Source organism: Bowmanella yangjiangensis, from assembly GCF_017255015.1.
Lineage (GTDB): Bacteria > Pseudomonadota > Gammaproteobacteria > Enterobacterales > Alteromonadaceae > Bowmanella > Bowmanella yangjiangensis.
The window spans coordinates 116,443-228,533 of the sequence record NZ_JAFKCS010000001.1; the positions used below are offsets into that span (position 1 = coordinate 116,443).

General features: G+C 50.2%; 117 protein-coding genes (2 of these 117 only partly in view). 51 read left to right on the forward strand and 66 right to left on the reverse strand.

Annotation, left to right across the window (positions count from 1 at the left end; genetic code table 11):
• Together J0A65_RS00495 and J0A65_RS00500 are read left to right on the forward strand one after the other, a co-directional pair.
• A protein-coding gene (locus tag J0A65_RS00495; RefSeq protein WP_232849661.1) for a putative signal transducing protein crosses the window boundary here: on the forward strand, nt 1-60 show its end. The gene continues 261 nt to the left of window position 1, outside the view; 60 of the gene's 321 nt are visible here — the last part of the coding sequence; its start codon lies beyond the left edge, outside the window; it ends in the stop codon at nt 58-60.
• Between the two features lie 68 nt (nt 61-128).
• Nucleotides 129-608, forward strand: coding sequence for an aminoacyl-tRNA deacylase (locus J0A65_RS00500; protein ID WP_206592153.1), 480 nt, complete (start codon nt 129-131; stop codon nt 606-608).
• Nucleotides 609-644: 36 nt separating this feature from the next.
• On the opposite strand, the gene J0A65_RS00505 is transcribed toward J0A65_RS00500, so the two are convergent.
• The 6 genes from J0A65_RS00505 to J0A65_RS00530 form a co-directional block, all read right to left on the reverse strand.
• Nucleotides 645-1,379: a substrate-binding periplasmic protein gene (locus J0A65_RS00505; protein WP_206592154.1), complete on the reverse strand. Its 735-nt coding sequence runs from the start codon at nt 1,377-1,379 to the stop codon at nt 645-647.
• Nucleotides 1,380-1,477: 98 nt separating this feature from the next.
• The gene (gene ruvX, locus J0A65_RS00510) at nt 1,478-1,903 is read right to left on the reverse strand and encodes a Holliday junction resolvase RuvX (protein ID WP_206592155.1); all 426 of its coding nucleotides are present in this window, start codon (nt 1,901-1,903) and stop codon (nt 1,478-1,480) included.
• 36 nt (nt 1,904-1,939) lie between these two features.
• Nucleotides 1,940-2,497 carry a YqgE/AlgH family protein gene (locus tag J0A65_RS00515; RefSeq protein ID WP_206592156.1) on the reverse strand — a complete coding sequence of 186 codons (558 nt, stop codon included), beginning with the start codon at nt 2,495-2,497 and terminating at the stop codon, nt 1,940-1,942.
• A gap of 28 nt (nt 2,498-2,525) precedes the next feature.
• Nucleotides 2,526-3,482: a glutathione synthase gene (gshB, locus tag J0A65_RS00520; protein WP_206592157.1), complete on the reverse strand. Its 957-nt coding sequence runs from the start codon at nt 3,480-3,482 to the stop codon at nt 2,526-2,528.
• 85 nt (nt 3,483-3,567) lie between these two features.
• Nucleotides 3,568-4,530 carry a tetratricopeptide repeat protein gene (locus tag J0A65_RS00525; RefSeq protein WP_206592158.1) on the reverse strand — a complete coding sequence of 321 codons (963 nt, stop codon included), beginning with the start codon at nt 4,528-4,530 and terminating at the stop codon, nt 3,568-3,570.
• A gap of 2 nt (nt 4,531-4,532) precedes the next feature.
• Nucleotides 4,533-5,261, reverse strand: a complete 729-nt coding sequence (locus tag J0A65_RS00530) for a hypothetical protein (protein WP_206592159.1) — start codon at nt 5,259-5,261, stop codon at nt 4,533-4,535.
• A 145-nt stretch (nt 5,262-5,406) separates the two neighbouring features.
• Between J0A65_RS00530 and J0A65_RS00535 the strand changes: the two genes are divergently transcribed.
• Together J0A65_RS00535 and J0A65_RS00540 are read left to right on the forward strand one after the other, a co-directional pair.
• Nucleotides 5,407-6,537 carry a sensor histidine kinase gene (locus tag J0A65_RS00535; RefSeq protein WP_206592160.1) on the forward strand — a complete coding sequence of 377 codons (1,131 nt, stop codon included), beginning with the start codon at nt 5,407-5,409 and terminating at the stop codon, nt 6,535-6,537.
• Nucleotides 6,534-7,178: a response regulator gene (locus tag J0A65_RS00540; RefSeq protein WP_206592161.1), complete on the forward strand. Its 645-nt coding sequence runs from the start codon at nt 6,534-6,536 to the stop codon at nt 7,176-7,178. Before J0A65_RS00535 ends, J0A65_RS00540 begins: the two co-directional genes overlap by 4 nt.
• Before the next feature lie 37 nt (nt 7,179-7,215).
• On the opposite strand, the gene J0A65_RS00545 is transcribed toward J0A65_RS00540, so the two are convergent.
• Together J0A65_RS00545 and J0A65_RS00550 are read right to left on the reverse strand one after the other, a co-directional pair.
• Nucleotides 7,216-8,640 (reverse strand): ATP-binding protein, encoded by a 1,425-nt coding sequence (locus tag J0A65_RS00545; protein ID WP_206592162.1) that lies wholly within the window; start codon nt 8,638-8,640, stop codon nt 7,216-7,218.
• Between the two features lie 115 nt (nt 8,641-8,755).
• Nucleotides 8,756-9,484, reverse strand: a complete 729-nt coding sequence (locus J0A65_RS00550) for a 16S rRNA (uracil(1498)-N(3))-methyltransferase (RefSeq protein ID WP_206592163.1) — start codon at nt 9,482-9,484, stop codon at nt 8,756-8,758.
• 146 nt (nt 9,485-9,630) lie between these two features.
• On the opposite strand from J0A65_RS00550, the gene J0A65_RS00555 reads away from it, so the two are divergent.
• Nucleotides 9,631-9,999, forward strand: coding sequence for a VOC family protein (locus J0A65_RS00555; protein WP_206592164.1), 369 nt, complete (start codon nt 9,631-9,633; stop codon nt 9,997-9,999).
• A 32-nt stretch (nt 10,000-10,031) separates the two neighbouring features.
• On the opposite strand, the gene J0A65_RS00560 is transcribed toward J0A65_RS00555, so the two are convergent.
• Nucleotides 10,032-13,817: a translocation/assembly module TamB domain-containing protein gene (locus tag J0A65_RS00560; protein WP_206592165.1), complete on the reverse strand. Its 3,786-nt coding sequence runs from the start codon at nt 13,815-13,817 to the stop codon at nt 10,032-10,034.
• Nucleotides 13,817-15,487, reverse strand: coding sequence for an autotransporter assembly complex protein TamA (locus J0A65_RS00565; protein ID WP_206592166.1), 1,671 nt, complete (start codon nt 15,485-15,487; stop codon nt 13,817-13,819). The genes J0A65_RS00560 and J0A65_RS00565 overlap by 1 nt, the downstream gene beginning before the upstream one ends.
• Nucleotides 15,488-15,788: 301 nt before the next feature.
• Here J0A65_RS00565 and J0A65_RS00570 point away from each other — a divergent pair, with 301 nt between their 5' ends.
• Together J0A65_RS00570 and J0A65_RS00575 are read left to right on the forward strand one after the other, a co-directional pair.
• Entirely contained in the window at nt 15,789-17,342 is a 1,554-nt protein-coding gene (locus tag J0A65_RS00570; protein ID WP_206592167.1) for a methyl-accepting chemotaxis protein, read from the forward strand.
• A 161-nt stretch (nt 17,343-17,503) separates the two neighbouring features.
• Entirely contained in the window at nt 17,504-18,322 is an 819-nt protein-coding gene (locus J0A65_RS00575) for a mechanosensitive ion channel family protein (protein ID WP_206592168.1), read from the forward strand.
• Nucleotides 18,323-18,403: 81 nt separating this feature from the next.
• Here the strand turns inward: J0A65_RS00575 and J0A65_RS00580 are convergent, their stop codons facing one another.
• A complete protein-coding gene (locus J0A65_RS00580; protein WP_206592169.1) occupies nt 18,404-19,198 on the reverse strand; it encodes a M48 family metallopeptidase in 795 nt (264 codons plus the stop codon).
• 90 nt (nt 19,199-19,288) lie between these two features.
• Here J0A65_RS00580 and J0A65_RS00585 point away from each other — a divergent pair, with 90 nt between their 5' ends.
• Both J0A65_RS00585 and J0A65_RS00590 read left to right on the forward strand, forming a co-directional pair.
• Nucleotides 19,289-19,906, forward strand: coding sequence for a LysE family translocator (locus J0A65_RS00585; RefSeq protein ID WP_206592170.1), 618 nt, complete (start codon nt 19,289-19,291; stop codon nt 19,904-19,906).
• The gene (locus J0A65_RS00590) at nt 19,903-21,351 is read left to right on the forward strand and encodes an NAD(P)/FAD-dependent oxidoreductase (RefSeq protein WP_232849662.1); all 1,449 of its coding nucleotides are present in this window, start codon (nt 19,903-19,905) and stop codon (nt 21,349-21,351) included. The genes J0A65_RS00585 and J0A65_RS00590 overlap by 4 nt, the downstream gene beginning before the upstream one ends.
• Before the next feature lie 102 nt (nt 21,352-21,453).
• On the opposite strand, the gene J0A65_RS00595 is transcribed toward J0A65_RS00590, so the two are convergent.
• Together J0A65_RS00595 and metK are read right to left on the reverse strand one after the other, a co-directional pair.
• On the reverse strand, nt 21,454-22,188 hold the full coding sequence (locus J0A65_RS00595) for a PEP-CTERM sorting domain-containing protein (RefSeq protein ID WP_206592171.1): 735 nt from the start codon (nt 22,186-22,188) through the stop codon (nt 21,454-21,456).
• Nucleotides 22,189-22,423: 235 nt separating this feature from the next.
• Nucleotides 22,424-23,566: a methionine adenosyltransferase gene (gene metK / locus J0A65_RS00600; protein WP_206592172.1), complete on the reverse strand. Its 1,143-nt coding sequence runs from the start codon at nt 23,564-23,566 to the stop codon at nt 22,424-22,426.
• 307 nt (nt 23,567-23,873) lie between these two features.
• On the opposite strand from metK, the gene tkt reads away from it, so the two are divergent.
• The 5 genes from tkt to J0A65_RS00625 all read left to right on the forward strand — a co-directional run bounded on the left by tkt (nt 23,874) and on the right by J0A65_RS00625 (nt 30,507).
• Nucleotides 23,874-25,886, forward strand: a complete 2,013-nt coding sequence (gene tkt, locus J0A65_RS00605; RefSeq protein WP_206592173.1) for a transketolase — start codon at nt 23,874-23,876, stop codon at nt 25,884-25,886.
• 357 nt (nt 25,887-26,243) lie between these two features.
• Nucleotides 26,244-27,263 (forward strand): erythrose-4-phosphate dehydrogenase, encoded by a 1,020-nt coding sequence (gene epd / locus J0A65_RS00610; RefSeq protein ID WP_206592174.1) that lies wholly within the window; start codon nt 26,244-26,246, stop codon nt 27,261-27,263.
• Between the two features lie 60 nt (nt 27,264-27,323).
• Nucleotides 27,324-28,499 (forward strand): phosphoglycerate kinase, encoded by a 1,176-nt coding sequence (locus J0A65_RS00615; RefSeq protein ID WP_206592175.1) that lies wholly within the window; start codon nt 27,324-27,326, stop codon nt 28,497-28,499.
• 136 nt (nt 28,500-28,635) lie between these two features.
• On the forward strand, nt 28,636-29,535 hold the full coding sequence (locus J0A65_RS00620; RefSeq protein WP_206592176.1) for a fructose bisphosphate aldolase: 900 nt from the start codon (nt 28,636-28,638) through the stop codon (nt 29,533-29,535).
• Between the two features lie 186 nt (nt 29,536-29,721).
• Nucleotides 29,722-30,507 carry a DUF481 domain-containing protein gene (locus J0A65_RS00625; protein ID WP_206592177.1) on the forward strand — a complete coding sequence of 262 codons (786 nt, stop codon included), beginning with the start codon at nt 29,722-29,724 and terminating at the stop codon, nt 30,505-30,507.
• A 188-nt stretch (nt 30,508-30,695) separates the two neighbouring features.
• Here J0A65_RS00625 and J0A65_RS00630 read toward each other — a convergent pair whose 3' ends face one another.
• Entirely contained in the window at nt 30,696-32,861 is a 2,166-nt protein-coding gene (locus J0A65_RS00630; RefSeq protein WP_206592178.1) for a M3 family metallopeptidase, read from the reverse strand.
• Nucleotides 32,862-33,018: 157 nt separating this feature from the next.
• On the opposite strand from J0A65_RS00630, the gene J0A65_RS00635 reads away from it, so the two are divergent.
• Nucleotides 33,019-33,279, forward strand: a complete 261-nt coding sequence (locus J0A65_RS00635; RefSeq protein ID WP_206592179.1) for a hypothetical protein — start codon at nt 33,019-33,021, stop codon at nt 33,277-33,279.
• A gap of 64 nt (nt 33,280-33,343) precedes the next feature.
• On the opposite strand, the gene J0A65_RS00640 is transcribed toward J0A65_RS00635, so the two are convergent.
• Together J0A65_RS00640 and J0A65_RS00645 are read right to left on the reverse strand one after the other, a co-directional pair.
• The gene (locus tag J0A65_RS00640) at nt 33,344-34,510 is read right to left on the reverse strand and encodes an MFS transporter (RefSeq protein ID WP_206592180.1); all 1,167 of its coding nucleotides are present in this window, start codon (nt 34,508-34,510) and stop codon (nt 33,344-33,346) included.
• A complete protein-coding gene (locus tag J0A65_RS00645) occupies nt 34,503-35,267 on the reverse strand; it encodes a DeoR/GlpR family DNA-binding transcription regulator (RefSeq protein ID WP_206592181.1) in 765 nt (254 codons plus the stop codon). The genes J0A65_RS00640 and J0A65_RS00645 overlap by 8 nt, the downstream gene beginning before the upstream one ends.
• A 179-nt stretch (nt 35,268-35,446) precedes the next feature.
• On the opposite strand from J0A65_RS00645, the gene J0A65_RS00650 reads away from it, so the two are divergent.
• Nucleotides 35,447-36,211, forward strand: coding sequence for an SDR family oxidoreductase (locus J0A65_RS00650; protein ID WP_206592182.1), 765 nt, complete (start codon nt 35,447-35,449; stop codon nt 36,209-36,211).
• A 77-nt stretch (nt 36,212-36,288) separates the two neighbouring features.
• Entirely contained in the window at nt 36,289-37,176 is an 888-nt protein-coding gene (locus tag J0A65_RS00655; protein WP_206592183.1) for a diacylglycerol/lipid kinase family protein, read from the forward strand.
• A gap of 25 nt (nt 37,177-37,201) precedes the next feature.
• Here J0A65_RS00655 and J0A65_RS00660 read toward each other — a convergent pair whose 3' ends face one another.
• The 5 genes from J0A65_RS00660 to J0A65_RS00680 all read right to left on the reverse strand — a co-directional run bounded on the left by J0A65_RS00660 (nt 37,202) and on the right by J0A65_RS00680 (nt 40,362).
• On the reverse strand, nt 37,202-37,660 hold the full coding sequence (locus J0A65_RS00660) for a GyrI-like domain-containing protein (RefSeq protein ID WP_206592184.1): 459 nt from the start codon (nt 37,658-37,660) through the stop codon (nt 37,202-37,204).
• 101 nt (nt 37,661-37,761) lie between these two features.
• A complete protein-coding gene (locus J0A65_RS00665; protein ID WP_206592185.1) occupies nt 37,762-38,541 on the reverse strand; it encodes a CLCA_X family protein in 780 nt (259 codons plus the stop codon).
• Nucleotides 38,542-38,545: 4 nt separating this feature from the next.
• Nucleotides 38,546-39,253, reverse strand: coding sequence for a dihydromonapterin reductase (gene folM, locus J0A65_RS00670; RefSeq protein WP_206592186.1), 708 nt, complete (start codon nt 39,251-39,253; stop codon nt 38,546-38,548).
• 11 nt (nt 39,254-39,264) lie between these two features.
• On the reverse strand, nt 39,265-39,795 hold the full coding sequence (gene fldB / locus J0A65_RS00675; RefSeq protein ID WP_206592187.1) for a flavodoxin FldB: 531 nt from the start codon (nt 39,793-39,795) through the stop codon (nt 39,265-39,267).
• 78 nt (nt 39,796-39,873) lie between these two features.
• Nucleotides 39,874-40,362, reverse strand: coding sequence for an acyl-CoA thioesterase (locus J0A65_RS00680; protein ID WP_206592188.1), 489 nt, complete (start codon nt 40,360-40,362; stop codon nt 39,874-39,876).
• Between the two features lie 145 nt (nt 40,363-40,507).
• On the opposite strand from J0A65_RS00680, the gene xerD reads away from it, so the two are divergent.
• The 18 genes from xerD (at nt 40,508) to J0A65_RS00770 (ending at nt 56,015) form a co-directional block, all read left to right on the forward strand.
• Nucleotides 40,508-41,407, forward strand: coding sequence for a site-specific tyrosine recombinase XerD (xerD, locus tag J0A65_RS00685; protein WP_206592519.1), 900 nt, complete (start codon nt 40,508-40,510; stop codon nt 41,405-41,407).
• A 105-nt stretch (nt 41,408-41,512) separates the two neighbouring features.
• Nucleotides 41,513-41,944, forward strand: coding sequence for a GNAT family N-acetyltransferase (locus J0A65_RS00690; protein ID WP_206592189.1), 432 nt, complete (start codon nt 41,513-41,515; stop codon nt 41,942-41,944).
• A gap of 10 nt (nt 41,945-41,954) precedes the next feature.
• Nucleotides 41,955-42,533: a pyridoxine/pyridoxamine 5'-phosphate oxidase gene (locus J0A65_RS00695; protein WP_206592190.1), complete on the forward strand. Its 579-nt coding sequence runs from the start codon at nt 41,955-41,957 to the stop codon at nt 42,531-42,533.
• Nucleotides 42,534-42,581: 48 nt separating this feature from the next.
• On the forward strand, nt 42,582-42,938 hold the full coding sequence (locus J0A65_RS00700; RefSeq protein ID WP_206592191.1) for a putative quinol monooxygenase: 357 nt from the start codon (nt 42,582-42,584) through the stop codon (nt 42,936-42,938).
• 38 nt (nt 42,939-42,976) lie between these two features.
• Entirely contained in the window at nt 42,977-43,567 is a 591-nt protein-coding gene (locus J0A65_RS00705) for a Crp/Fnr family transcriptional regulator (protein ID WP_206592192.1), read from the forward strand.
• A 59-nt stretch (nt 43,568-43,626) separates the two neighbouring features.
• Complete coding sequence (locus tag J0A65_RS00710) at nt 43,627-44,253, forward strand: nitroreductase family protein (RefSeq protein ID WP_206592193.1); 627 nt, start codon at nt 43,627-43,629, stop codon at nt 44,251-44,253.
• Nucleotides 44,250-44,699 (forward strand): DMT family transporter, encoded by a 450-nt coding sequence (locus tag J0A65_RS00715; RefSeq protein ID WP_206592194.1) that lies wholly within the window; start codon nt 44,250-44,252, stop codon nt 44,697-44,699. Before J0A65_RS00710 ends, J0A65_RS00715 begins: the two co-directional genes overlap by 4 nt.
• The gene (locus J0A65_RS00720; RefSeq protein ID WP_206592195.1) at nt 44,696-45,436 is read left to right on the forward strand and encodes a GNAT family N-acetyltransferase; all 741 of its coding nucleotides are present in this window, start codon (nt 44,696-44,698) and stop codon (nt 45,434-45,436) included. The genes J0A65_RS00715 and J0A65_RS00720 overlap by 4 nt, the downstream gene beginning before the upstream one ends.
• Nucleotides 45,437-45,572: 136 nt before the next feature.
• Nucleotides 45,573-46,295 carry a bifunctional protein-disulfide isomerase/oxidoreductase DsbC gene (gene dsbC / locus J0A65_RS00725; protein ID WP_206592196.1) on the forward strand — a complete coding sequence of 241 codons (723 nt, stop codon included), beginning with the start codon at nt 45,573-45,575 and terminating at the stop codon, nt 46,293-46,295.
• A gap of 30 nt (nt 46,296-46,325) precedes the next feature.
• Nucleotides 46,326-48,050, forward strand: a complete 1,725-nt coding sequence (gene recJ / locus J0A65_RS00730) for a single-stranded-DNA-specific exonuclease RecJ (RefSeq protein WP_206592197.1) — start codon at nt 46,326-46,328, stop codon at nt 48,048-48,050.
• Nucleotides 48,047-48,331, forward strand: a complete 285-nt coding sequence (locus J0A65_RS00735; protein WP_206592198.1) for a hypothetical protein — start codon at nt 48,047-48,049, stop codon at nt 48,329-48,331. The genes recJ and J0A65_RS00735 overlap by 4 nt, the downstream gene beginning before the upstream one ends.
• A 58-nt stretch (nt 48,332-48,389) precedes the next feature.
• Complete coding sequence (gene recO, locus J0A65_RS00740; protein ID WP_206592199.1) at nt 48,390-49,088, forward strand: DNA repair protein RecO; 699 nt, start codon at nt 48,390-48,392, stop codon at nt 49,086-49,088.
• A 16-nt stretch (nt 49,089-49,104) separates the two neighbouring features.
• A complete protein-coding gene (gene pdxJ, locus J0A65_RS00745) occupies nt 49,105-49,836 on the forward strand; it encodes a pyridoxine 5'-phosphate synthase (RefSeq protein WP_206592200.1) in 732 nt (243 codons plus the stop codon).
• A 6-nt stretch (nt 49,837-49,842) separates the two neighbouring features.
• Nucleotides 49,843-50,220 carry a holo-ACP synthase gene (gene acpS / locus J0A65_RS00750; protein WP_206592201.1) on the forward strand — a complete coding sequence of 126 codons (378 nt, stop codon included), beginning with the start codon at nt 49,843-49,845 and terminating at the stop codon, nt 50,218-50,220.
• 7 nt (nt 50,221-50,227) lie between these two features.
• Nucleotides 50,228-51,559 (forward strand): 23S rRNA (uracil(1939)-C(5))-methyltransferase RlmD, encoded by a 1,332-nt coding sequence (rlmD, locus tag J0A65_RS00755; RefSeq protein WP_206592202.1) that lies wholly within the window; start codon nt 50,228-50,230, stop codon nt 51,557-51,559.
• Nucleotides 51,560-51,634: 75 nt separating this feature from the next.
• Complete coding sequence (gene relA, locus J0A65_RS00760; RefSeq protein ID WP_206592203.1) at nt 51,635-53,782, forward strand: GTP diphosphokinase; 2,148 nt, start codon at nt 51,635-51,637, stop codon at nt 53,780-53,782.
• Nucleotides 53,783-53,847: 65 nt separating this feature from the next.
• Nucleotides 53,848-54,663 carry a nucleoside triphosphate pyrophosphohydrolase gene (mazG, locus tag J0A65_RS00765; RefSeq protein WP_269814613.1) on the forward strand — a complete coding sequence of 272 codons (816 nt, stop codon included), beginning with the start codon at nt 53,848-53,850 and terminating at the stop codon, nt 54,661-54,663.
• Nucleotides 54,664-54,767: 104 nt separating this feature from the next.
• Nucleotides 54,768-56,015 carry an HD-GYP domain-containing protein gene (locus J0A65_RS00770; protein WP_206592205.1) on the forward strand — a complete coding sequence of 416 codons (1,248 nt, stop codon included), beginning with the start codon at nt 54,768-54,770 and terminating at the stop codon, nt 56,013-56,015.
• Between the two features lie 40 nt (nt 56,016-56,055).
• On the opposite strand, the gene J0A65_RS00775 is transcribed toward J0A65_RS00770, so the two are convergent.
• Nucleotides 56,056-56,835, reverse strand: a complete 780-nt coding sequence (locus tag J0A65_RS00775; protein ID WP_232849663.1) for an NF038132 family protein — start codon at nt 56,833-56,835, stop codon at nt 56,056-56,058.
• A gap of 355 nt (nt 56,836-57,190) precedes the next feature.
• Here J0A65_RS00775 and J0A65_RS00780 point away from each other — a divergent pair, with 355 nt between their 5' ends.
• From J0A65_RS00780 to tpx, 3 genes are read left to right on the forward strand one after another with little or no spacing between them, the layout of a single operon-like run.
• On the forward strand, nt 57,191-57,625 hold the full coding sequence (locus tag J0A65_RS00780; protein ID WP_206592206.1) for a hypothetical protein: 435 nt from the start codon (nt 57,191-57,193) through the stop codon (nt 57,623-57,625).
• Nucleotides 57,613-58,308 (forward strand): aspartate/glutamate racemase family protein, encoded by a 696-nt coding sequence (locus J0A65_RS00785; protein ID WP_206592521.1) that lies wholly within the window; start codon nt 57,613-57,615, stop codon nt 58,306-58,308. The genes J0A65_RS00780 and J0A65_RS00785 overlap by 13 nt, the downstream gene beginning before the upstream one ends.
• Before the next feature lie 13 nt (nt 58,309-58,321).
• Complete coding sequence (tpx, locus tag J0A65_RS00790) at nt 58,322-58,819, forward strand: thiol peroxidase (protein WP_206592207.1); 498 nt, start codon at nt 58,322-58,324, stop codon at nt 58,817-58,819.
• A gap of 63 nt (nt 58,820-58,882) precedes the next feature.
• Here tpx and rpoS read toward each other — a convergent pair whose 3' ends face one another.
• The 14 genes from rpoS to J0A65_RS27625 all read right to left on the reverse strand — a co-directional run bounded on the left by rpoS (nt 58,883) and on the right by J0A65_RS27625 (nt 69,361).
• Nucleotides 58,883-59,863 carry an RNA polymerase sigma factor RpoS gene (gene rpoS / locus J0A65_RS00795; protein ID WP_102798047.1) on the reverse strand — a complete coding sequence of 327 codons (981 nt, stop codon included), beginning with the start codon at nt 59,861-59,863 and terminating at the stop codon, nt 58,883-58,885.
• 77 nt (nt 59,864-59,940) lie between these two features.
• Nucleotides 59,941-60,741: a peptidoglycan DD-metalloendopeptidase family protein gene (locus J0A65_RS00800; RefSeq protein ID WP_206592522.1), complete on the reverse strand. Its 801-nt coding sequence runs from the start codon at nt 60,739-60,741 to the stop codon at nt 59,941-59,943.
• Nucleotides 60,742-60,790: 49 nt separating this feature from the next.
• The gene (locus J0A65_RS00805; protein ID WP_206592208.1) at nt 60,791-61,369 is read right to left on the reverse strand and encodes a YqaA family protein; all 579 of its coding nucleotides are present in this window, start codon (nt 61,367-61,369) and stop codon (nt 60,791-60,793) included.
• Complete coding sequence (locus J0A65_RS00810) at nt 61,366-62,016, reverse strand: protein-L-isoaspartate(D-aspartate) O-methyltransferase (protein ID WP_206592209.1); 651 nt, start codon at nt 62,014-62,016, stop codon at nt 61,366-61,368. Before J0A65_RS00810 ends, J0A65_RS00805 begins: the two co-directional genes overlap by 4 nt.
• Before the next feature lie 9 nt (nt 62,017-62,025).
• Nucleotides 62,026-62,772: a 5'/3'-nucleotidase SurE gene (surE, locus tag J0A65_RS00815; RefSeq protein ID WP_206592210.1), complete on the reverse strand. Its 747-nt coding sequence runs from the start codon at nt 62,770-62,772 to the stop codon at nt 62,026-62,028.
• A gap of 9 nt (nt 62,773-62,781) precedes the next feature.
• A complete protein-coding gene (gene truD, locus J0A65_RS00820; protein ID WP_206592211.1) occupies nt 62,782-63,810 on the reverse strand; it encodes a tRNA pseudouridine(13) synthase TruD in 1,029 nt (342 codons plus the stop codon).
• A gap of 3 nt (nt 63,811-63,813) precedes the next feature.
• Nucleotides 63,814-64,287, reverse strand: a complete 474-nt coding sequence (gene ispF / locus J0A65_RS00825) for a 2-C-methyl-D-erythritol 2,4-cyclodiphosphate synthase (RefSeq protein ID WP_206592523.1) — start codon at nt 64,285-64,287, stop codon at nt 63,814-63,816.
• A gap of 2 nt (nt 64,288-64,289) precedes the next feature.
• Complete coding sequence (gene ispD, locus J0A65_RS00830) at nt 64,290-65,000, reverse strand: 2-C-methyl-D-erythritol 4-phosphate cytidylyltransferase (RefSeq protein ID WP_206592212.1); 711 nt, start codon at nt 64,998-65,000, stop codon at nt 64,290-64,292.
• The gene (ftsB, locus tag J0A65_RS00835) at nt 64,997-65,275 is read right to left on the reverse strand and encodes a cell division protein FtsB (RefSeq protein WP_206592213.1); all 279 of its coding nucleotides are present in this window, start codon (nt 65,273-65,275) and stop codon (nt 64,997-64,999) included. The genes ispD and ftsB overlap by 4 nt, the downstream gene beginning before the upstream one ends.
• Before the next feature lie 97 nt (nt 65,276-65,372).
• A complete protein-coding gene (nhaA, locus tag J0A65_RS00840; RefSeq protein ID WP_206592214.1) occupies nt 65,373-66,782 on the reverse strand; it encodes a Na+/H+ antiporter NhaA in 1,410 nt (469 codons plus the stop codon).
• 17 nt (nt 66,783-66,799) lie between these two features.
• On the reverse strand, nt 66,800-66,982 hold the full coding sequence (locus tag J0A65_RS00845) for a hypothetical protein (RefSeq protein WP_206592215.1): 183 nt from the start codon (nt 66,980-66,982) through the stop codon (nt 66,800-66,802).
• A complete protein-coding gene (gene hflC / locus J0A65_RS00850) occupies nt 66,975-67,985 on the reverse strand; it encodes a protease modulator HflC (protein WP_206592216.1) in 1,011 nt (336 codons plus the stop codon). The genes J0A65_RS00845 and hflC overlap by 8 nt, the downstream gene beginning before the upstream one ends.
• Nucleotides 67,982-69,073, reverse strand: a complete 1,092-nt coding sequence (hflK, locus tag J0A65_RS00855; RefSeq protein WP_416135289.1) for an FtsH protease activity modulator HflK — start codon at nt 69,071-69,073, stop codon at nt 67,982-67,984. The genes hflC and hflK overlap by 4 nt, the downstream gene beginning before the upstream one ends.
• A 159-nt stretch (nt 69,074-69,232) precedes the next feature.
• On the reverse strand, nt 69,233-69,361 hold the full coding sequence (locus J0A65_RS27625; RefSeq protein ID WP_269814614.1) for a hypothetical protein: 129 nt from the start codon (nt 69,359-69,361) through the stop codon (nt 69,233-69,235).
• A 408-nt stretch (nt 69,362-69,769) separates the two neighbouring features.
• Between J0A65_RS27625 and J0A65_RS00860 the strand changes: the two genes are divergently transcribed.
• Entirely contained in the window at nt 69,770-70,222 is a 453-nt protein-coding gene (locus J0A65_RS00860; protein ID WP_206592217.1) for a PRC-barrel domain-containing protein, read from the forward strand.
• A 58-nt stretch (nt 70,223-70,280) separates the two neighbouring features.
• Here J0A65_RS00860 and J0A65_RS00865 read toward each other — a convergent pair whose 3' ends face one another.
• The 3 genes from J0A65_RS00865 to J0A65_RS00875 all read right to left on the reverse strand — a co-directional run bounded on the left by J0A65_RS00865 (nt 70,281) and on the right by J0A65_RS00875 (nt 72,125).
• The gene (locus J0A65_RS00865) at nt 70,281-70,943 is read right to left on the reverse strand and encodes a Crp/Fnr family transcriptional regulator (protein WP_206592218.1); all 663 of its coding nucleotides are present in this window, start codon (nt 70,941-70,943) and stop codon (nt 70,281-70,283) included.
• A 177-nt stretch (nt 70,944-71,120) separates the two neighbouring features.
• Nucleotides 71,121-71,846, reverse strand: a complete 726-nt coding sequence (locus J0A65_RS00870) for a Crp/Fnr family transcriptional regulator (RefSeq protein ID WP_206592219.1) — start codon at nt 71,844-71,846, stop codon at nt 71,121-71,123.
• Between the two features lie 93 nt (nt 71,847-71,939).
• Nucleotides 71,940-72,125, reverse strand: a complete 186-nt coding sequence (locus J0A65_RS00875; RefSeq protein WP_206592220.1) for a hypothetical protein — start codon at nt 72,123-72,125, stop codon at nt 71,940-71,942.
• 413 nt (nt 72,126-72,538) lie between these two features.
• Here J0A65_RS00875 and J0A65_RS00880 point away from each other — a divergent pair, with 413 nt between their 5' ends.
• The 3 genes from J0A65_RS00880 to J0A65_RS00890 are packed head-to-tail and all read left to right on the forward strand — an operon-like array spanning nt 72,539 to nt 74,708.
• A complete protein-coding gene (locus tag J0A65_RS00880) occupies nt 72,539-72,955 on the forward strand; it encodes a DUF4398 domain-containing protein (protein WP_206592221.1) in 417 nt (138 codons plus the stop codon).
• On the forward strand, nt 72,952-73,398 hold the full coding sequence (locus J0A65_RS00885) for a hypothetical protein (RefSeq protein ID WP_206592222.1): 447 nt from the start codon (nt 72,952-72,954) through the stop codon (nt 73,396-73,398). Before J0A65_RS00880 ends, J0A65_RS00885 begins: the two co-directional genes overlap by 4 nt.
• A 53-nt stretch (nt 73,399-73,451) precedes the next feature.
• The gene (locus J0A65_RS00890; protein WP_206592223.1) at nt 73,452-74,708 is read left to right on the forward strand and encodes a sensor domain-containing diguanylate cyclase; all 1,257 of its coding nucleotides are present in this window, start codon (nt 73,452-73,454) and stop codon (nt 74,706-74,708) included.
• A 200-nt stretch (nt 74,709-74,908) separates the two neighbouring features.
• Here the strand turns inward: J0A65_RS00890 and J0A65_RS00895 are convergent, their stop codons facing one another.
• The 12 genes from J0A65_RS00895 to J0A65_RS00950 form a co-directional block, all read right to left on the reverse strand.
• Entirely contained in the window at nt 74,909-75,202 is a 294-nt protein-coding gene (locus tag J0A65_RS00895; protein ID WP_206592224.1) for a DUF1840 domain-containing protein, read from the reverse strand.
• A gap of 220 nt (nt 75,203-75,422) precedes the next feature.
• Nucleotides 75,423-76,787: a TrkH family potassium uptake protein gene (locus J0A65_RS00900; RefSeq protein WP_206592225.1), complete on the reverse strand. Its 1,365-nt coding sequence runs from the start codon at nt 76,785-76,787 to the stop codon at nt 75,423-75,425.
• A 3-nt stretch (nt 76,788-76,790) separates the two neighbouring features.
• Nucleotides 76,791-77,444, reverse strand: coding sequence for a potassium channel family protein (locus tag J0A65_RS00905; RefSeq protein ID WP_206592226.1), 654 nt, complete (start codon nt 77,442-77,444; stop codon nt 76,791-76,793).
• Nucleotides 77,445-77,460: 16 nt separating this feature from the next.
• On the reverse strand, nt 77,461-78,912 hold the full coding sequence (locus J0A65_RS00910) for a TrkH family potassium uptake protein (protein ID WP_206592227.1): 1,452 nt from the start codon (nt 78,910-78,912) through the stop codon (nt 77,461-77,463).
• 4 nt (nt 78,913-78,916) lie between these two features.
• Nucleotides 78,917-79,612 (reverse strand): response regulator, encoded by a 696-nt coding sequence (locus J0A65_RS00915; RefSeq protein ID WP_206592228.1) that lies wholly within the window; start codon nt 79,610-79,612, stop codon nt 78,917-78,919.
• On the reverse strand, nt 79,605-80,627 hold the full coding sequence (locus tag J0A65_RS00920) for a sensor histidine kinase (protein ID WP_206592229.1): 1,023 nt from the start codon (nt 80,625-80,627) through the stop codon (nt 79,605-79,607). Before J0A65_RS00920 ends, J0A65_RS00915 begins: the two co-directional genes overlap by 8 nt.
• A 123-nt stretch (nt 80,628-80,750) precedes the next feature.
• Nucleotides 80,751-81,704 (reverse strand): magnesium/cobalt transporter CorA, encoded by a 954-nt coding sequence (gene corA / locus J0A65_RS00925; protein WP_206592230.1) that lies wholly within the window; start codon nt 81,702-81,704, stop codon nt 80,751-80,753.
• Between the two features lie 10 nt (nt 81,705-81,714).
• Complete coding sequence (locus tag J0A65_RS00930; protein ID WP_206592231.1) at nt 81,715-82,686, reverse strand: calcium/sodium antiporter; 972 nt, start codon at nt 82,684-82,686, stop codon at nt 81,715-81,717.
• 150 nt (nt 82,687-82,836) lie between these two features.
• Entirely contained in the window at nt 82,837-83,499 is a 663-nt protein-coding gene (locus J0A65_RS00935; protein WP_206592232.1) for a LysE family translocator, read from the reverse strand.
• Between the two features lie 4 nt (nt 83,500-83,503).
• Complete coding sequence (locus J0A65_RS00940) at nt 83,504-84,283, reverse strand: class II glutamine amidotransferase (protein ID WP_206592233.1); 780 nt, start codon at nt 84,281-84,283, stop codon at nt 83,504-83,506.
• Nucleotides 84,284-84,396: 113 nt separating this feature from the next.
• Nucleotides 84,397-87,561 carry a bifunctional proline dehydrogenase/L-glutamate gamma-semialdehyde dehydrogenase PutA gene (gene putA / locus J0A65_RS00945; protein ID WP_206592234.1) on the reverse strand — a complete coding sequence of 1,055 codons (3,165 nt, stop codon included), beginning with the start codon at nt 87,559-87,561 and terminating at the stop codon, nt 84,397-84,399.
• A gap of 344 nt (nt 87,562-87,905) precedes the next feature.
• Nucleotides 87,906-88,466: a TIGR04211 family SH3 domain-containing protein gene (locus J0A65_RS00950; protein WP_206592235.1), complete on the reverse strand. Its 561-nt coding sequence runs from the start codon at nt 88,464-88,466 to the stop codon at nt 87,906-87,908.
• 215 nt (nt 88,467-88,681) lie between these two features.
• Between J0A65_RS00950 and J0A65_RS00955 the strand changes: the two genes are divergently transcribed.
• The 3 genes from J0A65_RS00955 to J0A65_RS00965 all read left to right on the forward strand — a co-directional run bounded on the left by J0A65_RS00955 (nt 88,682) and on the right by J0A65_RS00965 (nt 93,270).
• Nucleotides 88,682-90,178, forward strand: a complete 1,497-nt coding sequence (locus J0A65_RS00955; RefSeq protein WP_206592236.1) for a CYTH domain-containing protein — start codon at nt 88,682-88,684, stop codon at nt 90,176-90,178.
• Nucleotides 90,179-90,224: 46 nt separating this feature from the next.
• Nucleotides 90,225-91,319: a helix-turn-helix transcriptional regulator gene (locus tag J0A65_RS00960; protein WP_206592237.1), complete on the forward strand. Its 1,095-nt coding sequence runs from the start codon at nt 90,225-90,227 to the stop codon at nt 91,317-91,319.
• Between the two features lie 157 nt (nt 91,320-91,476).
• Nucleotides 91,477-93,270 carry a putative bifunctional diguanylate cyclase/phosphodiesterase gene (locus tag J0A65_RS00965; protein WP_206592238.1) on the forward strand — a complete coding sequence of 598 codons (1,794 nt, stop codon included), beginning with the start codon at nt 91,477-91,479 and terminating at the stop codon, nt 93,268-93,270.
• Nucleotides 93,271-93,282: 12 nt separating this feature from the next.
• Here the strand turns inward: J0A65_RS00965 and J0A65_RS00970 are convergent, their stop codons facing one another.
• A complete protein-coding gene (locus tag J0A65_RS00970; protein ID WP_206592239.1) occupies nt 93,283-93,942 on the reverse strand; it encodes a glutathione S-transferase family protein in 660 nt (219 codons plus the stop codon).
• Nucleotides 93,943-94,041: 99 nt separating this feature from the next.
• On the opposite strand from J0A65_RS00970, the gene J0A65_RS00975 reads away from it, so the two are divergent.
• The 3 genes from J0A65_RS00975 (at nt 94,042) to J0A65_RS00985 (ending at nt 96,314) form a co-directional block, all read left to right on the forward strand.
• Nucleotides 94,042-95,016, forward strand: a complete 975-nt coding sequence (locus tag J0A65_RS00975) for a helix-turn-helix transcriptional regulator (protein ID WP_206592240.1) — start codon at nt 94,042-94,044, stop codon at nt 95,014-95,016.
• Between the two features lie 101 nt (nt 95,017-95,117).
• Entirely contained in the window at nt 95,118-95,600 is a 483-nt protein-coding gene (locus J0A65_RS00980) for a YehS family protein (RefSeq protein ID WP_206592241.1), read from the forward strand.
• 30 nt (nt 95,601-95,630) lie between these two features.
• Nucleotides 95,631-96,314, forward strand: coding sequence for a hypothetical protein (locus J0A65_RS00985; protein ID WP_206592242.1), 684 nt, complete (start codon nt 95,631-95,633; stop codon nt 96,312-96,314).
• A gap of 14 nt (nt 96,315-96,328) precedes the next feature.
• On the opposite strand, the gene J0A65_RS00990 is transcribed toward J0A65_RS00985, so the two are convergent.
• Nucleotides 96,329-96,694, reverse strand: coding sequence for a VOC family protein (locus tag J0A65_RS00990; RefSeq protein WP_206592243.1), 366 nt, complete (start codon nt 96,692-96,694; stop codon nt 96,329-96,331).
• Nucleotides 96,695-96,786: 92 nt separating this feature from the next.
• Between J0A65_RS00990 and J0A65_RS00995 the strand changes: the two genes are divergently transcribed.
• Together J0A65_RS00995 and J0A65_RS01000 are read left to right on the forward strand one after the other, a co-directional pair.
• Nucleotides 96,787-97,074 carry a hypothetical protein gene (locus tag J0A65_RS00995; protein ID WP_206592244.1) on the forward strand — a complete coding sequence of 96 codons (288 nt, stop codon included), beginning with the start codon at nt 96,787-96,789 and terminating at the stop codon, nt 97,072-97,074.
• 1 nt (nt 97,075) lies between these two features.
• Nucleotides 97,076-97,315, forward strand: a complete 240-nt coding sequence (locus J0A65_RS01000; protein ID WP_206592245.1) for a helix-hairpin-helix domain-containing protein — start codon at nt 97,076-97,078, stop codon at nt 97,313-97,315.
• Here the strand turns inward: J0A65_RS01000 and ppnP are convergent.
• From ppnP to J0A65_RS01055, 11 genes are all read right to left on the reverse strand, one after another.
• Nucleotides 97,312-97,626 (reverse strand): pyrimidine/purine nucleoside phosphorylase, encoded by a 315-nt coding sequence (gene ppnP, locus J0A65_RS01005; protein WP_206592246.1) that lies wholly within the window; start codon nt 97,624-97,626, stop codon nt 97,312-97,314. The two genes, J0A65_RS01000 and ppnP, sit on opposite strands and share 4 nt — an antisense overlap.
• Nucleotides 97,627-97,766: 140 nt before the next feature.
• Complete coding sequence (locus tag J0A65_RS01010) at nt 97,767-98,627, reverse strand: sugar phosphate isomerase/epimerase family protein (protein ID WP_232849665.1); 861 nt, start codon at nt 98,625-98,627, stop codon at nt 97,767-97,769.
• Between the two features lie 22 nt (nt 98,628-98,649).
• Nucleotides 98,650-100,374 (reverse strand): GMC oxidoreductase, encoded by a 1,725-nt coding sequence (locus J0A65_RS01015; protein WP_206592247.1) that lies wholly within the window; start codon nt 100,372-100,374, stop codon nt 98,650-98,652.
• 15 nt (nt 100,375-100,389) lie between these two features.
• Complete coding sequence (locus J0A65_RS01020; RefSeq protein WP_206592248.1) at nt 100,390-100,998, reverse strand: gluconate 2-dehydrogenase subunit 3 family protein; 609 nt, start codon at nt 100,996-100,998, stop codon at nt 100,390-100,392.
• Nucleotides 100,995-101,741 (reverse strand): 3-keto-disaccharide hydrolase, encoded by a 747-nt coding sequence (locus tag J0A65_RS01025; RefSeq protein ID WP_206592249.1) that lies wholly within the window; start codon nt 101,739-101,741, stop codon nt 100,995-100,997. The genes J0A65_RS01020 and J0A65_RS01025 overlap by 4 nt, the downstream gene beginning before the upstream one ends.
• Nucleotides 101,742-101,769: 28 nt before the next feature.
• Nucleotides 101,770-102,375 carry a gluconate 2-dehydrogenase subunit 3 family protein gene (locus tag J0A65_RS01030; protein WP_206592250.1) on the reverse strand — a complete coding sequence of 202 codons (606 nt, stop codon included), beginning with the start codon at nt 102,373-102,375 and terminating at the stop codon, nt 101,770-101,772.
• Nucleotides 102,375-104,060 (reverse strand): GMC oxidoreductase, encoded by a 1,686-nt coding sequence (locus J0A65_RS01035; RefSeq protein ID WP_206592251.1) that lies wholly within the window; start codon nt 104,058-104,060, stop codon nt 102,375-102,377. Before J0A65_RS01035 ends, J0A65_RS01030 begins: the two co-directional genes overlap by 1 nt.
• Nucleotides 104,061-104,113: 53 nt before the next feature.
• Nucleotides 104,114-104,995, reverse strand: a complete 882-nt coding sequence (locus tag J0A65_RS01040) for a hydroxypyruvate isomerase family protein (protein WP_206592252.1) — start codon at nt 104,993-104,995, stop codon at nt 104,114-104,116.
• Complete coding sequence (locus J0A65_RS01045) at nt 104,988-106,223, reverse strand: nucleoside permease (protein ID WP_206592253.1); 1,236 nt, start codon at nt 106,221-106,223, stop codon at nt 104,988-104,990. Before J0A65_RS01045 ends, J0A65_RS01040 begins: the two co-directional genes overlap by 8 nt.
• 10 nt (nt 106,224-106,233) lie before the next feature.
• Nucleotides 106,234-107,286 carry a sugar phosphate isomerase/epimerase family protein gene (locus J0A65_RS01050; RefSeq protein ID WP_206592254.1) on the reverse strand — a complete coding sequence of 351 codons (1,053 nt, stop codon included), beginning with the start codon at nt 107,284-107,286 and terminating at the stop codon, nt 106,234-106,236.
• On the reverse strand, nt 107,283-108,455 hold the full coding sequence (locus J0A65_RS01055; protein WP_232849666.1) for a Gfo/Idh/MocA family protein: 1,173 nt from the start codon (nt 108,453-108,455) through the stop codon (nt 107,283-107,285). Before J0A65_RS01055 ends, J0A65_RS01050 begins: the two co-directional genes overlap by 4 nt.
• A 184-nt stretch (nt 108,456-108,639) precedes the next feature.
• Between J0A65_RS01055 and J0A65_RS01060 the strand changes: the two genes are divergently transcribed.
• Nucleotides 108,640-109,383 carry an AraC family transcriptional regulator gene (locus J0A65_RS01060; protein WP_206592255.1) on the forward strand — a complete coding sequence of 248 codons (744 nt, stop codon included), beginning with the start codon at nt 108,640-108,642 and terminating at the stop codon, nt 109,381-109,383.
• A gap of 17 nt (nt 109,384-109,400) precedes the next feature.
• Here the strand turns inward: J0A65_RS01060 and J0A65_RS01065 are convergent, their stop codons facing one another.
• Together J0A65_RS01065 and J0A65_RS01070 are read right to left on the reverse strand one after the other, a co-directional pair.
• Nucleotides 109,401-109,886, reverse strand: coding sequence for a GNAT family N-acetyltransferase (locus tag J0A65_RS01065; protein ID WP_206592256.1), 486 nt, complete (start codon nt 109,884-109,886; stop codon nt 109,401-109,403).
• A gap of 89 nt (nt 109,887-109,975) precedes the next feature.
• On the reverse strand, nt 109,976-112,091 hold the 3' portion of the coding sequence (locus J0A65_RS01070; protein WP_206592257.1) for a PKD domain-containing protein. Its footprint extends 278 nt past the window's final position; 2,116 of the gene's 2,394 nt are visible here — the last part of the coding sequence; its start codon lies off the right edge, out of view — the gene reads right to left on this strand; the stop codon is at nt 109,976-109,978.

A 112,091-nucleotide genomic window follows, 5' to 3' on the forward strand; every position in this document is an offset into this window, starting at 1 on the left:
GGCAGTGGTTTTGAACTGTGCTGGCAATGTGACACCGAGCGACCTGATGATTTGCGATAGACAGGGCTAACCGATGCGCCTGGCCTATACTTGAGAGTGGACAACTAACAAATGGCCTGGAGGTGTCTATGAGTTTGTCCCAACGTGTTATGTCCTACCTGAATGACCTTGATGTGCATTATGAGGTCATCACCCACCATCCTTCGCACAGTTCGCTGGGGTCTGCTATTGCTGCGCAGGTTCCCTCTGCGAAAATTGCCAAGGCAGTGATGCTGGAAGACGGTCAGGGACATCGCTTAATGGCGGTGTTGCCAGCCGACAGCAAGTTGAGTATCAGTGCTTTGAATGATGCCCTGGATGGTCAGTATCATCTGATGAAGGAACAGCAGGTGTATCAGTGTTTTGATGATTGTGAACATGGTGCCGTGCCGCCATTGCCGCAGGCGTTTAATCTCGACTGTATTGTGGATGATAGTCTGGAGGGGTTGTCTGATTTGTATATTGAGGGCGGTGATCATCGTTCCCTGGTGCATTTGTCTCAGCATGAATTTGCTCGCTTAATGGCGCAGACCCGCTCAGGTCATTTCAGTCATCAGTTGTATCACTAAGTACAACATGTGGGCAGTATCTTGCTGCCCACATGTCTATTGTTTAGGTAAGGTGCGTACGTATTTGCGCACTATGCTGCGCAAATTACCGTTTTGTTTTTGCGCAGCAATATGCGCATTCAAGCTTGGTAGCACAGAGGCTTTGGTGGGGATGAGGGCCAGTTTCAGACTATCAATAGCCTTATTTTGCTCAATGGTGGTCAGGAACAGATGGGGAAAGCGCTCCTGTAGCAACCAGTAGCCGATCAGTTCGTTTAAATAGGCAAAATCACAGCGACCATTTTCAAGCATGCGTAGTTGCGTTTCTTCACTGCTGGCATCAAGACGCAGCAACTGATTAGAGGCAAATTGTTCCTTAAGCGTAGGATAAACATAATATTCTCGGGTACATACCCGATTTCCTGGCTGCCACTGTGTATTTTTATTACTTTTGTCCAGTTTGAACAAATAGTCGGTGTAGGGAAGGATCTCATCAGTGAACAGCAATTGTTCGGAATGGCGTGTCCACGCAGGGCTAAGCACCATCATGTCGACCAGTCCCTCATACAGTCGCTGCTCACCACCCTGACGATTGTCGATCACATAGTCCAAAGTGATGCTTTGTTCATCAGCAAAACTCTGCAATAAGTCAGGGATAATCCCCTTAATCTGTTGGGCTTCATTGATAAAAAGGTAAGGAGGGAAACCAGGATCATATACTGCGAACTTCAGCTGTTCTGCGCTGTAACTGCTGAAGCTTAGCAGGCTAACTAGAAGGGCTTTGATGTGCATCAGGGGCTATGCTGCAAACGAATTAGTTACTTATCAGCATAGTCGTAAAAACCATTAGGCTCGAACTCTGGCTGACAATAGTTGCAGGAGAAATGTTTTCAGATGTTGTCTGCCATCCAGCTTTCGAGAATTAAACAGGCAGCAACACTATCTACTTTCTGTTTATCCAGCTTCTTAAAACCACCTAACTCAAATAGCCTGGCTCTGGCATCTGCGGTAGTCAGGCGTTCATCGCAGGTTTCGACACGAACCTTAAACCTGGCATTTAGACGATTAGCAAACTTACGTGCGCCATGGGTAACTTGCTGATCGGTACCATCCATATTCAGGGGTAAGCCAACCACCACCAGGTGAGGTTGCCATTCGGCAAATAAGGCCTCGACTTTTTGCCAGTCTGGAATGCCGTCTACGGCTTTCAACGCCATCAAGGGGGAGGCCGTCCCTGTCACCTCCTGCCCGGCAGCAACACCAATACTCTTAGTGCCAAAATCAAAACCCAAGAGCGTACGGTTAGAAGATGTCATAGATATGGTCCTGATGACGACAGTGGCGAGTAAAACTTAGGCGTGCCCTACATCTGGGGCGAGTTGCCAGATATCGACCCCCAACTTTTGCACAGCGGCTTGCCATTTTTTGTGAATGGGGACATTAAACAACAAATCAGCATCCGCTTCGATTAACAGCCAGGAGTTGTGCTGAATCTCTTCTTCCAACTGCCCGGCACTCCAGCCAGCATAGCCTAATGCGACCAGAGATTTTTCCGGTGCTTTGCTGTTTCCCAACACGTTGAGTATATCTTTGGATGTTGTCACCATGATTTCAGAGGTAAGCACCAGGCTGGATGCCCAACCTGGTTGGGTACTATGCAGAATAAAACCGCGATCCGGGCTTACCGGTCCGCCTGCCAGCACTAACTGCTCGGCTTTGTCGTCATCCACTTCAATGGATTCATCAACCTGCTTGAGCATTTCCTTAAGATGCAGCCCAGTTGGTTGGTTTATCACTATTCCCATGGCGCCATGTTCGTTGTGTTCACAAATATAAGTTAGTGAACGGGAGAAATAGGGATCCTCCAAACTTGGCATGGCGATAAGAAAGTGATTTTCAAAGCTCTGCATACGACCCTCTGAGCAACTAAGATAACACTTATATGGCGTCTGCCAGCTGTTTTTCAATGGCGTCAAATAAGATCCCGGTAATACTCACAGGATATGCCGCTTCAATCTCTCTGACGCAAGTCGGACTGGTGACATTAATTTCGGTGAGTTTGTCACCTATGATATCCAGTCCCACAAAAAATAGTCCTTTTTCGACCAGTATAGGAGCAATGGCCTCGGCAATACGGCGGTCACTGTCGCTGATAGGTTGCGGGCGTCCGGTTCCTCCGGCTGCAAGGTTGCCGCGCGTTTCGCCCTGGCTTGGCAAACGCGCCAGGCAATAGGGAATCACTTGTCCGTTTACCACCAGTACGCGCTTATCACCGTCACTGATACTGGGCAGGTACTCTTGCACCATACACAAACGCTTGCCGTGATTAGTCAGGGTTTCAATGACGACACCCAAGTTGTTGCCGTCTTCTTTGATGCGAAAGATGGAGGCTCCGCCCATACCATCCAGCGGTTTACAGATTATATCCTTGTGTTGCTGGTGAAACTGGCGGATGAGACCAGCCTGGCGGGTTACCAGTGTCGCTGGACAATGCTCGGCAAACCAGGCAGCAAAAAGCTTCTCGTTGCAATCGCGCAGACTCTGCGGGTTGTTAACTACTAACAAACCCTGGGCTGCCGCCAGTTCAAACAACTGTGTCGCATACAAAAATTCGCTATCGAAAGGCGGATCTTTGCGCATCAGCAACACGTCCAACTCGGCAAGCTGACGGTGTGTTACATCACCTAATTCGTACCAGCCAGCTGGGTTTTCCTGCACCTCAAGTGAGCGCATACTGGCTTTGGCAATACCGTTATCCAGGTACAAATCAGCCATTTCCATATACTGGATCTCATAGCCACGACGCTGGGCTTCTAACAGCATGGCAAAGCTGGTGTCTTTCTTGATGTTGATGGACGAAATGGGATCCATCACGATACCGAGTTTCAGGCTCACAGAAATTCCTTGGTTGGCGGGCAGAACGTCTTAAATAAGCACTCTGCCAGGTAATTTCAATAGGACCTGCGAACTAATCGCTCTATCACAAGGAGTGGAGCTTTTTCTTCACCTCTTTTGCCAGTTTTTTGTCGTGGCTGGACTGCAAGGTCTGATAAACCTGCTTGGCTTGTTCTTTTAGTCCCTTTAACTGCTGCAGATTCGCCAGTCGAAAGGCCGCCCACTGGCGGCTGGGTAGTTTTCGATTTTTGGGGGCGTGTTCGAGAAAATTCTGTAATGCGTGAATACCTTCGTCAATCTGCACTTCCCCCTTCACACTGGCCCGACCTAATTGGTACATGGCCATATACCGGCTGTTCAGGCTTTCCTGATCTGAAGCAGGTTGGCTAATAGCTTGCTTAAACTCGGCAATGGCCAGGTCGTACTTTTCATCTTGGACAAGTTGCATGGCGGCCTGGAAGTAAAAGTCAGGGATCCCAGGCATGCTGTGTTTGGCGCTTTCAAGAAGCTGTTGATAGTCCTGTTGGTTGTCAGCGGCACTCAGATAGTTCAGCCGGGCGAGCATACCAGCCCGTTGGTCGCGGCTTTCTAATTCCTTTATTTGGGCCAGCGCTAGTTCTGTATCGCCGCCGGCAATACCCGGAGCCTGCAGATAAAAGCTCATCAGACCCTGTCGATATTCGCTATTGTCAGGGGCCAGCTCTACGGCACGATGGAAGCTTTGCAGGGATTTCTTGGCATAGCTTAAGGCTGAAAATACACTGTTTCCTGCCTGTTGCCCCATAACGACACCTCGTGTGAAGTGTGCTTCGGCACTTTGTGGCGCTTGCGCAACGGCTTGCTCAATCCAATCTTCGGCTTTGTCCGCGTCTTGCGCCAGCCAAATGCGGCTCAGATAGATTTTAGCTTCCGCTTGCTCGGACGCGGCTTCAAACAGACTTTGGGCTTGTTTATCCTCACCCTGCTCAAAGGCCAAGATGGCTTGTTGCAAATCAGCGTATACAGATGCACTGCTTAGCAGCAGTGCCATAGCCAGAGGTTTTCTCATCTTCATTTCCCTTGAAATTGTAAATGGTATTTTCGCGATAGTCGGGCGATAACCAGTGCGCCAATAACACCAGGGGCAACCCAGAATACCAACTGCCAGTAACCCGCCCCGGCCAGGATTTGTCTGGCACCAAAGGTGAGAAAGGCCGTATAGGCACCTATACCCGAGCCAATCATAGCGCCCAGATGTTCGATCCACCATTGGCGTGGAGCAATATGTCGACGCAGACAATAAAATAGCATCTGGCCGCCTATTATGGTGCCCAGAATGCCGAAGATAAGATGTAAAACTTTGTTGAACCAAAGACCCAGGCCCAGTAAAGCTAGACCACCTGTGATCAATACCAGCAGCAAGCCAAGATGCGTTGGATGGCGCAGCAAGTGGCGGGCTTGTTTTACTCTAAGCACCAATATGCCATGACGAACACTGGTGAGTGTAAGCCAGCTTATATACATCAGGAAAAAAGCAAACAAGCTAATATTCAGTGCCTTCTGCGCCTGGTTGGCTGTATTTGAAAGGTCACCGTGGATAGTGAGTGGTGCCACCAGCACCAATAAGCAAATCAGCATGCCGCTGCCAGCCACTATATACATGGTATTGGCGTAATATCGACCAAACTTGATATGGTCCAGGCTGCCTTTAGGGGTGAGCGCAGGGAGCCAAAATAGTAGCAAGGCAGCGCTGCCTACTGTGATATGCAGCATTAACAGCAGCGAATAAAGCAATTTCATAGCTATTCCTCCAATAGACCTGACCAGTTTACGCAACTCTTTTTTAAATCATCAGTGTCAAAGGTCATATGTTTAAAAGTGACTTATGACCTATTGGCGCAAACTCAGCAGAAGGGTATGTTGTGTTCAACACGGAGAATTAATTATGTTTAACCTGAGGCCCTACCGACTGAGTGTGGAAACGGCCAGTGGCCTTATAAGCTGGGCCATGGTGGCAGCATCATCCTTGTACTTTATGCAGAACAATCTGGGCTGGACGCATTGGCGTGTGGTGACGCTGGCCAGCTTATATCTGGGATTTGTATTGCTGTTTATGCTGGCCACCCGGGACGAATCTTATCCGCGTGACAGGGCTGTCAGACTGACGCTTATCAGCCTGCTGTTTTTGCTAGTCGTCGCCATTTACTTCACTACCCCTTATATGTACAACGCGATTTTGATGGTGATGTGGTCGGCACTGTTGCCATATTTCATCACATTCAGGTCGGCTGTTTTTCTCTCCCCATTGTGGTCATCTGTACCTTATTTCGTTGGCGAGTTTTATTGGCATGATGATATGTCCGCCCTTAGCTCGTTGTTGTTCTGGACCTTTAATGTTTTCGCTTTAGTCATGGTCAATGTGTCCTTAAAGGAAAAAAAGGCCAAGGAAGCCGCTAATCAATTGAACCGAGAACTTATGGCTACCCAGGCATTGCTCAGTGAAGCTAACAAACAAGCGGAGCGCACTCGTATTGCGCGCAATATTCATGATGTGCTCGGCCATCATCTGACGGCCTTGTCGATTAACTTGCAGGTGGCATCACGCAAAGCCGAAGGAGAAGTGAAACAATCGGTAGAACAATGTCACGCCATTGCTAGCTTGTTGCTCAGTGATGTTCGAGAAGCGGTGTCTGAAATTCGCGATAAATCTGCTATTCACCTGAAAAGTGCGTTGGAGTTACTGACCCGCGAGGTACCTAGACTCAAAGTCGCTTTAGATTGTCAGGTTGAGCTGGACGATATGGAGCAGGCCCATGCATTGCTGATGTGTGTGCAGGAGAGTTTGACCAACAGTTTGCGTCATTCCAGAGCCAATCACATGCGGATAGACCTGGTTCAGACCGAAAATGCTTTGCTGCTTACGATGCAGGATAACGGCGGAGAGCAGAAATACTTGCAGCCTGGCAACGGCTTAAAAGGTATGCGAGAACGTATTGAAGCCTTAGGCGGACAAGTTGAGTTTATGTTTAACCAGCAAGGCTTGTGCACCCATGCCCGTCTGCCGGTAGCCTCATGAGTATTCGTGTCTTACTGGTGGACGATCAAACCCTGGTCAGGGAGGGGGTCAAAAGTTTGTTATCGCTGTCGGCCAATCTGTTGGTGGTGGGAGAGGCAAGTGACGGCGACCAGGTTTGTCAGGTCGTCAGTGCGCAACAACCCGACGTTATCCTGATGGATATACGTATGCCACGAATGTCGGGAGTAGATGCTCTGCGCGCGATGCAAAAGGTCGGCCTCACGCAACCTGTAATAATGTTGACTACTTTTGATGACCATAAATTGGTGCTCGAGGCCGTGCAGGCGGGTGCGAAAGGTTATCTGCTTAAGGATGTCTCCCTGGAGACACTGGTGGATGCGATTGAGACGGTACATGCCGGGCAAACCCTTATTCAGCCAGCCGTGACCGAGAAGATTCTGCAAGGATTACAGGGCTTGCAGCAAAACTTCGAGAGCTATGAAACGCCGGAGCCTTTAACGGAAGCTGAATGTAAAATTCTGCGTCTGATGGCAGGGGGATGCAGTAACCGTGAAATAGCTGAGGCATTGTTTAAATCTGAGGGCACGATTAAAAATCAGGTGTCCAGCTTGTTGGCTAAGTTAGGCGTGAGAGATCGCACCCGGGCGGTGTTGAAAGCCATTGAAGCTGGGCTTATTTAAACCTGCCACAATATGCTTGTCCGCCGAATTTTAGCAGTCAGACTGGGAAGTTGATGTGAAACTGGCTTCCCTGACCGGGTGATGACTGGCATGCAATTTTACCTTTTAAGACTTTTTCCACCAGATCCTTACAGATGTGCAGCCCTAGTCCGCTGCCTCCGGTTTGTCTGGCCGAAGTGAAAAAAGGCTCAAATATATGGCAGAGGGTTTCGCGACTCATTCCTTTACCATTATCTTGATATTTCAACTCAAGCTGTCCATTGAGCAGAGTGACGTTTAGATGCACCTGACCCGGTTGGCCTTTTTCAAAAGCATGCTGGACAGAATTCATTATCAGATTGACCAGAATCTGACTAATGGCGCCGGGGTAGCTGTCTATCTCCAGATCGGGGTTAATATCCAGGCAAAACTGCAATTTGTGGTATTTCAGCTTAGGTTTTAACGACAACAGGATTTCGCACACATAACTACTCAGATTAAAAGTGCGAATCTCCTGATTATGCTGATCAAGGGACAACTGCTTGAAGGTGCTGACGAGCTCCGCACTGCGTTGCAAGTTGCGCTCAATGATCTGCATAGCTTCAGCAGATTCCTCATAAAAGGCCCGCAAGGCTGAGCGAGTCAATTTATTTTGTTCAAAAAGCCGATTGGTTTTGTGTAATTGACCGCGTAAGTGGCTGGCTGCCGTAACAGCTACCCCAATTGGGGTGTTCACCTCATGGGTCAGGCTCGACATCATGCTGCCAAGTGAGGCGAGGTTTTCTATCTCCAGCAAATGTTGCTGTACCTCTGAGCGCTGAGCTAAGGCCTCACGTAATTTTTTATTTGTTTGGGTTAGTTCCCTTGTGCGTTTTTGTACTTGTTGCTCAAGATCGCGTTTAGCCTGACTAAGCTGTTCAGATGCCTGCATTTTCTCGATGATCAGCGAGGCTATACTGGCTTCAATGCGAATAAGTTCAAGATCCTGATTGGTCGGCTCTCTGACTGCGGAGTAGTACATACCGAAGGCGCCCAGCACTCGTCCATCGGTGGCGAAGATCGGGCTAGACCAGCATGCACGTAATCCGGCCTTCTGGCATATTGCTTTATATGGCGCCCAATTTGGATGAGTTTGAATATCTGATACCACAACGGCTTGACGCAGGTAAGCGCTGGCACCACAAGAGCCGACCGTCGGGCCAATCTCTATTCCATCAACGGCCTGCATGTAATCTTTGGGCATACTGGGGCCAACCAGTGAAGACATAGTTTTGCCATCGGGATTCATCAGCATAATGGAGCAACGCAAATCCTCGCTGGCAGTTTCTATAGCACTGACCAACGCGTTTAATACTTTCTCCAGTGGAGCACCCATCACCCAAAGGTTAAAGGCGTTGTTGCGGCCCGTTTCTACAGCGGTTTGGCAAATGGCGCTGAGATCATGGCTTTCCAGCTGACCATGCACAGAAACTAAACTTGGCATACATTCTTTTCATGATGATGGTATCGGGTTGGAGTGCCAAGCATGCCTGTTGAACATTAAACACTCAACTGTTTTGTTTGATTCCTGACGTGCTACGCAGGCTGCTCAATGTTGCTTACAGATCGCCGAAACGACCTTGCAGATTGGCAATGGCCGTTAAGGCTGCGGTCTCTGTGCGTAGTACCCGCGGACCGAGCAGAACCGATTTAAACCCGCCTTGCTCAGTCAGGTATAGTTCCTGGTCGGCAAAGCCCCCTTCCGGACCAATGAGTAGTCGTACTCCTTGGGTTGGAAGCGTTAAATCGGCCATACGTTTTTCTGCTCTCGGGTCGAGAGTCAGGCGCAGCTCGTTAGTCGATTGCTGCAGCCATGGCGACAGGGCGGTAACAGGATGCAGAGTAGGAAGAATGTTGCGTCCACATTGTTCACAGGCGCTTTGAATGATCTTCTGCCATTGCTGGTGCTTCTTCTGCCAGCGCTGTTCGTCCAGACGTACCACACAACGTTCGGTGATCAGTGGGGTTATTTCCGTCACGCCCAGCTCTACGGATTTTTGTAGAACAAAGTCCATACGTTCGCCTTTGGAGATCCCCTGACCCAAGTGGATGCGCAGTGGTGATTCGCAGCCCATTTGTAATTTTGCGTCCACCTGCACCCAAACGGCACGCTTCTCAACCTTATGTAAGGTGGCGGGATACTCATTGCCGTCGCCATTGAATAACACCAGAGGATGACCTTCGCGCAGTCTTAATACGTTTCCCACGTGGTTGGCGGCGTCTTTGTCCAGTTGTAGGGTTTGTTCGACAGCCAAAAGGCCGGGGCAGTAAATTCTTGGAATTTGCATGGTGCTTTTGCGATAGGGTTAGAACGTCTGGTTGGCAAGTCTAAGCCAAAGTGGGCTTGTATGCACCTGCTGGGCCCCGCATGACTGGCGGATTGCTGCCACTGGTGCATACTCTTTGTTTTCACTTTGATAGAGATAAAAGGCTTATGGCTAATCCGGTCGGTTGGTTTGAGATCTATGTGCAGGATATTCAGCGGGCCAAGCGCTTCTATGAACAGGTGCTGGCAATTGAATTAGACCAGCTTCCCGTGCCAGATATTGAAATGTGGGCGTTTCCCAATGATATGACGCAATATGGTACCGGGGGGACGCTGGTTTGTATACCTGGTATGAGTTCCGGCGGAAATAGCACCTTGGTGTATTTCAGTTGTCAGGACTGTGCGGTGGAAGAGTCGCGGGTGAAGGAAGCTGGCGGCCAGGTACAGCGAAGCAAAATGTCGATTGGCCAATACGGCTTTATCAGTCTGATTTTCGACACAGAAGGCAACATGCTAGGGCTACATTCTCTGCAATGAGGAGAATGCAGCCAGAACAGAGGGGAATTGACTCACTTAACCTCAAAGCTGTAATACAAATCCATCGAACGCTCGAGACTGCTCACGGCTTCCAGCCAAAGCTGATTCATCAGATAAAAGCGCACGGTAATTTGTGTTACTGGCTCGAGAATGCCCACGCCATATTTCAGGTAAATCCGTTCCCCAATATAGCCGCTGACAGTGGCCAGACTGTCGCCGCTGGCCGCGTCGGTTTCGGTATCCAGGGTAATGTCACTGATCAATGGAATGTTATTCAGTGCGTCCGTCAGGCCACTGGCACCGGTGATACCTATGCCTTGGTTCGCTGCCATCAACAGTGCCATAGAGCGACCATCTGACTCGCCACCGGCTCCTGGTGGCTTGCCGCGCAAAATGTACGACAGAATCGTACTTTGCTCCATGCTCGGATTAGAGAACAGGCTGACCTGTAACCCACTAACCGGACCACTTACCTCGATACCGGCTTCAACCCCCGTACCTTTCAATGGACGAATAGCTTGTAATTGCACTGTTGGGTTGCTGGCCTGGCCAAGGAACTGCAGCCGTCCTGATTTAACTTCCAGGTTCTGTCCATAGGCTTTGTATAACCCCTCGGTAAAGGTCAGGGCGCCAAAAAGCTCCAAAGGATCCGGCGACTTCTGCCGGGCAGTCAGGCTGCCGTCAATTTTGCCGTTAAAGCCAAACCCACTGATCGCAAAGGGGTCGATCAACTCAACATCCAATTGCAGGTTGATGGGAAGTGGTGCACTTTGCTGGATATCTTGTTGATTAACCAGACGCATATCCTGCGACACAGCTACTGCTGATGCGGGCAGTTCCTGCAAGGTTAAGCGGCCATTATCCACGTTAACTTTGCCTTGTAGATGCAAACCCTGTTCAAAACGGATATCCAAATGCGGGCTGATACTGGCCTGCAGTTCAGGCAGGGCTTGTAGTTGCAGAGCCTGCCCCTCCAGTTTGGCTTGAAGTGTTAAGGCTTTTTGCCAGTCAGACTGGCTGGCATCCCAGTGGCTGCTGCCTTGAAGCTTGGCCTGGCCTGAGCCCATGGCGAATTGACCATCAAATTCGGTTTGCGTGTCTGCGAAGCTGACATCAAGGTTTAGCTTGTCTACTGCGGTTTGGCTGCTGGCCACCACTAATGCCGCATCTTCGAGCGATACCTTGCCATGCAGGCGTGGGGCGTTTAGTTTGCCTTGCACTTGTATGTCTGCAGACAGCAGCCCGGTCAACTTGCTCAGTTGTGGTACCAGGTTAACCAAGCCGTCCAGCGGTAAAGGTGCCAAATATAAGTCGGCGCTGACATCGGCATCGGCTTTGTTACCTAACTGGCCATTTAGCGTCAGTAAGTCCTGCCCTGATTTACTCTGCAGTTGACCGGAAAGTTGCAAGCTACCGTCATCTTGTGAGTCCAACTTAAAGGTCCCTGCCTGCCAGTCCAGTAGGGGTAACATGTCGTCCTCCCACTGTTGCAGTATATGACCTGCACTGGAATTCAAGGTGACATGCAATTGTATAGGGCCTTGTTCGGGAAGTGTCAGACTGGCGGATAGGTTGGCGCTGCCAGATAACGCTTGGCCGTTGAGCTTGCCGGCGCTCCAGCGCCCGTAGTCGACCTCGGCACTTAGCTCAATGGGCGGATTACCAGGAAATCGCAGCCCCTGTTGCAGACACAACTGACTGAAATTGCCATTCCAGCAATGGGCTGACAGGGTCTGGGTTGTTTCGGTCAGGTCTAACTCGATAGGGGCTGACAGGTGCCAGTGTTCGCCGAACATGCGGCTGTCGGCTTCGAGAATTTTCCCAAACCAATGTGGCTGTTCCAGATCGGCGCTTCCCTGTACCAGCAGGTTGGCGTTAATGTCTCCGCCAATTTCTAACTGTAGTTGGTGTGAGTGCGCGTCACCGCCTAAATTAAGCTGCCCATGAATATGCTGGTCATTGCTTAGGACGATATTGGGGAATTGGATCGAGAGGTCGCCTGCGTGTTGCTGCATAGGGCGGTAGTTTGCCGCTACGCCCATATCTTGCACAGATAAGCTGTCGACATGCAGTTGCTTTACCTTGCCGTTCATTTCCAACAGCGGGTTCATTAGCTCGCCGCTGACACGAAAGTCGGCTTCAATCTGCCCTTGAGCATTGATTGGAAGGGCAGACAGATTGTCACTGAACAGTTTGCCTTGCAGTTGCCACTGTTGGTCTGCAGTACCTGTTACCTTTAGGGTACTGTTAAAGGCTTCCAGCCGCAGATCCAGATTACTCACCTGTAGCTGTTCCTGTTGACTGATATCGGCTATGGCAGATAAGCGCAGCGGTGTATTGTTGAGGCTGCCCGAGAGCTGTGTATCATCCAGCTTTACTCGCCATCCTTGGTTTGACCATGTTCCGCTGTTATTCAGGCTGCCCTGTAACACGCCGGTGACCGGCAACAGTGGGCTGTTAAGTTGCAGATTCTGCAATTGCCCTTGTATCTGCCACTGCCAGCTTTGCCCGTATTGCAGTTGGCCATTAATGCTTGCCGCTGAGCTGCTCGCCGGGTCTATGAAATCTATCTTTAACGACTCTATTTTGCCTGGCTGATGTTGAGCCTGTAGCGATAGCTGGGCCATAGATGTTTGGCCAAAGCCCAAACCGGAGAACATCAGAGAAAGATCGGCACTTTGCTGCTGGAGATTGCCGCTGGCGCTTAGTGTCAGTTTCCCGGACTGGAACTCGGCTTGCTCTGGTAACTCGAGCAGCGGTACTAAGGGGGCAGTATTAACATCCAGGGTGGCAGAAAAGGGCAGCGCAGACTGGGTAACATCGGCCTCGGCTTGCAGATTGAAGGCAGTGAGTGCGGGTTCTTTGATTTTAACCAGCAGTTTTTCCACAGAGCCCGATACATTCACACCTATAGGCTTAGTGCTAAGCGGCGTGGGTAACAGATCTTCTGCCGGTAGCATACTGGCCTCAAGATTCACTTGGTAAGGTGTGTTAAGCACTGCGCTGCCGCGCAAATCCACAGTGCCAAGTTGTTGGCTGCGGACCTCCAATCGATCAATCGCCAGTTTAGTATCCAGCCATTGCATTTGCAGCATGGCATGGTTGACTTGTACCTTTTGTCCGGCCTGGATTATCTGTGCGTCTTCCAACTGAATGTCATTCAGACGCATGTTGATAGGAGCGGGCAGGTCGGGTAACACTGCTAGCGGCCAGTCGGAGCTTGGCTGTGCGGGCTGTGCACTGTCGTTCAGTTGCAGTCGCAAGCCATTCAGATACAAGTTGTTGAGGGTGAACAACTTATTTTTCAATCCGGCATTCAGGTTGAGGTTATTCCAGACAATGGCCAGGCCTGGCAGCACAAGCTGGCTGTGTTCAATCTGCAGCTGTTGAATTCGTGATGTGGGCAGCCAATCAGGTAGCGCAATAGCCGAGGGCGGCTGTGGCGGAGAAGGCTCGGTGGCCGTATTGTCTGTCTGTTCAACCTCGACAAACAAATCGGTGATATTCAACTGTTGCACAACAATATGCGGCAGTAGCAGGGCTCGCGCAGAAATATCCAACTCAATTCGGCCTGCGGACACGAGTAAGCCGGGTTGCTGATAACTGAAATCCGAAAGCTGTAAGCCATATAACAGGCTTCCCTGATGCGCGCTGTTTTTTAGTCCTGGGATATGGGCTTTGGCCTGATTAAGCAACCAACCAGTGCCGGATTCTGTGCCGGTCAGCCAATAAACCAAGCCTACCAGCATGCAAAGCAAAGTTGTCAGACCAATCAGCAAGCGACGAAGCAGCTTTTTATAGGAGATCTGAAACGCCATTACAGCTCGGCCCCCATGCTGATATGTATCCGCCAGGGGGGATCATCCTCACTGATACCATAGGCCAGCTCAAATCTAACTGCACCTACCGGAGACAGCCAGTGAATACCTGCGCCGACGGACTGCACGGGCTTGAAATAGTGCCGGTTAAAGGCATTTCCTGCATCGGTAAAAATGGCCATGCGCCAATTGGGTGTCAGGTAATACTGGTATTCGACCGAACCTACGGCGAGCATCTTTCCGCCTACTACCTTGGTTTGCAGGCCTTCACTGGTTTGTACTTCGGCGGTGGGGCCCAGGCTGTTGTAATCAAAACCACGGATGCTCTGATCGCCACCGGCAAAAAAGCGTAAGGATGGGGCCAGATCTTCTACCGAGTCCAGACCGGTAATATTAATTCCGGCCTGACCTTTAATCACAAACCTGTGTTCGCCAAAGCGTGACAGCCATTTCCAAAACCCGGTCATCCTCAGTAAACGGCCATCGGAGCCGAGCGCCTTATCGGTGGCCTCAATTTGGTAAGTTTGCATAAAGCCTTCTTCTGGGTCGCGAATCGGACCATGGCGTTTGGTGCGTGACAGGGTGAGTCCCGGCAGCAGGTAGCCTGCCTGAAAGTCCAATCCGTCCAGACTCCATTTTTCTTCCAGCCAACGTGTCTGCGCCGCCCATACCCATTTGTGTTTGGTGGACTGGCTGATAACCGCGGCATGTCGCTGTGTACTGCTGATATCACCGTAGTCATTTTGTTCCAGACCCAGCATTAGCTGATAGGTTTGGGTAAGGGGATCTTGCCCGGGGATTTGATAAAGAAAATTGGCGTATGGGTTGACTGTTGAATAGCGCAGGGTCGTTTCCTGACTGTGCCCCCAGCGATTTACCCTGGGGGTACGCCAGTTAAATTGGGCTCTGGGGCCGGTATCCGTGACATAACCTAACCCCACTTTGAAGCTATGTGTTGGTGCATCACGCAGGTTGACGGTGACAGGGACTTGCTGCTCATCAATGGCGTTCAGATCAGGAGTAACCAGCACATCGGCGAAATACCCTGAGCGGCGCAGGGCGGATTCCAGATTACTTAAATGACTACTTTGATAGTGCTCGCCCGTTGATAATGGGGATAAGCGGGCCAATAACGCTGGCGCTACATCCGAACCCTCAAATGTTATTTCCCCCAGTTTATGACGGACACCTGCATCGTAGCCTAGGTGTACTTCGGCTTGTTGCCGTGCACTGTCTACCAGTATTTCGTGGTGCAGCCAGGTACCGGCCAGGTAACCATTGCTGCGTGCATAATTTTGTAACTCTGTTTTCCAGCTTTCATATTCACCATGGTTCAATATGCTGCCCTGATGAGTCTGTAGGTTGGCAATAAAGCGTTGAAAGCCATCATCATTCACGGCATCGCCAGTTACCTGAATATCCATCAGGTTGATGCGGGTTGCGGGACCGGGTTTAACAGAAACAATCAGTTTAATTGGCTGTGCTTGGTGATCAACTTTCGTAGTGATTTCAGCGTTGTTATAACCCAGAGCAATCATAGCGGCGATAGAACGCTCGCGAGCCTTAGCGATGAATCGGTTAACCTGAGCAGGTGCCTGGGGGAGGGAGCCTAAATGAGCGAGAATGTTCTTTTGCTGATTGTCAGAAGCTCCCTGAATTTCCAGAGACATTACTTCTTCCGCAATACCTGCTGTACTGAATAGGCATGCTGAGATACTCAGCATTACTGCGGGCAGAATACGCTGGAGGTGTATGGAGAATAGGAATTGCGAAACAAAAATGGTCAAAATCTTCTACCTGAACGACTGCTTGTCAAACACCAACCCATTTGTACTTCACCACCTATAGATTGCTATTCCATATGCAGAATATTAGCAATTTTCGATTAAACTTTAGTCGGTAATCATCCTTGAGACATTGACTTTTAAGGCAATACTCACGAAAAAGGCATAAGGGAATCAGGAGATTAGCATGGCTCAGCCTTTCATCCGCGCCTTTATTTGTACCGTTTTGTTTGTGGTGGTTCAGAGTGTTTTGTTTATGACTGGCGCTCAGGATTATATCCTGATTGCGACTACTACGGTGATTTTCTTTTGTTGTGTTTTCTGGTTTGGAAAATCCGCGTCTGAGCATTCGCAATTGCAAGCCGACAAAGAGCAAACTGCTAGTTTGCCAGAAGTGGACAGCGTTATAGCCGCCACGTCCCGAATGGCCATAGGTGCCGCGGATGTCTCATTCTGCATCGATGGGTTAATTAAAGAGCTGGGCAAAAGTGTTGAAGACAGCCAGCAAATTGGCAGAGCCACAGATGAACAAAATAGAGTCAGCCTGGCATTAAATGAGTCTCTGGAACAGGTTGGCAGTACTTATCAGCAAACTGATGAGGCGAGTCGACACGCGCATCAAAAGTTGCGTGAAAATGCCGAGCGTATTGAGCAGCTTGTCGCTTCTATTTCTGAAGCGGTATCGCATTTGCAGCAGTTGCGAGAAAGCGCTGATGACATTCAGCGTATTACCGAGGTGATAAACCAGGTTGCTGAGCAGACTAACTTACTGGCGTTGAATGCTGCTATTGAAGCGGCCCGAGCTGGTGAGCAAGGCCGGGGTTTTGCTGTGGTTGCTGACGAAGTCAGAGCACTGGCAGGTAAAACCGCAGGAGCAACGGAAGATATCGCCCGTATGCTCGGTACTGTGCATAAGCAAAGCCAGCAAACCAGTGCATTGATGCAGGATATTGAGAAGTCAGGATTCCAAGTCAAAGATGAATTACAGCAATTGTGCGGTGGATTTGAGCAGATCAGTCAGGATGTGGCCGGTGTGTCTGCGAACATCCAGCAAATGGTTGATGCCAGTGGTAATCTAACCAACAGCAGTGAGGACATTCGTGCCGCTATTGCCAGTATCAGCCAGGTTTTATCCAGCATCGAAGCCAATGGCCTGACGGTCGCTGAACAGGCAACCCATTTATCAGAACAGACCGAAAGTATTTTCCGGGATCTGGCCGAATATGCGCAGGATAGCTTTTACTTGCCTGTATTCCGTCAGGCACAGCAGGCCGCTGCTGATATTGCCGATTTGTTTGAGCAGGCCCTGGCCAAGGGGACGCTTACCGATAGCCAGGTGTTTGACCAGAACTATCAGGCTATCTCTGGAACTAATCCGGTTAAGTATCACACCAGCTACGATAAATTCACTGACCAACACTTTCCGTCTATTCAGGAGCCGGTTTTGGCACAACTTAAAGGTGCTTTGTATGCCGGAGCCGTGGATGTGAACGGTTACTTCCCCACCCACAATAGCCGATATAGTCAACCCCTGAGCGGCGACTATGCCAAGGACCTGCTGAATAATCGCACCAAGCGAATATTTGATGATCGCACTGGTCGTCGATGTGGTGCCAACACAGAAGCGATGTTGTTGCAAACCTACAAGCGTGATACCGGGGAAATTATGCACGATTTATCTGTGCCGATCCGGGTCCGAGGGCGCCATTGGGGCGGCTTCAGAATAGGTTTTAAACCCTGAACAACATGGGCGAAACCCGACCATAACGTGATAGAATGTTGGCTTGTTAGCTCGTGTATGCACTATGCTAGCTGACGCGTGTTATTGAAACACAAGTAGGACCGCCTGGAAGTTTGGCGTGACAACAATAAGTTCAAATCGCTTTTTTATGGAGAGCATCCATGTTTCAACCCGAAAAAATGACCGAAATGGTCGATACCTATGTCATTCCTTGGGGAATTAATATTGCCCTTGCGCTACTGATCTTTATCGTCGGTCGTATTGTCGTCGGCATCCTGATTAGCCTGTTTGGCAAAGTGATGGCGCGTTCTAAGTATGACAGCATGCTGGTGGGTTTTGTTAAGTCCATCTTGAATGCGATCCTGATGCTCTTTGTGGTGGTGGCATCTTTGGATCAGCTAGGGGTTGATACGACCTCATTGGTTGCTTTGCTGGGTGCAGCAGGTCTGGCCATCGGTTTGTCGATGAAAGATTCGCTGGCTAACTTTGCGGCCGGTGTGATGCTTTTAGTGTTCCGTCCATTTAAAGCGGGCGACTATGTGGAAGCCGGCGGTACGGCAGGCTCTGTAAAGAACATCGGAATTTTTACCAGCACCTTCAACACCCCTGATAACAAAATGGTTATCGTGCCTAACGGCGCTATTTACGGCGGCAATATTACTAATTTCTCAGCCATGGAAACCCGCCGTGTGGATATGGTGGTTGGTATCAGCTATGGCAGCGATTTGCGCAAGGCTAAGCAGATCCTCACCGATATGTTGGCAGCCGACCCACGTATTCTGAAAGATCCAGCTCCGCAAGTTGCGGTATCCGAGCTGGCTGACAGCAGCGTGAACTTTGTGGTGCGTCCCTGGGTGAAATCAGCAGACTTTTGGGCGGTGAAATTCGACCTGACCGAAGCTATTAAGCTGCGTTTCGACGAAGAAAATATCGGTATTCCATTCCCACAAATGGATGTGCATTTACACAAGCAAGACTAATTGTTTTGCATCCCTTTTCGGGAATAAAAAAGCCGCATTTAATGCGGCTTTTTTTTATCTGAAGTGGTTAAAGACATTTTTTTACCGGCAGTTAGGCTTATTGGGACTGGCCTGAAAATCCTTATTGGCAGCCGGCAGGTTTTTGCTCAATAACTGAATGCGGGTTTGTGGAGCCGGGTGAGTGGATAGCAATTCTGGCTGGCGTTCACCACCACTGGCTTTTTCCATATTTTCCCATAGTTTGACTGATTCGGCGGGGTCAAAACCGGCTCTGGCCATCAACTGCAAGCCGATAAGGTCGGCTTCGGATTCATGGGTGCGGCTAAAAGGCAGTTGAATACCTACCTGAGTGGCCAGACCTAACCCCGCCATTATCATATTGCTTTGTCCAACCTGCTTTGCCTGCAGAATCTGGTTTGTGGCTTCCATCCCCATGCCGATAATGGCGCTGTTAGACATGCGCTCGTTACCATGTTCAGCAATCACATGGCCAACCTCATGGCCGATAACTGCCGCCAGCTGATTCTGGTTTTGCGCAACTTTGAGCAAGCCGGTGTATACACCAATTTTGCCGCCAGGCAGAGCGAAGGCGTTAACCTGGTCATCCTCAAATACCACCACTTCCCATTGTCCGTTAAACACCCCATCCGGTACCTGATGCACTATGTTCTCCGCCACGCATTTTACGTAACGGTTCTCCACCTGCTTGGCAGAGACTTTCTGTTCGGTTTTCATACTGTCAAAGGCCTGGCTACCCATCTCCGACAGTTGACTGGATGAATAAAGCTTTAACTGGTTACGACCTGTTGGAGATTTGGCGCAGGAAGCCAGTAAAGCGGCGGTGCAAATTGCCAGAGTGATATGCTTGAGTTTCATCCGTTTTCTCTTGATGATGGAATACTTGGAGCTATTTTTGCTCAGGCACGTGGTAATTTCCACCATAGCTTGTGATCACAAGGACAGCTAATGACCTTGACGCAAATGATGATACTGTTTTCCAGCATGTTGTTACTCGCTGCTTTGCCTAGCGCCAGTGTCGCGTTAGTTGTTAGTCGCAGTGCCAGTCATGGTGTGCGGCAGGGCATGATGGTGGCGCTGGGCATAGTTAGCGCGGATTTACTCTTTGCCGGTTTGGCAATTGTAGGTATGTCGGCCCTTGCCCATTGGTTGGGAGAGCTGTTTACGCTTATCCGCCTTATTGCGGCGTGCTACCTTATCTGGTTAGGTTGGCAACTGTTACGTCAGACGCGTAGGGAACAACCTTCATCTGTTCGAAAATCTGTCTGGGGCAGCAGTTACCTAAGTGGCTTGCTGTTAACTCTGGCAGATGTCAAAGCCATAGTGTTTTACGCCAGTTTGTTCCCCAGCGTGGTGGACCTGCAGGTTTTCACATCTGTCGATTTTATCTGTTTGTTCTTACTAACCTTATCTGCTGTAGGTGGGGTTAAATTGCTGTATGCCTGGCTGGGAAGTTCCCTGGCTGTGCGACTGGGCGGTAAACGTTTAGGGCTTGTCTGGCAGCGCATAACCGGCGGACTGATGGTCGGTGGCGGGCTGTATCTGTTGGTCAGACAATCATCATGACCCGGCCAGCTCAGCCAATGGATGGTTTAACCGACAGCTTGTGGTTTTGTACCCTTGGCGAACATATAGCTCCACGCCCCTCTTTACATACGCAGATCGACGCTGATGTGGTGATTCTCGGCGCAGGCTATTCCGGCTTATGGACAGCTTGGTTTTTGAAACACTATCAACCTGATTTACAGGTAGTGATGCTGGATGCGGCAGTGGCTGGCGCTGGTGCCTCGGGACGCAATGGCGGGTGGCTGATTGGCGGCTTTGGCGGCGATGTCGACTATCTCAGCATGTTGGATGGCGAAGCACGCCGCCGGGCTAAAACCATCATCACTGGCATTGTTGCTGAGGCGGGCAGTTTGATTGCCGATATGCAAGTCCATTGCGACTTTTATCATGGCGGCAATCTGTATGCAGCGGCCCGTTATCCGCAGCAGTATCAACGTATGCAGCAAGAGTATCAGCACTTCCAGTCTGTTGGATTTGACGAGTATGATCTTCGCCTGTTGTCAGCGACAGATGCCCGGCAGGCACTGAATTTACCCAATATTCAAGCCGCGCTTTATAGCCCCCACTGTGCCCGGGTGCATCCGCTTAAGTTGGCGCGCGGTCTGGCCAGGGCCGTTGAGCGGTGCGGCGTTACTTTGTATGAACAAAGCCCGGTTATGCAGGTGACTAAAGGGCTGGTTAAAACTCATAGCGGAAGTGTCAAAGCGCCGATAGTCGTATCTGCGCTGGAAGCATACCAAAGGCTGTTGGGATTGGATTCCAGGGCTACGCTGACGGTGCAAAGCCTGCTAATCGCCACAGAACCTTTGCAAAAGCAGCAATGGGAGCATATTGGCCTTAATTCTCAGCAAACTTTTGCCGATGCTTCGCGGCTGATAACTTATGGGCAGCGCACTGCTGATGATCGTCTGGTATTCGGCGCGCGTGGAGGCTACCGTTTTGGCGGTAAGGTGCGTACATCTTTTGCCTTCACGCCAAGAACCTTAGCATCGCCACCCGTGGGGGATGAGTTTGACCTGCGTGCTCACTTATTGGGTGAATTTTTTCCGCAGTTGGCAACGCTGCAAGTCAGTCATGGCTGGGGTGGATCACTGGCTTTGTCACGACGTTTTCGCCCCCATGCACTCTTTGATCCTGACCGTGGTATGGCACTGCTCGGTGGCTATGGTGGGGAAGGTGTGGGGGCCAGTATGCTGTTTGGTAAAACCATGGCGGCACTTATTGCAAAACCCGAGGATGAACTGGTGACTATGCCTTGGGCCTATATAGGTAAAGCGTCAGCCTGGTTACGGCGCTGGGAGTCTGAACCCTGGCCTTATCTGAGTTATCAGTGCAGTAAGTACCTGTTTGAATATGAAGATAAGTTATTGACAAAGTCTGCAAGTGATTGGCAAAAGCGCTGGGTGATGCGCCTGGCTGACGGATTGGAACACCTGATGAGCTAACCATACTTGAAAAGAGTGTTATCAGTGTGAATGAATAAAAACGCCGGAATAATCCGGCGTTTTAAAATAACAGAGACGACTCCAGTCTCTTGTAGGTATCAGTTAGCTTTGTTTACGACGGCGGCTTACTAAGCAAGACAGACCTAAAGCAAACAGCAAAATGCTGGCAGGAGCCGGAATTGGATTGGTGTCGCGGATCTGCTCAACGGAACCGATAGTCATATCATCAAAGGCGAAAGAATCATTTCCTGAGGTATTGCTAAAACTCAGATTGGTGAAGGTTTTAGCCTGGTTAATCAGTCCCCAGAACAGTACGCCACCACCACTGGTGTTGATGCTATTACCAATGTTAAAGGATTCTGTAGTGGTATCTGAGTAGGTCACGTTAACCACAACCTGACCGTTAAAGTCGCCGATATCAATACCATAAAAACCAAAAGCAGCTACAGGCGCTGAGAAGCCAATGGTGAAAGAAGTACTGCTTGCTTGCCAGTAATTTGTGCCACTGGTGCCGTAACGTCCAAAACCATTAGTTGAGCCAACAGGAGCTGATTGAACCGAACCTCCGCCACCTAATGTTGCGGTTCCTGCAACACCGAAATCCAAAGCCAATGGCGCACTAGTGCCTTGACTAAATGACTCAAAATCCTCGGTTCCAACACCATTCAGATAGCTTAAAAAATTACTTTCTGCGGTAGTTGCATTAGGGAACACATTTAGGGCAGTGCCTTCGCCCAAGCCTAAATCTTCGCCAAAGAAAGTAATAGGGGCCGCCTGGATATTCAGGCTGGTTAAAGCAATAAATGCCGTGGCAATCAACTTATTACGAAATGTCATCAAAATTCCCTCAAAGTGTTTGTAATTTTCTTCACTGATTTCTTCATAGCACCATTTGTGCCAGGTTTAAAAAATCTTATATATCAGTTGATTATTGGATTTTATGATGTGCTTTATGACTAATTTGTAAAATAAACAGACAATGTGTAAGTTAAATAAACCGAACATTTATCATGTTAATTAACAAAGAAAAAAGCCGGACTTTGTCCGGCTTTTACTTAATTAGCTATATTTACTAGCTCTGACGTAATGCCTCGGCTTTATCTGTAGCTTCCCAGGGGAATTCCTCACGACCAAAGTGACCGTAAGCGGCCGTTGCCTGGTAGATGGGGCGTTCCAGATCCAGCATCTTGATCAGACCATAAGGGCGCAGATCAAAATGTTCGCGCACCAGTGCAATCAATGTGGCTTCGTCAACTTTACCTGTGCCGAAAGTGTCAATGCTGATTGAAGTGGGCTCTGCCACCCCAATGGCGTAGGACACCTGAATTTCACATTTGTCCGCCAAGCCTGCGGCAACAATGTTCTTGGCCACATAACGACCAGCATAAGCGGCAGAACGGTCAACCTTGGATGGGTCCTTACCGGAGAAGGCACCACCACCATGGCGAGCCATGCCGCCGTAGGTGTCGACAATAATCTTACGGCCGGTCAGGCCGCAATCACCCATAGGACCACCAATAACAAAGCGGCCGGTTGGGTTGATAAAGAACTTGGTTTGGCTGCTCAGCCACTGAGCTGGCAGTACCGGCTTGATAATTTCTTCCATCACTGCTTCCTGCAGATCCGCGGTGGAGATGGAATCACAGTGCTGGGTCGACAGTACCACAGCATCAATACCCACAGGTTTGCCGTTCTCATAGGCAAAGGTCACCTGGCTCTTGGCATCCGGGCGCAGCCAGCTCAGCGTACCGTTTTTACGTACTTGGGCCTGGCGTTTTACCAGCAGGTGTGAGTAAAAAATAGGGGCAGGCATCAGCACGTCAGTTTCATTGGTGGCATAGCCAAACATCAGGCCCTGGTCGCCGGCACCTTGTTCCTCGGGGCGAGAGCGATCCACACCCTGATTAATATCCGGGCTTTGTTTACCAATGGCATTAAGTACCGCGCAGGAGTCAGCATCAAAGCCCATATCTGAATGGACATAACCGATTTCACGTACGGTTTTGCGGGTCAGCTCTTCAATATCTACCCAGGCAGAAGTGGTAATTTCACCACCCACCAACACCATACCGGTTTTTACGTAAGTTTCGCAGGCAACACGTGCTTTAGGATCCTGAGTCAGGATCGCATCCAGTACCGCATCAGAAATCTGGTCGGCAATCTTATCCGGATGGCCTTCGGATACAGATTCTGAGGTAAACAGATGTTTTGCCATGATTCTTCCTCAAACATAAATTCAACTTCGACCGCTAGATTAACGGCCATAATGGCGCGCATTTTACCCCAGAGGACAAAAAAAGCCAGTTTTTACATCTAGACGTCTAAATGTCTGTTTGTTAAGTTTGCTTGCCAGGCCCAATAAGTCAAGTGGCAGGAATAAACCAGAACTAATACCTTATTCGCCTTTGGCATTGCGTAATCTGCTAACGTCATTGCAGTTGCCGCTGGGCTGGGTAAGAATAGGTGCCCGTTTTTGCCAAGAATCGTCAGGGCCTTAGTGTAGGCCCACAGCAGGAGTTAATATGCCCCAGTCACAAGCCACTCGTCGTGAGTTAGCCAACGCCATTCGCGCCCTATCTATGGACGCGGTTCAAAAAGCCAAGTCAGGTCACCCTGGAGCCCCTATGGGCATGGCCGATATTGCCCAGGTGCTTTGGTGCGATTTTCTTAATCACAACCCGGCTAACCCTAACTGGACTAACCGTGACCGCTTTGTATTGTCAAACGGCCATGGCTCTATGCTGATTTATTCACTGTTGCACTTAAGCGGCTACGAATTGCCTATCGAAGAGTTGAAGAACTTCCGTCAGTTGCATTCTAAGACCCCAGGTCACCCAGAATATGGTTATGCACCAGGGGTAGAAACCACCACAGGCCCACTGGGGCAGGGGATTAGTAATGCTGTGGGTATGGCCATTGCTGAAAAAGCCCTGGCAGCGCAGTTCAACCGTGAAGGTCATGACATTATTGACCACTTCACCTATTGCTTCCTGGGTGACGGCTGCTTAATGGAAGGGGTATCGCACGAAACCTGTTCATTGGCTGGAACGCTGGGTCTTGGCAAACTTATCGCGTTTTGGGATGACAACGGCATTTCCATTGACGGGCATGTGGAAGGCTGGTTTACCGACGATACTCCTGGGCGTTTTCGTGCTTACGGCTGGCACGTCATCGAAAATGTAGACGGGCATGACGCAGAGCAGGTGAAAGCAGCCATTGAAGCGGCTAAAGCCGAAACTGACAAGCCAACCCTTATCTGTACTAAGACCATTATCGGTTTTGGTTCTCCCAATAAATCGGGTAGCCATGACTGTCACGGTGCGCCATTAGGTGATGAAGAAATCGCAGCAGCCCGTGAATTCCTGCAATGGCCACATGCACCCTTTGAGATTCCCGCCGAGGTTTATGCCGGTTGGGATGCCAAGGCCAAAGGCGCTACTCTTGAGCAACATTGGAACACCCGGTTTGAGGCCTATGCCAGTGCCTATCCCGAGCTGGCTGCTGAACTGACGCGCCGCCTGGCTGGCGAGCTACCAGCGGATTTTGCCGACAAAGCCGATGCCTTTATTCGTCAATGTCAGGATAAAGCCGAGAATATTGCCAGCCGTAAAGCCTCACAAAATGCTATCGAAGCCTATGCGGCCTTGTTGCCCGAAGTCATTGGCGGCTCTGCGGATTTGGCCGGTTCCAACCTGACCTTGTGGTCTGGCTCCAAAGGGCTGACTGCCGAGGATGCCAGCGGCAACTACATCTATTACGGTGTGCGCGAGTTTGGCATGAGCGCCATTATGAACGGTATTGGCTTGCATGGCGGATTCCGTACTTACGGTGCGACCTTCCTGATGTTTATGGAATATGCCCGTAACGCCGTGCGTATGTCGGCGCTGATGAAGGTGCCAAATATTTTCGTCTATACCCATGACAGTATTGGTCAGGGGGAAGATGGTCCAACGCACCAGCCGGTTGAGCAAGTGGCTAACCTGCGTCTGACCCCCAATATGGATACCTGGCGCCCATGTGATGCGGCCGAAACCGCGGTGGCCTGGAAGCTGGCGTTGCAGCGCACCGATGGTCCTTCTTCCTTGGTATTCAGCCGTCAGAATCTGGCAGCCCAAGTTCGTGATGATGCGCAACTGGCCAATATCGCACGTGGTGGTTATGTACTGAAGGACTGCGCAGGCCAGCCGGATATCATTTTGATTGCTACCGGCTCCGAAGTAGAAATTACCGTGGCGGCCGCCGCGCAGCTGAGCGAGCAGGGGCATAAAGTTCGGGTGGTGTCTTTGCCCAGCACCTCAGTTTTTGAGCGTCAGGACAGCGCTTATAAGGAAGCGGTGCTACCTGCAGCGGTCACCCGTCGTGTTGCGGTGGAAGCGGCGCACGTGGATTACTGGTACAAGTATGTTGGCCTTGGCGGCAAAGTTGTGGGCATGACGACCTTCGGTGAGTCTGCACCGGGTGGGGTGCTGCTTAAGCACTTCGGCTTTACAACGGAAAATGTCGTTGCCACTGCCTTGTCCTTGCTTGGCGAATAAACAAAAACGTACAATACGGGCGCTTAAGAGCACCGAATGGGTAAATTATGACCACCAGTGCCTGGCAGAAATCCGCTTTGCCAAGGCACGGTTGCGTAGGAATATCGACAATCTTTCAAGCAGCCGTAACGCCGGAATAGCGGATTTCCGGTGGCTCCCGCAGGGCGGGGTAGAAATTCCCCCAATCTGCCCCAGGCTCTTTAAGCTTTAGTACCACTAAAGCCGTAAAAAGACCTGGATTGCCTGAAGAAATTTCTACCTCCGCTGGAGCTCATACTTTACCCACTCGGCGCTCCAGCCCTTTTGTTTTTTAATCCTGAGTGGATTGTGCCATCGGGATTTACTGAGTCGTCTTGCATGTTACGTATTGCTATCAATGGTTTCGGACGTATAGGTCGCAATGTATTGCGCGCCTTATATGAAACCGGTCGTAACGACCAGGTGCAGATCGTCGCTATCAACGAGCTGGCCAAGCCAGAGGGGATTGCGCATCTGCTGAAATATGACACCTCCCATGGCCGCTTTCCTTTTGCAGTCAGCCTCGAGCGTGATCGCTTAAATGTCGCTGGTGACAGTATTCAACTGTTAAATAAAACCGAGATTAGCGAGCTTCCCTGGGCGCAGCTTGAGGTGGACCTGGTACTGGAATGTACCGGTGTTTATGGTGACAGAGCAGCTGGCCAAGCCCATCTGGATCAAGGTGCCGGCAAGGTGTTGTTTTCCCAGCCTTGTAGCGGTGATGCCGATGTGGATGCCACAGTAATTTTCGGTATCAATGATGACCTGCTGACCCCTGAACATCGTATTGTGTCCAATGGCTCCTGCACGACCAACTGTATTGTGCCTGTGATCCAGGCGCTGGATCAGGCGTTTGGCGTGGACAGCGGCACTATCACTACCATTCATGCCTCAATGCATGATCAGCAGGTGATTGATGCTTATCATCCAGACCTGCGTCGCACCCGCGCTGCCAGCCAGTCCATTATTCCGGTTGACACTAAGCTGGCCAGAGGCATAGAGCGGATCCTGCCCAAGTTTGCTGGCCGCTTTGAAGCTATTGCCGTGCGCGTGCCGACTATCAATGTGACGGCTATGGATTTAAGCGTCACTGTGGATACCGATGTCAATATCCAAAAAGTGAATCAAGCCTTGATGCAAGCCAGGCACGGCCGTTTGGCGGGTATTCTGGGGTATACCGAAGAGCCGTTGGTGTCGGTGGATTTTAACCACGATCCGCATTCGGCCATCGTTGACGGTACCCAAACCCGGGTCAGCCACAAGCGGTTGGTAAAAACCCTGGTCTGGTGTGACAACGAATGGGGTTTTGCTAATCGTATGCTGGATACCGCACTGGTGATGGCTGAAGGCTGTCGTTAAAAACAAATTTGCGACAGACAGGCTGTCGTCGCGCAACATTGCAAACTTTGGAGATATGCCATGAAGGTTTTGAAAATGTCAGATCTGGATCTGGCCGGTAAGCGAGTGCTGATTCGCCAGGATCTGAACGTACCAGTAAAAGACGGCAAAGTGACGTCTGATGCACGTATTAAAGCGTCTTTGCCAACGCTGAAAATGGCATTACAAGCTGGCGCCAAAGTGATGGTGATGTCTCACCTGGGGCGTCCTACCGAAGGTGTGGTGGAAGATGAATATTCCCTGGCTCCAGTGGTGGATTACCTCAAATCCGTGCTGCAATGCCCCGTGCGTCTGGCCAAAGATTATCTGAACGGTTTGGATGTGCAGGCCGGTGAACTGGTTGTGCTGGAGAACGTGCGTTTTAATACCGGTGAAGGCAAAGATGACGAGCAACTGTCCCGTCAATATGCTGCCCTTTGCGACATTTATGTAATGGATGCTTTTGGAACCGCTCACCGTGCGCAGGCTTCCACCCATGGTGCCGGTTTGTATGCTCCTGTCGCCTGTGCAGGTCCTTTGTTAGCGGCAGAATTGGAAGCACTGGGTAAAGCTCTGGACAACCCGGCCCGGCCTTTGCTGGCCATTGTCGGTGGCTCTAAAGTGTCTACCAAACTGACGGTGTTAGAGTCCTTGTCAGAAAAAGTCGATCAACTGATTGTTGGTGGTGGTATCGCCAATACCTTTATCGCTGCCACCGGTAATGCGGTTGGAAAGTCTCTGTACGAAGCTGATCTAATCCCTGAAGCGCAGCGTCTGCTGGCGAAGGCGCAGGCCAATGGTGGTGACATTCCCGTGCCGGTGGACGTCATTGTTGGTCAGGTGTTTTCTGAGACTGCCGAAGCCACCCATAAGCAAGTGGGTGATGTTAGCGCAGAGGATATGATCTTTGATATCGGCCCACAAACGGCTGAGATTCTGGCTAAGCTGATTGAAAAAGCCGGTACTATTGTTTGGAACGGCCCTGTAGGGGTTTTCGAATTTGATCAGTTTGGTGGCGGCACCAAAGCCTTGTCCATGGCCATTGCCAACAGCAACGCCTTCTCTATTGCCGGCGGCGGTGACACCCTGGCAGCGGTAGATAAGTACGATATTGCTGACAAGATCTCCTATATTTCCACCGGTGGTGGTGCATTTTTGGAGTTTCTGGAAGGTAAAGTGCTGCCAGCCGTTGCCATGCTGGAAAAGCGCGCTGGATAGATGATCAGAATGCGCGGTGTCATGATAGTCACTGCGTCTTAAGAATTTAATAACAAGAAGGGTTTAAACCCTCAATAATTGAATAATTATCTTTGTACCCTGGCCCTAGGGCCGAAACCAAAAAGGAGCGTTGCCGATGGCAGCCGAAGCCAAGACAGAAATGTTGAACAAAGTACTAACCCAGGATGGGTTTATTGCCGCGCTGGATCAAAGTGGCGGCAGTACGCCAAAAGCGTTGAAGCTTTACGGCCTGAGTGAGTCTGATTGGTTCAGTGATGAGCAGATGTTTGACCTGGTACACCAGATGCGTGCGCGTATTGTAACAAGCAACGCCTTTGGCGGTGATCGGGTGCTAGGCGCCATCTTGTTTGAAAATACCCTGGATCGTGAGATTGAGGGTAAGCCTTCTTCACGTTATTTGTGGGATGTGAAACAAGTGGTCCCTTTCCTCAAGGTTGACAAAGGTCTGGAAGATGAGGCCAACGGCGTGCAGCTGATGAAAGCCATGCCGGGCCTGGATGCATTGTTGGCCAAAGCGGTTGCTCAAGGCGTGTTTGGTACTAAGATGCGTTCTGTGATTAAGCAGGCTAATGCAGTCGGGATTAGCGCAGTAGTGGCGCAGCAGTTTGAGGTGGGTAAACAGATTCTGGCCGCAGGCCTGATACCTATTATCGAACCTGAAGTGGATATTCACTGCCCGGCGAAAACCGAGGCTGAGACTCTGCTTAAACAAGCTTTGTTGGCTGAGTTGGACAAGCTTGGCGTTGACCAGAGAGTCATGTTGAAGCTGACCCTGCCTAACGAAGATAATTTCTATCGTGATTGCATTGAGCATCCTAATGTTATCAGGGTGGTTGCTTTGTCCGGTGGTTACAGCCGTGATGACGCCAATCTCAAGCTAAGCCACAACCAGGGGATGATTGCCAGTTTCTCCCGTGCATTGACGGAAGGTTTGTCTGCCAAGCAATCAGACGCTGAATTTGATGCGGCTTTGGATACGGCCATTGAAAGTATCTATCAGGCATCCAAAGCCTGAAGCAGATTGAACTAAAAAACGGGGTGCAATTGCACCCCGTTTTTTCTTTCGCTTCGTCTAATTTTCTATGTGCTTGGAAAATACAGGAATAATTTACCATTTGAGCAAAAAACATACGAAAAAAACCGAGCAAATTAGTCTGATTTAGTTACAATTGCGGCCTGAGAGCTATTGAGGACCCGCCCGATGAAAAAACAATCCACTCTGGCATTATTTGCCGCCCTGTTTTTTGCTTCCACTGCGCAGGCAGATGCATTGGATAATCTGTTTGCAGCTGACGTTAGTGTACCGGAAGAAGCTGAAAAACCATTTAGCCTGGACGGCGAGATTGGTTTCGTGGCGACCACGGGAAATACCGATTCAACCAGTTTTAAAGGGCGCCTGAATGCACATCAGGAGCTGGAGTCCTGGAGCAACGATTATATTCTGGAAGGCTTTTATAAGCAGGACGAGAAAGAAATCGACGACGAAATGGTTTCACAAACCACAGCACAGAAAATATTCGCTTCAGGCCAGGGTAACTACAAGTTAGAAAATCCGGCACATCGAGTGTTTGCCTTTGGTTCATACGAAGATGACCGTTTCAGCGGCTTTGAGTATCAGGCTACCGTAGCTGGTGGTTGGGCGCATCAATTGTGGAAGAATGATGTTTCTGCATTTAGCTACAGCATCGGTCCGGGTTATTCCTTCGCTGAGCGAGAGTCTGGTGAAAGTGCCAATGGTGCGATTGTGCGTGGCGCCGTCGACTATAAGTGGAAAATTTCTGACACCGCTAACTTCCGTCAGCTGTTCAGTACGGAAGTGGGTAGCGACAATACCAAGTCAAAATCAGAAACCTCATTGTCAGCGCAAATCAATGGCTCACTGGCGATGAAATTGGCGGTTATCCTCAATCACAACACAGACGTAGCTGATGATGTGGAAGAATTGGATACGCAAACCTCAGTGACATTGGTATACAGCTTCTTCTAATCCCGTTCATCCTGAACATCGCCGTTCCAGTTCATCCATGAACCCACGGCATACCGTTCATCCTGAACATCGCCGCTCCAGTTCATCCATGAACCCACGGCATACCGTTCATCCTGAACATAAAAACCGCCGGAAGGCGGTTTTTTTATGTTTGTCCCGGCATCATCTGATGCCGGTAATACATCCACTTAGTCGATTTGTGGTTTCAGCCCACGGCGAATCAACAACGCATCGGTAGTCGGCTCCTGACCGCGGAATTGAATGTAAGATTCCATCGGTGGGCGGGAGTTACCCACTTCCAGAATATGCTTGCGATACAACTCACCGTTTTCACGGGTCAGACCGCCACGCTCGCGCAAGTAAGCGAAGGCGTCAGCTGCCAGGATTTCACTCCACATGTAAGCGTAGTAGCCGGCAGAATAACCCCCGCCAATAGAGTGAGAGAAGTAGGTTGACTTATAACGAGGTGGAACGGCTGGCAGGTTGACACCATGCTTTTCCAGCGCCTTGGCTTCAAAGCTTTCTACATCCTGAAGAGGTGTGTCCGCTGGCAGCGAGTGCCATTCCATATCCAGCAGGGCTGCTGACATATATTCCAGTGTGTCGAAGCCCATGTTGAAGTTCTTCGCCTTCATGACTTTCTCCAGCAGCTCTGCTGGGATTTGCTCATCGGTCTTGTAGTGACGGGCATAGTTTGCCAGCACTTCTGGCAGCGCCGCCCAGTCTTCTTCAAAGGTTGAAGGGAACTCAACAAAGTCGCGTGATACGGCGGTACCGGCAAGTGAAGGGTACTTCACCTTGGAGAACATGCCGTGAATACCATGACCCAATTCGTGGAACATAGTAGTCACATGGTCAAAACTGACCAAGGTCGGCTCACCTTCAGGGCCTTTTGGAATGTTCATTACGTTGACTACAACCGGCTTCTGTTCAAGCAAACCAGATTGACCAACAAAGGAACTCATCCAGGCACCACCGCGCTTGCCATCACGGGCAAAGTAATCGGCATAGAAAATTGCCAGGCTCTTACCGCCATGGTCAAACAGTTCAAATGCCTGCACATCGGGGTGATAGACCGGCAGATCCGGGCGCGGCTCAAAGCGCACACCGTACAAACGGTTCATGGTATAGAACAGACCGTCATGCAGTACACGATTGAATTCAAAGTAGTTACGTACTTCGCTCTCATTCAGGTCATATTTCTCCTGGCGCACTTTTTCTGCATAGTAAGCCCAGTCCCAGGGCTGAACGTCGAAGTCACCGCCTTCACGTTTAATCATGGCCTGAATATCAGCTTGCTCGGCCTGGGTGTTAGCCACAACGGCCGGCACCATGGAGTTAAGCATGTTGAATACGTTCTCAGGCTTTTCGGCCATGGTGTTCTGCAACTGGTACTCTGCCCAGTTGTTGTAACCCAGCAAAGCGGCCTTCTCGGCGCGGATTTGAGTCAGGCGCGAAACCAACGGACGGTTGTCCAGTTCGCCTGAGGTGCCACGAAAAGCAGAAGCTTCCCAAACACGTTGACGCAATTCACGGTTGTTCAGGGAGGCCAGGATTGGCTGGCGGGTGGTATTAGTAATACTCAGCAGATACTTACCTGGTTGGCCAGCATCCTCAGCAGCTTTGGCAGCGGCTTTCAACTGACTCTCAGACAAACCATCCAGTTGTGCTTTGTCGTCCACCACCACGGCGATGGCTTTGCTCAGCTTCAGCAGGTTTTGGCTGAATTCTGTGGTTAGCTTAGAGTGTTCTTCATTTAGCGCACGAATAGCGGTCTTCTGCTCTTCTGATAGCTTGGCGCCGGCTTTGACAAAACGCTTGTAGTAAACCTCAAGTAGGCGATCAGACTCAGGATCCAGCTTTAATTGTTCGCGTTGGTTGTATACAGCTTCAACGCGGGCAAATAAGTCCGCATTCAGATTAATGTTATCTGAGTGTGCGGCAAGTTTGGGGGCCAATTCGCTTTGCAAGGCACGGCGTGCTTCATTGCTGTCGGTGCCTGTCAGGTTAAAGAAAACCCGTGATACGCGGGTCAGCAGGGGGCCTGCTTTTTCCATAGCAACGATAGTGTTTTCAAAACTGGCCGGCTCTTGATTGTCGATGATAGCTTGAATATCCGCCATATGCTCTGCCATGCCTTGTTCAAAAGCGGGGGCAAAGTGTTCATCTTTGATTTGGCTAAAGTCTGGTGCCTGATATTGCAAAGTGCTGGCGGTCAGCAACGGGTTTGCAATAGCAACCTGGCTGGTTTTGACCGTTTCGGCAGTGTTGTTTTGTTCTGTCTTAGGTGGCTGTGAGCAGGCGGTAACCAGTAGACTGGCACCGATTGCTGAAGCAATCAGAGTCTTGCGCATATCGTTCTCCAAAGGGACTCTTGTTAGAATAATTTGGCGTTAGCCAAAGGCGCGATTATGTCGGAATTAATTGATATGTTGTAACAATTTCCTGCCAGTCGTTGAAGTAATACGATAAATAACTGAAGATGCGCCGTTGTTATTGGGAAGTAATCAAATGAAAGTCCTTTTCACCCTCGTCTGCATGGTTATTCTAAGTGCTTGTGTCAGCCAAACCGAGCGCGAGCGGATGCAGCAGATGGGCATGGACGTGCATCCTTGCAATGGCAACTTGGAGGAACAATACCAAGCCATTATCCGCTTGGAGGATGGCGGGTCAGTCGAATCTTCAGTCAGATCTCACTGTGAGCCGGAAAATATCGAAGTTCAAACTGAGTTTGAGAAGGAAAACCGCGCCCCGTCTAAGCACCGTTGGTAGCTAACACCATTAAACTTTGAGTGTACAAGTAAAGTTGGTTGGTCGATTGCCAGCTAAAGGCCTATTAACTTTCGGCTTGGTTTTTACAGACCAGTGCTTTGTCTTGGTTGAATGCCCAGGCACCAGCCAAAACGACAGCAGCAAGCAGGGCAAACAGCGCAAAAGTTTGGCGCAACCCTATCCATTCAGCGACAAAGCCAATCAGCGGTGGGCCAAGCAGCATACCACCATAGCCAAATGTCGCGACGCTGGCCAGCCCGGCACCGGCTTTCATCTGTGTATTGTTCGCTGCGTTGCTGTATACCAATGGCATCACAATGGAATAGCCAACTCCCAGCAGCAGAAGACCTGCATAAGCTTGATACAGTGACTGAGAGGCAACCAACAGTAAGCTACCCAGCAAGGCGGTAACACCACAAAACCTGACCGTATTAGTTGCGCCAATCTTATTTACCAGTCTGTCGCCCATCAGTCTGGTGGTCACCATCGCAACGGAAAACAATGCGTAGCCTAAAGCCGCCTGGCCATGATCACTATTCAATACATCACTAAGATAAACCGCGCTCCAATCTGCCATAGCGCCTTCCCCTATGGCGCAACACAACGCGACCAGGGCAATCACCAACAGACTGCCACGGGGTAACTGAAAACTGCTTTTGTGATTGTGGGTATCCAGGTTGTTAAACTGCCAAGGGATCCAGCATAGCCAAAGAAGGGGCAGAAGTATTAGTGTGGCAAGGATAAAAAACACACTGTAGTGCAGCGCCAACCAGGCTGAAATGGAACCTAAGCCTGCGCCTAGACCGGCCCCAACACTAAACATGGCGTGGAAGAACGACATAGTGGAGCGCCCCAGTGATTTCTCCACTTCGCTGGCCCAACTGTTCATGGCGATATCTAACGCTCCGTGTACGGCGCCAAACACAAATAGCGCGACGGCCAACCAGATAACATTGTCGGCGATGCCAACCACAATCAGAGCTGGGCACACAAGTAAGGCCAGGGCTTTGCTGAGTTTCGCTGCGCCCAAGCGGTCAGACGCACTGCCTGCCAGCGGAAAAGCCAGAATCGCCCCCAGTGCAAGTAACAGTAGTAACATGCCCAGTTCACTGGCGGACAGTTGCAAACCTTGTTTAATTGAGGGGATCCTGGATGCCCAGGTGCCAAATAGTGCACCGTTAAACAAAAACACCACGGACACTGCAAGTTTTGGGGAGCGCCAATCAGACATGAACAATCTCCACGCCTTTTGCGTAAAAAGCCATGGAGTTTTGTTGGTCTGCATCGGTAAGCAGCAGGTCTAGTTCTTCACAGCTTAATACTTTATGTCTGGCCCGGCGGTGCAGTTTTTCGGCCCCGGCCAAGGCAATCACTTTATTGGCATTGATGGCCATTTGGCGCTTAACGCTGGCTTCCGCTGAATCATCAGCCGACAGACCAAAGGTGGTGTCCAACCCGCAGGTACCTAAGATGCACAGGTCAGCGGCACAGGCTTGCAATTGTGCAACTGTATCAGCGCCACAGGCAATACCACCCTGACCCTGCAGTTTTCCGCCAATTAATAATGTATCGATATTTTTGCTCTGCAGCTCGATGGCGACATAAGGAGAGGGAGTGATGGCCAGGCCAGAGAAACCCGCAGGTAAGGCTTTGGCAAAATGTAATACCGACACGCCGCCGTCCAGAAATAAGGTGTCTGTTTTATGGACTACGCGTTCCATCACCGCCGGAAGCCTTTGTAACCAGCTCTCTGGCTGGTCTATGCGTCTGCGCAAAGGCATAACAGGAATATTTACCGGTAGCGCACCGCCTTTTACTCTTTTTAGCAAGCCAGCGCTTTCCAATGCCATTAAGTCTCGGCGTATGGTGTCCAACGATACGTCCAACTCTTCTGCCAGTGCTTTGGCCACCACGGGACCCTGTTGTAATTTTTCCTTCAACAGCGCCTGACGGGTGTCGGGATTATTCAGATCTAGATGGGTCAACATGACAAACTTTTTATCTTACTCTTGTGAAGTATTTTGCAGTTTTGTGCATTGTATTGCAATTTTTTGAGTTTTCTTGCGATTTTAAGTCTGTGGCATTTAGCAAGAAGCGGATCGCCGCTTCTCGATGGCAAATCTAGCATCTGTGCCTGAAACCATGTTTAACCACTGAGGAGTCAGGAATGCAGTTGCTGAAAGATAAAACCTTTATTGTTACGGGGGCCAGTTCTGGCATTGGCCGGGCGGCGGCTTTGCTGTTTGCACAGCACGGTGCCAACCTGGTGCTGGGAGCCCGAAGAGCAGGGATGCTTGCGGCGCTAAAGGATGAAATTAACCGGGCAGGTGGTGCTGCTGAGTATGTTGCAGGTGATATCAGCGAGAAGGAAGTTGCAGAAGCCTTGGTTGCTGTAGCCGATGAGAAGTTTGGCGGGTTGGACGGTGCATTTAACAATGCGGCGATTCTCGGGGATATTCAAGCTGCAGAAACCATTTCATTAGAGAACTGGCAGCGAGTAATTGACATTAACCTCACCAGTGCATTTTTGGCGGCGCGCTGTCAGATTCCTGCGTTACAGAAACGAGGAGGAGGGGCACTAATATTTACCTCGACCTTTGTTGGCTATACAGCAGGAATGCCTGGGCTAGCGGCATACGCTGCCAGCAAAGCCGGTTTGATTGGCTTTACCCAAGTATTGGCTTGCGAGCAAGGTAGTCACAATATCCGCGTGAATGCATTGTTGCCAGGCGGCACGGATACTCCCGCCGCCCGGGAATTTGCCGACACCCCTGAAGCCTTGGATTTTGTTGCCGGAATGCATGCACTTAAACGTATGGCGAAGCCAGAGGAAATAGCCCAGGCAGCGCTATACTTGGCATCTGATATGTCCAGCTTTGTCACCGGCAGCGCTATGTTGGTTGACGGTGGTGTATCGATCAGCAAGATATAGAAAGGGGAAACGCTGGCTATTGACTCATTGCCTAAACAGCGCAAACTGGTGGTTTTGCTGTTGATATAGTTATTTGCATGCCATCCCCCAGTTTGCGCCGTTTTCTTATCGTAATTAACCCGCTGGCCAGCACCCAGGCCGACCAGTATCTGCAGCGTCTCAGTGCTGCACTGGTCACTAGGGGAACGTCTTATGAAATCTGGCATACCACTGCCAACGAACAAGCCAATATGCGTCATCTAAATGAATGTAAAACACAGTTTAGCGATTGGGTGGTGATTGGTGGAGATGGCACCTTTAACTTGGTAGTGAATGTGCTGGCGCATAGCCCGGTCCGACTCGCGCTAATTCCTTGTGGCAGTGGCAACGACTTTGCCCGTAATTTGTTCGGTAAAAATGATGATCCTGTTGCGGTAGCGTTGGGTGAGCATACTCAGTTGGTTGATCTGGGTTTATGCAATGACAGATTCTTCGCCAATGTGCTGGGCATTGGCTTCGATGGTGCAGTGGTGGCGAGTCTGTATGACAAGCAGCCCCGCCGTTTCCGCCGCTGGCGATACTTGTTAATTGCACTGAGCCAGTTATTGGGTTATCGCGAGCAGCAAGTACACTTGCATGGTAGCCGTGAGAAGCAAGCAGACTGCTTTATCGCTGCCTTTGCCAACGGGCGTTATTTTGGTGGCGGTATGCAAATAGCGCCGCACGCCCGAATTGATGATGGCAAACTTGATTGTTGCTGGATAGGGAAAGCCAATCTACTGAAAAAACTCTACTACCTGGGGCGGATATTTCAGGGCCGTCATTTACAAGCTGAGGTTGTGGAGTATTGGCAAGACCAAGAGTTTGTCATTTCCAGCCCTGACCTGCCCATTGAAGGCGATGGTGAGTTCTTTGGTGTCACACCAGCAAAGGTTCAAGTGGCTGTAAAAGCGCTGAATTTGAAGGTGCCGCGGCACCTTCAATAGCAGCATCTTGATTAGCTTGAGCAATTTATATCCACTGCCACTGTGGTGGAGGTTGCAGGGCGATAAACAGCTCATGACCTGATTCAGCTTCATCCTTATGCTCACTAAAGTCCAGGGTAAACTCTGCAAGTGGAATGTGCTGTTCTGCCGCCCAATCATGCATGGCATCTAAGGTTTTTTTCATCTTATCCATGCCACTCTCATAGGTATGATGAAGATAGCTGGCTGGCGGAATCCTAACTGCCCGCAGCGCATCTGGGATAGGAACCTGTGCGGTAATCTGACAACTGATCAAATACCGTGAAATATCACCTTGATATTCAAGAAATGCGTCAACCCAAATAGGCTCATTGTCAGGGGCTATCGTTGCCAGATTGGACGATATAAGCTGCCTTGCGTTAGCGATATTGGATGGTAACTGTTTGGCGGTAGTGCTGACTTCCACGCCCAACAACAAAATTTCTGGTTGGGTAACGATATTCATGCTGACTCCTTGCTGTTGTTATTCTTTTTACTGCACAACCAGTAAACACTAGGTGTTTTTAGTTTGATTTACAAAGATTTAACAATGGCTTGAGGCCTTTGTCAGGATTGAGCGTCTAGTGCCTGTCCTAGCAAGTAAAAATAACTGAGCAACTGATTGCCAAGTTCGGTGCGCATGGCGGAGGGGGGATAAAGGCCCAACTCCGCTTCCTGGCTTTGTTTGGTGCCCTGAACCAAAAAGGCATTTTTTAGCGGCCTATCTTGAATGATGGCTTCAAAGGCTCGCGCGGCCAGCTCCTGAGGTTGGGCGTAATAGAAAATCTGTAGTTTTTTGTCTATTTCCACCGCGCGTTTTAGGTATGCACTGCCTTGATGTCCATCCAGGAACAGCAAACGAAAATAGTCACTCAGGCGCTGATTTAGTGGGTGCTCTACAGCCTGTTGATTGTTCAACCAGCATGCAGAGGCAAAACTGCTGCGCGTGGTGCCTTTAAACAGCTTCTGGCAGATATAATGATCAAAAGCATGAAACCATTCATGGGCGAGTGCCCCGCCGCCAGCATTTTTGGCCAGCGCCAGAGTGCGACTAGTGGACTCATAGTGGGCACTGCTGTGCTTATTGCCGCCGGTACCAAAGGCCAAAGATAAGGTACCGTTCAAGGAAATAACCCGTTCCGGTACCGCTAAGATGCTCATTAAATCGCACAGGGCGTCAAAAAACAGGTTGGCGGCCAGTTGCTGCTCTGCCTTACTCACCCATTTGCCAATGCTGACCGTGCGAAAACCAAATATTCGCACTATGTCGGCGAAACCCATATCCCGTCCTTCCCTATGGTCTGGGCCGTTACGATAGTATGGGCGATGCAGCCTGGACTCGTCCATAGGATCAGGGCAGGTTTAAATGGCGGCCGCCATCCAGGTGAATTATCCGGCCGGTTACGTAGTCACTTGTCAGCAGCCAGTCTAGGGTTTTAAACACCTCTTGCTCACCGGGTTCTATCCCTAGCAAGGACTTGTCTAAGGTTTTTTGCCGGTACGCCGCATCATCCCCGTCGTTAAAGCAAATCAGGGCTGGGGCGATGGCGTTCACTTTAACCTTGGGGGCCAATTTTCGCGCCAGCGACAAGGTCAGGTTCTCCAAGGCGGCTTTGGAAGCGGCGTAGGCCATATGTTTGGCGCTACCGGTTTGGGCGACAAAATCCGTCATATGCACTATGTCGGCCCTGTCGCTGTTTAGCATAGGGGCCAGGGCCTGGTTGACTAGCAATGGTGCCTTGGCATGAATGGCCATCATCGCGTCGAATACGTCTGCTAACTCACCGTCCTGATCCGAGTGCCAGTCTGAAGCATTATGAATAATGGCGCGCAGACTGCTGTAGCGCTGTTTTATCGTTTCGATAAAGTGTTGCACCCCTTGGGCATCGGCAAAATCAGCCTGGATACAATCAATACCACTGGCTTGCAACTCGTCGACTAAGGGACGATGGCGGCGATAGCTGATAACGACGGGATAGCCTTGCTTGTGAAAGGCTTTGGCGCAATACAAGCCGATACGTTGGGCCGCGCCGGTGATTAAAATGGGAGCCTGATGCATGGAAATTCCAATTAAAGTTGCTGTAATTCATCCAGTAACTGATCAACCCACTGGCTGATGCGGGTATCGGTTTGATCAAACTGGTTTTCGTCATCCAGCGCCAGTCCGACAAAATGGCTGCCGTCTTGGGTGAGGGCCTTGGAGGCGGCAAATTCGTAACCCTGGTTAGGCCAGTAACCAATGAGCTGACAATCCAAAACTAACAACTCGTCATGTAACATGCCCAGGGCGTCCTGATACCAGTCTGCATAGCCCATTTGGTCGCCCAGGCCAAACAACGCGACAATCTTACCTTGTAGGTTGAGGGTGCGGATATCACTCCAGTGAGATTCCCAATCCTCCTGAAGCTCACCAAAGTCCCAGGTGGATATGCCAAAAATCAGGATATCAAATTGCTCGGCATGCTTAAGTGGCGCATCTTTGATGTTATACATCTCGACCAGATCTTCACCTAAGGCGGCGCGGATTTTCTCCGCCGCCATTTCGGTGTAGCAGGTCGTGGAGCCGTAAAACAAACCGATTTTTAAACTGCTGTCTGTCATCGCCGAACACACAAAAAAAACATAGCGCCTATTGTGCCAGAGAACCGCTCCGGCTGCATGGCTCTGAGCGATACGAGCTTATAAACCAAGATGTTTGATATGTGCGGCCATTTCATCGCCGATTTTTTCTCGCATCTGCACCAGTCGTAAGGCCGACTCGCGGAGAAACTTATCTTCTTCGGTTTGCGGTATCCATTCCGGCACGGCAGTGGGTTTACCTTCTTCATCCACCGCGACCATGATCACAATGCAGTGGGTGGTGAGATGGCGTTCGCTTTGCTTAGGGTCACCAGCCATCACGTCCAGCGCCAGATGCATAGAAGTGCGTCCGGTATAAATCACCCTGGCCCGGACTTCCACCAGATTACCCACCTGAATAGGCCGGACAAAACGGATCCCCCCTGCATAGGCGGTGATACAGTATTTTCCGCTCCAGCCTGCTGCGCAGGCATAGGCGGCTAAGTCTATCCACTTCATTACGGCGCCGCCGTGTACTTTGCCACCAAAGTTCACGTCGGCAGGTTCGGCCAGAAATCTTAAGGTAAGGTCACGTTGCTCGCCGGCCATATCGGTTTCTCCAGGTCGTTTTGCACCATTTTAGGTCAGATTCGGTAGGTGTAGGCAAGCAGATTTCGTGACAAGTGCAGGCAATGCTAAGATGAGGCGTCATTCTGAACGGGATAGCATGGTGTTGAGTATTAGCGATAAGCCGATGATTTCTGAACAAAACCAGCAGCAAATTGATGCATTTGTAGATGCTTTGTGGCTGGAAAAAGGGCTAAGTGACAACACCTTATCGGCTTATCGAAGTGACTTGAGCAAGTTTTGCCAGTTCTTATCCAGGCAGTCTGTCGAATTGCTAGAAGTACAAAGCGAAGATATTCAGGCGTTTCTCGCGTACCGTTACGATCAGCAGCTCTCTGAGCGCAGTAATGCCAGATTTCTCTCCAGTCTGCGTGCCTACTTTGCTTATGTGTTGCGGGAAAAATACCGGGATGATGATCCGGTCGCGATTCTGCAAAATCCTAAACTGGGCAAACCCTTGCCTAAAACCTTGTCGGAGCGTCAGGTAGAACGTTTGCTCGACGCCCCCAACATTGACGATCCTGTGCAGCTCAGAGACAAAGCTATGTTGGAGCTATTATATGCCACCGGCCTTCGAGTCAGTGAACTGGTGAGTTTAAGGCTTGGCCAGGTCAGCACAGTGCAGGGGGTTATCCGGGTTACCGGTAAAGGTAACAAAGACCGTTTGGTACCCATGGGTGAGGTGGCCCTGGAGTGGCTGCAAACCTATCTAAAACGGGGCAGGGCATTGCTACTTAAACAACAAACCGATGTGTTGTTTCCTTCCAGTCGTGGTCAGCAGATGACCCGTCAGACTTTTTGGCACAGGATTAAATACTACGCCCCGCAAGCGGGTATTGCCTTGCAAAGTCTGTCACCGCATACCCTGCGCCACGCTTTTGCCACCCATCTGTTAAATCATGGCGCGGATCTGCGGGTAGTACAGATGCTGTTAGGGCATTCAGATCTGTCTACCACGCAAATCTATACCCATGTGGCGACCGAAAGACTGCAAAGCCTGATTGAAGACCATCACCCTCGAGGTTAGTGGTACTTTCTGCCTTTATAACAAGCTGTTACATAAGCTTGGTGGTGTAATGCCTGCGCCTGGGTAAGATGCCCCCAGAGCCTTTTTAAATCCGACGGAGTGCCAATGGATACCTTGGTTGTTAGCGATGATAAGTCCAAGCTGGATATTGTCAGGATCCACCATTTTCTGACCACACAAAGTACCTGGGCCAAGGGAATACCCTTAGCTACAGTAGAAAAGTCCATTGAGCACTCGGTCTGTATCGGTGCTTATCTGGATGAACTGCAGGTGGGCTTTTGTCGCATTATTACCGATCAGGCGACTTTCGCTAATTTAGTCGATGTGGTGGTTTGGCCCGAATTCCGCGGTCAGGGAATCTCACGCCGCTTAATGGAAGCCGTATCCGCACATCCCAGTATTCAGGGGGTAAGACGTTTTACCCTAGCGACTTTTGATGCGCATGGTTTGTATCAAAAATACGGCTTTACCTCGCTGAATAAACCACAAACCTTTATGGAAATTTACCGGCCAGATATTTACGCCGATGCGCAATAGAGACGCTCTTATGCTGGATCCGATACAGAAGTTTAATTTATGGTGGCAGCAGGCGCAGGCTGATTCCCCTCTGCAGCAAAAAAGTGCGGTCTGTGTTTCCACTGTGGACAAAGACGGCATGCCGGACGGACGTTTTGTTGACCTTAAGGCCGTTGAATCGCGGGGATTTATTTTTTGTACTAATCTGGACGCACCCAAAAGCGTGGCGATTCAACACAATCCCAATACGGCGATGACGATATGGTGGGATCACCTTGGCTATCAGGTGCGGGTTAAAGGTATAGCGCAGCTTGTTGAGGACGAGCTTGCCAATGCTTACTGGCAGAGTCGTAGCCGAGATGCACAAATTAGCACCCTGGCGTTACAGCAAAGTGCCGAAATGGTCGATGAGCAGAGCATGTTTGATCAGGTTAACCACCTGACTCGCGAGCGTGGAAATGCCATAATCCCCCGCCCGGCTAACTGGGGCGGTTATTGTATTCACCCCGCCAAGATAGAGTTTCTAACCTTTAAGACGTCACGTCTGCATTTGCGCGAGCTTTACGTCCGACAGGGGGAAGGTTGGCGGTATCAACTGCTGCAGCCTTGAACCACTCATACTTTAAGGCGAGCAAAGCAGCATATTTGAGGAAGTATCATGTCTAAGAAAGTCTACTGTATTGCGCAGTTTCAACCTAAACCAGGCAAGGAGCATGCGCTGTTTCAGGTGCTGCAATCGCTGGAGCCCAATACCCTGCGCGAAGACGGCTGCTTGCAATATGTGGTGACGAGGCATATCGCCAGCCCTTTCGCTGAAGGAAAGAGTTTTGCCATTGCCTTTAACGAGATCTGGGCAGATATGGCCAGCTTTGAAGCGCACTGTCAGCGTAAAGAGATTACCGAGTTCTTTGCCACTTACTGCTTGGCAGAAACCGGTCTGGCAGCGGATTGGAATGTGTGTGTTTATACCGATGAGCCGCAAGATTTTGATGCGCCGGTTTTTGCAAAAGCCTGATGAAGACTGGGCTTCCTTTCCAACAGCGGGAACTAAGCATGGCACTGGCTGCAATGCATCATGCCATGCTCAGCTATGCGCCTATTAGTGATAAGACCTGGCAAGCGATCCAGGGCATATGCCGCCTGCGTCATTTGCGAAAAGGTGAGCTTTGGTTAACCGCAGGCGAGTTGCCTGACCGCTTTGCTTTTGTGTATCGGGGATTGATGCGCATTTATGTGCAAGATAATGAAGGCCGGGAATACAACAAGATGTTTTTTGCTGAAGGCAATTTCCCCGGCAGCATGACGGCCTTACTGGAGTCTCGCCCATCTGCCTTTGCCTTGCAGGCATTGGAAGATACCAGTCTGCTGGAGATTAATTTTGCCGGTTTCAGGCAACTGCTTAAAGAACATCATGATCTGGCGTTGTTCCAGGTGCACTATCTGGAAACTAACTGGTTAAAAGCCAAGGACAGCCGCGAAGTCGCTCTGGTGCAACAGGACGCAGCGTCCCGCTATGCTCGTTTTATAACGGAGTACGGCCATCTTACCGATAGGTTGCCACAGTATCTGATTGCATCCCATTTGGGGATCACCCCGACCCAGCTAAGTCGCATTAGAAAAACACAGAAAAATCAACCTATGTAAATGAGTGACATTTTCCTGCTGAGTATGCTGCATCCATACAACCTTGTGGGAGATATGTGATGTCGTTGATAGAAGCCCTGAATTGGCGTTATGCCGTACGTAGTTTTTCTGAGCAGTTGTTGGAAGATGCACAGGTACAGCAGTTACTTGAGGCCACCAGCCTCAGTGCATCTGCTTATGGTCTGCAGCCATACCGGATTTTTGCCATCAGCAGCAAATCACTGCGAGATCAATTACTGCCTCATTCCTATGGGCAGAATAAGGTCAGAGATTGCTCACATTTGTTGGTCTTTACCGTGTCAACCAAGCCTGTTACTGCGCTAGTGGATGACTACTTCCAGCAGCTTGGCAGCGTTCGTCAGGAGACGCTTGAACAACATAAGGGCTACGCCGAGCATATGAAATCTGCGCTGGGAGGCATGACGGCTCAAGCCCAACTTCAATGGGCGCACGAACAGGCCTACATTGCTCTGGGTACGCTACTGACCAGCGCTGCCATGCTGCGTATTGATACGTGCCCGATGACAGGTATCGAACGACAGGGTTTTGATGAGGTGCTGGGACTGGCGCGTTTTGCGCAGACCACATCATTTGTTTGTGCATTAGGCTACCGGCATCCTGACGACCAGGCCGCCAAAAAAGCCAAGGTCCGAGTACCCTTGTCTGAATTGGTGGCATGGCAATGACCTTTCTAGGCATGTTGGCATTGCTGGCCGGTGCTGCCATTGCCACGCAAGCCAGTATGAATGCGCAGTTGGGGGTGTTACTGCGTTCTTCTATCTGGGCCACGGCGATTGCCTTTACCAGCAGTATGCTGGTGACCTTTACCGTTTTGCTGGTCAGTAGTCAGCATCTACCCAAAATGGAAATCTGGCAGGCGGTACCCCTGCACTTATGGTTTGGCGGCGTACTCAGTGCGCTGGGCGTCGGGTTGTTCTACTTCCTTATTCCCAAGATGGGTGTCGGACCTATGATGTCGTTTGCCCTGACCGGTCAGTTACTGGTGGCCATGTTGGCCAGTCATTATGGTTGGTTTGGTTTACCAGTCAAACCACTAGATAGCTTGAAAGCATTGGGGATTGTCTCGCTGATCTGTGGGATCTTGTTAATCAATTGGAGAAATGCCGGATGAGCACGACTGCCTTATGGAAAGCCAATATATTAAACCAATCCGCGCTATGGAAATTGATGGGGGCTACCCCTGTGGAGGTGCAGGGAGAGCAATGGTGGCAGTCAAATAGCTGGCCCTACCGATTATGGCCAGACAGTCTGGGTGCATCGGCCTCTGGTGCTGAGTTGCAGACTGTCTTGCAGACCGGGCATTGCAAAACAGTGGTGCCGGTATGGACAGAGCAAGGAACGAACGAGGTTTGCGCCGACTATGTTGATGGACTGACGCTCTCTGGTCAACTGGTGCAAATGTACCTGAATCTGAAGGTGGAACATTCCCCAGGCTACTCGCCCAGCATCACTTTGGTGGATGTCTGCGATGATGCGATGTTGCATGACTGGTGGCAGATATGTCAGCAAGCTTTTGGGTATGACATTGACATCAAGGTTATGCGAACACTACGCGGCCATAATGAAGTGCGTTTGCTACTTGCAACGCAGGGAAAACAAGCCGTGGGTACCGCCGTTTTGTATAAAACCGGCGATGTCGTTGGACTGCATCAGTTAGGGGTGGCTAAGGCTGTGCAAGGGCAGGGGGTTGCCAGGCAGATGATGGAGCAATTGATCCCCATGGCACGACAATGGCAAGCAAGTTATATGATGCTGCAAGCATCTAGTGCAGGCTTGGGGTTATATGAAAAATTAGGATTTGAGCGCCAGGGGTTGTTGCACAATTTTCGCTTATGTAATCAAGGTTGATGGTCTTGCTAAGCGGCTGTTCCAACGCGTTGCGTCTTGGACTCATGTCTATTCAACAGGTACAATTACACTCAATGTAACTTTTAGGCCAGTGGACGGGTCTAAAGTATCAATCCCCTTAGACGTTGGAATTTCTATGATGCGAATAGCAAAACTGATCATGACCTCGGCTTTACTCGGTAGCCTGGCGTTTGGTGTTCAGGCCAAGGAAGATTACAGTGCGGTAAAGGCCAAGTTGGTTGAAAATCTGGGCTTGGCAGTAAGCAGCATTGAGCCATCTCCTGTACCTGGTTTATTACAGGCATTAACCAGCCGAGGACTGTTTTATATCAGCCAGGATGGCAAATATTTAGTGCATGGTCGGGTATTTAATCTGAACAATGAGATGATAAATGAAACCGAAATGACGCTGGGTGTAGTGCGTGCTGCAGGGGTGAAGAAATTTGATGATTCCATGGTCGAGTTCAAAGCCAAAGATGAAAAGTACAAGGTAACGGTATTTACCGATACCACTTGTGGCTATTGTCGCAAGCTTCACTCGCAAATTGATGACTACAATGATCTTGGTATTACCGTGCGTTATCTGGCATTTCCTCGTGGCGGTGTAAATAGCGAAGGCTATAAAGATCTGCTTTCCGTGTGGTGTGCCGATGACCCGAAAAAAGCCATGACTGAAGCTAAAGCAGGTAAAAATATCGCCAGTAAAACCTGTGCCAGCAAGGTTAGCGAACAATATGATTTTGGTCAGCAGATTGGTATTAACGGCACGCCCGCTATTATCCTGGAAGACGGCACGTTGATACCCGGCTACCAGCCTCCAACATCACTTAAAGCTGTGTTAGACGAGCATAATTCCTGATGAGGGGCGCGAAAGCGCCCTTTATATTCTATGACTCTGAATATTCAATACCGGCAAGCCCAGCCCTGGCTGGATGACGACAATAGCCTTCACCCACGTTTGCAGCAGATTTATGCCTGCCGCGGTGTTAATTCTGTGCAGCAACTCCAGCGTAGCACCAAAGATCTTGCTCATTATCAACGCCTCAAAGGTATGTCCGAAGCCGTCAAGGTGTTAGGTGATGCCTTGATGCAAGGGCGCAAGGTGGTGATTATCGGCGATTTTGATGCTGATGGTGCCACCAGCACGGCACTGTGTATGCTGGCCTTAAAACGCATGGGAGCCCGGCAGATTGATTATTTAGTGCCAAACCGCTTTGATTTTGGCTATGGCTTAAGCCCGCAGATAGTTGATGTGGCCCATCAGCAAGGGGCACAATTGCTGCTGACGGTAGACAACGGTATTGCCTGCCTGGCGGGTGCCACGCGCGCGCAGGAACTCGGTATGCAATTGTTGATTACCGATCACCACTTACCTGGCGCTGAATTGCCCGTTGCTGATGCCATAGTGAACCCTAATCTGGCAGGATGCGAGTTTCCTTCAAAGAACCTGGCGGGCGTGGGCGTTGCATTTTATTTGATGCTGGCCTTGTGCCGGCACCTACAGGAACTTGGCTGGTTTGAGCAGCAGCAAATGTCGGTACCTAATTTGGCTGAGCTATTGGACTTAGTGGCACTAGGTACCGTTGCCGATGTGGTTCAACTGGATCAAAACAACCGTATTTTGGTTCACCAAGGGTTACAGCGCATTCGCAGTGGCCGCTGCCGTCCTGGTATCCGAGCTATGGTGGAAGTGGCTAATAGAGAATGTGGCCAGATTGTCGCTTCTGATTTAGGCTTTGTACTAGGCCCGAGACTGAATGCTGCCGGGCGTCTGGACGATATGGCGATGGGCATTGAATGTCTGTTGGCAGAAGAAGAAGGCAAAGCCCGACGCATGGCGGTGGAGCTGGATTGCTTGAACCGGGAGAGGCGTGAAATCGAAAGCAGCATGCAATCCGAGGCCCTTAAGACCCTTGAGATGCTGAGCTTCAATGAGCAAGCACTGCCAGCCGGATTGGTGTTGTATCAGGCTGATTGGCATCAGGGTGTTATTGGTATTCTGGCCGGGCGCATTAAGGAGCGTTATTTTCGCCCTACAATCGCCTTTGCTCATCAGGATGACAATATTGTTAAAGGTTCTGCCCGTTCCATTCCCGGTTTGCATATTCGCGATCTGCTAGAGGAAATTAACAGCCGTTATCCCGGCATCATTGACAAGTTCGGTGGTCATGCCATGGCAGCTGGTTTGTCATTGTCAGTGGACAAGCTCAGTGCATTCGAGCAAGTGTTTGTGCAGGTGGCTGGCGAATGGCTGGAAGGTCGTCAATTAAAAGGCGAGCTGTTGTCTGATGGGCAGTTGGCATCGACAGAAGTATCACTTGATTTTGCCCAGCTACTTAAAGAGTCTGGCCCTTGGGGGCAAGGTTTTGAAGAACCTTTGTTTGACGGTGAGTTTGAGCTTCTGGATCAACGCTTGGTGGGGGAGAAACATCTGAAAATGATGGTTAAACATCCCGGCGGCCAGCTTTTGGATGCTATCGCCTTTAATGTGGATCTCGCTGTTTGGCCAAATAGGCAAATTAAGCAGGTACAACTGGCGTACAAACTAGATATCAACCACTTTCGCGGTAAAGTGTCGTTGCAACTCTTGGTGGAGGCACTGGCGCCTTTATGAAAAAGTCCGCGAAAGCCGTGGCACAAATGCTCGAACGGCATCCTAACCTGACTCACTCTGTGGATATGAAAGTGCGCTCTCATGTGCAACGAGAGGAAGATGACTGGCTGGTCAACACCCTGATGCTGGAAGGACTGGATGTGCCCTTTAAGTTCCGGCGCAAAAAACGCTACCGCAGCTTGCAAGGGGCACTTATCAATATTACCTATTATCCAGATACTGAGCTGGTGGCCGGTATGGAATTTGAATATATGAAAATTGTCCGGATCCGTCAGAGCTGAACGACTTTTCCTCTTAACTGCTGGTATCATGCGCTTATTCTGAACAGCGGATTCACCTTTGACCTACGACAACCTCGACGCCTTCGTTTTACATCGACGACCCTACCGGGAAACCAGCTTTCTGGTGGACATTTTTAGTCGAGAGATGGGACGGATCAGCTTCGTAGCCAAAGGGGTGCGCAATAGCAAAAATGCCAATCGCAGTGTGTTACAGCCTTTTGTGCCCGTGCAGATCAGTTTGGTTGGCCGTCATGAATTAAAAAACCTTAAACAGGTGGAAAGTACCGGGCGTGCATTTCAACTACAGGGCTCTGCGTTGTTTTGCGCCATGTACCTGAATGAGTTGTTGCAGCGTTTATTGCCACTGGAGTTGGCGGTGGAACCTTTGTTTGATGCCTATGTTCAGAGTCTGCAAGCGCTGCTGGCTAAAGAGGCGTTTGAGCCGTTGCTTAGGGAATATGAACTCTTGCTGCTCAGTGAGCTGGGATATCAACTGGATTTTGGCTTTGATGCGCAAACCCAGCAGCCCCTGCGTAGCGACACTTTTTACTGTCTTGATGTCGAACAAGGCTTTGTGCTCAGTGCCGTGCAGCGAGCAACGGTGAACGATTTTCGTGGCGACTGGTTGATGCAAATTGGTGAAGGCCAGTGGACGCCGGAAGCACTACGCAGTGCAAAATTTATCAACCGCATTATGCTTAAACCCTTATTGGGGAATAAGCCGTTGAAAAGCAGAGAGCTTTTCCAAACTAATTAGTGGAGTTATGAGCAAAATGAAAGAGATTCTGCTAGGGGTCAATATCGACCATGTTGCCACCTTAAGAAATGCCAGAGGTACGGCCTACCCGGACCCTGTGCATGCCGCAGAGATCGCTGAACGGGCCGGCGCAGACGGCATCACCATTCATTTGCGTGAAGACAGGCGACACATTATTGATCGCGACGTGGAAATTTTGCGTCAGACACTGCAAACCCGTATGAACCTGGAGATGGCGGTCACCGAGGAGATGCTAATGATCGCCTCGCGCATTCGCCCTGAATTTTGTTGCCTGGTGCCTGAAAAGCGTGAAGAGCTGACCACTGAAGGCGGTCTGGATGTGGCCGGTAACCTGGAAAAAATCCGGCTGGCCAGTGGCCGTTTAGCTGCTGACGGAATTCTTGTGTCGTTGTTTATTGATGCTGACAACGCGCAAATCGATGCTGCCAAAGCCAGTGGTGCTCCTTATATCGAACTGCATACCGGCGCTTACGCCGAAGCGCGCAATGAACATGAGCGTGACATTGAACTGGCAAAAATTGCCGAAGGGGCCCGTTATGCCCACAGTCTGGGACTGAAGGTCAACGCCGGACATGGCCTGACTTATCATAACGTCAAACCTATTGCCGCCATTCCTGAAATGATTGAGCTGAATATAGGGCATGCCATTGTTGGCCGGGCGGTGTTTGATGGCCTGCACAAAGCCGTGGCAGATATGAAACGCCTGATGCTGGAAGCGCGAGGCTGATCGCCAATGGCCATAGTGGGAATGGGCACCGATATTGTCGAGATCAAGCGTATTGGTGATGCGCTGGCAAAATCTCAGCGCCTGGCTGAGCGCGTGCTGACCGACGCTGAACTGGAAGACTATAAACAGCATAATTATCCCGAACGTTTCTTAGCGAAACGCTTTGCAGCTAAGGAAGCCATGGTAAAAGCGATCGGCACGGGAATTGGCAATGGTATTAGCTTCAGGCAGATGGAGATTGGCCACCACGCCAGCGGCGCCCCGTTTTTACTGCTTAGTGGTAATTTGCAGGTGCTTTGTGACGAGAAAGGGGTGAGTGCTACCCACCTGAGCATTGCTGATGAGCAACATTATGCGGTGGCGACTGTGATCCTGGAGAAGTAACGACTTTATGGTTCAGATTTATAAAGCGCCCAAAGGCAAGAAACCAAGCCCTATTGGTGCACCCAAGCTTACCCTTAGCATTGATGATTTAGAACATGGTGGGCTGGGTGTCTGCCGAAGTCATCAGCCCGTGGTGTTTGTTGAAGGCGGCTTGCCCGGTGAACAGCTAGAAGTGCGTATCACTGACAAGAAACCCCGTTACTGGCAAGGCCTGGCGGTTAAGGTGTTAACTCCCAGTGCTGAGCGTATCGAGCCTTTTTGCCCGCACAGCCGTGAATGTGGCGGCTGTCAGAATCAGCATATTGGCCAGACTGAACTACTTGTTCACAAGCAACAGGCGGTAGACCAGCTGCTCAAGCGTCAGACCGGCATAAAAACCCTCAATTGGCAGGCGCCATTATTAGGGCCTGCCCAGGGCTATAGACGTAAAGCCCGGCTTGCCATTGACGCACAAAATAAAGCTGACGTGAAGGTAGGCTTTCGTGCCAAGGGCAGCGATCAGGTGGTATCGATAAAACAGTGCGCTATTTTGAGCGAGCCACTGCAAGCCATACTGCCGCCATTGCTCAGCCTGATTAAACTGCTCAAAGGCACCAAGCAGTTAGGCCATATCAGTGTGCTGGATGCCGATGACCAGGTGCAATTGTGTTTGCGTGTTACCCGTGCGCTGCCTGGTGAGGATCTGGTCAGACTTAGCCAGTTTGCTGAGGACAATAGCCTCAGACTGCTGCTGGAAACGGCGCCAAACCGCTTTGAGCTGGTAGGCGGTACTAGCCAGGATGCCCACTATTCACCCTCTGCCGAACTGAGTTTGGCTATTGGCCCCAATGATTTTATTCAGGTGAATAATGTGGTGAATCAGGCCATGGTCAGCCAGGCGCTGACTTGGCTGCAAGTCAAACCGGGTGAACAGATACTGGATTTGTTTTGCGGGGTGGGCAACTTTAGTTTGCCACTGGCCCATGCCGGTGCTCAGGTGACCGGTGTGGAAGGTATTGAGGCAATGGTTAAGCGCGCCGCAATAAATGCCAGCGAAAATGGCTTGCAGGTTGATTTTCAGTGCCTGGATTTATCCGACACAGCGGCACTGGCTAAACTCCCGTCGCAGATAGACAAAGTGCTGCTTGATCCTGCCCGTGCCGGTGCGCAGGCGCTGATGTCGGTTCTACACAAACTCAATCCCAAGGGGATTTTGTATGTTTCCTGTAATCCAGCTACTTTTGCCCGGGATGCAGCAGTACTCATAGATAAAGGCTGGCAAGTTGACAAAATTGGCCTGATGGATATGTTCCCCAATACCGCACATACCGAACTGATGGCGCATTTTTCAAAGGCATAGGGCTGGCATGCATCGGCATTTTTTGCGAAGCTCAGGGCTGATGTAATTCACAATTAATGGCTGATAACTGAGATCATGGTTTCCATTCGCAAGGTGCACAAACAAACCGTTCCTTTTACCCAGTGGTTGGTGTCACTGCATCTGTCTGATGCTACTGCGGCGAAACTGAGCGCCTGGCAGGAACGTTTTGAATGCCCCTTGGTGGGGCGCGAAATGGTGGAGATTCTGCATGATCTGCACATGGATGACGACACCCTGCAAACTGCGCTAATGCTGCCGCTCATTGAGCAGCAGCAATGGAGCGAAGAAAAAATTCTGGAGCTGACCAATCCGCATATCCTGGGATTGGTGCAAGGGGTCAGACGGATGGACGCCATTCGTACGCTGCATAGCAACAAACAGGCCCGTACTGATGAGGCGCAGATTGATAATCTGCGCAGGATGTTGCTGGCCATGGTGGAAGATGTGCGCGCTGTGGTCATCAAGCTGGCAGAACGTATTTGCACCCTGCGTGAAGTCAAAAACGCTGACGAAGAAACCCGCGTATTGGTCGCTAAAGAATGTGCCAGCATTTATGCCCCTCTGGCCAATAGGCTTGGCATTGGGCAACTGAAATGGGAGTTGGAAGACCTGTCATTTCGGTATTTGCATCCGGAAACGTACCGACAGATTGCCAACCTTCTGGATGAAAAACGCGAGGACAGAGAGCAATACATTCTGGATTTTGTTAGCAATTTGCAGCAGCAGTTAACGGAGCAACAAATTCGCGCTGAAGTATACGGGCGGCCCAAACATATCTATAGCATCTGGAAAAAGATGCAGAAAAAGCACCTGGGTTTTGATGAGCTGTTTGATATCCGTGCGGTAAGGATTATTGCTGAACGTCTGCAGGATTGTTATGGCGCGCTGGGGATTGTGCACGCTAACTGGAAACACATTCCCCGCGAATTTGATGATTATATTGCTACCCCTAAACCCAATGGCTACCAGTCTATTCATACCGTGGTGGTTGGGCCGCAGGGCAAGGCAGTGGAGATTCAGATTCGTACCCAGCAAATGCATCAGGATGCTGAGCTGGGGGTGGCTGCCCACTGGAAGTATAAAGAGGGCGCGCCGGGTGGGCGTAGCGGTTACGAAGAGAAAATTAACTGGCTGCGTAAAATTCTGCAATGGCAGGAAGAAATGGCTGAGACGGGTGACTTGGTTGAAGAGCTGCGCAGCCAGGTATTTGATGACAGGGTGTATGTCTTTACCCCTAAAGGTGATGTGGTGGACCTGCCACTTGGTTCAACGCCACTGGATTTTGCCTACTACATTCACTCCAATGTCGGTCACCGCTGTATCGGCGCTAAGGTATTTGGCCGTATTGTGCCTTTTACCTATCAGTTGCAAACCGGCGACCAGGTAGAGATTCTAACGGGCAAGCACCCCAATCCCAGTCGCGACTGGATGAATCCGCATTTGGGTTATGTGCACTCGTCCCGAGCCAGAGCCAAGATCCATACCTGGTTTAAGAAACTCGACCGCGACAAAAATCTGCAAGCCGGTAAGGAAACCCTGGAAAAAGAGCTGCAGCGAATTAATTTGCCGCTCAAAGAAGCCGCAGAGGCCTGCGAGAAGTTTAATTTCACTCACCTGGATGATTTGTATGTGGCCATAGGCGGTGGCGATGTGCGTTTGTATCAGGTAGTGAATTACTTGCAGCAGCGCAATGCCCCGCCTGCCCCGCTGGACTTGCGCCTTAAGAAAAAGCCGCACCCTGCTCAGGGGAAAGATGCGGTGGTGGTAGAAGGAGTGGGCAATCTGATGACCCAGTTGGCCGGTTGCTGTCAACCTTTGCCAGGTGACCCCATTATGGGCTTTATTACCCAGGGCCGCGGCGTGAGTGTGCATCGCGAAGATTGTGAGCAGCTTGCTCACCTGATGCAGGAGCACCCGGAGCGCGGCATAGAAGTGAACTGGGCGGGGGAGCGTAGCGGCGCTTTCGAATCCAATATTGAGATAAACTGCGCCGATCGTGACGGGATATTGCGTGATATCACTACAGTGCTGGCTAACGAGAAAATTGGCTTGTTGGGTGTGAATAGCCTGAGTAACGCTAAAGAACACACCGCTCGTATCAGTCTGAAACTTGAGGTAAAGGACCTCAATAGTCTGGCGAAGATTATTGCCAAGTTAAAATTCGTTAATGGTGTAGCAGACGTAAGACGCTCGGAGCTCTAATCGGCCTTTGACAGGCCAACTACAATTCGATGGCTTGTTCGCAATACAAAGTTAAGGGAAGTGTTTTGACAATTATTCATGATCAGAACTATCCGAATCTGGATAAGCTGCTTTGGGTGATGGACCGTTTACGTGACCCAGAAGATGGCTGCCCGTGGGACTTAAAGCAGACTTTTGCCAGCATTGTACCTTTCACCCTTGAAGAAGCTTACGAAGTGGCGGATGCCATTGAAAGTGGGCAACCTGAAGCTATTCGAGAGGAGTTAGGCGATCTGCTGTTTCAGGTGGTGTTTTATGCCCGCCTAGGCAAAGAGCAGGCCTTGTTTGACTTTGAGGACGTGGCCGGTGCTATGGCCGAGAAGCTAATTCGTCGCCATCCTCATGTATTTGCCCAGGCAAAGTTTGATGAGTCAGAGGTCAAGGCTAACTGGGAAGCGGAAAAAGCCAAAGAGCGTGCCGATAAAGCCGGCGGCAGTGCCTCGTTACTGGATAACATTCCCAGAGCCATGCCAGCTCTGACCCGCGCAGCAAAAATTCAGAAGCGCTGCGCCACGGTTGGCTTTGACTGGCCGGATACTGAAGGCGTCTTTGCCAAGATTCAGGAAGAAATTTTGGAAGTGCAGGATGAGTTAGCTAAACCTCAAATAGACGAGCAGGCCCTGGAGGAAGAATTAGGCGATCTGTTATTCGCCACGGTGAATTTGCTGCGCAAGCTCAAAAAAGATCCAGAAACCATGTTGCGACGAGCCAATGACAAGTTTGAACAGCGATTTTCCTATATCGAAGCGCATTTGAACGGACAAGGTCTGTCGCTTCAGCAGGCCAGCTTGGAAGAAATGGAAAAACTTTGGCAGCAGGCCAAACAGCAGGGAAAAACTTGAGGAGCATCAATGCGCCGACCAGTGTTAGCGACTAAGCTGCATAGGTAGATGATGCCTCAATCGGGAAGGCCAGTTTCTAATTTTGTAAACAGTAACGAGCATTCATGGCAAAAGTGAAGATCCACCCCGACAACCTGCGATTAGGCATGTATGTCAAACTGCCTTCAGGGTGGATGAAGCACCCGTTTCTATTCAGTAGCTTTAAACTGACCAATCAAGAACAAGTCCGGGTGATTCGCGCCCTGAAGCTTCCCTATGTGTTGATCGATACAAGCAAAAGTGATGCTCAACCGGAGGAAGAAGTACAGCTTGCTCCCCAGGAAATGGTTGAAGCCGAAACCGACCATCTGTTGGAACAAATGGAAAGGGAGAAAAGCCAGCGCATTGAACAACTGAAGCAATTCCGCCGCAGTCTGCAGAAGACAGAGAAAAATTTCCAACGCAGTTTGGCGCAGGTTCGGGCGCTGATGACCAAAGTGGGTAGCCGACCATTGCAAGCGGTGGAAGAAGCGCAGCAGTTGATCAGTGACATGGCCGAAATAATCCTGGGGGAAGAGAATGTCGCCTTGCACCTGATGAATCCTGATAAGCAAGGGGATGATCTGTACTTCCATTCTCTGAACGTGGCTGTTTTGGCCATGATGCTGGCCAGGCAGGCCGGGCTGAATCGCGAGCAGGGGCAGAAACTAGGCTTGGCCGCTTTGTTTCATGATGTGGGGAAATTGAAAATCCCTAGTCAGGTAATGCGCAAGACTACGCCATTAACTAAACCCGAACAAAATCTGCTGAAAATGCACTGCCAGTATGGGGTTGATTTGCTAAGTCATTCAGAGGCTTTTCCCGGCGATATTTTACCGGTGATCCTGCAGCATCACGAATTTATGGATGGCAGCGGTTACCCGCGAGGATTGAGTGGTGCGGCCATCGATCCGCTGGCACAAATTCTCATGCTGGTGAATGAATACGATAATCAGTGTTACCCAAGGGACCCGGCAAATGCCAAGATCCCTTATCAGGCACTGTCTCATCTGTTCAAAAGTATGAAAGCTAAGCTGCCAGACAGGGAAACCAAGTTATTAGTAAAGCTGCTTGGCGTTTATCCTCCGGGTACTGTCGTCATGCTGTCTGACAATAGGGTAGGGATGGTCATTTCGGTGAATACCGCAGACCTGCTAAATCCTTCATTGCTGCTTTATGATGACTCTGTGCCAAGCACGGAAGCGCCAATGGTTACCTTGAAAGATTATGGGGCCAACATACAAAAGGTGCTCAAGCCATCACAGCTTCCTGAACCTATTGCTATTTATTTAAATCCACGTAGCCGCATCAGCTACTTTGTAGATAAAACATAAAAAACGCTCCAATTGGAGCGTTTTTCACATAATCATTTAGTTACTTGCGTTTACGTGCAAAGCCTAACGCGACTAAACCTAACCCCATCAGAGTAAGGGGAGCTGGGATTGGAACCGGTGTACCGATCACGTTACCGCCAACAGTCGCACCGTCAAAAGCCATGGCGCTGTCGAAGCTGTTGTCGTTCCAGTTTACTACACCCATTTGCAGGTAATAGTTGCCCGCATTAGCGATGGTATAGCTAGCTTTTATCCAACCGGTGTAACCGCAACCAGTGGCAAAGCAACTTCCGGAATCGCTGCCCAGTATAGACCAGTCAGGGTTGCCACCGACAATAGGCGTGCTACCTGGAGAAAGTGTTGCTTCTGGATTTGGCATTGAGAAACCTGGAACTGTATTACCACCATTCGTTGTTCTGGCAGTAAACAGCAGAGCTACTTGGTTCATCGCACTATCTAATAACCTTGCCCAGGCATAGTCGGAATATTCCGCACCATCAGAGGTCACATAATTAAAGAAAAACTCCAGGGAGTCACCGGTATTGGCAGCGAATACTGGTGACAGTGCAACGGAACCAAGTTCGGGAGTACCAGAACCACCCACACCGGGCAGACCTAATCCGCTGACACCATTATCCGTGCTAACGTATCCAAATTGAGCGCTACCGAATGGGGATGTGGTGATATCCCCATCACCTGCAGTGCTTCCATAGTTACCTTGTCCGGTCCAGCCGGTCATCAGTGATGCAGATGCGTGTCCAGCCATTCCCAAGGCGGCTAACAGTAAGCAAGCAGTATTTACTACTTTCCTAAACTTCATTTACAACTCCTTTATATTTTAAATGATTGCCTGTTCTCGTTAACTTGGCGTGCTCACTTAGCAAATACCGTTCCATCTAGAAAAATCTTTTTAAATCATCATCTTGCAGATTTTTCATGGTGATTTTCTGCTATTCTTGTAAAAAAAATAGACAACTATGCTCGAGACTATTAGTGATTTATGTAGCTTGATTGTTAACTAATGGTGCAGTTGTTCTTGACTAATTGACTGGCTATGTTTTTGTATAGAGAGGTATTTACTTAGTTGCTCTGCTAATAACCACAAAGCCGAGTAAGCAACTGAGGATTGCACGCAGGAGCACAATGGCAATGGAGCGTAATCCGAGAGCAACATTATGTTAGCCCATAAACAGTTTTTCACTCTGCGATTGTCAGATTACCTGGCGCCCGAAACGGTGGAGGTATTTGATAGTTGGCGTTTTATGGGGCGGGAATGGATGGGGGAAGCTTTCGGCGCTACAGAGTTTTTGCGTTTACGTAGCCGTCCTGAATATACGCTGCTTATTAATTTGGATTTGCAGGAACTTCCTGCACTAAAAATGAAAGAGCTATTGCAAAGACTGGAACTCGCTGTTTCGCCAGGGATGGATGAGAGAGAGGTTGTTGCTGCGCTGGGTGTACCAACCAAGCAACATGATTTTTTGCCGGATCGGCAAACCTTGGATTACCAATTGTTTCAACCAGACCCCTACCATTTGTCACTGACATTACGAAAACAAAAGGGGCTGACTAACTTATTGTTATTGGCGGAGGATTTATCAAAACCATAGGCTTATTGGGTGGAATGAGCTGGGAGAGTACGCAAACTTATTATCAGTTGATCAATCAAGGCGTACGCGACAAGCTTGGCGGTTTGCATTCAGCTAACCTTGTTTTAAACAGTCTGGATTTCGCACAGGTAGAACAACTACAAGCTCAAGATGACTGGGAGGCGGCAGCAGCGCTGTTGACCAAGGCCGGGCTGCAAGTGCAGCATGCTGGTGCTGATTTTTTACTGATTTGTACTAATACTATGCATAAAGTGGCCGATGCGCTGGAAGCCGTTCTGGATATTCCGCTGTTGCATATTGCTGATGCGACGGCCACGCGTTTAAAAGCGGAGGGGATAGATCGGGTCGGCTTATTAGGAACTGCCTTTACCATGGAGCAGGCATTCTATCGTCAGCGTCTCATCCGCCGTGATATTGAAGTGATTACACCTTCAGCGACGGAACGTGAACGGGTGCATCGGGTGATTTATGAGGAACTGTGCAAAGGGCATATTCTCGATACTTCCCGAGACGATTATCTGCGAATTATTGAAGCACTTGCGCTACAAGGTGCTCAAGCGGTGGTGTTAGGATGTACGGAGATTGGTTTGCTCGTCAAGCAGACTGATACGCCGGTGCGACTATTTGACACCACAGAAATTCACGCTGCCAGTGCCGTTGATTGGGCACTGACAACAGGTTAAATAAGGAAAACGAATGGCTACAATTACACTCAAAGGAAACCCGATTGAAACTGTTGGTGAGCTGCCTGAGGTTGGCTGCCAGGCACCAACTTTTACCTTGGTCAGTACGGATTTATCAGAAACTGAACTAGCTGATTATGTTGGTAGTCGTTTAATACTAAACATATTCCCTTCTGTGGACACTCCAACCTGTGCCATGTCGGTAAGACAGTTCAACCAGCAGGCGGCAGCACTTAATAATACCAGGGTGCTATGTGTGTCCGCTGATTTACCCTTCGCTTTGGCCCGCTTTTGTGGGGCAGAAGGGATAGATAAGGTGGGCAGTGCCTCCTGTTTCAGAAGTACTTTTGGTCATGACTATGGCGTGACGGTAAAGACTGGCCCTCTGGCGGGCTTGTTGTCTCGTGCCGTGGTGGTGATTGATGAAAATGGCAGGGTCATCCATACCCAACAGGTTTCTGAAATTGCCGACGAGCCTGACTACCAGCAAGCTCTAGCCGTTCTATCCTGAACTGGTGGTGAGATAATATAAAAAAGGGCAGTCAAATTGGCTGCCCTTTGCTTTATCAGTTCATCAAGCTTCTCGGCTGAACAGCGATTCCAGATTCAGTCCCTGATGGCCCAGCATATCGCGCAGGCGTCTTAAGGCTTCAACCTGGATTTGTCTGACACGTTCACGAGTCAGGCCGATTTCAGCGCCGACGTCTTCCAAAGTGGAAGGCTCATAGCCCATCAGGCCAAAGCGTCTTGCCAGCACTTCACGCTGTTTAGCGTTTAGTTCATTGAGCCAATGTACAATGCTGCTACGCATATCTTTGTCTTGAAGCTCATCTTCTGGTCCATGACCTTTTTCGTCAGCAATAATGTCAAGTAATGCCTTGTCATTGTCACTGCCGATCGGGGTATCAACCGAACTAATGCGTTCATTCAAACGTAGCATCTTGGTTACGTCTTCTACCGGCTTGTCTAACGCCTTGGCTATCTCTTCAGCCGTAGGTTCATGATCCAGCTTCTGTGCAAGCTCTCGGGCAGCACGTAAATACACATTCAGCTCTTTAACTACATGAATTGGCAGGCGAATGGTACGAGTTTGGTTCATGATGGCCCGCTCAATGGTTTGACGGATCCACCAGGTGGCATAGGTTGAAAAGCGGAACCCTCGCTCGGGATCGAATTTCTCTACGGCCCGAATCAATCCCAGGTTACCTTCTTCTATAAGATCCAATAACGCCAGCCCACGATTGTTATAACGTCGGGCAATTTTCACGACTAAACGTAAATTACTGACAATCATGCGTTTGCGTGAGGCTTCGCAGCCTTTTAAGGCCCGGCGGGCAAAGTAGACTTCTTCTTCGGCAGACAGTAATGGAGAAAAGCCTATTTCTCCCAGATAAAGTTGAGTGGCATCCAGATTGCGATGCATATCTTCCTGATTCGCAAGAATTTCCTCCATGGGGTCGACTTCGTCATCTACATCTTCAAGCTCTGATTCGACAACGTCATCAAATTCATCATTCAGCTCAGCATCGGTGATGGCAGTTTTCTTTTGACCCATAACAGCATCTCCAGCAAGGTTGTAAGGTTTAGATCATTTCCCTCTTTTGTCCTCTCCAGTGTTGTAATTGTTTATTGTTATGGTTGATTGGGTAAAAAACGTAATGGATCTACAGATTTGCCTTTATAACGAATCTCAAAGTGCAACATAGTCTGCGAAGTTCCACTACTGCCCATTTCGGCAATTTGCTGTCCCGGCCGCACCCAGTCCTGTTCTTTGACCAGTATCTTGCGGTTGTGAGCATAAGCAGTGAGGTAGGCATCAGTATGCTTGATGATTATCAGGTTACCGAATCCTCTCAGTGCGTTGCCCGTGTAGACAACTTTGCCAACTGCCGACGCCAAAATCGGCGTACCAGGCGAATTAGCAATATCAATCCCTTTATTTCCCTGTTCCGAAAGTGAAAACTGCCCAATTACCTTACCTTTTGCAGGCCATATCCACTCTGTGACCTGGGGGGGGAAGTCCGAACCTGATGACACCGGTTTTGGATTTTTGGGGATGTCAGTGGTGGACTTTTGAACAGTCTTAGATTCACCATACGCCTGCTTTTTAGGACGGTCAACTGGCTGATTTGCTTTTATTTTAGAGGTCTTACCAGTTTCTTTTGTAACATTTTTTCTGACGTTTTTGTTACTTTCCCTAAGCTTCAAAACCTGTCCAGGGTAGATGGCATAAGGCGCGGACAGCTTGTTAATTCTGGCCAGATCTTTGTAATCATTGCCTGAATACCAGGCGATGGAAAACAGCGTATCACCTTTTTCCACCTGGTATTCGGCGGCATTGCCCAGCTCTTTGAATTGTTTGAAAGTTTTGGCTTCACTGAGGGTCACGACCGGCGCTGGTGCATTACGGGAACTACAGGCACTCAGCAACATAGCTGATAATAAAAGTGTTCCCCAGCGTCCTCGCCAGTCTGCCACAGCGCTACCTTAGCAGCAGATAAGCAATCACGGCTAACACCACAGTGGCCCAGCCAAGGGTTTCAACGTAGTCACGCAATTTGTCTTCCATCTTTTTGCCTCCCCAGCGCATCAATCCGGCAACCAGATAAAAGCGCATGGCCCGACCTACGGTCGATGCCAGTACAAAGGGTAAAAAGGCCATTTGCAGGAAGCCCGCGCTGACAGTAAAGACTTTGTAAGGTATAGGAGAGAAACCGGCAATAAATACCACCCATACCCCATATTGTTCAAACCAGGATACGGCTTTGTCCATTTTGTCCTGATAACCCATTTCCACTATCAGTGGATGCAGGAAAGATTCAAAGGCCAGCATTCCCAGGAAGTAGCCAGCAATTCCCCCCAAGACGGAAGCGACGGAGGTAAGCAATGCATAACGCCAGGCCTTGTCCGGATTAGCCAATGACATGGGCGCCAACATTACATCCGGTGGTACGGGGAAAAATATCGATTCGGCGAAGGTCATGCCGCCCAGATAGGCTGGGGCATGCTTATGTCGTGACCACAACATGGCCTTATCGTACAGGTAGCTAAAAATCTTCACATTATGGCTCCTGGCACCAAAGGCACAAACCGCACGGCTTCCACTGTCTTTTGTTCAAATTCATTTCCTTTTCGAGTGACGGCATACAACTGTTGGTTGGCATTGCCAACCGGGATAATCAAGCGGCCGCCATCATTTAACTGCTCCAGCAGCATTTGTGGCATATGGCTGGCCGCTGCGGTGACGATGATGGCATCGAATGGGCCTTTGCTGGCCCAGCCTTGCCATCCGTCTCCATGTTTCATGGCAATGTTATGCAAATCCAAAGACTGCATGCGGCGCTTAGCCTGATATTGCAGTGCCTTGATTCGCTCAACGCTAAACACTTTGTCAAACAACTGAGCCAGTATGGCAGTCTGGTAGCCTGAGCCTGTGCCTATTTCAAGCACTGTCTGGGCTCGATTAGGCGCGTCCAATAGCAGCTCTGTCATACGCGCGACTATATAAGGCTGGGAAATAGTTTGCCCTTGGCCAATGGGTAATGCGGTATTCAGGTAGGCCTGATGCTTTAACGCGTCGGGCAAAAAAAGCTCGCGCGGCGTTGCAGCGATAGCATGCAAAACCTGCGGGTTATTGATGCCTTCCCTGTTAAGCAGTTGGGCCAGGGTATCGCCCTTACGTGTTGTGGCTCTAGGTGTTTGACTCATGGAGTTTCTTTATAGTTTTTCAATCCAACTCTGCATCTCATTCATGCTTTGATATGCCGTCATATCGACACTCAGCGGCGTGACCGAGCAGTATCCATTGGCGATAGCATGAAAATCGGTACCGGGACCGGCATCTTGCTCCTGGCCTACTTTACCATACCAGTATATTTCTCGTCCCCAAGGGTCCTGGCTTTTCAGCATGGACTCCGCCCGATGACGTCGCCCCTGCCGAGTGACCTGAATGCCGTTGAGTAATTCATATGGCACATCTGGTACATTAATATTCAGTATTTGATCGGCAGCCAGTGGGTGCTGGCCTAGATGACGAATAATATCGCAGGCCACGCGCGCTGCGGTTGCAAAGTGACCATCTTGCTTTTGGCAAAGGGATACGGCAATGGCCGGAAGTCCCATATAGCGACCTTCGGTTGCCGCGGCCACCGTGCCGGAATAAATCACATCGTCACCCAGATTAGCACCATGATTGATGCCTGAAACCACTAACTGTGGGTCGTCCTGCATAAAGCTGTTGATGCCAAGATGCACGCAGTCAGAGGGCGTGCCGTTTACCGCATAAAAGCCGGTATTCATTTGCTGAATTCTGAGTGGTTGTTGTAGTGATAAGGCATTACTTACGCCGCTGCAGTTTCGATCAGGTGCAATGACGGTTACATCATGCTCTTTGGCCAGCTCTTTATACAAACTTGCCAGCCCTTCGGCATGAACACCATCATCATTACTAAGCAAAATTCGCATATTGTTCCCTTAGTCCTGGTGGGGCGTTGGGTTAAATAGCTCCCGGGTTACTGCGGTCGCAAAACCACCGGCTTGTAACCTGAAACTTAGCTGCAACTGCTGACCTTCTATCTGCCATTGAAGCTGCTCAGGATACTGCATTAATGCACGACGTTCCTGGCTTAACCCCAATGCGGCCAAACCTTCACATAAAGCCTGATGATGACCTGCTACCTTCGATTCAAACAAGAGCGCCTGAGCACGGCTAGCTAATTCGCCCTGGCCCCACATGGGCGCGCTGAATTGAATGTCACCTTCCTGCAAACGTTGCTGCAGTTCATCGCTCCACTGTTCGGCACAGAAGAAACTGTTGCTACCTTGCAGCAACATCACATCGCCGTCCAGCGCTTGTTTGCTGCCCCTTTCTGCCAACCGGCAACTGACAAACTCATTAAATAGCCAAGAGCGCAGGGCGGAAATCGCCATGCTGCGTTTTTGTCTGTCGCGAATGGTTTCACCATCAAGCAGGCGGGCACCTAGAAACAGGTTGCCGTTGCGATTACCAAAACGCTGCTCGCCGAAGTAATTTGGCACACCGGCAGTCAATGCATTAAGCCGGTCGGCAACCTCGTCAGGCTGGCTGAGTTCACGGATGGTTAAAATAAAGTCATTGAACTTATGGGTGCCGGTACGCAATTTACGATTGTGGCGAATGGCCTTGATAATCTCCACACCGGGCATGGCGAAGCTCTGCCAGTCCGGGTCTTGTTTGCCTGGCAAATGCACGCCAATCCATTGTTCGGTCACGGCATGCTTATCTTTTCGTCCGGAAAAACTCACGTTGCGTGGATGCACACCGGCAAAACGCGCCAGCTGTTCGGCCACATTCGCCGTGTTCAAGCCGGTTTTACGCACCCAGAGGTAAATGTGCTCACCTTCACCGCAAGGGCTATAGCCGAGTTGTTCGCGTACAATAAAATCTTCGGGGTGCTGTTTCAGCAGCCCTGTACCTAATGGTTTACCGTAGCAGTAATGCCAGTGTGATGTGTCGAAATTCAAGTTTTATACCTTTTCCAGCAGCACTACTGCATGACAGCCAATGCCTTCTTTGCGCCCGGTAAAACCGAGTTTTTCGGTGGTGGTGGCTTTCACATTAATCTGATCTTGCTGGGCATCCAGATCCTCAGCGATATTTTTGCACATGGCATCTACATGGGGGGCCATTTTCGGTGACTCAGCCACCACGGTGACATCAAGGTTACCCAATTTGTAACCCTTATCTTTAACCAGTGAAAACACATGGCGGAGTAATTCCCGGCTGTCAGCACCCGCATACTGTGCATCTGTGTCGGGAAAATGCCGGCCGATATCGCCCATGCCCAGTGCCCCCAGCAGCGCATCGCAGATGGCATGCAGGGCTACGTCTCCGTCTGAATGGGCTAGCAAACCTTGCACATAGTCTATTTCAACGCCGCCAATGACAATCGGACCGACGCCGCCAAATTTATGTACGTCAAAACCATGCCCTATCCGCATCTTCATAGGTTGCTCCTGCCATTATTCAGTAGTTTGCTTAGATAAAATTCTGCCAGCATAAGATCCACGGGCTGTGTGACCTTGATATTACAAGGGTTAGCTTCCACCAGTTTTACCGATTGACCTGCCCATTCCATGGCTGAAGCCTCGTCGGTGATCACGGCTTGTGCGTTAAGCGCTTTAGTCAAGGCATCGCGAAGCACTGCAAGAGGGAAAAACTGTGGTGTTAGTGCATGCCACATATTGCTGCGGTCAAGAGTAGCTGCTACGCAGCCTGTCTTATCGGCTTGTTTCATTGTATCCCGCACCGCATAAGCCAGGATACCGCCTTGCTCGCCATCGGCCAGCGCGAGTAAAGCATCCAGATCCTGATGAGGAAGACAGGGCCGGGCGGCATCGTGTACCAGCACCCATTCATCATCAAGCACGTTTAAGCCGGCCAATACCGAATCGGCGCGCTCTTTGCCACCGTCTACCCGAGTTAGCCAAGGGGCCTTGGCGACAGGCAAGTCAGCAAAGTAGGGGTCGCGTGGATGCAACGCAACCACAATATGTTTAATTCGCGGGTGGGCAATCAGGTTGTCCAGGCATTGTTCCAACAGGGTTTTGCCTAATATTGGCAGATATTGTTTGGGTACATCGGTCTGCATGCGCTTGCCGACACCGGCGGCGGGTACAACCACAGTAAATTGTTGCTTCGATGGTGGCGTCATTGTTCAGGAGGTAAAATTCGGTAAAAGGTTTCGCCTTCCTTGATCAGGCCCAATTCATTACGGGCTCGTTCTTCAATGGCTTCAAGGCCAAGTTTCAGGTCTTGAATATCGGCTTTGAGCAGATTGTTGCGTTGTTCCAGATTGGCATTTTGGGTGGCCATCTGCTGTGCTTCTTCATCCATCTGCCAATAGTCTGGAATGCTATGTTTGCCAAACCAAAGGCGATATTGCAGCATGCCAAGCAAGGCAAGGAGTACCAAGCTTATCCATTTCATGCGCCACCACCTCCGATTAAACGATGTCGGTATTATGCAGGCTGAGGAAATTGCCGCAACGCTTTTATCGTCGTTGAAGCAAGCTCACAAGGAATATTCACCTCTTGTTTTTACCTCTTTGGGGGCTTTGATCGAACGTGAAATCCACAGACTCTTCTGATGAACTATAAGTCAAACTCTGCGGGAACGATGTCAGCTTGATTATTAACATACCCGCTAGTGCGGAAATTGCTGAAGCTAGCAAAATACCAAATTTTGCCTCATTGATTTGAATTGGTGAAAATGCAAGTCCGGCAATAAACAATGCCATAGTGAAGCCTATACCACATAAACATCCTCCGGCTGCTATCAGCGACCAACTCAACTGGACAGGCCGTGCCGCAATGTTCAACTTTACAGCCAACCAGCTAAACAGGAATATGCCCAGGGGCTTACCTAATACCAGGCCGAGCAGAATTGCCAGAGTGAGCGGGCTGGTAACATTCGTTTCTCCGACAGGGACACCAGCATTGGCAAAGGCAAAGAGCGGCATAATCACGAAGCCTACCCAGGGATGAAGTACAATCTCCAGTCGTTCAACTGGTGACAGGGCCTCTCTGGCAGCTGATTCTGCGGTGCGCAACTTCATTCTGGCCAGGGTGTCGCCACTCCAATTCTGCCCGGGAGGGTGGGCAATGACAGCATCCAGTATCTGATGCAGCCGGGCGTCGCTGACCCACTTTAGCGTAGGGGTCATCAGCCCCAATACCACCCCGGTTACAGTAGGATGAATGCCTGAATGTTCAACAGCAAGCCAGATCGCTGCGCCCATCAGAAAGTACAACATCAGGTTTCTGATCCCAAGTAACGCCATTCCCCGGATGACCATTATTCCAGCAGCGGCGAGCGCTAATGCCTGGTAGTTAAGCGCTTCGCCATAGCCTACTGCGACCACGAGGATGGCACCAATGTCGTCAACAATAGCCAGCGACAGCAGAAACACACGCAGTTGCACTGGTATACGTCGCCCCAGCAATGCCAGGCAACCAATTACAAAAGCGGTATCGGTCGCCATTACCATACCCCATCCATGCGCCCCCGGCGCCCCCCATAACATCAGCAGGTAAAGCACAGCAGGAACAGCCATGCCACCAATAGCAGCACTTACTGACAGCATGGCCTGACGCGGCTGACGTAGTTCTCCTAGTACCAGTTCACGCTTAAGCTCAAGGGATACGACAAAAAAGAACAGGGTCATGACCGCATCATTTATCCATTCAAGTAGTGTCAGATGCAATCCGAATGGCCCAAGGTTTATCCCCGCCTCTACCTGCCATAAGGCGAGATATTGTGCTGACCAAGGCGAATTAGCGAGTAGCATGGCCAAAATGGTGACCGCAAGCAAAATGCCTGCGGCGGCGGTTTCGATACGAAAAAAGCGCCCAAGGGGCTTGTTCACCCAATCGATCAGTTCTTTGGGCATGCTTTGCAGTTTGCCATCCTTAGAAGCGGGAGCCGGGTTGTCCATATCCAGGCTAATCCACTTTATTCATCTGTGACTGGGGAGGCGGGGACAATAACGTCGTGCTCGGTGTCCAGCCTGGCATAATTAATCGCATCCTGCAGTTTTTCATAACAATATTGCTTATACCAATACAGCTGTTTATATGTGGTACTTATTCCATATTGACGCATCAGAGTCTGGTTGTGTTTATTTATGTCATTCATTGGGATTGGCCTTGGGGTTAGCAACGTCCCCGACTGCGCTGAAGGCCTGAGGGCGTTGGATAAATTGCATTAGCTCACCGTCACCGGCAAGCACCAAAGTGGTATTTTGATTAAATATTGCTGGGTAAGATTGCATGGTTCGAATAAAGGCATAAAACGGTGCTGACGCTTTACTTTGGTTGTATGCCGAAGCATAGATAGCAGCGGCTCTGGCATCAGCCTCGCCACGTATTTCCTCAACTTGCCTGTAAGCCTCGGATTGGATCCTGCTCAACTCGCGCTCCCGATTGCCGCGAATCCTGGCGGCTTCCCCCAGCCCTTCAGATAAAAAGCGTTCGGCGATTTGCCGACGTTCACTGATCATTCGTTCATAGATTTTGGGTCGCACGCTCTCATTGTAATTAATGCGTTTAAAGCGGATATCCAGCAGTTCAATACCAAACACCCGGACTTTTTCTGCTGCTGCCTGAAAAATTTCCAGTTCAACCAGTTTCCGTCCTTTGTGAATAGGCACCAAGGTTCCCATTTTCAGTGCCTTTTCCGCATCAGTAAGTAAGCCATCCAGCAGTGGCGTTCTGTCTTTGGTTGTTCTGATCAGCTCAATCAGTTCATGTTTAGCCACCGCATTGCGGGTCTCACTACCTAATATGTCATCCAATCGCGACTGTGCACTGCGCTCATCGCCAAGTCGCAAGAAATACTGTAAGGGTTGGGTTATTTTCCATCTGGCATACAAACTGACAGAGATATACAGCTTGTCTTTGGTTGGCATATCCGAAGGGGTACCTTCCCATTCCAATATACGTTTGTCGATGGCATTAACCTTTTGAATAAAAGGAATTTTGTATTGCAGATCAGCCGTGGTTATCGGTTCCCCCACCGGCTTGCCAAATTGTGTGATAACCACCTGTTCTACCTCTGAAACCGCATAAAACACGCTATACAGCAGAACGACGATAACTATACCGCTGCCTATCCACAGGTTTGCTGACCTTGCTCTCATGGCTTCACCTCGACGGACCTTGGCTGGTTGAGATTAAGTAGCGGCAGGATCCCTAAGGCCTGAATATCAACAATGATTTTGCTCTCTACCCTGGGCAGTACGTCCTGCATGGTTTCCAGGTAAATACGTTTGCGAGTGACTTCGGGGGCCTTTATATATTCTGCATACAAGGCGTTAAAGCGCAGTGCATCGCCTTGCGCCTCATTGATTCGTTTTAATCGATAACCATCAGCAGCACGGATACGCTGATCGCGCTCCCCTTCAGCTAGCGGAATGACCTTGTTGTAATCACGCCTGGCTTCATTGATTAGCTTTTCTTTTTCCTGTTGGGCCTGGTTGACTTCATTAAAAGATGCCTGAACTGGAACCGGGGGATTGATGTTTTTCAACTGCACCTGATCGATGCTGATGCCCATTTCATATTTGCTGGCTAACGCCTGCATTTTATCCAGCGCCTGTGCCTCTATCTCCTGTCGACCTATGGTAATCACTTCGTCAACTGTGCGATCACCTACTACCTCACGCATGACGGATTCAGACACATAACGCAATGTTTGCCCCGGTTCTCGTACTTCAAATAAGTAGCTGACCGGGTCTGAAATTCGGTACTGTATAACCCACTCAACCAAAGCGGTATTCAGGTCACCAGTGACCATCTGGGTTTCTCCGATTTGTCCGCGTTGAGGCGATGACTCCCGCTCGTCAACATAGCGTTGTCGAACATCACGTCTGGCAGTTTGATTTGGATCGGTGGACCCAGGCGTAGCAAAGCCAAATTCTTGTTTGAGTTGCCGCTTAGTTGGCACAATGGTTATTTGGTCAATGGCAAAAGGCAGCTTGATATGCAGTCCGGATATTTCTAGTTGTGTAAATTGGCCAAAACGCTGCACAACCGCGACAGAATCGCTGGGCACGGTATAAACGGCGCTATAGATAGTCATTCCCAGCAATACCACAACAACAATTAAGATGGCTGCCGGACCACCGCCCCTGCCTGAGTTAAACCACTTTTTCATCAGTGCATCAAGATCCGGAGGATGCTTCGGGCCGCCGAATTGCGAAGAAGAATTGCCGGGGTCGATAGCCATAGATTCACCATTTGGTCAGCCGGTTGTCATTGCTGGGGAATGCAGAGGACCCCGGGAATCCCCGGGGCCAGAGCTTGAGCATGCCAAACGCATTGTGCTTACGTACCCTTGTTGGGATAGGCATAGCTTTAGCGTTAATGGATGACGACCAGGCTATTTCTAGCGCTTCTGTTGCTGCTTTTTATCTTGTGGTAGTGGCTGTTTTTGTGGCGCATTACCTTGGGCATGTTTCTGTTCCTGACCGGGTTTGATGTCAGCAGGTTTGGTTTCTTTATTGGGAGTTTGCATAAGCACCTCGGGATTCTCGCTGCCAGCCTGATTGCTTGCAGCCTAAGCTCTACCTTATCTGCCCCTGCAACACCTTTCTGTTCGCTGACACACACAGGTTGCGAATATTTTTCGTTATTAATCTGTGGGGCAAAACAACATTTGTGTTGGTTTAAGTGCGAAAGCGAACAGACCTTTAAATGCCAGGTTGGCAAACTGGCTTTGCCAGGTGCTTGGTAATTTCTGGCCTGGTGAACAACCTAATGGAGCGTGTTTCATGCAACACAGTTATAGTCTGGAAAAATATCCCCGATACCCTCCTCTGTCATTAGAGGACTTAAAAGAACGGCAATATCCTGGTCGATGCGAGCAACGACATCGAAGAAGGCGCAGGCCAATTTCAATCACCCCCCGAATTGGAGGCCGACAATGAACGTTTTAGCCCACGAAGTAAAACGAAGTCCGGCAAATGACGACACTCAGCAGAAGACGGTGTTGAAACTCAGTGCCAGCACCTTATGCCATAACGATGTTTATAACCATAAGGAGCAGAAACTCGGCAAAATTGATAATTTGATTATTCGTTTACCCGCGGGTGAGCTGACTTTTGCCATTATGTCAAATGGTGGGTTCTGGGGGATTGGCGAGAGACTACTGGCCGTTCCATGGCAAGCCTTGGTGCTGGACAGAAATCTGAAACGTTTTGTCTTGCCATTGTCTGTTGAACGCCTGGAGCGAGCCCCCTCGTTTGAGAGCCATGAATGGCCTGATATGGATGATCCACTCTGGGCTACAGAGATTCATAGCTTCTATGGCATTGGCCATGCCATGCCGCAGCAGCGCTCTGTAACTGAGAAAGGCACGGCCTTAGGACACGAATAACGCTTTGGGTAACAACTCATAAAAGTTGTTACCCTTTCCTAATGACTTTTTGCTTGGATTAGCCCGTGTGGTGGTGTCGTAATGGTAAACAAACGTTGTAGTTATCTATTTCTGTGCGGTAACAGTTGCAACTGTAACTTTCGAGTCCTGATCTTGAAATCACTTCTATGCGGCCTCGCTGATACCGGATCACACCATTTTCCTGCAATTGTCTTGCCGCCAGGGTGACGGCACTGCGCCTTACTCCCAGCATTTGCGCCAGTGCTAAGTGGGTGAGGATTAAGATACTCTTGTCTGCGCGGTCATGTCCCATCAGCAACCAGCGGGCTAATCGCGACCTGACATCATGATGGGAGAGGCAAGCTGCACTCAGCGTCAATTGTCCCAGTTGTAAAAAGAGGTAAAGTTTTATAACCCGTCGAAGTTCTTTGCTTAATTTTACTTGCCTGATAAACGTCAGTGGCGACAGCGATAGCGCCAGTCCTGCTCCCTGAACGATCACGCCAAAAGGTGCGCGACGTACGCCCAGTAAAACACTTGCACCTATTACCCCTTCGCAGCCTAACAAGGTTACATCTGTATGTTGCTTATCTTCATGGGCCGCATGCAAGCCTGCATACCCGGTTAACGGAAAGTACACTTTGCGGATGTCCTTGCCAACCTCATGTAAGCATTGACCAACATGCAATTTCTCGACATTGCAGAGTTCAACAAACGCCATATATTGTTTGCGCGGCAATTGACAGAGCAATCTATTTTGTAAACTCGACAATGCTGGCATAAACAGAGTATCTCCCATTCACAACCCAGACACAGATGTTAGTTTGGCATCGAGGGGCTGTATGCCCACAGCAGCTGTTGTTCTTGGTTAGAGGTCTATTGGAATATCGCTTTTAAGCTAGTTATGTGTTGTTGTTCTGGTGTAAGCCGCAAGGCGGTCTGTTTCCGTTTTGACGACCTGATAGCACTCACAACTGAGTTGTTCCAACTTAGAACGGTCGACAACGGTGATATGTCCGCGGCTATAAGTAATTACCCCTGCTCGCTGAAGTTTTCCTGCTGCTTCTGTTACGCCCTCCCGCCTGACGCCAAGCATATTGGCAATCAGCTCCTGGGTCATGGTTAACTGATTGCTTGGCAAGCGATCCAGCGACAACAGCAGCCAGCGGCATAATTGTTGATCAATGGAATGATGGCGGTTACAAACTGCCGTTTGCGCCATTTGGGTAATTAGTGACTGGGTATAGCGTAACATCAACATACGTAGCTCTGGCGATGCATTAAAATCCATGCGCATCTGGCTGGCTGGCATCTGAAATGCCCAGCCGCCGCTTTGCACTATGGCCTGACTGGGGGTGCTGTCCCCGCCCATAAATACTGCAATACCGACAATACCTTCATTGCCAACCACAGAAATTTCGGCGGAGGCTCCGTCCTCCATTACATACAGCAGAGATACGATACAATCGACAGGGAAATACACGGTATTTAACTGCTGACCGGATTCGTAAACAACTTTGCCCAAAGGTAACTCCGTCAGTCTGAGGCTGGGGAATAGTCGTTGCTGTGCTTCCAAAGTTAAGGCCGCCAGCAGCTTGTTGTCTGTTGGGACAGGGTGACTCATAGGCATGAAATCTCCTCAATCAGCTAAAGGGCATGTCAGGCATCGAATTTGAATGGCAATGTCTGCTATGCCTGTCGCTAGCAGGTTTTAGTGTTAAGGCTGTTTACTATCCATAACAATCTCAACAATGTCCGCTGGTTGAGATTTCTTCAGAAAAACAGCTGACTGGACCAGTGCTTTAGGCCAATGTGGGCTGACATCGGACGGATTGGCCTGCCCTAGCGGTGAATGTAAAGGGGCCGTTGCTTTGAAGGGATGCGTTGGTATTTGCTCAGTCATGTGTTTCTCCGGACAAAAAGTTTAAGCATTGGTAGAAGAGACACAATAACCAGCTTCAGAACACCTTTCTGTACGATAGCGAACACAACCATTAAAAGGTATTCGCGGTAACTTTTCCAACACATCGGCATAGTTCGCCCAACTCCTACCAGTTTGGTGTCCGATGCTTTGTCGGTTTTATTTTCATCAGATTCCTGAGCAGGCTAATTATAAGGAAGTTTAAGTAAAACGCAGTCTATGTGCGAAAGCGAACAGACCAGCACTATGTTGCTAAGCATACTTCAAAATAAGATGTTTGTATTTCAGCCTGTTTTCAGTATAGGACAAGGATCGTCGGGTGTGGCACGGCCAGGTTGTTGCAGTTATAGACTTCGATAACGGCATGCGAATGCTCAGGTTCTTAGGAGGTCACGATGGAAAAAATTTGTGGGGTGTTTACTCCTGAAAATCCAAGACGTTGTGTTCGACAAGGCAAGTTAACTGTATTGGCAATCCTGCTTTATGTTAGCGCCTGTGTCACTCAGCCGCCATCGCCTGACTTGATTATTGAAGAGGTTAAGCAGGGGCTTGTGCAATTGCAGCAATCAGATTTGCCGTTGTCTGCATCTGAACTAATGCAGGCTCAACAATTGCTTAACCAGGCAAAATATGCACAAGAACGCAAGCAGATAGTGGTTGCCACACGACTGGCCGAAAGGGCCAGGCTCATTGCTCAACTGGCATTGGCAAAGGCCAGCTTGCATCAGGCAGAAGTGCTGAATGACGAACTACGAACTCGTATTGATCTGCTAAGACTGGCCCGACAACACAGCAATGGCATAAGGCCATGAATACATTATTGCCCCCCAGCGCGGGTCTGCCTTTGGATGGTCACTTTAAGCATTCGGCACTTATATGTTTCACCTTGATTGTTTGTATGGCCTGTTCTGGCACATTGCCTGTTATATCCGACGTAACACATGTTAAGCAGCGTTTGAATAGCCTGAAAGTCAACAATCGAATATCCAGCCTGGCCAATCCGGAATTTGATGCGGCCTTTGCAGCAGTTCGTGCGCTGGAACAAAATGACGGGCGCGACCCGCAACAGTTCCAGTATTTGCTGTGGATGGCGGAGCATAAAATCGAGCTGGCGGATATCGTGTCCAGAACCCACTATTTGCAATATCAACGCACTTCACTCATGGAACTGTTAGATGACTTACAGCGCAAGACCTTGTTGTCAAACTTTGGCGAGGAAACATTAAGTCAGGAAGAATCCTTAGGTAAACACTAAGAAAGTGCTGTCTGCCATCGCGGCGCAAACCGGACGAACAGCGGAAGGTCATAATGAAACAAAATATCGATGTGTTGATCGTAATTCGGGAGCAAGTGACCGCCAACATTCTGGGCCACAATATAGCATTGTCGATGCCAGGGCTGCGCCTGTGTAGGGTGCGCACGCCAGAGGCTGCACTAACCTTTGCTCGCAGCCACAAAGTTAACACTCTGATAATCGGACTGCCAAGTGAGGACTTAGCCCGCATCGACGTGCATGCATTCCAGCGAATTTCCCCTAAAACCCTTTTATTGCTGCTGCCCTTCAAATTATCAGGTCGGCATAAATGGCTGGCTCTGGTGTTGGCCTGGTTGTCCGACTACCAGCTACGTCATGCTAAACACACTCAACAAACTTGTTTGGCTCATCAAGCCCTAAGTGCAATGGAAGAAGCGGTCATCAGTTGTAACAGGCAAGGACTCGTTACCTACATTAATAACATGGCTGAATACTTGATCGGCCTTAAGCGAAGTGACGCCATTGGACGGCCGCTTTCCAGCATACTTGAAGTTGCTCAGGATCCCAGCGGACAAGCGCTCATCAACCAGATGGAGCAAGCCATCGCAAACAACAAAACGGTACCCCAACAATGGCATTCACAACTGATCCACAAAAATGGTGAAAAAACCCATGTCAGAAACTCGGTGGCACCAATATTAGATCAGGCAGGCATCAATACTGGCGCAGTATTGGTATTGCACAAAGCCAGCCGAAACATTATGACCATAAGGAAAATTTATCATCAGGCCAATTATGATTATCTTACTGATTTGCCTAATCGTGCCCTGCTTATGGAACGCTTAAACCTGGCCATCCGTTTAGCTATTCGGCACCACAAGCAGGTAGGCCTGTTGTTTGTTGATTTAGACCATTTTAAGTTGGTTAACGATTCATTGGGGCACGATGCCGGTGACCAGTTGCTTAAATCTGTTTCAGGTAGGTTAGTTGACTGTGTTCGGACCAGCGACACGGTGTGTCGCCACGGAGGTGATGAATTTACAATTCTACTGACAGAAGTGGCTAATTTTGGCGATTGTGAGCAAGTGGCGCAAAAAATCCTCGATGCTTTTAGCATGCCTCATCAACTGGATAACCAAGTCGTGGTGATCAGTCTGAGTATAGGAATCAGCGTTTTTCCCTGCGATGCCGAAAACAGTGACATGATGTTCAGGCATGCTGATCAGGCCATGTATCTGGCTAAAAAGAAGGGGCGCAACCGATTCGAAGTGTATCCCTACGAAAGCTCTTCTGCACTGGCCCAAAACTGACAGTGGTTCGCTTAAGTGGCAGGGTATCAGAACCTTGCGGGAGGCATTTGAGAGTAACGCTTGATGTGCGAAATATTGGTTCCCTCGATACTCAGCCCCAGCCATATTTCTTTACAGCCCTATATTTGGCAGCAAAGTGATAAATTCCCCCTCACCAATCGCCACAGATCCGGCAATAGTCACCCACGGTATGCAGTATTTTATTCCCACATCACATAAACGTTAGCGCTGGCGGCCGCTTTCAGTAGTTCCAGCAAGGGGGCTGCGCGATCCTTGAGGGGGACTGGCCTTTCCTCTTGATCGTCGCTTGCCTGGTCGTCCCCAGGTAACGTCTTAACGGCGTCAGTTAGCTGTTTCAGCGCTTCTGGTACATCTTCGGCCGATATCGCACCGGGCACTGCTCCGCTGCGGCCCATCATTTTTAGCAGGGATACTGCCGCGCCACCAAAGAAGGTGACGTCGCCGTACATTTGGCAGGAAAAAGTTACCAGCATTGTGTTCTCCTAAATATAACAACCGCCGTTGCAGCCTGAGGTAAATTTCTGCCATATTCACGGATTTAGATTAACGGTCTGTGCGCTGGCGCACAGTGATCTAAATTGACCCGACAAGGAAATTACACGGTAAGGGGAGTGAACCGGTTGATTTTTGCTGTAACCTTTTTAAAGTCCGCATTCCTGCTGCCAGTGTGATGCACAAGCACAATATATCGCATTAACCTACGGCCAATCTGGACTCCGGATACGCTATCGTTCTGCTTCTTGGACTGGCTAGGAAATAGGCGAGGGTTAACGGCCCTAGTCGTCCCATAAACATCAGAAAGATGATAATCAGTTCCCCTGCTGGCGAAAGGTTGGCGGTGAGTCCCCGGGACAGTCCTACAGTGCCAAGGGCAGAAACTGCTTCGAACACCACATCGATAAAGGCCGCCTGTTCGGTGATCAATAGTAAGAATATTGAAATCCAGGTGACACCCACCGAGATAACGGTTAACGCCAATGCCTTTTGCACTGTACTGGTGGGCATGGTGCGGCCAAAGGCTGTGACAGCAGCGTCACGCCGCAGGAAACTGTAGGTTGCGAGCACCAACACCATAAAGGTCACTACCTTGATACCACTAGCGGTGCTTAACGATCCGCCGCCAATAAACATTAACAGCAATGTCAGTGCTGTGGTGGCGTCTTCCAGTTCGTGAATAGCCAGAGTATTAAAGCCCGCCGTCCTGGGTGTCACCGCCTGGAACCAGGCCGCCAGCCATTTTCCGCTGCTATTCAACGCACCGAGAGTGGCAGGGTTGTCGTATTCAATCCAGTAAATGGCTAACAAGGCAATAACATTGATGAGTAAGGTCCCGGTCAACATTAACCGACTGTACAGGCTAAGCTTACGCCAGCAACGTTTGCGCCACAGTTCCAACCAAACAGAGAATCCAAGGCCGCCAGTGATAAATAATGCAGTAATAGTTAGGTTGATGACAGGATCGGCTACGTAAGGCATCAGGCTGTCAGGACTCAAGGCAAAACCAGCATTGTTAAAAGCCGATATGGTATAGAAAAAACCGTGCAACAGGCTGGTGTGCCAACCCAGTTCAGGGGCCCAATAAAGGGTAAGGATGAGCATGCCGATGCTTTCTACAAACAGCGAAAACCATAGCACCGACTTTGCGGTGTTCACTAAGGTGGACGTGTCAGTCTGATTGAATGCTTCTTTCACTATTGTCTGCTGGAAAAAGCCGATTTTTCCACCGAGAGCCAGCAGCGTTACTACGGCAAAGGTCATCAGTCCCAAACCACCCAACTGAATAAGTACCGCAATCACCAATTGCCCAAACAAAGTAAAAGCAGAACCTGTATCCACTACCACCAGACCAGTAACGGTTACCGCTGAGGTGGCAGTAAACAGGCTCTGCATCCATCCTATGGGGTGTGTAGTGGCAAAAGGCAGCTTTAACAACAGCATGCCAAGCAATATCAGTATCACAAACCCGCCACAAAGCACTAAAGGAGGGGCTGCATGGATTTTCTTCGACGCTTTTGGTTTACGCTCCAGACGGCGCACTCTGGGTTGCCACTGCACCATCAGTTAAACCAACCTGGGTGCCAGACTTTTCAAAACCGCCCGTGTACCGCAGAACAGCGCAATATCTTTGCCGCGCAGGGTGAATTGTTCGTCCGGCTTGGTGAACAATTCCTGCTCACGCTTCACCAGTAAGGTTTCCACAATCCGCAAGTTATCACCCAGCAGTTCTGCAAGAGTCAGACCGCTCAGCTTGTCAGCGATATGCACTTCCACCACATAGTAGCCATGGCCTATTGACAGGTAATCGTTAACCATTGGGTAATTCAATGCCTGGGCCACCCGCACCCCCATGTCTTCTTCGGGGTGAATAATGCGCGATACCCCCAGCTTAGACAATATAGTGTGATGAGCGCTGGTGTTGGCTTTTACCCAAAGCTCCTGCACGCCGAGGTTTTTAAGGTGCAGGGTACATAGCAGACTGGCCTGCATATCTTCGCCTATGGCCACCAATACGGCATCGCTATTGGTCAGGTTCAGTTCTTTGAGTGCGCGTTCATCGGTGGCGTCGCAGATCACGGTATGGGTGAGTTCTTCAGCATATTGCTCGGCCAGTTTCTCGGCACTGTCGACGCCTGTCACGGTGTGCCCCAGATGAATCAGTTCCAGGCTTGCAGTGATGCCAAAGCGTCCCAGACCAATAACGGTAAAATGTGCCATATAGGGAGTCCTTAGGTTAACGACGCCAGAACAAGGGGGAAAACAGCGCCAGAACGGTAAAATATTCCAGTCGTCCGAGGAGCATAGCGACGCTGAGCAGCCATATGCCAGCGTCGCTGACCGGCAGGAAATTGCTGCCTACCTGGCCAAATCCCGGCCCCAGCACGTTGATGCAGGCTGCCACAGCCGTAAAGCTTGACCAGAAATCCAGACCAGTCTGCATTAATAACAAGGTCAGTACTAAAGACGAGCCTGCGGCAAATGACATAAAGCCCATTACTGCACTGCGGACCTCGTTGTCTACGGCTTTATTCTGGTAACGCAGTGGCAACATGGCGCGAGGGTGAATAAGCTGCTGCATTTCACGCCGGATCAATTTAAAGGTGATGATATCGCGAATTATTTTATTGCCACCGGCGGTGGAGCCGGCACATCCGCCAAGGTAGGCACAAAAAACCAGAAACATAGCACTGGCAGCCGGCCAACTGCTTAAATCTGCCGCGCCAAAGCCTGTGCTGGTAATAAAAGACACCACATGAAAGGCCGCAAAACTAAAGGATTCCAAGGAGTCATAGCGGCTTCCCACAAGCAGATACAGCGCTAGAGCCACAGACAATGCTGCAACGATGAGGATAAACACCCGGGTTTCTTCATCCCGCCAATACAAATACGGCGCTTTGCCATGCAAGACGCGAAAATGCAGGCCGAAGCTGATGGCACCTAATAGCATAAATAGATTGGAAATGGCCAGTAGCAAATGACTCTCGAAATACCACATACTGGCATCATGGGTAGAGAATCCGCCAGTAGAAACCGTGGTAAAACTATGCGCTATGGCGTCATAGGCACTCATACCGCCAAAATAGTAAGACAACGCGCACAAAAATGTGATCAACAAATAGATAAACCACAAATAATGGGCAGTGTTTGCAATACGCGGCGATAGTTTATCGTCTTTCACCGGGCCCGGTGTTTCCGCCTTGAGCAACCGCATCCCGCCAACGTTTAGCATGGGTAACACGGCAACCACAAAGATCACCACACCCAGACCGCCCATCCACTGCAGAAATTGGCGGTACATCAGAAAGGATTTAGGCATGGCATCTAAGCCGGTTAGCACAGTGGCACCTGTGGTGGTCAGGGCGCTGACGGACTCAAACACCGCGTCGGTAAAGCTAACCCCGGTCACCAGCATAACGGGAAAGGCGCCCAATACACCGGTTAACGCCCAGGTCAGAGTGGCAAACAGCAGCGCATCACGAAAGCCAATTCGGCTCAGATCGGTGTCTTTCAACAGAAAGTTAATGACCAGCGCCAGAATCAGCATAAAGCAGGCTGGCTCAAAAAAGCGCGCTGCCATCTTGTCGCGAAACAGCACCAGGGACAGCAGAGAAAATACCAACTGCACTATACCCATCCATAACATAGGCATGGCCAGCAATTTTACTACCTTGTCCAGCTTGACCATGCTGCTAAGAGCCTTGTTTACCTGGCTCGGCGATAAAGCGATAACCGACGCCCGGCTCGGTCTGGATCAGTTTTGGACTGCCTGCATCATCGGCCAGTTTACGCCTTAACTGACTGATGAAAATGCGCAGGTAATGGGTGTCTTCGGTGTGGGTATCACCCCAAATATTGCTCAGCAGTTGCTGTTGGGTTACCAGCTTGCCTGGGCGGCTGGCTAGATAGCTTAGTAGGGCAAACTCCTTACGAGACAGGGCAACGGCTTGTCCCTCACGCCAGACCTGGTGATTGTCAATATCCAGACTAAGTCCATCAAATTCCAGTCTGGTTTGCGGTATCATTGGGCCAAGATCGCGCAGCAGCACCCGTATGCGGGCGATTAGCTCTTTGATACCAAAAGGCTTACTCAGATAATCGTTAGCGCCGCCTTCCAGCAAACGAACTTTTTCCTCTTCTTCATCCCTGGCAGTAAGCACTAATACCGGGACCTGGCTGATTTGGCGCAGTTCTGTCAGTAAACTAAAGCCATCTTTATCTGGTAAGCCTAAGTCCAGAATCACCAGATGTGGCTCCTGCTCCTGCATTTGCTGCATACCTTGTGCTGCCGTTAGTGCTTCCAGGTAACAAAAATGCTCGGCGGTCAGTGAAATACGCATAAAGCGCTGGATTTGCGGTTCATCGTCAATAACCAGAATTTTATGCATGGCTGCTTCCCTGTTGTAACGGCAGGCGTATACCCATAGTGCATCCTTGTGCCGACGCTAATATCGCGAGCTTGCCCTGATGGGCACGGACAATACCTGCTGCCACTGCCAGTCCCAAGCCGGTGCCGCCTTCACCCTTGTCCCCCTTGCGGGTGGAATAGAACAGCTCAAATACTTTGCCGTGATCTGCGGCAGGAATGCCTGGTCCCTGATCTTCCACCTTGATGTCCAGGCCGTTCAAATCGGCACTGACCACTATATTGACCTCGGATTCCGAATACTTAAGGGCATTGTCTACCAGGTTGTAAAGGGCTTGCTCCAGCAGGGATTCCCGTACTGGTATATCCGGCAAGTTAGCATCCAGCCGGACCTGAAGCCGGGGATTGTCCAACCTGCTCACTACCGCCTGAACGATAGGAGCGACAGATTGCATGGTAGTGGAAAATCGCATCTGCCCCTGTTGCAGCTTAGTGGCCTGCAACAGGTTTTCGATGTAGCGGTGCAACCGGTGGCTTTCATCCAGTGCGCCTTGCAGTAACTCTTGCTGATCTTCGCTTGGTAACTTGCCGGCATAGGATTGCAGGGTACTCAGGGTGCCGATAATAGTGGCCAAGGGAGTGCGAAGATCATGAGAGACAGACAGCAGCACAGTGGAGCGAAGCTGCGCCTGGCGCAGGGCTTCCTGTTGGCTGCGATAGTAGGCGGCCAGGTGACTGGTGATTAGGGCGATAACCAGAAACACCAACATATTGACGATATCGTCAGCATCGGTCATATGCAGGGAATATCTTGGCTGGGTAAACAAATAGTTGAAGTTCAACGCCCCTATCAGCGCCGCAAGAATGGCCGGCAGGCGATCACCACGCAGTGCCACAGTGGCAACGCCTAACTGCAGTATCAGCAGTGTAGCCAGTTTGGGCAAAAACCACCAATCAAGCAGGTAACTGACCAAAGTGGTCAGCAGCATAGTCAGCAGGGCAAAAACATAAGGGTTAATGTGTTTGAAGGTCCGCAAACTGCCATGGACTCAGGTTGTTGTTGTGTAGTATCAATTTACAACAAGCCGCGCACCGGCGGCGTAAAAGTTGCGTTAATTTATTGGTCTGTCGATGCTCTTACCGAGCACCGACAGGTGAAACTACAGCCAACCTTTGTATTTAAAGAACAGATAAGGGGTAATGCCCGACAGTACCATTAAGCCCAGCGCCCAGGGATAGCCCAGCATCCATTGTAGCTCAGGCATATGCTCAAAGTTCATACCGTAAATACTAGCCACCAAAGTTGGTGGTAAAAACACCACCGCCGCGATAGAGAATATTTTAATGATCTGGTTTTGTTCGATATTGATAAAGCCCTGGGTGGAGTCCATCAGGAAGTTAATCTTGTCGAACAAAAAGGTCGTGTGAGCCATCAAAGTGTCGATGTCGCGCATGATTTCGCGGCATGATTCATGCAGCTCAGGGGCATCTCGCAAATGGCGTAACAAGAAAGAAATAGCCCGCTGAGTATCCATTAGGCACAAACGAATTTTACCGTTACTGTCTTCTGACTTAGCCAACTGAGCGATGGCTTCTTCCAGATCGGAACCTTCTTCCTCCAGCACCAGATAACTGGTTTTTTCGAGGTTACGGTGAATATCTTCGAGATTATCTGCCAGGTTCTCGACCTTTTGCTCCAGTAAGGTGATTAGCAGCTCGGCAGGGGAGTGGCTTTCAACTTGGCCACGTCTGGCTCGCATGCGTAGCAAACGAAAATCAGCCAGTTCAGTATCGCGTATGGTGATGAGTCGATTGGGCTGCAGAATACAGGCCACCGAGGAGGTAACATGACGGCCTTCGCTTTGGGTCAGGAACAAGGAGTGTACGTGAATACCGGCCTGATCAACGAAGTAACGAGCTGAGGCTTCAATTTCCTCCATCTCATCTAATTCCGGCAGATCCAACCGCATCATCTGTTGCAGCGCGTCACGCTCATCATCTTCCGGCTCCTGGGCGTCCAGCCAATGGGCCTGGGGCAGGGTTTGGTCCAGTGGCATATCGTCACAGGCCAGCTCTCGGATCAGGCCCCGCTCGATTCTGAATAGTTTCAGCATGGCCTACCTCCTAGTGAGAAATGATGCCGTAGCCCAGGTAGCCAGTGTAACTGAAATAGATCCCCAGTAGTACCGCGCCCTCCAAGCGCGTAATGCGACCGGGGCCCTTGATACCTATTGCCATCACCAGCAACCCGACAGTGAGCACCAGCATCAGCGCCCAATCACGGGTTAATACTTCTGATTCAACGGTCAGCGGGTGGATACCGGCAGCGATACCTACCACCGCCAGGGTATTAAACAGGTTGGAGCCGATAACGTTGCCAATCGCCAAGTCATGTTCACCTTTCTTGGCGGCCATAATGGAGGAGGCAAGTTCGGGCAATGAGGTGCCGATGGCCACAATAGTCAGGCCGATGATCAGATCGCTAACCCCTAAGGATTGAGCCACAGTGACTGCACCCCATACCAGCATGCGGGAGCTCAACACTAAGAACAGCAGGCCGATGACTAACCAGATGACCGCCAGTTTCAGTGACATGGGATGGCTGTCCAGCTCATCGTCGACCTCACTGGCCAGGATGTCTTGGCGCTGACTCAGGCCTTCTTTGATAGACCACCCCATAAGGCCAAGCAGAACCACGAGTAAGATTGCCGCATCTACTCCGCCTAGATGCCCATCATAAATCAGCCAGCCTGCCAGCAAAGTGACGGCCAGGAGAATGGGTAATTCTTTACGAATAATCTGGGATTGCACGGCAATGGGAGCAATTAAAGCGGTAACACCCAGGATCAGAGCAATGTTGGTGATATTCGAGCCGTAAGCATTGCCCAATGCCAGGCCTGGATTGCCATCTGATGCGGCAAGGGCCGAGACCACCATCTCAGGTGCGGATGTACCGAAACCGATAATTACAATACCAATCAGCAACGAAGGCATGCCCATATGCTTAGCCGTGGCCGCTGCCCCTTCGACGAATTTGTCTGCGCTCCATACCAGTAGAACCAGTCCTACCAAAATTGCCAAAGTTGCCATGGTCACTCTCTTCTCCTCCAGATTTGCGCGCCTTTGTACCTTAAGGCGCGTGTCAGGTAAACGGCTTTCAGGAAAAATAACGCGGATAGACAAAGACTATCCTTAGCGTTTGTATGTTACCTGACGGGGTCATTCAATTTTCAGTTTGTACAGTGGCTACCCCACTGATTCGTGAACGCTGTTTTCTCCCAGCAATTCTTCGTAGCCAATCAGCGCCCCAAGACCGAGTAAAATGCTGCCGGATATTCTGTCCTGCCATAACGGAAACTGGGCATGTTGCGACAACCAGTTACCTAATTTGTGTGACAACAACGCCACCAGTAAATCGCAGCATAATGCGATAAGCATATACACCATGCCCAGTACCAGCAATTGGCTGCTAATGGGGCCGGCCTCTGGCCTGACAAATTGTGGTAAAAAGGCCAGGAAGAACAATGCGGTTTTGGGGTTGGTTAGTTCAACCACAACGCTTTGGCGGAAAATGCGAGCCTTGCTCCAGGGTTTTAACCTGGTTTGCTGTGGCTGCCCATCGGGTTTAGCCATTAAATAACTTATGCCCAGATAAATCAGGTAAGCGGCACCAGCGAGCTTAAGTAGGGTATAAGCCAGCGGGGAGTATTTGAATATGGCCGCCAGTCCCAATGCTGTGGCGATAACATAGATAAATGAACCTATGGCCAGTCCGCCTGCTGCGGCAACGCCCGCCTGATGTCCCTGCGACAGGCTACGGGCCATAATGTACAGATTCGATGGGCCGGGTGATAGGCTGAGTAACAGCGCAGCCAATGAAAAGGTCAGTAGGATATCCAAAGAGGGCATAGTGTTACTCCTGTTTGTGGCCTATGGCCTCGCCCCGATGAAACAGTTGCCACTGCCCAGGTTGCATCTTATGCCATTGCTCGTTGCAGGTAAGGGGTTCGGTGGCGATAACGGTGACCACATCGTTAGGGGTGGTTTCACGGGTGAAATCGATGTCCACATCAATATCTGACAATCTGGCAATACCAAAAGGCGCACGCCGGGTGATCCAGTGTAGCTTGGTGGTGCAATAAGCTAAAAGGTATTCCCCGTCGGACAGCAACATATTAAACACCCCCATTTCCCGCAGGATGTCGGCTTTTTTGCGGACAAAGTTAAACGCCTGACGGCGGCTCTTGGGTTTGTTCGGATAGTGTTTATCCAGTTCACTGAGCAAAAAGCAGAAGGCGCGTTCACTGTCGGTGGTGCCCACAGGGGTAAAACGAGCGGTTGGCAGACTTTGGTGATCTTTTAGCTGGCCGTTGTGGGCATAGGTCCAGTAGCGTCCCCACAATTCGCGGGTGAAGGGGTGGGTATTCTCCAGCCCTACGCGGCCACGATTGGCCTGACGGATGTGAGCGACCACAGCGGTGCTTTTGATCGGATAGTCCGAGACCAGTCTGGCCACTTCGGATTCATGGCTGGGCATAGGATCTTTAAAGGTGCAAACCCCTTTGTTCTGGTAAAAGGCCACGCCCCAACCATCGCGGTGCGGCCCGGTGCGCCCTCCGCGCTCGCGCAATCCTTTAAAGCTAAAGCAGATATCTGTCGGTACATTGGCCGACATGCCCAGTAATTCGCACATAAAACAGCAAGATAAAGGTGACTTGCGGCTTAGTGTACCATTTCTGCCAATGGACAGCGTAACGGGTTATGGATGTGATGTTGGGCCAGGCTAGTGCCTGGCCCATGGCATCATTAGTCGCCGAGGCTCAGCAGCGTGGTATTGCCGCCGATAGCGGTAATATTGTTGGTGCGGGTTTTCTCAGTAACAAAGCGGGTTAGGTAGTGTGGGCCGCCGGCTTTAGGGCCGGTACCGGACAGTCCCTGGCCGCCAAATGGTTGTACGCCAACCACAGCACCAATCTGGTTACGGTTAATGTACACATTACCTACATTTACGCGATCAGCGATATAGGCTGCTTTTGACTCGTTGCGAGTGTGGATGCCCAGTGTCAGGCCAAAGCCTGTGGCGTTAATGTCGTTGATGACCTGATCCAGCTTTTCTGCCTGATAGCGCACCACATGCAGGATAGGGCCGAAGTGCTCTTTATGCAGTTCACTGATGCTGCCAATTTCCACCGCGGTTGGGCACACGAAGCTACCTTCCGCTGTGTCTTCTGGCATGGTCGCGGTTGCCAGCAGCTTACCGGTTTTGCTGATGGTGGCAATATGCTCGTTGAGGCAACTTTGAGCGCGGGTGTCGATGACAGGGCCAACATCAGTTTTATAATTGATGGGGTTACCCACGCTTAGCTCAGCCATAGCGCCTTTGAGCAGATCCAAAACCCGCTCGGCAACGTCATCCTGAACATACATCACACGCAGCGCAGAACAGCGCTGGCCAGCACTCATAAAGGCCGATTGAACCGCATCTTTGACGACTTGTTCAGGCAGGGCGGTGCTGTCTACGATCATGGCATTCTGGCCGCCCGTTTCGGCGATCAGTGTGGCAATGGCGCCATCCCGTGAAGCTAGCGCGCGGTTGATGGCTTTGGCAGTATCTGTACTGCCGGTGAAGCACACGCCTGTTACCCGCTCATCGCTGGACAGTTTGCCGCCGACTTCACTGCCACGGCCTGGCAGCAATTGAATTGCACCGGCTGGGATACCGGCCTCCAGCATTAACTGTACAGCACGATAGGCCACCAGACTGGTTTGCTCAGCGGGTTTGGCGATAACGGTATTGCCGGTGACCAACGCCGCTACGATCTGGCCGGTAAAGATGGCCAGTGGGAAGTTCCAGGGGCTGATACAGGCAAATACACCTCGCCCTTGTACAAATAGCTCGTTCAACTCACCTGTGGGGCCTGCCAATGGGCCATGGTAGGCATAAAGCTTGCGTGCTTCGATGGCGTAGTAACGACAGAAGTCCACGGCTTCGCGTACTTCATCAATACCGTCTTGCAGTAATTTACCGGCTTCCAGGGTGCACAGCGCGATCAGTTCGTGCTTATGCTGTTCCATCAAGTCAGCAAATTTTTCCAAGGCTTCTGCCCGGTTTTCTACCGGCGTGCGGTTCCACTCAGGGAAAGCTTGATAGGCGGCGGCAATAGCCTGCTCGGCAATGCTTGCATCAGCAAAGTGGATAGTACCAACTTGCTGCGCGCGGTTCTGCGGCGAGCACACTTGTACTAATTCCCCCTGGTTCAGGGTTTTACCGTTGATAATTGGGCCACCTTGCCATTGTTTACCAACAAAGCCGGTAACAGCGCTCATAAAGGGTTGAAACATGGACTCAATATGCAAGTTGGTACCTTCGGAATTCTGACGGTTAGTAAAAATCTGAGTGGGCAATGGAATCTTGTCATTGGCCAAACTCGGCAGATGCTGCAGGCTCTCCAGCGGGTGATTGACCAGCGAAGAAACCGGCGTATTAGGGTCAACCAGCTTATGTACAAAGGAGCTGTTGGCGCCATTTTCCAGCAGACGGCGGACCAGATAGGGCAACAGATCCTTATGCGCCCCGACTGGCGCGTAAATACGCACATTAGTGCGACCAGACTGGCCCAGTACACAGTCGTACAGCTCATCACCCATACCGTGCAGGCGCTGGAATTCAAATTCCCGCTCACCGGCCATGCGGCGAATAGCAACAACAGTGTGAGCATTGTGCGTGGCGAACATAGGGTAAATAGCGCCTTGCGTATGCTCACTCAACAGAAAACGAGCGCAGGCCAGGTAGCTGGCGTCAGTACTGGCTTTACGGGTGTAGACAGGATAGTTGTCCAGGCCCATTTGCTGGCACAACTTGATTTCGGTATCCCAGTAGGCACCTTTGACCAGACGAACCGGGATCACATCGCCCTGTTCCTTCGCCAGTTGGGCAATCCACATCAATACCGGCAAGGCGCGTTTGGAATAAGCCTGTACCACAATACCCAGCTGTCCCCAGCCCTGGATTTCCTGACTTCTGTAAATCTTCTCGATAAGTTTCAGAGACAGTTCCAGACGGTCGGCTTCTTCAGCGTCAATATTCACCCCGACATTGTGGCTGCGTGCCAGGGCGATGAGTTTGATTACCGACTCGGCCATTTCTCCCAAGACGCGGTCTTCGCAGGCCACTTCATAGCGCGGGTGCAAGGCCGATAACTTGATCGATATGGTTGGCGGTGCTGGGTATTCGTCACGGATGTTCTCTTTACCTATGGCTTTGATGGCATCGGCGTACGCTGTCCAGTATTTGTCGGCATCTTCTTGGGTCAGGGCTGCTTCACCCAGCATGTCATAGGAATGGGTGTAGCCTACCTTGCGCTGCTTACGGCTGGCTTTCAGGGCTTCTTCAATAGTGCGGCCCAAAACAAACTGCTTACCCATGATTTTCATGGCGGCGTACATGGCGTTACGCACTACCGGCTCGCCCAGGCGTGAAACCATACGATCGAATACTGATTCGCTGATACTCCCGGAAGATTTATCCAAATGGAAAAGTTTGCCGGTCAGCATCAGGCCCCAGGTCGAGGCGTTTACCAATAAGGAATCACTCTGGCTTAGGTGTGCACGCCAGTTGGCGCCTGATAGCTTGTCTTTAATTAGTGCATCAGCCGTTCCTGCATCTGGAATACGCAGCAATGCTTCAGCCAGACACATGAGGATGACACCTTCTTGAGTATCCAGGCTGTATTGCTGCAAGAAGGCTGAAATGCCGTCGCCGCCTTTGGCCTCTTTACGCACTTGCTCTACCAATGCGGTAGCGTCAACACGTATGGCATCCAAACTTTGTTGTTCACAAGGAATCAGGCTTAGCAATTCCTGCAGATAATCGTTTTCGTCAACAATATAGTTGTCGCTGATAATGGCCGGCAACGCGGCAAGCGGAGGCAGCTGATAGCTGTCATTGAAGAGTTCGCTGGCTTTAAACATAAAAACCCACTCCAGTAACACTGGGCTTAGGCCCGACCAAAACCGGGTGTAAGAATTATGTAACCAGACACCCACCTAATTTTCGCGGAGTATATAGACCAGATTGCTTATTGTATACAAAATGCAATGTACTTTTTTGGGCTGTCGTTTTTCAACCGCTAACAGTAAACCAACTCTGTGGCTAAGTGGTATCTAAAAGCCTTTAAAATCAGGCGTTCTGGCTATGTTCCGGCTAAGCATGGGCAAATAAATAAGCCCGGTAAAGACCGGGCTTAGCGACTAAAACTGACTCAGTGTTAAGTCAACTTTACAAAATGATCGAATGATCTGGAAAGGCGATGTGTCTACATCCAGCCATCATTACGACGACGTTTTCTGGGGATCAGCATAACAATTACGCCCAGCACTATGCCAACCAGGCCGATAATGCCGCCGCGGGTCAGCCATTCAAGCTGCACCTTGTTGTCTTTGTTCGATAGCTCACGTTCAATCCTGTCGTGACGAGTCTGGAGTTCATCGAGTTTCGACTGCATTTGCTTATTACGAGAATTGAGATCGAGAATCTGCTGGTTTAGCAGATCGTTTTTTTGCTGGGCATCCTGCAGCGCAACTTGTGTATCTGACAAATTTTGCTGTAGCTGCGGCATGGCCTCGCGAACTGAGGGATTTTCATTGATAAAGCGGGAATCTACCCAACCAGTACGCTGCTTATCATCGATGATTTCAACAAAACCTTCAGTGTTGTCTCTCTGCAACAAAGTGACCTTAGTTCCCGCTGTCACTGAACCCAAAATGCGATAGTTGCGTCCAGGACCTGCATGCATAAAGGTATAAAGATCATCCGCGATATACACGGTTTCACCATCGGCGTCGTTGGGTTCCTGAGCCAGGACAGGGGATTGCATAAACAGGCCTGTCAGACAGATGATTAAAGAAAATGAACGAATTTTTGACATGGGAGAAATAAGTCAGCCGGGTTGTAAATTTTTTAGATGGTATGGCCTGTACCTCGCAAAGGCAAGTGATTGGTGTGATTGGTCAATTGCCAAGTTGACCGCAATAGGGTTAAGGTTGGGGTTTGGCGAGTTCTTAATTCGTATACATGGAAACTGAAATAGAATTGAAATTGCTGGTCTGCAGTGACCTTGATGTGGTCGAACTGCTGAAAAGTAAGCTACTGCCTGGGCTGCAGGCACAAAGCTCATGCCGTCAGATGGCGCTATCCAATCGCTACTATGACACCCCGGATAAACAATTGCGTGGCATGGATATGGGGTTTAGGGTGCGTGGCCGGGATGGGCGCTTTCAACAAACCTTGAAAACCGCCGGAAAGATCCAGGGCGGATTGCATCAACGCCCCGAGTACAATGTTGAGCTGTCAGACCAATACCCCGATCTGAGTTTATTTGAATCCAGCATTTTTCCCGACGGTGTTTCTGTAGCGGCCTTACAGTCTGCACTGGTGCCACTCTTTACTACCCATTTTCAGCGTTGTGCCATCGAATTGGTGTTTGAAAGTGGGACAGAATTGGAGTTGGTGTATGACAAAGGACAGGTGGCAACGGAGTCCCATCAGCAGCCAATTAATGAAATGGAAATCGAGCTGAAAAAAGGTGATGTCGGCGAGATATTTGTATTGGCCAGACAATTGAGTGACTTGATGCCGCTGCGCCTGGGCGCATTTAGTAAGGCTGCTCGTGGCTATTTGCTGGCGGCGGGTCAGGAGTTAACACCCAAACCGTTGCCGGATTTCCTAGTATTGCAGGAGTCTGATTCATTGGAGCAGGCCTTTATAAAGGCTGTGCATTATGGCATGGATTACTGGCAGTACCATGAACAATGCTATCTGGAAACGCAAAAGCCCAGAGCCCTGGCCGGTATGCGCGCGGGTATTCAACTGGTATCACAAGCCATCAGTTTGTATTTGCCAATGCTACAGTGCGACACATTGCTGGAATTGCAAGCCCGGCTGATACAGTTAAATAACGACTGGTACTGGGCTGAAAACTTACTGGCGATTAAAACACTGCGTTCCCGTAAGGGCCCATTTCGTAAGCGCTTGGCAAAAAGTGAGGAGTTACTTAGTTATCTGCGCGGGCGTTACGAAGGTTTGTTACTCCATTATCAACCGGACAACTTGATTCAACGCCAGCAAAGTGGCCAGTTACAGGTTGATTTAGCTGCGTTGGCATTTGAGCAACCCTGGCGAGCCAGCGGCAATGCCTGGTCTTCGCCTGTGCAGGAGCATGCGAGAGGGTGGCTGGCACAAGGCTGGTTTGCCATCAGTCAAAGCATGCCTCGTAAAAAGAAGTTTAGCGCGCAGAACTATATTTCCAGTGAACCTCTGCTGCGTCAGACTTTGTTTAATGGACTGTTTTTAGCGGGTTTATTCAGCCCTGAACACCGTGATCAATTCCGCGCACCCTGGTTAGATATCATCGATGGCATAGATGAGCTTAACGCTTTGCATCTGCTAAAGTCTGAGTTAGATGTGGCCGATGTGCAAGACAAGGACGAATTACTGGTTTGGTGCAAAGACAAGATGGCCCATCTGCTGGACGTGATGGAACAAAGTCGCAAGGCGGCACTGAAAATGGAACCCTACTGGAAACCTTGATGTGCTGAACGGCCTGGTTGATACATACCAGGTCAATGGAACATACATGCTATTAAGTCAAACTCAAATTCTGTTGCTGGCAGCGTTGGCATTGTGGCTGGTTCCGTTGCTATTTATCTGGCTGCGCTATAGCCGTTTACCGCATGCGCAGGAATTACTGCTCGCCATACTCTTCCTGCCTTCTTTGCTGACTGACCAACTGATACTGTCCTTTGATAGTCAATCCCGTTGGGCTTTTCTGGCAGGGTTGTTTAATGGTATGCCGGTAATTGTCGCTGCCCTATTGGTTTTGGCTGTGGCTAAAACCGTGTTGGAAAAGGGCCTTTATCTGGTTTGGCCGATTTGGGCCTGCGTCTCTTTGGCGGTTTTACTGCAGATCCCCTTTTTGCTAATACCATTGGAGGATAAGCTACAGTTATTGCAGCAGCCTTTGCTCGGCAACTTGGCGGCGCACTGGCCGCTCTATGCCTACCTGGCCTTGTGTCATTTCATGGTGTTGTTCCTTGCCTTTAACGTCGAACAGAAGATCAGTGATTACCAGGCACATTTGTCTGATCAGGTGGTTGATGTGCATTTCTACCGCATGTCGGTGGCAGTGAAGCTATTCGGTGGTTTGATTATGCTGGCATTTGTTAGTCTAGTGTTGACCATGCTGGTGGCTTTTGACCTGTTACCTTTTGACCACTGGCGGGAGTTTATTCATCTTGGCTATTACTTTCTGTTTATTGCCCTCAGCATCACATTGATGGAGTCCCGGCGGTATTCACCTTCTCCGCTAGACTATAAACAGCTCTCAGAACCTCATCACAGTGAAGCCTATTTGCAGGAGATCTTACATAGTGCAGAGAAAGCCATGATTCAGCATAAGGCGTATAAGATTATTGGCCTTAGGATCAAAGAGTTTGCTGAGCTCGCTAAGGTGAATCCCAGCGCCCTGGCTATCGCCACCCGTAAGCTGTTAAACCGTAACTTTCGTGCCTTTGTTTACCACTATCGTCTGGAATATGCCAAGAACGTGCTAATGCGCAGTGACGCTCGAGTGTCGGCTGTGGCGAAACGTCTGGGCTTCGATTCCGAAAAGTTCCTAAGTGGGGTATTTGTCAAATACATAGAGCAGATGGGTAAAGATGGGGGACATTAGCCAGTTGGCTCATCCAGGCCTTAAATTAGTGAAAAAAGATAAATAATTCAGATGTTTGTAACAAGAGATTTTTTGTCTGACAAAATTCGTTTAAGGTATACAAAAGGCTGGATTAAGCGTACTGACGAAGCTGAATGATTCTTTCCGGCGTTGGTTAATGCCGGCGCTTTTTACAGGGTTTTTGACCACTACCTGTTTGCTTTTGTTGACGCTGCCGCAGAATTCACTGGCTCAAAGTGGCTATTGGTTATTTGTAGTATTGGTTGGCCTTGGCTATTACGCGACGACCTCCTGGCTTAAACACGCCGCTAGTCTGCTTTCTGTCCTCATCATTATCGTTGTGGGGATTGTTTTTCCACTTGATGTGGAAGTGCTGGAAGAGGCTTATTTATTTATCCCCCTGCTTTATCTGTTTATCTATCCCGGGAGTTTCTATCCCATAGGTATTGCTGTTTTATTGCTCAGTGCTTATCTGCCCAGCGTACCAAACTATGCGCTAGCCGAGTTGTTAGAGGATGTATCGGAACTTATTGTAATTAGTAGTTTTGCCACTGTAATGACCTACTTTCAACAAAATGCGGTCAAACAGATGCAGCGCTTTTGGCAGGAAAGTCGCACCGATGATTTAACCAAGTTTCCCAATCGCAAACGGCTAATTGAATGTGTCGGCCAATTAATGCAAGCCAATCTTTCTTTTGGGTTGTTGGTGGTCGATTTGGATGGCTTTAAACGTATCAATGATCAATTAGGGCATTCTATTGGTGATCAATTGTTGGTTTTGGTTGCCAACCGTATGAACCTGCTAACCAGCCCCAGCTGTCAGCTTTTTCACTTAGGCGGGGATGAATTTGCCTTGTTACTAAACCAGCAGGATGCCCTGACGGAAAAGACTCAAAGCTTGGCTGATGAAATAATACGCCAGTCTGCGGAGCCTTATCGGTTACAGAACAAATCCTTTTATATCTCTGCCAGTATCGGTATCGCGTGCTTTCCAGAACATGCTCAGGAGCTACAGTCATTGCTTAGCTATGCTGATATGGCCATGTACCGGGCAAAAAGTCAGGGTAAGCAGCGTTATAGCCTGTTTAATAATGAATTGCTGAATAACAATTTACGCCGCTACAAGCTGGAAAATCATCTTAAACGGGCCATCGAAAAGAATGAGTTACATTTGGTGTATCAGCCAAAAGTGGCTTTTGCTGATAGCAAGGTCGATTGCGCCGAAGTGTTGCTGCGCTGGCAGCACACCAAACTGGGAGCTATCAGCCCCGTTGAGTTTATCCCTATTGCCGAGCAAAGCCACTTGATCGTCGACATCGGCAATTGGGTGCTGGAGTCTGTGTGCAAACAAATAGTGGAGTGGAAACAACATTATCAATTGGACCGTGTTTCAGTGAATGTGTCCCCCCAGCAGTTGGCTCACATGGATTTTATCTCCAGTTTAGAGCACATACTTCGTCGTACTGGCTGTCAACCTGCGTGGTTGGAAATTGAGCAAACGGAAGGTTGGATGATGGAAAATCCAGACGATAACATTGCCGTGTTTAAGCGTTTAAAAGCGCTGGGGGTTCGGCTCTCACTGGATGATTTTGGCGTCGCGTATTCATCTTTGAGTCAAATTGCTCGACTGCCGCTGGATGTGCTGAAAATCGACAAGAGTTTTGTTGAATATTGTGAGGTCGGTTCTCGAGAACATATGATAGTGCGCACCGTTATTCAATTAGGGCGTAATCTTAAGTTGCAAACTGTAGCGGAAGGAGTGGAGACCGAAGCGCAGCGGCAAATACTGGATGCCGAGGGATGTGATATGTATCAGGGCTATCTGTTTTCCAAACCCGTTGACGGCAAGACTTTTGTCACCATGCTGGAGAAAAAGCCACAGGCCGATATCCCGCATTGCAGCAAAGAACATCAGCCCTCCTCCTGTCCGCTTAAGGCCGGTGATTCATAGCACGCCTTCCACTTATGCCGGTTGTGTCTGCTGCTTATCCGCCAGCACCTGATGCTCCGCCGCCCAGATTTCATCTTGTTTTTGCACTTTCAGGGCGCTGACTCTATTGCAAATTCTGTCAACATAGCCAGTCAATACTGGTAGTTGTGGCAGCATATCGAACATCAAACCCCAGGCAAAAGAACTCCCCCATAGAATATCCGCCGCGCTCAGCTCGTCACCCAAGAGGTAAGGACGATTACGCAACGGCGTGAGTATGGTTTCCAGCATACTGTATTCATCGCAGTATACCGACACTGACTGGGGAGCTGGTTCGCGTTTCATAAATTTATCTACCATGGCCGGCTCATAACAGGCAGCGTAATAGACCATCCAACGCAGATATTCACCTCTGGTCGGGTCGGTCAAGGCTGGGGCCAGTTTGGCCTCAGGAAATAAGTCTGCCAGGTACAAGAATATCGCCACTTGCTCTGTGATGATTTTGCTCTTGTGTGCCAGAGCTGGCACTTTGCCCAAGGGGTTAATGGCCAGATAGTCGGGTTGGCGCTGTTCCCCGGCCTTAATGTTAATCAGTTTAAGTTCAAAGGGGGCCTGCAGCTCTTCGAGTAAGGTCAGCGAGACCGAAGAACGGCTCTGAGGGGCATGGTAAAACGTCAGATTATCTGATGACATGTTTTCTCTCCTGTTTAAGTTTTATCAGCCAAAGGGATGGCAGCAGAGACAAAATAAGGCACCATACCTGTCAGATTGTGTCAGGTTTAAAAACTAAATATGCGTGCCAGCCGCTTACTGAGCATCCTCATTACTTTACAAGCGAAAGGCCGGGTCACCGCCAGGCAGTTGGCTGACGAATGTCAGGTCTCTGTGCGTACTATTTATCGGGATATGGATGCGCTCAGCAGTGCAGGGATCCCGGTTTACAGTGAGCGCGGCGTGGAAGGCGGCTATTTACTGGTAGCCGGGCACCGTACACAGCTTAACGGCTTGTCGGGTGATGAAGCTGAAGCCTTGTTTATGTTGGGGCTGGCGGGGCAGGCTGCCGATCTGGGGCTGGGCAGCGCGGTGTCTGATGCTCAGTTAAAACTTTTGGCTGCACTGCCTGCAGCTCAGCGCAGTGGAGCCGAGCGCATGAGCAACAGATTTCATCTTGATGCACCAGCCTGGTTTAGTGAGGCCGATCAACCGCCCTATCTGGCTACCCTGGCCGATGCCGTGCGCAATCAACATAAAATTCGTGTGCGTTATCGCAGTTGGAAGGCGGAAAACGTCAGGGTGATTGCGCCGCTGGGATTAGTGCAAAAGAGTGGTCAGTGGTATTTGGCCGGTCAGGTTGAAGAGGACGTGCGTACATACCGGGTTGCACGTATGCTTGAGCTTGAGGTGCTCAGCGAGCACTTCACCCGGCCGCCTGATTTCAATTTGCCAGCCTATTGGCAGCAGAGCCTGCAGCGAATGGAAGACGACCTATACAACCAAACCGCTTTGGTGAAAATCTCGCCGCAGGGGCGAAGGTGGCTGAAAGCCTTCTTATCGTCTTATCAGTTGCAGCGCTGTATCGATATAGGCGAGCCAGACTGTCAGGGCTGGCAACGAATGCAGATCCCGGTAGGTTCAGTTTTTCACAGTGCCAGCGAGCTTTTGCGACTAGGGGCAGAGCTGGAGGTATTGTCACCGGAGGCGTTGCGAACCCAAATGCAGCAAATGACAATGGCCCTGGCTAAGCTGTATTCCTGCTCAGGCAAGTAGAGAGGCTCAGCGCTTCCTGCCGTCGACCCATTCAACGGGCCTTGTTATACTTGCTGCCCGCATGTTTGTGTTGAACACGCTGAAACTTACTAGGATCTACTTTGACCAACAACGATATTTTACGGCGCATTCGTTACGCCTTTGATTTTAAAGACAATGCCATGGTGGAGGTGTTCGCGGCGGCGGATCATAAGGTGTCGGTTCAACAACTGCATAACTGGCTGAGAAAAGACGATGATGCGCAATTTGTTGCCTTAAGCGATGCCGAGTTGGGCTTGTATCTGGATGGCCTGATTAATATTAAGCGCGGTAAACGTGAAGGGGAGACGCCTCAAACCTTGCCACGCCTGACCAATAATGTGATCTTCCAGAAGCTACGTATTGCACTGAATATGAAGGCCGAAGATATTCTGGAGACCATGCAATTGGTGGATTTTCGTTTAAGTAAGCACGAGCTGAGTGCCTTTTTCCGAAAGCCCGACCACAAAAATTACCGCGAATGCAAAGACCAGATCCTGCGTAACTTTTTAAACGGTGTGCAGCGCCGTTTGCGCCCTCAGGACCATAGCGTTTACCCACAGTAGTCTCACTCAATAAACAAGGATGTTGCAGGTATGAAGTTAGTCGTTACCTTAGTACTGCTAAGTAGTTTTTTTGCTTCATTGGCCGAGGCGGCTGAGCCGTCGTCGCTCTGCCGTAGCTGGTTTGGTAAATCTGGGGTGCAGAAAGGCCCGGATTGTGAGCTGTCATGCGCCGCACTTGGAGTGGGTATGGGCACCTACAACTGCCCTAACCAGTGTGCTTTACTATGCAAAGACGATGAGCAGGATGATTGCAAAACCCATCCGGTACTAAAACGTTATCAGGAACAGCGTGACCAACTGGCGGGACTGGATGATCAAGTGGCCAAACTCAATACCCAGGAACGCGACGGGGCCATATATATTTATGAAAGGCTATTGAGCGGACTTAAGGATACGGCATCCCATGCCACTAAAAATCCCATACCCGTCCCAGTGCTGGATAATGTCGATAACGTTAAAAAGATTTTTGACGGACAGCAGTTGGAAGGTGCATTGGGCATCATGTCTAACACCGCCTGGGCGCTGTTTCCCAAGTCTAAACGCCAGCAAATGGAAGCCCTATACATGGACACCATTAAGGCCCTAAATGGTGAGAGTAGTCTCGGCCAAGTACAGGATAAGCAGATGCGCCAGCAGGTGGAAAATACCCTGGCAGAGAGCCAGTGCTCTGGTGACTTAGCCAATGACTATGGTTTGAAGCCTTATAAGGAATAACCGGCAGGCTCAAGTCACTCAGAACTATGGGCTGGCTGCCAAAGCTCAATGGGATTTCCTTCAGGATCATAAATACGGGCGAAGCGACCAATGTCGGAATCCCATTCTGCCCGGGTTTCGGCTTCTATGCCTGCCTGGGCCAACTGAGTCAACATGGCATCCAGGTCGTCTACGCGAAAGTTGATCATCCAGTTCTGCTTGGCTGGGAAGTAATCCGTATCTGCCGAAAACGGCATAAACACTGTGGGACCGGTTTGCTGTATCCAGATACCTTGCATAATGTCGATGCCCAGATTTTCGCTGTACCAGGTTGCCAGTGCTTTAGGATTTTGGCTTCTGAAAAACAAGCCACCTATGCCCATTACTTTTTGTTTGTTCATGTCATATACCGTTCCTGTAAGTTGGGTTCAGTGTAGACTGGCGTTTGGCAAAGTTGAATCCACAATGCATGCGATATCTGAGAGGAAAGCAATTGAGAGTAGAAGAACGTGAGGCTTGGCAGCAAACCCGCGCTAAAGGACAGATGCGCTTTGTTCTGACTAACGGTGTGGCTTGGGCCCTGCCAATGCTGCTGATTATGCTGTATATCAACCAGCCTTTTGCTGGTGGGTGGTTTTCCAAAGCCGTATTGGTGCATTTGCTGGTTTGGCCTGTGGCTGGGCTGGTTTTCGCTTGGGTACTGTGGCATTTGACTGAGCGTAAGTATCATAAAGCTAACGGACAGCTACAAAGCACGGATGACGAGGAAAAGGAGCAATAATATGGCGTTTAGCGTGAAGGAAAGAGAAGCTTTATTGGCCGTAAAAGGGGTGGGACCTACCGTAGTGAAACGATTTGAAGAAATCGGTATCGATTCGTTTGCCATGTTGGCAGGTTATCAACCACAAACTATTGCACAGCGTGTTGCCTCGATGTTGGGGACCACCTGCTGGAAAAACAGCCCGCAGGCACTGGCTGCCGTAGCAGCCGCCATTGCCAGAGCGCAGCAGTCGCTGGATTAGTCAGCCAGATAGCTACAGCAATAATCACTGACTGTCTCTACCTTCAGCTGGAAGGCGGCATTGGCCGATACATAAAACTGCTGACCAGCGTTAATTTGCTGCCAGTCTTCACCTGGTAGTTTAACTTGCAGACTGCCAGCCAGTATTTCCATCAACTCTTTCTCGCTAGTAGAGAACTCATACTCGCCCGGTTGCATAACACCTAAGGTTTTGCGGGTGCCATCGGCAAACAACACAGTACGGCTGGTGACTTTGCCATCGAAATAGATATTGGCTTCCCGTATTACCGACACATTATCAAACTGGGACATGCAGACTCCTTGGATGCGATACAGACTTGAACAGTTAGTGATTTACCGCTCGCTTAGCGGCGCGCGTTCAATGTGCCGCTAAGCGAGATGTGGGTCAATATCGTTATGTTTAGCTTGCTACTAGAAGGTTATAACGCCTTCTAGTGCTTGGCTTTCCAGCGTTTGATTTCGTTATCCAAACCTTGTTTGGATTTCTCTACTGCCTGCATGGGGGTTAGGTTATCAGGGTATTCCTCTTGCTCTACCACTAACCAATGGGTGCCACCTACCTCAATATTGGCGCTTAGCAGGGATTGCCAGTCGATACCGTCCTGACCAATCAGGACCTTTTTGCCTTTGTCGCTGTCTCGCAACTTGGCTTTGTAGTGCGTGGTTAGCGTACGACCAGGGTAGGCGCGCACATACTCAGCCGGGTTGTAACCGGCAAAATAGCTCCAGCCTACATCCTGCTGTAGCACTAAATCATCTGGTGTATTAGCAGCGATATAGTCCCATAAGGTTTTGCTGCCGTGTCCACCCGTAGAGAACTCCTGGGCATGGTTGTGATAGCCAAAATGCAGGCCGTAGGCACTGACCAGGGGATAGAAGGCATTGAGATCGGCTACGGTTTGCTTAACGGTTTCAGCTGCGAAGGCCCGTTCGTCCCAGGGTACAATCAAGGTAGGGCAGTTCAGCGCCTGATAAAAAGCCAGGGTGCGATAACGATTGGCTTCGTTTAAGGCGTCAAAGCCAATGTGTGCGCCGGAGCAGGCCAAACCCAGTTCATCCATCCTGGCCTTAAGGGCTGCCGGTTTTTCAGCATAAGGGCCAAAGTTTCCGGCAAATTCCACGCCATCAAAGCCCATGGCAGCCAGTTTGCTTAGGGTGTCGTCAATATCACTTTTAATATCATCCTTAACCGACCACAGCTGCACGCTGATCTTGGGCAGTTCTGTTGCCGCCTGAGCTGCGGTAAAAGGGAGAAGGCATAAAAGCGCACTCATCAATGGACGAATTTTCATATTGTTTCCTTTGCACTTGGCGCTACAAGCGCCCGGATTTAACTTGGTCAATGGCATAGTGTGCCGCTCTGGCAGTCAATGCCATAAAGGTCAGGGTGGGATTAACCACCCCGGATGAACAAAAACTGGCTCCGTCGGTGACAAACAGGTTGGGTACATCATGAGCCTGATTGTATTTATTCAACACCGACTGTTTAGGGTCGTTACCCATGCGGGCGGTACCCACTTCGTGAATGGCCAGACCTGGCGGTGCGGTGGTGGCCTGTGAACGGATAGACTCGAAACCGGCAGTCGCTAGCATCTTATGCATAGTTTCGGCGGCATGCTGCATCATGCTCAGCTCGTTATCCGACCATTTGCAGTTAAAGTGCAATTGCGGAATGCCCCACTTATCTTTTTTACTGGGGTGCAGACCCACTTGGTTATCCGCTTGCGGCAGCATCTCGCCCTGCGCACCCATCCATATTTGCCAGGGACCTGCCTGGGTCAAACGCTGTTTAAAGTCAGCGCCAAAACCATCTTGCTGACTCATACCTTGCCAACTGCCGCGAGTAGCTCCACCGGCTATGGCATAACCACGCTTAAAGTCCTTATGATAACGGGACGGCTCGAAATGCGAATTGGGGATGTAAATGCCGGTAGGTCGACGACCCCGGTAATATTCATCCTCGTAACCTGGAATACGGGCTGAGGCCCAGGCATTGTAATTGTGATCCATCAGGTAACGCCCCAGTACGCCGGATGAATTGGCCAAGCCGTTGGGGAAGCGCTTGCTGGTGGAATTCAGCAGCACCTGTGTGGAGCCTAAAGTGGATGCACACAAGAACACTATCTTGCCGCGATATTCGCGTTGGCTGAGATTGTCATTGTCGACTACCCGCACACCGGTCACCCGCTGTTTGGCATCATCGTAAATCAGACTATGTACCACGCTGTTGGGGGCGATATGTAAATTGCCGGTGCGGGCTGCGGCGGGCAGGGTGGCACTCTGGGTGGAAAAATAGGCACCGAAAGAACAGCCACGATAGCATTCGCTGCGCGCCTGGCAGGTAACCCGACCAAGCTCCAACTGGATTTTACTGGGCTGGGTTAAGTGAGCACAGCGCCCCACCACCATAGGTTTATCTGGAAAATGCTCAGCCAGACTGGTCTGAAAATCCAGCTCAGGTTTAGTTAATTCAAAGGCCGGTTGGGCAATGCTGTCTGGCAATTGCGGCAGATTATCCTGAGCCGCGGAAATACCGGCAAATGTTTCCACATAGTCATACCAGGGGGCCAGATCCTGATAGCGGATAGGCCAGTCGATACCCTGGTTATCTTTGGCATTGGCAGTGAAATCATACTCACTGAATCTGAAAGTCTGGCGTGCCCAAAGCAGCGACTTGCCGCCCAATTGATTAGCGCGGATCCAACTGAAGCTGGTACCTGGCTCCGTGCTGTAGGGCAGGTCACGATCATTGCCGAAAAAGTGCTTGCTGGTGTCATTAAAGGCATAACACTGTTTTTGAATAGCCTGGGTTTGGTCTACCAGCAAGTTTTCCGCCACGGTGCGGGTCGGGTATTCCCAGGGACCTTTGCCCTCGGTGGTATAGTCTTTTCGGTGTTCAACTAACCTGCCACGTTCAATAAGCAGGGTTTTAAAACCGGCCTCGCAGAATTCTTTGGCGGCCCAGCCACCGGTCACCCCAGAGCCGACAATCAGAACGTCAAACTCATCATCAGTGCTTTGCACAATATTCTCTTGCATCTGTTAAGCCTTCACTTAAAACGGGTAACCGCCACTGTATGCTTTACCCACCGATGCATAAGGCACCGAGCCTTTAAAACCGCCGGGAACCGGGTCATAAGCAAGCAGTTGTGTCATACCTACCTTGCTGGTGAAAAAGCCGAATACCACAAGGGCTTTAAGCATTTTAAACGCCTTGGTATCAGCTTGAGTAAAAGGGTCTTCAGTTGCTTCAAGTGCGGTTAACAAAGCAAGTTGCCCAGCTTGCTCGCCCTGATAAAAGGCCTTGCCCCACTGGCCCAGCGCCACTGTATCTATTTTGTTAAGAATCACCGTGGCAACAGCTTGTTCATCGCTGTCAAAGCAATGCTTGAGCTGATTGTCTACAAACCAATGGCAGTCTGTTTCCAAGGCTCCAGGTGTATCTGTCTGCGGAATAATAAGGTCAGCCATGCTGGCTAAGGTTTTAAGCTGTCTTTCACTTAACAGTTGTAATTGTCGCAGCGCGCTGTCCTGCTGAAACGCCATGGCAACGGATAAGCCTGAACCACCCACTAACTGACTGGCAAACTGAGCCCCAAGTACAACACCTAAGCCTTTAAGCAGGCTCCGTCTGTTGAGGATGACATTGTTTTGAGTCGTCATAATGGTCTTGCCCAGATATTACGAAAACTAACCAGGTTGCCATGATCCTGAAGTTGAATAGGGGCACAGCCATGGGCGGTGTAACTGGGCTCACCCAGCCATACGGTATCACCCTGGATCTCGGTGTGATTCTGCACCAGCACGCCATTATGCAGCACGGTAATAAACCCCGGTTGGGTCAGTTTGTCACCCTCGAAACGCGGGGCTTCAAAAATGATGTCATAGCTTTGCCATTGCCCCGGCTCACGCATAGCATTTACCAGCGGTATGGCTTGTTTATACAGTGACCCTGCCTGGCCATTGCTATAGGTGCGATTGTCGAATGAATCGAGAATCTGAATTTCGTAGCGCTGCTGCAGAAATACTCCGCTGTTATTACGCTGTTGCCCCTGCATATCCGGCTTAGGCTCAGGAACGCGCCATTCCAGATGCAACTGCACGTCACAAAATTCTGCTTTGCTGCGAATATCGCCGCTGCCTGGGGCGACGGTCATTACCCCGTCGGTCAGTTGCCAAGGTGCCTCGCCGCCTTTAACACTTAGCCACTGGCTAAGAGAATCGCCACCGAACAACACCACTGCATCTGATGGTGGGGCATTTAATGGTGCACTGACTACCTTTGGCACAGGCTCCCATACTTCGGTTTTTTGCGCCTGCTGTTCACGGTCGTCCTGGGCCATGGCAGTCTGTCCGACTATCAAGAGGAAGGCGGTGGCACTTAATACTTTGTTTCTGGTGTGCATAATCATTTACTCGGCTATTTAGCGGATATTAGGTTGCCCAGGCTTTGTCGCCTTTTTTATAGGGAAATTCGCCATCATAACGGCCAGGTACCGCCACATAGCGCAATACCTGAGTGGCGCCTGGTTTGGAGGTGAAGAAACCAAACAAGGTCAGCTGTTTAAATAAGGTGAAGTAGTGGGGCAGCACTTTATCTTCGTCTGGTGTACCGCCGGGACGGCCTAATTCCCAGTGCCGCACCTTATTCTGCTTGTTATAGCGGTAGGCTTCATCATTCAATTCAGTTAACAGACTGTGCTTGTGCTTTTGTTCAAGCAGCAAAAAGGGTTTGCTAAATTGGCTGAGCGCTGCCTCGTTAAGCTTCTGCATACCTTGTCTGAACAAGGCTTGCTCGCTAGGTAAGTAGCAATCACTGACCAGACGGGTCATCAACTGGCCAATATTAGCGTCTTTCGCTCCCGGGCTGTCGGTACGAGGAATAATGGTCTCGGCTACCTCGTTTAACAGCAGCACGTCATCAGCGCTAAAACCTGTGCCAAGCCGTTGAGCTGACTCAGCCGCCAGGGCCAGCGGATTACCGATAAAAGCGGCGCCGGTCGCGGCCGCAATCATTTTAAGCAGTTCACGTCTTTCCATTACAGATTTCCTCGCTTGAGTTCCTCTACAGCAAAGGCGGCAGCTCTGGCGGTCAAGGCCATATAGGTCAGGGATGGATTGACGCAAGACGCCGAGGTCATACAGGCGCCATCAGTGACAAACACATTAGGCGCATCCCACACTTGATTGTGCTTATTCAGTACCGAGCTTTTTGCATCCCGGCCCATTCTGGCGGTACCCATTTCATGAATACCCATGCCAGGCGCATAGTCGCTATCATAGCCTTTAACGTTTTTAAGTCCTGCTGCCTCAAACATTTCCATGGCATCGGCCTGCATGTCTTTGCGCATCGCCAACTCGTTTTGTTTGATTTCCACGTTCATAACCAGTACCGGCAAACCCCATTTATCCTTAACCTGATGATTCAGGTAAATGCGGTTGTCGTGATAGGGTAGGATCTCGCCAAAAGCCGACATGCCGATACTCCAGTGCCCCGGCTCACTCAACCCGGCTTTTAGCTCGGCGCCAATGCCCATCTCACGAATGTCTTTCTGCCAGCCCTGACGACTGGCACTGCCCTGATACCCGAAGCCGCGCAGATAGTCGCGCTTATCCTTGTGCCAGTTACGGTAGCGGGGAATGTAAAAACCGGCCGGGCGACGACCGAAAGTATACTTGTCTAAATAGCCTTCCACATCGGCAGAAGCGCCCACCCTGAAATGGTGATCCATAACATTGTGACCCAGCTCGCCACTACTGCTGCCAAGACCGCCTTCCCAGACATCGGTGGCCGAGTTCATCAACAGCCAGGTGCTGTTAAAGGCTGAGGCATTCAGGAATACCAATTTGCTTTTATATTCAATAACCTGGTTGGTCTGTGCATCTATGACTTCGACGCCAGTGGCGCGCTTTTTATCTTTGTCATACAGCACTCTTGAGACGACTGAAAAGGGTCTTAAGGTCAGATTGCCGGTTTTAAGCGCGGCTGGCAGCGTGGCCGACTGGGTGCTGAAATAGCCACCAAAGGGGCAGCCCAGCCAGCACTTGGCGCGGTACTGGCAGTTAGTGCGGCCTTGTTCTGGCTTTGGTTCGGTAATGTTGGCACAACGGGAATGAATTAGGTGCCGGGTGCCGGCAAAGGCCTTTTTAATCCGCGCCGCCACGTCTTTTTCCACACAATTTAGTGGAATGGGTGGTTGAAACTGCCCGTCCGGCAGCACATCCAGCCCCTCTCGGCTGCCACTGATACCGGCGAAACGTTCCACATAATCATACCAGGGGGCCAGATCTTCGTAGCGGATGGGCCAGTCTACGGCGATACCTTCCTGAGCATTGGCAAGAAAATCCTGTTCATTAAATCGGTAGCTTTGTCTGCCCCACAGCAAGGAGCGCCCACCCACATGATAGCCACGGTACCAGTCGAATCGCTTGTCCTCGGTATAGGGAGCCTCTTTCTCATTGGCCCACATGCCGAAGGTGGATTCATTCAGCGGATAATCACGACGCAGCACCGGATAATCCAGTTTCATTTGTTGGGTGGGTACATCGTGATGGGGATAATCCCAGGCTTCTTTGTGGGCATTTTTGTAGTCTTTGATGTGCTCGATATTTCTGCCGCGTTCCAGCATCAGCACTTTCAGACCCCGTTCACTCAGCTCTTTGGCGGCCCACCCGCCACTAATACCTGAGCCAACAACTATTGCATCATATTCATTTACTGACATGCTCTTCCCCTAAAGGTGCGGGTTCGGTTGCCCGCATGCTGCACTACACCCACCTATACGTCACAAATGGCAATGGCCTGTTGCAGGGAGGTAATTTTGCCGTCCATGCTGGGTGGGGTTGGAATAAACTCCTGAGCCAGGTAACCTTTAAAACCGGTGGCATAAATTGCCTTAGCAATGGCCCGGTAGTTGAGCTCCTGGCTGTCATCAATCTCATGTCGTCCGGGCACACCAGCGGTGTGGTAGTGACCGAAGTACTGATGGTTGTCACGAATGGTGCGAATTACATCACCTTCGTTAATTTGCATATGGTAAATGTCATACAGCAGTTTAAAGTGCTCGCTGCCCAAGGCTTTGCAAAGCGCAATGCCCCAGGCCGAATTGTCAGCCATATAATCAGGGTGATCGACTTTGCTGTTGAACAGTTCCATTTGCAGCACCACCCCACGTTCTTGCGCGTGTGGCAGAATCTGTTTCAGACCGGTTACGGCATTGGCAAGCCCAATGTCCAGACGCATGCCCCTTTTGTTGCCGCTAAAGCAGATGAGATTGGTGTAGCCCGCATCAGCCACCAGGTCGATATGCTTGATGTAGCGGGGGATTAGCTGGGCGTGAAACGCCGTGTCGCACCAGCCATCGGTGAGATTGAGCTCGGCACCGTTGCACATAGATGAGTCTATGCCAAAGCGCTTTAGTACCGGCCAGTCTTGTGGCCCGACTAAATCGATGGCGGAAAAGCCTAAGGCTTTGACTAGCTTGCACAGCTCCTCAATACTCAAGTCGCCATAGGTCCAGCGACTAACTGAATGGCGAATGTTACCTTTCAGTGTCGCAGTGCTGCTTTGGTTTACCGCGGCCAGCAGTGGCGATGATAGCGCGCTTAAACCACCAGCCAGCGCCATGTGCTTGAATAGCTGACGACGACTATTATTCATGGTTGGTTACTTGTTCGTTTTTGAAACTGAACAGGAACAGCACAAAGATTAACGCTGCAAAGCCTGCTGGGTATAGCCAGATTTGCTGCCAATCGTGACCGCCCTGCTCGGCAAAGCGGTCGGTGATTTGTCCGGCAACCCAGAACCCAACTAACATACCAACACCGTAAGTGGCTAGGGTGATCAGGCCTTGGGCGGCGCTTTTGGTGCGGTCGCTGGCCTTGGCATTGGTATAAATCTGCCCTGACACAAAGAAGAAGTCATAGCAGATACCATGCAGGGCTATACCTACCAGCAACATAGCCATGGCGCTGCCAGCATCGCCGTAGGCAAACAGCACATAACGCAACACCCACGCAGCCATGCCCACCAGTAAGGTCAGCTTTAAGCCAAAGCGCTGCAAAAACACCGGGAGTGCCAGCATAAACAGCACCTCTGAAACCTGCCCGAGGGTCATCTTGCCGGTGGCATTTTCCACGCCGATTTCGGTTAGAAAGGGGTTGGCATTTTGATAGTAAAAGGCCAGAGGAATGCAGATAAGTACTGAGGAAATGAAGAACAGTAGAAAGTTACGGTCTTTAAGCAGCGCTAAGGCGTCTAAGCCTAACATCTGCCCCAGACCGCTTTGTTCGTTACCGGATTGCTTGGCGGATTTGGGCGGTGTGGCAGGCAGGCTAAAGCTGAACAAGCCTAGCAGCAAAGACGCCGCAGCGCAGAGGGCGAAGGTGTTTTTCAGCATGCCATCGGCAATAGCGGCCTTGGCATCCCAGGAAAACACATAACTAATCACCAGACCAGCCAGGATCCAGCCGATAGTACCCCATACCCGAATCTTGCCAAACTCCTTGGCGGGTTCCTGCATTTGCCCGAAAGATACCGAGTTGACCAGCGCCAGAGTAGGCATATAGGCAATCATATAGGCGAGTACATAAGGGTAGAAGCTGGCAAAATCCGTAGCGGTATACAGACAATACATCAGCACCGCGCCAAGCAGATGCAGCACCCCGAGTATACGTTCGGCATTAAAATAACGGTCGGCAATCAGGCCGATAATAAAAGGCGCAATAATGGCACCCCAGGACTGGGTGGCAAATGCCATGCCGATTTCACTGCCGCTGGCGCCTAAATTGTTACCCAGAAAGGTGCCCAGAGTGACAAACCAGCCACCCCAGATAAAAAACTGCAGAAACATCATCAGGCACAGTTGGAATCGAATACCTGCTTTCATGGTCAGCTCCCTATAAACCCAGGATTTTACGGTTGAGTGCATGGTCAGTACCGCTGGCAGCAAAGTCGTCAAAAGCTTTGTCTGTGGTGCGAATCAGATGGCGGCGAATAAATTCAGCCCCTTCCCGGGCACCGTCTTCGGGGTGTTTAATGCAACATTCCCATTCAAGAACGGCCCAGCCCTGATAACCATATTGAGTTAACTTACTGAAAATCTGGCCGAAATCAATTTGACCGTCGCCCAGGGAACGGAACCGACCAGGGCGTTCCAGCCAGCCTTGGTAACCACCATAGACACCGCTACGGCCGTTTTTATTGAACTCGGCATCTTTGACATGAAAGGCTTTGATGCGCTCATGATAGATATCAATAAAGGCCAGATAATCCAGATGCTGTAATACAAAGTGGCTGGGGTCATACAGGATATTCGCCGCCGGGTGCTCATTGGTGGCTTGCAAGAAGCGTTCAAAGGTGACGCCGTCATGCAGATCTTCCCCTGGATGCAGCTCATAACAGATATCCACCCCTTGTTCGGCAAATTTATCCAGGATTGGCAGCCAGCGTTTGGCCAGTTCTTCAAAACCTTGCTCCACCAAACCGGCCGGACGTTGTGGCCAGGGGTAGTGCGTGTGCCAAAGCAATGCGCCGGAAAAACTGGCGTGGGCGGTCAGTTTCATTCTGGCACTGGCCGTGGCAGCGGCCAGCAACTGCTGTTTTGCCCACTCAGTGCGGGCGCCTGGGTTGCCTTTTACTGCATCCGGGGCGAAGCCATCGAACATTTGGTCGTAGGCCGGGTGTACGGCTACCAATTGGCCTTGCAGGTGAGTCGACAATTCGGTAATGGTCAGGCCATGACTGGTAGCGATGCCAAGGATATCATCACAATAATCCTGGCTGCTGGCGGCCAGTTCCAAATCAAATAAGCGCTTTTCCCAGGTTGGCAACTGTATACCTTGGTATCCCAGTCCCGCTGCCCATTGACAAATGCTGTCGAAACTATTGAAGGGGGCCGAATCTGAGGCAAATTGTGCCAGGAAAATGGCCGGGCCTTTGATATTGTTCATGCTTGGCCTCCTTGACCTGATAACTCGCTAACATTGGGCACTTTGTGCCATTTTTGCTCACTGTTACTTGCGGTTACCACTGTCTCGATAAAGGCCATACCGCGCAGTGCTTCACTGATACCAGGTAGCAATGAATGGATATCCTGATGTTGCTGGCGTGCCTGATGTACCTGCTCGGCGAACTGGCAATACAAATTGGCAAAGGCTTCTAAGTAACCTTCCGGGTGACCTGGCGGGGTGCGGGTAATACCGCCTAATGCGGCAGCACTAGGGGTGGCAGCGCGCAGCGTTTCAAAGGGTTTATCGGCATGCATCAGCTTGAGGCTGTTGGGCGATTCCTGCGACCAGTCTAATGAGGCTTTTTCACCATACACCCGAATGCGCAGGTTGTTTTCCTCGCCCACTGCGATCTGACTGGCACTGAGCATTCCTCTGGCACCACCCGCAAAGCGCAGCATCACCACGCCATCATCGTCTAACTGGCGATTGCCACTGGCACTAATGTCGGCACTGAGTTCGGCAATATGATCATCACAGATAAATTCGGCCAGATTTGCCGCATGCACACCAATATCCGCCATACAACAACTGCTACCCGCCTGCGCCGGGTCCAATCGCCAGGCCGCCTGTTTACCACTGTCGCCGCTTGGGTCAGCAAGCCAGCCCTGATGATATTCCACTGCCACTTTGCGGATCTTGCCAAGCTGGCCACTGACAACCAATTGTCTGGCGGCGACCACCATGGGATAGCCAGTGTAAGTATGGGTAAGGGCATACAATCGGCCACTTTGTTGCTGTATGTCGGCAAGCTGCTTCGCTTCCGTTAAATTGAGGGTGGCTGGCTTGTCGCACAGTACGTGGAAGCCAGCTTGCAGAGCTTGCCTGGCGACATCAAAGTGCAAATGGTTGGGCGTGACGATGGCAACAAACTCCATCCGTTGTTCCGCGGGTAAGCGCGCTTCGGCGTCGAACATGGCTTGATAGCTTGCGTAACAACGCTGCGCATCAATACCCAACTGGCTGCTCATTTGTTGGGATTTGGCCGGGTCGCGGCTGAAGGCGCCACAGACTAACTGGATTTTTCCGTCCAGATTGGCGGCCATGCGATGTACTGCACCAATAAAGGCGTCGGGGCCACCCCCAACCATTCCCATTCTGACTTTTTGCATTTGTTACTGGCCTGAAAAAAGGGCTGTTAACAGAATGTTATCTCTACAGTCTTACGGATAAATAGAATAGAATCGGTTGCTTGTAGCATAAAATCGGCGCGTTCTTTTTTGGTGCATTGCCGGAATTATGAGTTTTTATCGGTTAAGTTCTTTTAAATCAAATTTTTAGGTTTAGGTGTTGGCAATGTCGCTATTTTCATTACCAGAACAATCCAATGCATTTTTGCAATCCATGCCAGCCGCACAATGGCTGAAAATGTATGACTTGTTAACCGATGTTTTGGTGTGGGTCAAAGATAGCAATAGCCGAATTCAATATGCCAACCGGGCTTTTTTGGAACATACCGGCTTAGGTGCGTTAGAGCTGGCCTTGGGTAAAACCGATGATGATTTCGCGCCGCGTCATATAGCCCGCCAGTTTCTTGCTGACGACCAGAAGGTGCTGGAAGGGGAAATGATTAATGACAGGTTGGAAATGAATGTGCTGCGCAGCGGTGAACTGCATTGGTTTACTACCAGCAAAAGGGCGCTGTTTGATTTTGACGGGCACCGGGTAGGCACCTGCGGTATCTCCCGCCATTTGCACAAAACCTCAATTATGCTGGGTCCGCTGGCCAGCATTGAAAAGCCGCTGGAGCATATTCGCCGCAATTTTACCCAGCCTATTCCCATCAATGCTCTGGCCGACCTTTGCCATGTGTCGGTCAGTGCGCTGGAGCGGCGTTTTCGCAAAGCGCTGGGCAAAACGCCTAAGCAATTGATTAACCAGCTTCGTCTGGACAATGCGCGGCGCTTGCTGGTAGAGACGGATTTACCTGTGTATCTGGTCGCAGAGCAGTGCGGTTTTAGTGATGCCAATTACTTCAGTCGTCAGTTTCTGGCCGAGTATGCCGAATCCCCCAGCAGTTTTCGTCAGGGGTTTCGATAAATCGCTAGGGCTAATCGTCAGTTAAGGTGCTTCAACATAGGTTGGGCATTGTCGCCGTAACTGTCGCACAACTGTGCCTCAGTATGCTGGCTGAATCCCTGCTTTTGCCAGAATCCATCGGCGTTTTGCACAGCCACCAGGCTGATACTGTTGAATCCACCTGATTGGCTTTTTTGCTGCAGATGCGCCAGCAACTTTGCCGCTACGCCTTGTCCTCTGGCACTGGGGCAGACGGCGAGATCGTGCAGGTAGAGATTATCCGTATTTACTGATTCTACGGCATGATGCAATTTAGGCAGTTTACCGACTGGCCAGGGGTGAGCCAGCAGATAGCCTACTACCTGATTGTGTTTATCCAACCCAACCAGGCAAGTGTCAGGCGAGGCCAGCCATTTACTTTTCAACACCGTCAGGGACTCGGGTTCGACATCATGATAGACCGCATCCTGAATTTTCAGAATGGCGGACCAGTGGTTGGGGACAATGTGGCTGATATTAACCATCGACGACTCCATGACGGTAAAAGCGCAGTTTACCAAAGCCGGGTGGTAAAGGGATAAACAAAAAGCCCCGCATTGAACGGGGCCTAAGGTTACTTGTTGCAGATCTTGATTTGATGAACTATCGGCCACTCGGCTGCATCACTCAGGGGGCTGGTAAAGGTGCTCGTGCCGTCGGCCAGGGTCGCAGTAAAATCCGCGCTATCCGCTACCTGCAGAGCTAACTTTGCAGGTGCAGGTAGTGCTCGGCGCACTGTTGTCGTGTCCGATGAGAAATACAGCGTGCCATAAAACTTAAAGGGCAACACACCAGCTTGTTCACCCTCTGCCACTATCTTCAATGCGGGCGAAGTATCGCCAGAATAACCTTCACAGTAGGTCAGATTGAACTCGCTAGGGATTGGCCGGACCAAAGTCAGGTCGCCCAGTGCTATGGCGCTATCTGCGGTTTGCGCCAGATCTAAGTAGCTGGTAATCAAACCTTTGCCGATGTAAGTAAATTTAGCCGACAGAGGCCAGTCCCCATTCTGGGGCTGCGGGATCTTTAAGGTGAAATTACCGGTATCATCGCTACGGGCGAGATAATCGGCCTGGATAACTGATAGCGGTGGAACAGGTTGGCCTGCTGGATCCAGTAATCTGCCGTTGATAGTGAGCCGTGCCTGAGCTTGTTCCTCTACCTCAACATTCACATATCCGGCGCTGACGTTGTGCCCGTCGCTGACCTTAACCTGCAAGACATAGTCACCAATATGTGTCGGCATAAAGCTGGCTTTTGCCTCACCAGAGTCACTGAACTGACTTTGCTCGGTATTCGGACCACTAAGCACCTTCCAACTGAAGCTGAGGTTGTCGCCGTCGACATCAAAACTGCTACTAGCGTCCAGGGTAATGGTTTGCCCCAGACTGGCCTGTCGCAACAACTGACCACTGATTTCAACCACCGGTGCATGGCTGTCTTCAACCCAGATTGCTTTGACGTGTGGATAGCTGTCAACCTGACCATCATAGGCAGTTAGCTGCACAAGATAGATACCAGGCTTGTCAGCACTGAATTGGGTATAGATACCCAGATTCCCCTCCAGCAGGGTATTGGCGCCTTCTGGTTTATCTAGGACATCCCAAAGATACTGCAGGCTGTCACCATCTGAATCAAAGGTATTCAGGGCATCAAGTTGCGCTTTTTCGTTCAAAGCAATGCGCGGATTTTCGACGGAGAATGTTGCGAAGGGCGCATAATTTCGCTGGGCGCTGAGTAGATGCAGAGCGGGGGCGGAGCTTAGCTGCCCGTCTGACGTTGTGACCGAAACCAGATAATCTCCCACCGAGTCCAGTGTCAGTTCTGCCTCTGCAGAATCGCTATTTACCAGACTCTGCGCACTGCCATTGGGTTTGCTGATTAAGCGCCATTGGTAGCTCAGACTGTCATTGTCATCATCTTTACCTTGGGCATAAAGAGTGACTTTGTCGCCGGGGCGGTGAGGATGAATGATGTTGTTGATCTCAACTCTGGGGGCGCGGTTACCTTCCACCACGCGCAACATCTGGCGGGTTTTGCCCTGATAATGGCCGCTGGTCACTGTGAGCTCAATTTCATACTCGCCGGCCAGGTCAGCCTGAAACAAGGTTTCGAAATCTTCTGGGGCGCTCAAGCTGTATTGACTGTCTGTTGGGGCGTTGACTACCGACCAGTAATAGCCTGTCGGCTCATCATCCCAATTAGAGTAAGCTTTCAAAAGGGTATCGCGATTAGGTCGCAGTTCCTGACTAACGGCCGAGATCTTGGCGTTGGGTCTGACCTGGCCGGGTTCATAAGCCCATATCGACCATTGACGTTCTGCGCTGCGGCCGTTGCTATTCACTGTCAGGGTCAGTTTGTATTCACCTGGCTTGTCAGGAATAAAACGTGTTCTGTAAGTGCTTACTTCCTCAAGCGCTGCCTGGCTATCTTCGGGCTTATGGAGCTGCCAGTTAAAGGCAACGGGAGCTTCGCCCAGCCGAGTAAACTGCTTGAAGCGACCATATAAGGCCACCAGTTCGCCAATTTGTGTGGAGTGGTCAGCCTCAATGTTAAGCAGAATTGGCTTTATGTCGTCTACCTCAAGGGTTGAGGTTGTGCTGTGCGATGCCCCTTTGCTATCTGTGACCGTTAACGTGATGTGATACAGGCCAACGCTGGGTGGCACAAAGTCCAAAGTCTTTTCATCG

Excerpts from the sequence above, each read along its gene's own strand:
- J0A65_RS00500 (WP_206592153.1), top strand. The coding sequence starts at position 129 with ATGAGTTTGTCCCAACGTGTTATGTCCTACCTGAATGACCTTGATGTG.
- J0A65_RS00505 (WP_206592154.1), bottom strand. The coding sequence starts at position 1,379 with ATGCACATCAAAGCCCTTCTAGTTAGCCTGCTAAGCTTCAGCAGTTAC.
- ruvX (WP_206592155.1), bottom strand. The coding sequence starts at position 1,903 with ATGACATCTTCTAACCGTACGCTCTTGGGTTTTGATTTTGGCACTAAG.
- J0A65_RS00515 (WP_206592156.1), bottom strand. The coding sequence starts at position 2,497 with ATGCAGAGCTTTGAAAATCACTTTCTTATCGCCATGCCAAGTTTGGAG.
- J0A65_RS00525 (WP_206592158.1), bottom strand. The coding sequence starts at position 4,530 with ATGAGAAAACCTCTGGCTATGGCACTGCTGCTAAGCAGTGCATCTGTA.
- J0A65_RS00530 (WP_206592159.1), bottom strand. The coding sequence starts at position 5,261 with ATGAAATTGCTTTATTCGCTGCTGTTAATGCTGCATATCACAGTAGGC.
- J0A65_RS00535 (WP_206592160.1), top strand. The coding sequence starts at position 5,407 with ATGTTTAACCTGAGGCCCTACCGACTGAGTGTGGAAACGGCCAGTGGC.
- J0A65_RS00540 (WP_206592161.1), top strand. The coding sequence starts at position 6,534 with ATGAGTATTCGTGTCTTACTGGTGGACGATCAAACCCTGGTCAGGGAG.
- J0A65_RS00545 (WP_206592162.1), bottom strand. The coding sequence starts at position 8,640 with ATGCCAAGTTTAGTTTCTGTGCATGGTCAGCTGGAAAGCCATGATCTC.
- J0A65_RS00550 (WP_206592163.1), bottom strand. The coding sequence starts at position 9,484 with ATGCAAATTCCAAGAATTTACTGCCCCGGCCTTTTGGCTGTCGAACAA.
- J0A65_RS00555 (WP_206592164.1), top strand. The coding sequence starts at position 9,631 with ATGGCTAATCCGGTCGGTTGGTTTGAGATCTATGTGCAGGATATTCAG.
- J0A65_RS00560 (WP_206592165.1), bottom strand. The coding sequence starts at position 13,817 with ATGGCGTTTCAGATCTCCTATAAAAAGCTGCTTCGTCGCTTGCTGATT.
- J0A65_RS00565 (WP_206592166.1), bottom strand. The coding sequence starts at position 15,487 with ATGTCTCTGGAAATTCAGGGAGCTTCTGACAATCAGCAAAAGAACATT.
- J0A65_RS00570 (WP_206592167.1), top strand. The coding sequence starts at position 15,789 with ATGGCTCAGCCTTTCATCCGCGCCTTTATTTGTACCGTTTTGTTTGTG.
- J0A65_RS00575 (WP_206592168.1), top strand. The coding sequence starts at position 17,504 with ATGTTTCAACCCGAAAAAATGACCGAAATGGTCGATACCTATGTCATT.
- J0A65_RS00580 (WP_206592169.1), bottom strand. The coding sequence starts at position 19,198 with ATGAAACTCAAGCATATCACTCTGGCAATTTGCACCGCCGCTTTACTG.
- J0A65_RS00585 (WP_206592170.1), top strand. The coding sequence starts at position 19,289 with ATGACCTTGACGCAAATGATGATACTGTTTTCCAGCATGTTGTTACTC.
- J0A65_RS00590 (WP_232849662.1), top strand. The coding sequence starts at position 19,903 with ATGACCCGGCCAGCTCAGCCAATGGATGGTTTAACCGACAGCTTGTGG.
- J0A65_RS00595 (WP_206592171.1), bottom strand. The coding sequence starts at position 22,188 with ATGACATTTCGTAATAAGTTGATTGCCACGGCATTTATTGCTTTAACC.
- metK (WP_206592172.1), bottom strand. The coding sequence starts at position 23,566 with ATGGCAAAACATCTGTTTACCTCAGAATCTGTATCCGAAGGCCATCCG.
- tkt (WP_206592173.1), top strand. The coding sequence starts at position 23,874 with ATGCCCCAGTCACAAGCCACTCGTCGTGAGTTAGCCAACGCCATTCGC.
- epd (WP_206592174.1), top strand. The coding sequence starts at position 26,244 with ATGTTACGTATTGCTATCAATGGTTTCGGACGTATAGGTCGCAATGTA.
- J0A65_RS00615 (WP_206592175.1), top strand. The coding sequence starts at position 27,324 with ATGAAGGTTTTGAAAATGTCAGATCTGGATCTGGCCGGTAAGCGAGTG.
- J0A65_RS00620 (WP_206592176.1), top strand. The coding sequence starts at position 28,636 with ATGGCAGCCGAAGCCAAGACAGAAATGTTGAACAAAGTACTAACCCAG.
- J0A65_RS00625 (WP_206592177.1), top strand. The coding sequence starts at position 29,722 with ATGAAAAAACAATCCACTCTGGCATTATTTGCCGCCCTGTTTTTTGCT.
- J0A65_RS00630 (WP_206592178.1), bottom strand. The coding sequence starts at position 32,861 with ATGCGCAAGACTCTGATTGCTTCAGCAATCGGTGCCAGTCTACTGGTT.
- J0A65_RS00635 (WP_206592179.1), top strand. The coding sequence starts at position 33,019 with ATGAAAGTCCTTTTCACCCTCGTCTGCATGGTTATTCTAAGTGCTTGT.
- J0A65_RS00640 (WP_206592180.1), bottom strand. The coding sequence starts at position 34,510 with ATGTCTGATTGGCGCTCCCCAAAACTTGCAGTGTCCGTGGTGTTTTTG.
- J0A65_RS00645 (WP_206592181.1), bottom strand. The coding sequence starts at position 35,267 with ATGTTGACCCATCTAGATCTGAATAATCCCGACACCCGTCAGGCGCTG.
- J0A65_RS00650 (WP_206592182.1), top strand. The coding sequence starts at position 35,447 with ATGCAGTTGCTGAAAGATAAAACCTTTATTGTTACGGGGGCCAGTTCT.
- J0A65_RS00655 (WP_206592183.1), top strand. The coding sequence starts at position 36,289 with ATGCCATCCCCCAGTTTGCGCCGTTTTCTTATCGTAATTAACCCGCTG.
- J0A65_RS00660 (WP_206592184.1), bottom strand. The coding sequence starts at position 37,660 with ATGAATATCGTTACCCAACCAGAAATTTTGTTGTTGGGCGTGGAAGTC.
- J0A65_RS00665 (WP_206592185.1), bottom strand. The coding sequence starts at position 38,541 with ATGGACGAGTCCAGGCTGCATCGCCCATACTATCGTAACGGCCCAGAC.
- folM (WP_206592186.1), bottom strand. The coding sequence starts at position 39,253 with ATGCATCAGGCTCCCATTTTAATCACCGGCGCGGCCCAACGTATCGGC.
- fldB (WP_206592187.1), bottom strand. The coding sequence starts at position 39,795 with ATGACAGACAGCAGTTTAAAAATCGGTTTGTTTTACGGCTCCACGACC.
- J0A65_RS00680 (WP_206592188.1), bottom strand. The coding sequence starts at position 40,362 with ATGGCCGGCGAGCAACGTGACCTTACCTTAAGATTTCTGGCCGAACCT.
- xerD (WP_206592519.1), top strand. The coding sequence starts at position 40,508 with ATGATTTCTGAACAAAACCAGCAGCAAATTGATGCATTTGTAGATGCT.
- J0A65_RS00690 (WP_206592189.1), top strand. The coding sequence starts at position 41,513 with ATGGATACCTTGGTTGTTAGCGATGATAAGTCCAAGCTGGATATTGTC.
- J0A65_RS00695 (WP_206592190.1), top strand. The coding sequence starts at position 41,955 with ATGCTGGATCCGATACAGAAGTTTAATTTATGGTGGCAGCAGGCGCAG.
- J0A65_RS00700 (WP_206592191.1), top strand. The coding sequence starts at position 42,582 with ATGTCTAAGAAAGTCTACTGTATTGCGCAGTTTCAACCTAAACCAGGC.
- J0A65_RS00705 (WP_206592192.1), top strand. The coding sequence starts at position 42,977 with ATGGCACTGGCTGCAATGCATCATGCCATGCTCAGCTATGCGCCTATT.
- J0A65_RS00710 (WP_206592193.1), top strand. The coding sequence starts at position 43,627 with ATGTCGTTGATAGAAGCCCTGAATTGGCGTTATGCCGTACGTAGTTTT.
- J0A65_RS00715 (WP_206592194.1), top strand. The coding sequence starts at position 44,250 with ATGACCTTTCTAGGCATGTTGGCATTGCTGGCCGGTGCTGCCATTGCC.
- J0A65_RS00720 (WP_206592195.1), top strand. The coding sequence starts at position 44,696 with ATGAGCACGACTGCCTTATGGAAAGCCAATATATTAAACCAATCCGCG.
- dsbC (WP_206592196.1), top strand. The coding sequence starts at position 45,573 with ATGATGCGAATAGCAAAACTGATCATGACCTCGGCTTTACTCGGTAGC.
- recJ (WP_206592197.1), top strand. The coding sequence starts at position 46,326 with ATGACTCTGAATATTCAATACCGGCAAGCCCAGCCCTGGCTGGATGAC.
- J0A65_RS00735 (WP_206592198.1), top strand. The coding sequence starts at position 48,047 with ATGAAAAAGTCCGCGAAAGCCGTGGCACAAATGCTCGAACGGCATCCT.
- pdxJ (WP_206592200.1), top strand. The coding sequence starts at position 49,105 with ATGAAAGAGATTCTGCTAGGGGTCAATATCGACCATGTTGCCACCTTA.
- acpS (WP_206592201.1), top strand. The coding sequence starts at position 49,843 with ATGGCCATAGTGGGAATGGGCACCGATATTGTCGAGATCAAGCGTATT.
- rlmD (WP_206592202.1), top strand. The coding sequence starts at position 50,228 with ATGGTTCAGATTTATAAAGCGCCCAAAGGCAAGAAACCAAGCCCTATT.
- relA (WP_206592203.1), top strand. The coding sequence starts at position 51,635 with ATGGTTTCCATTCGCAAGGTGCACAAACAAACCGTTCCTTTTACCCAG.
- J0A65_RS00770 (WP_206592205.1), top strand. The coding sequence starts at position 54,768 with ATGGCAAAAGTGAAGATCCACCCCGACAACCTGCGATTAGGCATGTAT.
- J0A65_RS00775 (WP_232849663.1), bottom strand. The coding sequence starts at position 56,835 with ATGAAGTTTAGGAAAGTAGTAAATACTGCTTGCTTACTGTTAGCCGCC.
- J0A65_RS00780 (WP_206592206.1), top strand. The coding sequence starts at position 57,191 with ATGTTAGCCCATAAACAGTTTTTCACTCTGCGATTGTCAGATTACCTG.
- tpx (WP_206592207.1), top strand. The coding sequence starts at position 58,322 with ATGGCTACAATTACACTCAAAGGAAACCCGATTGAAACTGTTGGTGAG.
- rpoS (WP_102798047.1), bottom strand. The coding sequence starts at position 59,863 with ATGGGTCAAAAGAAAACTGCCATCACCGATGCTGAGCTGAATGATGAA.
- J0A65_RS00800 (WP_206592522.1), bottom strand. The coding sequence starts at position 60,741 with ATGTTGCTGAGTGCCTGTAGTTCCCGTAATGCACCAGCGCCGGTCGTG.
- J0A65_RS00810 (WP_206592209.1), bottom strand. The coding sequence starts at position 62,016 with ATGAGTCAAACACCTAGAGCCACAACACGTAAGGGCGATACCCTGGCC.
- surE (WP_206592210.1), bottom strand. The coding sequence starts at position 62,772 with ATGCGAATTTTGCTTAGTAATGATGATGGTGTTCATGCCGAAGGGCTG.
- ispF (WP_206592523.1), bottom strand. The coding sequence starts at position 64,287 with ATGCGGATAGGGCATGGTTTTGACGTACATAAATTTGGCGGCGTCGGT.
- ispD (WP_206592212.1), bottom strand. The coding sequence starts at position 65,000 with ATGACGCCACCATCGAAGCAACAATTTACTGTGGTTGTACCCGCCGCC.
- ftsB (WP_206592213.1), bottom strand. The coding sequence starts at position 65,275 with ATGAAATGGATAAGCTTGGTACTCCTTGCCTTGCTTGGCATGCTGCAA.
- nhaA (WP_206592214.1), bottom strand. The coding sequence starts at position 66,782 with ATGGACAACCCGGCTCCCGCTTCTAAGGATGGCAAACTGCAAAGCATG.
- J0A65_RS00845 (WP_206592215.1), bottom strand. The coding sequence starts at position 66,982 with ATGAATGACATAAATAAACACAACCAGACTCTGATGCGTCAATATGGA.
- hflC (WP_206592216.1), bottom strand. The coding sequence starts at position 67,985 with ATGAGAGCAAGGTCAGCAAACCTGTGGATAGGCAGCGGTATAGTTATC.
- hflK (WP_416135289.1), bottom strand. The coding sequence starts at position 69,073 with ATGGCTATCGACCCCGGCAATTCTTCTTCGCAATTCGGCGGCCCGAAG.
- J0A65_RS27625 (WP_269814614.1), bottom strand. The coding sequence starts at position 69,361 with ATGCAAACTCCCAATAAAGAAACCAAACCTGCTGACATCAAACCCGGT.
- J0A65_RS00860 (WP_206592217.1), top strand. The coding sequence starts at position 69,770 with ATGAACGTTTTAGCCCACGAAGTAAAACGAAGTCCGGCAAATGACGAC.
- J0A65_RS00865 (WP_206592218.1), bottom strand. The coding sequence starts at position 70,943 with ATGGCGTTTGTTGAACTCTGCAATGTCGAGAAATTGCATGTTGGTCAA.
- J0A65_RS00870 (WP_206592219.1), bottom strand. The coding sequence starts at position 71,846 with ATGAGTCACCCTGTCCCAACAGACAACAAGCTGCTGGCGGCCTTAACT.
- J0A65_RS00875 (WP_206592220.1), bottom strand. The coding sequence starts at position 72,125 with ATGACTGAGCAAATACCAACGCATCCCTTCAAAGCAACGGCCCCTTTA.
- J0A65_RS00880 (WP_206592221.1), top strand. The coding sequence starts at position 72,539 with ATGGAAAAAATTTGTGGGGTGTTTACTCCTGAAAATCCAAGACGTTGT.
- J0A65_RS00885 (WP_206592222.1), top strand. The coding sequence starts at position 72,952 with ATGAATACATTATTGCCCCCCAGCGCGGGTCTGCCTTTGGATGGTCAC.
- J0A65_RS00890 (WP_206592223.1), top strand. The coding sequence starts at position 73,452 with ATGAAACAAAATATCGATGTGTTGATCGTAATTCGGGAGCAAGTGACC.
- J0A65_RS00895 (WP_206592224.1), bottom strand. The coding sequence starts at position 75,202 with ATGCTGGTAACTTTTTCCTGCCAAATGTACGGCGACGTCACCTTCTTT.
- J0A65_RS00900 (WP_206592225.1), bottom strand. The coding sequence starts at position 76,787 with ATGGTGCAGTGGCAACCCAGAGTGCGCCGTCTGGAGCGTAAACCAAAA.
- J0A65_RS00905 (WP_206592226.1), bottom strand. The coding sequence starts at position 77,444 with ATGGCACATTTTACCGTTATTGGTCTGGGACGCTTTGGCATCACTGCA.
- J0A65_RS00910 (WP_206592227.1), bottom strand. The coding sequence starts at position 78,912 with ATGGTCAAGCTGGACAAGGTAGTAAAATTGCTGGCCATGCCTATGTTA.
- J0A65_RS00915 (WP_206592228.1), bottom strand. The coding sequence starts at position 79,612 with ATGCATAAAATTCTGGTTATTGACGATGAACCGCAAATCCAGCGCTTT.
- corA (WP_206592230.1), bottom strand. The coding sequence starts at position 81,704 with ATGCTGAAACTATTCAGAATCGAGCGGGGCCTGATCCGAGAGCTGGCC.
- J0A65_RS00935 (WP_206592232.1), bottom strand. The coding sequence starts at position 83,499 with ATGCCCTCTTTGGATATCCTACTGACCTTTTCATTGGCTGCGCTGTTA.
- J0A65_RS00940 (WP_206592233.1), bottom strand. The coding sequence starts at position 84,283 with ATGTGCGAATTACTGGGCATGTCGGCCAATGTACCGACAGATATCTGC.
- putA (WP_206592234.1), bottom strand. The coding sequence starts at position 87,561 with ATGTTTAAAGCCAGCGAACTCTTCAATGACAGCTATCAGCTGCCTCCG.
- J0A65_RS00950 (WP_206592235.1), bottom strand. The coding sequence starts at position 88,466 with ATGCAATCCCCTGTCCTGGCTCAGGAACCCAACGACGCCGATGGTGAA.
- J0A65_RS00960 (WP_206592237.1), top strand. The coding sequence starts at position 90,225 with ATGCTATTAAGTCAAACTCAAATTCTGTTGCTGGCAGCGTTGGCATTG.
- J0A65_RS00965 (WP_206592238.1), top strand. The coding sequence starts at position 91,477 with ATGCCGGCGCTTTTTACAGGGTTTTTGACCACTACCTGTTTGCTTTTG.
- J0A65_RS00970 (WP_206592239.1), bottom strand. The coding sequence starts at position 93,942 with ATGTCATCAGATAATCTGACGTTTTACCATGCCCCTCAGAGCCGTTCT.
- J0A65_RS00975 (WP_206592240.1), top strand. The coding sequence starts at position 94,042 with ATGCGTGCCAGCCGCTTACTGAGCATCCTCATTACTTTACAAGCGAAA.
- J0A65_RS00985 (WP_206592242.1), top strand. The coding sequence starts at position 95,631 with ATGAAGTTAGTCGTTACCTTAGTACTGCTAAGTAGTTTTTTTGCTTCA.
- J0A65_RS00990 (WP_206592243.1), bottom strand. The coding sequence starts at position 96,694 with ATGAACAAACAAAAAGTAATGGGCATAGGTGGCTTGTTTTTCAGAAGC.
- J0A65_RS01000 (WP_206592245.1), top strand. The coding sequence starts at position 97,076 with ATGGCGTTTAGCGTGAAGGAAAGAGAAGCTTTATTGGCCGTAAAAGGG.
- ppnP (WP_206592246.1), bottom strand. The coding sequence starts at position 97,626 with ATGTCCCAGTTTGATAATGTGTCGGTAATACGGGAAGCCAATATCTAT.
- J0A65_RS01010 (WP_232849665.1), bottom strand. The coding sequence starts at position 98,627 with ATGAAAATTCGTCCATTGATGAGTGCGCTTTTATGCCTTCTCCCTTTT.
- J0A65_RS01015 (WP_206592247.1), bottom strand. The coding sequence starts at position 100,374 with ATGCAAGAGAATATTGTGCAAAGCACTGATGATGAGTTTGACGTTCTG.
- J0A65_RS01020 (WP_206592248.1), bottom strand. The coding sequence starts at position 100,998 with ATGACGACTCAAAACAATGTCATCCTCAACAGACGGAGCCTGCTTAAA.
- J0A65_RS01025 (WP_206592249.1), bottom strand. The coding sequence starts at position 101,741 with ATGCACACCAGAAACAAAGTATTAAGTGCCACCGCCTTCCTCTTGATA.
- J0A65_RS01030 (WP_206592250.1), bottom strand. The coding sequence starts at position 102,375 with ATGGAAAGACGTGAACTGCTTAAAATGATTGCGGCCGCGACCGGCGCC.
- J0A65_RS01035 (WP_206592251.1), bottom strand. The coding sequence starts at position 104,060 with ATGTCAGTAAATGAATATGATGCAATAGTTGTTGGCTCAGGTATTAGT.
- J0A65_RS01040 (WP_206592252.1), bottom strand. The coding sequence starts at position 104,995 with ATGAATAATAGTCGTCGTCAGCTATTCAAGCACATGGCGCTGGCTGGT.
- J0A65_RS01045 (WP_206592253.1), bottom strand. The coding sequence starts at position 106,223 with ATGAAAGCAGGTATTCGATTCCAACTGTGCCTGATGATGTTTCTGCAG.
- J0A65_RS01050 (WP_206592254.1), bottom strand. The coding sequence starts at position 107,286 with ATGAACAATATCAAAGGCCCGGCCATTTTCCTGGCACAATTTGCCTCA.
- J0A65_RS01055 (WP_232849666.1), bottom strand. The coding sequence starts at position 108,455 with ATGCAAAAAGTCAGAATGGGAATGGTTGGGGGTGGCCCCGACGCCTTT.
- J0A65_RS01060 (WP_206592255.1), top strand. The coding sequence starts at position 108,640 with ATGTCGCTATTTTCATTACCAGAACAATCCAATGCATTTTTGCAATCC.
- J0A65_RS01065 (WP_206592256.1), bottom strand. The coding sequence starts at position 109,886 with ATGGTTAATATCAGCCACATTGTCCCCAACCACTGGTCCGCCATTCTG.